Raw genomic sequence first — 115,343 nt, 5'->3', positions numbered from 1 at the left:
GATCGATCCACACCCTTCACCATGTCTACGACGGTAAGCGCAGCAATGTTAGCAGCAGTCAGAGCTTCCATTTCTACGCCGGTGCGATCAGCGGTACGAACCAGGGTTTTAATCAGGACGTGGTCTTCGTTCAAAATTACGTCCACTTCGGCTCCGTGAACACCGATAGTGTGTGCAAGTGGAAGAAGATCTGGAACCTTCTTTGCGGCAGCAATACCTGCTACCCGAGCTACGGCAAGGACGTCGCCCTTTGGAACTGTGCCAGTGCGCAGGGCTTCCATTACCTGCGGCGAACATGTGACCTTTGCTTGGGCACGCGCGTGACGCACAGTTGGTTGTTTGGCGGTAACGTCAACCATCCATACTTTGCCTGATGAATCTAGGTGTGTAAATTTAATATCGTTCATGAATCCTCCGTAATCCATGCTAGTGTGTTTTGAGGTTTTTGAAGAACTTCGCAGATTCAAGGAGTGGATGATGATGGCGACTTCACAGGTTCGAGGAACCGGGATTTCCGAAACCGCATTGGATACCGCGGCGATTGCTGCTTTGGTGGACGACGACGCAGCGGGTGCCAGCGTAGTATTTGAAGGTAAGGTGCGCAATCACGACGACGGTCGCGGAGTGACAGGGATCGAATACAGTTGCCACCCAAGTGCCGATGTTGTTATTGCGGAGGTTGCTAACGAGATAGCGGCTAGACATCCGGAAGTCTCGGTTGCGCTATATCACCGTGTTGGGGTTTTAGGTATTGGTGACCTAGCGATGGTTGCGGCTGTTTCGAGCCCTCATCGAAGGGAATCGTTTAAAACAATTGTGGAATTAGTTGATTTGATCAAGGAAAAGCTCCCGGTATGGAAGCGCCAAGTATTTACGGATGGAACCGATGAATGGGTGGGATCTGCCTGATTCTGAATGGCTATTACCTATAGGGGTAGGCTAACCACCAATTTCAGACATGTAACGTTCTGGTTGGACAAAGGATGGGTCATCAATTCCGTGACCTGGTTTTTTAAGTGCCATACCTTCCTGCCAAACACGTGCAATTTCTTCGTCGGAAGCGCCTGAGCGAAGCAGTGAGCGGAGATCGGTTTCTGCATTTCCGAATAAGCAGGTCCGCATCTGACCATCCGCAGTGAGTCGGGTGCGGTCGCAGGTGGTGCAGAATGGCCGTGTCACCGAGGCGATAATACCAACTTGACCGGCGGGGTGATCTTCACCTTCCGCTACATTCCACAAACGGGCTGGTGAATGAGGATCATAAGATGCCGTTGTGAGTGTGAACTGCTCGCTAAAAATCTCCAAAATTTCCTGTTCAGGCACCATGTTTGAACGAGACCACGTCTCGCGCGGACCAAGTGGCATTTGCTCGATAATTCGGAGTTGCAAACCTCGCTGAAGTGAAAAACGAAGCAGAGCATTTAAACCGTTTTCGTTCGCTCCACGGAGTGCAACCGCATTAATTTTGATCGGGGTCAGACCAGCTTTTTGAGCAGCGTCGATTCCTTGAAATACGTCCTTCAAACGATCTCGATGGGAAATGTGAGCGTAAGTTTTAGGTTGAATAGAATCTAGTGAAATATTGACCCGGTTTAATCCTGCTTCTGCCAGTTTCTGAGCTTGTTTGTCAAGACCCAAGGCATTGGTTGTGAGCGCAAGATTGGGTGAAGTACCTACACTGGTTCGAAGCGAATGGGCGAAAGCAACAATTTCTTGGAGTGACTTTCGCAGGAGAGGCTCGCCTCCGGTGAAGCGGATCTTTTCAATCCCGAGCATATTCACAGCAATGGCAAGGAGTCGTTGGACTTCTTCGGTAGTCAGAGTTTCCTCGGTGGGCAACCAATCGAGCCCTTCGGGAGGCATGCAGTAAGAGCAACGTAAATTACATCGATCAGTTAAAGAAACACGTAAATCGCGAGCTACTCGACCCCAGTTATCGCGGAGTTCGTAGACGGGTGACGAGACAGTACCGCTCACGCTAATTCCTTTCCGCGATATTGTACCTTGATTATTTTTATCAATGCACATTAGCCTAGCGAGGATTTGGAGGGGAACATAATTTAAATCTACAGTATTGATCACGTTTTGATTTGAAAGTGGGCATACCCAACATATTTATAAATAACTCAAGAGAATGAATTATGTGAGTCTTTCTTTTTGTAAATAAAAACCGAAGGTTATTAAGTATGTTTTTAAATAACTTTCTCCTGCATCATTATGAGTGTCGGTCGTGCTATGGGTGTAATATGCAGGTATTTTATTGTGATTTTGTATATTTATGAATTTTTGGTTAATCTGCCACGGAAGGAATGTGAAATATCGGTTTTTAAAAGTACCGAAACCGACCTTTCAAAAGTTAATAACCTGCGAATAGTTTGGTATGTTCATTTTGTAAGGTTTGTCTGATTGTATAGAAATGGCAGTAAATTATGAGAGTGTCCCCACCAAAAGGATCAGGCGTCCTTTATAACGCCATTGCGAACCTTTCACCCGCCCACCAGGCAATGTTGAAGTATTTGTCTACTTTCCTTGAGCCACTATCTATTGCGGAAATCGCAGAGCTTCAAGGTTTGCATCAGAACTCGGTTCGCGAAAGCATTGACGCTCTCACGGCTGCAGGTTTAGTGGAGCGTAGCAAGATTGAAACTAGTGGACGAGGGCGTCCGGCTTGGGCATACTATACGACTGCCCCTGAAACTGATGTTGTAACAGATGCATATCTGACAAAGTTTGTTCGTGGCATGTGTGAGATGTTGCGTGAATATGCTGATGATCCAGAAATGAAAGCATATGATATGGGGAAAGACTGGGCTGAAGAGCTTCGTCCCCATACGGTCGCATTTCTTGAAGATATTGGAATTGAGTTCTTGGACGTTTCAAAGGTTGATGATAAAAAGTTACTAAGTATCATTCGCCTGCTTGCCTCGGTTGCTGGGCATGATGCTGTATTGAAACCACATACAGAAGCCACTGTTCAGATGCGCGCGTGCCCATTTGTTGATGTTGATGGTGGTATTGATCCAATAATGTGCGAAATGCATCGTGGGCAGCTTGAGCGTTTTACGTCAGTAGTTTCTGGTGGCCGCAAGCAGCTTTCCCTTTCTCCGATGTTCCGTCCGGGTGTTTGTGAATTCTCGCTACGAGATGCTGAAGAAGCGCAGTGATCTGTAGCGAATTCTATAGACCTAGTTTTCTGATGTGCCTGAACTCGATAAGCTCTATGTAAGAATCAGTACCATGGGCTAAGAGAGAGCAGGTACATCTTGGCATCACAAACACCTTTTATGGAATCGCATAACGAACAGGCTGTTGGGTTAATTGGTCTTTCCTATGCGGATGTTAACGCTCGTATTAAGCGGGGTGATGTTAATAAACGACCTCCAAAAACGGGAAAGACTGTTTCAGACATTATCCGAAGTAATGTTTTTACTCGAATTAATGCTATTCTTGGCGTTCTTTTTCTGATGGTGATCGTAACAGGTTCTTGGATTAACAGTGCTTTTGGTCTATTAATCATAGTTAATTCCCTGATTGGGATTGTTCAAGAATTTCGAGCCAAACGTACTCTTGAGTCGCTCAGTTTAATTGGTGAGGAACGTCCAGTCGTCATAAGAGATGGAGAAGAGCAAGAGATCCATCAAGATGAACTAGTGGTTGACGATGTAATCGTTATCAAAGCTGGATGCCAAATCATTGTTGATGGTGAGGTTGTTGCAGATGATTACCTTGCCGTGGACGAATCGATGTTGACGGGCGAATCCGATCCGGTGGTTAAAAATACTGGAGATATTGTATATTCGGGTACGTTCGTCGTCGTTGGTACGGGAAAATATCGTGTAACTAAGGTGGGCGCTGATTCTTATGCCGCGCAAATAGCGGCTCAAGCGTCGAAATTTACTTTGAAAAAGTCCCAACTCCAAGCTGGTATAGACGTAATCCTCAAATATATTACGTGGATATTGATACCCGTTGGCATGTTAACAGTAATTGCGCAACTCGGACATCATGGTTCAAATAACTGGCGTCAAGTTATCCTTTCTATTACTGGTGCGCTTGTTCCTATGGTTCCCGAAGGGTTAGTGCTTATCACTTCGACGGCATTTGCACTCGGAGTAATTCGATTAGGAAAACGTCAGTGTTTGGTACAAGAGCTACCTGCGATTGAAGGGTTAGCTCGCGTCGATGTTGTGTGTGCAGATAAGACGGGAACACTCACGGAGAATGCTTTAGAATTTTCACAACTTCTTCAAGTCGGTGGGGAAGCACAGCAGGGCAGTTCCCAAGTCTTAGCTGAATCTATTTTGGCACAAATGGCATGGGCTGATCCTGATCCAAACGCCACAGCTTTGGCTTTGCAAAAGGCATTCGATGAGCCTGCCATGAAGTGGGTTGTAGTTGGACGCAAGCCATTTAGTTCTGCAGATAAATGGGCGGGAATTTCTTTTGAGGAAGACGGCGTCCGATCTAGCTTTGCTTTTGGGGCTCCAGATGTATTGGATCCGGCTGGCATTGTGAGAGACCAAGCAGAGTCCTTTGAAAATAAAGGTATCCGAGTATTGCTTGTAGGACGTTTAAAGAACAGTGGTAGTGATTTCTCTTGGGAATCTGCCGATGTGGCTGAAATTCCAAACAAAGTAGTCCCAATTGGGTTGGTATTATTTGATCAAAAACTGCGTACTGACGTTCCTGACACCCTCGCCTTTTTCCACGAGCAGGGTGTTGAACTGAAGATTATCTCAGGGGACAACGCTAAATCGGTTGCTGCTGTGACGCGACGTCTAGGGGTTGACGTTGGTGATCCAGTAGATGCCCGGACTCTTACCGACAGCGATTCTTTTTCTCAGAGAATTGAGGAAGGTGAAGTTTTTGGAAGAGTGCGTCCCGACCAAAAGCAAGCGATGGTTCGGGCATTGCAGCATAATGGGCACACTGTCGCAATGACTGGTGATGGTGTTAATGATGTTTTAGCTCTTAAAGATGCTGATATTGGTGTTGCCATGGGGGAAGGTTCTGCTGCTGCTCGTGCTGTTGCAAAGATAGTGCTACTGGATAATAGATTTGCGACGTTACCATACGTCGTTGGTGAAGGCAGACGCGTCATTGGGAATATAGAACGTGTTGCTAATCTATTCCTAACTAAAACTATATATTCCGCGCTGATTGCGATCCTGGTAATTATTGCGGCGGTGCCGTTTCCTTTCCAGCCGATCCATGTAACGATTACGGGATGGTTTACGATCGGTATTCCGGCATTTATTTTGGCGCTTCCGCCCAATAATCAAAGAGCCCGCGACGGATTTGTTCGGAGGGTGCTTTGGTTCGCCGTGCCAGCCGGAATTATTGTGGCTATCAGTTCTTTTGTTACCTATTTAGTAGTCTCAGGTGGGCAAGTATCGCCGGATCATGTTCAAGAATCAACGGCTGCACTAGCTGCTCTTATTATTCCATCAAGCTGGGTTGTTGCTTTGATCGCGCGTCCCTGGAATTGGTGGAAGTCCCTACTGGTTTTCCTTCCACTTGTTGCTTATGGTGTTATCTTTACATGGAAATTTACACAACGATTATTTCTTTTGGATTCCTCTAACCTCCAAATGATGTTGATAGCAGTAGGAATCGGCGTAATCGGCGCAATCTCGATTGAAGTGTTATGGAGATTTGTGACGCAACGAGAAGTTGAAATCAATTAGAAGCGGTTTCTAAAAAGTGTTACAAGTCATATTTGTGTGATTTGTGGCGGATTCTCAGCAAAAAATATGACGGATTTGTTGGGAACCATATATTCCCAGCGAATTTTCAGAAAGACTTGTGGGTAATCCTAGGTTGCCCATTAATACTTGTATCAACGGCACGGGAAAGGAATTCCTACTCCGAGGGTTCGTCTCCTGCCGTTGCGTGTATGAGTGCAAAGTGAGAACTGGCGGTCATTGTTTTGGAAGTAGTGCCCCAAGGCAAAACGATCGCCTCCCCCTGGAAGAGGGGCAACCAATTGCGTGGATGGTTGCCCCTCTTCCTTTTATGTAGAGAGCTTCACTTATTGCTTTATTTTTCTGTGATCCAAGGGATACATTTCTAGATCTTCGATAGAATACTGTATGTCAGAAGGGAAGAAATTTGGAATTTCAAGAATTGATTACAGCAAGACATTCTGTGCGAGCGTATTTGGATAAGCCTGTACCAGAAGAAGTGATTGCACAGGTGCTAGATGAGGCTCGGCATTGTGCGTCGTGGAGTAATACACGTGGTTACATGTTAGGCGTTGCTACGGGAGATCGTCTCCATCGACTCAGCGAGCGGTATATTGATGCCTGGGAAAAATTTGTAAAGGAATCTGGCGTAAAAGGGTCACAAGGCGATTCGGTATTTCCTGACGGTGATTTCGAAACTTGGAAGAAATATCCGGAACAGTTACGTGGCAGAGCTATTGCAAATGGTAAGACTTTTTACGGGCATTTGAATATTATGCGTGGTGATGACGTTGCCCGCCTTGCACAGCAACGTGATAACTACGAATTCTTTGGAGCGCCAGTGATTATTCTGGTGTTCGTACATCGTGGCTTACTTCCATTCACAGCTCAAGATGCTGGCATTATGCTCGCGCATTTAATGTTGTCGGCCACATACCATGGGCTTGCCACCGTGCCGTTGGGTAATTTAGCAACGTGGCGTCATCCGGCCGATGCAGAGTTTGAGGTTCCCGAAGATTATGCACTAATAACAGGCTTGGCCATGGGGTATGAAGATACTTCGGCTCAAATAAATACCTATCGCGCAGAGCATCCGTCTATACCGTTGGTTGAGCCGAAAAACAATTAACCAATAATCGATCGTATTTCAAGTGCGGGGGGGGTGAAAGGAATAATCCTTTCACCCCCCCCCGCAATAAGGTTGGCTAAATGGTTCAAATTACTTCTTTGAGCCACGAGCTCCCAAGTAGATCGAAATTGCAACAACCGCAAAGATTGTCGATACAATCCAGCGGATCCAGTCGATTCCGGGTGTGTCTGCCGAGTAGTTGAAAAGTTGTAGAACAAGGTTTGCAACAACTACGCCTACTGCACCAAGAAGCATGGTCCATAGAATGGAAATGTTTTGGTTACCCTTCATGAAAAGCCGTGCAAGAGCGCCAATAACAAGTCCAAAGATAAGAGTGCCAATAATGTTTGCTACCATGTTATTCTTCCTTCATTTTCCGCACATCCCGAGGGGTGCGTGGGCTAGAGACTTTCTCTAGCATTGCCCTTCGCAGTTGTTTTTAAGCTTCCTAGCAATGAACTAGGTATCTAAGATATAACTGATGTAGCGAAGTGCTCTGATAAATACTCTACATGGGGATTAGTACTTAAGCCCTAAGATTTATGCTCAGGGTGAGAATTGGGACGGCATTAAAAACAGTGCCGGCCCACGAAAAATCAGCAAATATTAGAGTGCTGCTTGGATAGCCGGAACAACCTCGTAGAGATCTCCAATGATTCCGTAGTCGGCTTCTTGGAAAATCGGTGCCTGCGGATCCTCGTTGATTGCAACGATAATACGAGATTCTCGAACGCCTCCTGTGTGGTGGATTTGCCCAGAAACCCCAATTGCCATGTAAAGTTCTGCGGTAACAGGTTGCCCGGTTAAACCGATGTAGGAATCAAACCATCCGTGACCCTCGGCGAGTGGACGTGTAGCTCCCACCTTGGCATCAATCGTTTTAGCTAGCTTATTGATCATCTCAAGGTCTTTTTCTTGCGCGATTCCACGACCGACGCCAATTACACGCTCAGAACGGGAAAGATCGGATGACGACGAAACAGCAGGTTGAGTTTCAACGACCTCGACGCCTTCGGAAGCTTGAAGAGAAACCGTCTCGACGTCTGTTGAACTACCGCAGGGAATATCGCTACTAGGGAGGACCAGTCCAACCGGTCCTTGAGCCTTAACAGTTTCGAGTGCCATGCCAGCAACGGAAACACTTGCACTGCGCTCAGACGCACTCCACGCCGACGCCGAAGAAATCCAAGCTCCATTGAGTGCAACCGTTGCTGCAGTTGCGAGTGCCCGCTCGGATGCAAAATCTGCAGCGAGGATAGTGTCTGCACCTTGCTCTTTAAGCCATTGACCCACAGTAGGGGCGTAGAGCTCAGGAAGTTGGAGAAGTGGAACGTGCACGATGCGTGCAACCGGGGTGTTCGAGAGCTGTGAAGCAAGGGTTTCGTCGCCCACGATTAATAGGTTAGCTTCGGGACCTGCTGCTTCAACGATAGCTGAGATGCTTGCAGAGCTGCTGGCGATAATCCAAGTAGACATTCTTACAACACTCCTTCTTCACGAAGAGCAACAACGAGCTCGCTCGCGGCTTGACCAGAATCGAAAATAACGTGTTTGCGGGCACGGACCTCTGGCTTCGCCGTCTTGATAACGCTAGTTGTTCCAGCTGGAGCTTCAATATTAAGGGAGGCAAGGTCTAGCTTGTCAACTGGCTTCTTGCGTGCAGCCATCATGTCCTTCATACCGATAAGCGGGATGGAGGATGCATCTGTGGTGACTGAAAGAACTGCGCATGACGAAAGTTTGAGAACTTGGTGCGCGCCTTGGAAGTGACGTGTTACTTCCAAATGGGAGTCCACTGACTCAATTGAGTTCACGTCGGCAAAGGCAGGTACACCTAGGTAAGCAGCTAGGAGCGCTGGGACTGCGCGGCCACCGACGTCAGCAGAGGCATCGCCCGTGATGATGAGGTCGACGTCTCCGATGGAGCGGACGGCGGCAGCAAGCGTACGTGCGTACACATCAGGTGTAGCGAACAAAAGAGAATCATCAGCTACGACGACGAGGCGATCAAGTCCACGTGCCGCGGCTGCCTGAGTTGCCTTAGGGGCCGCACAAGAGGAATCGCCAGCGGTAATCCCGATGAGCTCAGCGCCGGTAGCGTCGGCAAGAATGCGTCCAACACGCATCGCTACTGGATCGTACTCCGAAATAGAACGTTTCTTTCCCCAATTGACGACGCCGTCGTCGGAAACTAAGGCGTCTTGAGGATTTGCTGCCCATTTGTAAGCAACTACGATTTTCATCTTATCTGCCCTCTCAGTTATGCCTTTCCATTGTCCACTACCTCAGAGAGAAATGGAACGCTCATGTGAAAATGGAGACGAATCGCAAACTCCGTGATTCGTTGGAAATGCTGATCGTGAACAAGTCCAATCGTGTAAATAGTTCGAACCAAATAAGATACCTCGCAACGCGGCAAACCGAGTTGCGAGGTATCAAGTGGTCGGGGTGGCGGGATTTGAACCCACGGCCTCTTCGTCCCGAACGAAGCGCGCTACCAAGCTGCGCCACACCCCGAAAGTAGTGCGCATGATTTCTCATGCAACTGCTCCATAATATCTGAAAATAGAGCGTTTGTGAAAATTTGTGGTCCTCGAGACGTGTATTAAAGACTTATGACGTCCATCTGAATAACTTCAGGGGCACAGAAGGTGCGCCACGGAGTAAAAGGTGACGTTCCCATTCCAGTAGAAATCTGCACGATCGCATCGTGTGGTTCTTCGTGCGAGCTCCAGCCTATAACTGCGCCGTCTCCGTGTATTGGTTGGAAATTTCCAAGTGGCCACCGGAATAGACCAGATGCGAAGCGTTTCGGAATATCACAATTAGTAACCAGTGCGCGGTGACCCGGCAAACAAATCTGACCGCCGTGGGTGTGCCCAGCGAAGATCAGATGGCAGCCGTCGTCCTGCATCTGGTTGAGGATACGGCGGTATGGAGCATGAGTGATGCCAATCTGAATGGAATGCGGCCCGATTTCGTGCTTTGCTGGGATTGGTTTCGGTAAGCAGTCACGGCCAATATGCGGATCGTCCACACCAACGAAATCAATATCCCACAGGCCCACATTGAGGTGAGCTCGCGCGTTATTGAGATTCATCCACCCCATCTCCTCCAACCGGGAGGTTAGTTCTGCCGTTGGCAACAGGGCAGGAGATTTCTTAGATTGATTCCATTCATTGGAGTTCTTCACTAAATATCGAAATGGGTTCTTTAGCTGCGGTGCATGATAGTCATTTGAGCCGAACACAAAGACGCCGGGAACGCCCTTAAAGATTGAGAGCGCTTCCATCAGCGGTTCAATAGCTGTAGCCTGGGCAATAAGGTCACCCGTGATAATGATCAGATCCGGTGCTTGAACATCAAGGTTACGTAAAAAAGCAATACGCTTTGCTTGACGTGTTAGCAGGTGAGTGTCGGAAATATGTAAGATACGCAGTGCATTCGCGGCAATTCGTGCTTCCTTTACCGCGCGCTCTTCGTCGTCGGCAGTTTGAATCTGGGTGGAACCGTCAGGAACCAAAACTGTGCGGCGTCGTAATTTGTATGAGTGTGCGTGAACTGCGGAACCGCCACAGATACCAGCTGCAAACACAAAGGGTGCTGCCCAAAGGAAAGGCTTCAGTCTCACGGCTTCGGTCCTTGAGAAACGACGAGGTCAATAGAAGAGCCTGGCTCCACGGTGGATCCAGCTGCCGGGTTGGTACTGATCACGGTGTTCTTTGGCTTATCGGACCAAGCGCCTGAAGCAGTCACCTTATAACCTGCGTCACGCAAGGCTTTAGCTGCCTGGTTCATCTCTTGACCGGTAAGGTTTGGAATGCCGCTAGCTTGTTGGTTCTGTTGCTCTTGCGCCTTTTTCTCTACCTCTGCGTCAACTGACGTCGTCACTGGCGCAGACGGTGACTTGAAGGACGCGGCTGGCTTTCCAGCTAGGTAGGCGTTATTAAAGTCCGCAAAGGACGACGCTGCCACGGTTCCACCGTAGAGAACGGAATAGAAGCGTCCGTTAACTCTAACGTTAAGCATCGGCTCATTGCCGGTCATGTGTCCAGTCCAGACAGCGGTTGCAAGCTGAGGAGTGAATCCGACGAACCACGCGTGGTAAGCATTATTTGCGGTACCGGTTTTACCAGCAACCGGGCGCCCGTCGGCTAGTCGAGCTGCGGTACCGCTTCCATAGCGTGCAGAGATAACTTGTTGCAGAACAGAGGTAGTCTTACGTGCCACTTCGGCATCAATTGCTTGGCGGCAGTTAGAATCTTGCTTCGCCAAGGTCTTGCCGCTGCGGTCGCGAATTTCCGTAAAGGAAATTGGTGTACACATCTTTCCATCAGCCGCAAGAGTCGCTGCGGCGTTAGCCATGGACAGTGGGGTTACTGGGTTCGTACCCAGAATCATACTTGGGTTGGGAACGAGTGGAAGAGGATCGCCTTCCTTAGCTCCGAGTGGAGCTAGTTCGGTAACGTCCTTCGCGGTTGCCAAGGAACCACGTTCAACACCCATATCCTTCGCGATCTTTGTGATGTCACAGAGGTCTAGCTGGGTAGCCATTGAGGCAAAACCAGCGTTTAACGACCGGGCAGTGGTTTCGGCAACGGTGCGCATTCCGCCACCTTCACCCTCGTTGTTCTTGGGGCCGTAGGGACCGGCGAGTTCCGGCATACAAGAAATTTTCCAAGCCGAAGCAGGATAGTTTCTCTCAGAGGTGTTTACCTGGTCAGATGCGCTCTTTCCAGCATTAAACCACTGGGCCAGGGTAAAGATCTTGAACGTTGATCCTGCTTGGAAGCCACCCCCGCCACCACGTGAGCGGCCAACGTTAACATTCAACTTCGTGGAATTAGGATCTTCTTTTGAAGCATCGCCGTATCGTGTATTTTGCACCATTGCCAAGATTTTTCCGGTTCCTGGTTCAACAGCGCTAATAGATCCCTGAATTGACGATGGGTCGTCAACAGGAAGATTCGAAGTAAGTCCTTGATAGGCGTCGTTTTGCGCCTTAGGATCAAGCGTCGTCATAATCTCGAGTCCGCCGCGATAGAGAAGACGTACGCGTTCGTCCCGTGATTTTCCAAATTCGGGGGAGTTAAGAACGTCATTAACTACGGTCTCACAGAAATATGCGGCATTTCCAGCAGCAGCACATCCGTTAGGGGTTGGCGTTACATGCAGCATCTGCTCAACAGGAACTGCGATAGCGGCATCACGCTGTTCCTTTGAGATGTAGCCGAGTCGAGCCATTTGGCTTAGGACGACGTCTCGGCGATCCTTAGCTTCCTCAGGGTTCTTAATTGGGTTCCAGCGGTTAGGCGCCTGGGTGATTCCAGCCAACATTGCAGCTTGTTCAAGTGTTACCTGGTTGGCAGGAACGGAGAAAAAGTATCGTGATGCGGCTTCTACACCCCATTGTGAAGGACCAAACTGAGCGATATTTAAGTATCCGGTGAGGATCTCGTCTTTGGTACGCTGCTTTTCGATGGCAATTGCGTAGCGTGCTTCATTAAGTTTACGAGTAAGCGTGGTCGCAGTTGCCTGATCGATCTGCTCAGCATCGTTTGCGATTCGTCCTTCTTCGATCAGTGCGTTCTTTACATATTGCTGAGTAATTGATGAACCGCCGGCAAGATTTCCACCGGTGAAGTTATTGATCGCAGCACCCAGGATTCCTTGGGCGTCAATGCCGTTGTGTTGCATAAAACGTTCGTCTTCGATGGAGATAACGGCATTTTTAATCATCGGCGAAATGTTCTCTGAACTGACGACGATGCGGTTCTCCGCGTAGAAACGAGCGATTTCAGATCCGTCAGAAGCGCGAATAACCGACTGCTCAGAAGGGCGAGTGAAATCGATCTTGGTTGGAAGGTCATCGAATAGTGTGAGTCCGGCATTGGTAGCGGTACCTGCGGACGCAACCATCGGGATTGCCGTGGCTGCAACCAGCAGACCTCCGGTAATACACAACGCGATAAACGAGCCTACAACTACCAAGAGTTGCATTGCGCTCATGTTTTCATCTCGAGAACTTCTTGCCATGTAGTTCAGAATACTTGGTTTGTGTGCCAATTTCGCGTGCCTGACCACGAAGTGGCAGATTTTGTTCTAAATCTTGCAAAACTTAGCTCCACTGCCCTATGTTCGAGCCAAAAATCATTTGCTTTTTCCGGATTTTGCATGCGTATTTTCGGTTTGTGAGACGGTGAGAACTAGGTATAAATCGCTATATCCTGCGGTATTGTGCAAATGCGTTCTGATGTTAGCGGTCCTAATGTGCGTTTTTTAGGAATAATGAGTAGAATTCTAGTGATGCCTATCACTGAAACTATGTGTGGTTTGGCTGAGAGGAAGAGATCAACAATGACGTTGGTATATGAAGATCAAACGTGGGCTGCACAAGGTGCATGTGCAAAAGCTGATCCGGATGCGCTTTTCGTGCGCGGTTCTGCTCAGCGCCAAGTACGTCAGCTATGCTACGGATGCCCAGTACGAATCGAATGTTTAGCGGATGCGCTTGATTCCAATATGCTCTTTGGCGTTTGGGGCGGCTTAACTGAACGCGAACGCCGAGCAATCTTGCGACGCTACCCAAATGAAAATAACTGGTATCGTCGCATAACTGTCTCTGAGGACCAATTGGCAGTTGAGTTACGAACCGGGCATGTCCCACGGTTCGCTAATCGTTGAGCACTTGCCGAACTCTCTATACAGCCCATAGCCTTAACTCATGACTAAATGGGAATATGTAACTGTGCCTCTCTTGGTACATAATACAAAAGCAATTCTTGATAACTGGGGACTTGACGGCTGGGAGCTTGTGACGGTTCTTCCTGGCCCTGACGGATCCAATCCAGTTGCCTATATGAAGAGACCAAAAAATGATTAGTGATGAACTTCGTAGGCTCGGTATTGAACTTCCGAATGTGGTTGCTCCGTTAGCTGCCTATACTCCTGCCCAGAAAATCGGTAATACAGTTCGCACATCTGGGCAGTTGCCGATGGTTGAAGGCAAGCTTCCGCTCAGTGGAAAGGTGGGCGTTGAGGTTAGTGCCGATGACGCCAAAGATCTAGCTCGAACTGCGATCCTTAATGCTTTGGCTGCGGCAGCGTCCGTTGCTGGCGGAATTGATCGCATCGAAAAGATCGTTCACGTTACCGGATTCGTCGCATCGTCTCCGGATTTCACCGGCCAACCCGGCGTTATCAATGGAGCTTCCGAACTACTTGGTGAGCTTTTTGGCGACGACGGTATTCACACCCGTTCCGCGGTAGGCGTTTCCGTTTTGCCTTTGGATGCTCCGGTGGAAATTGAGCTCACAGTGCTTGTGCGTGAATAGTCTTGGGTGTTTCTAATACGAAAAACTAAATACCTAAAAATAATCGTGGGTGGAAACAGAATCCTGTTTCCACCCACGATGTATGTAGGAGTAAATTCTAGCCAGAACTTACAACGTCATCAGTGTGCGCGGCGCTGAAGTCGTGCAACCTGGATGAGAAGAACGGCGCGACCTTCGAGTCGAATCCATCCGCGAGAGGTGAAGTCTGCAAGGGACTTGTTTACGGTTTCGCGTGATGCACCAACGAGGTGTGCGAGCTCTTCTTGAGTGAGGTCGTGAGCTACGTAGATGCCTTCTGGGGTGCGCTCGCCGAAACGCTCAGCGAGGTCAAGGAGAGCCTTTGCAACACGGCCTGGAACATCAGAGAATACCAAGTCGGCCATCTGCTGGTTAGTGTTGCGAAGGCGTAAAGCGAGCTGGCGAAGCATCGAAATTGCAAGTTTTGGATGCTCTTCGATGTACTGACGCATTTCAGCATGGGAGAGAACTAAAAGACGAGTTGGTGCAATTGCAGTAACGGTTGAGGAGCGTGGCTCAAGATCGAAGAGCGAAAGCTCGCCGATGATTTCACCAGGTCCAAGCACTGCGATAAGATTTTCGCGACCGTCATCTGCGGTGTGGGAAAGCTTCACTTTACCGTCTGCGACTAAGTAAAGCCGGTCTCCGGAATCACCTTCCTGGAAAAGCGACTCTCCACGCTTCAGGGAGGTCTCTGACATTAATGCGGCTAAGGCCTGGCGGTCTTCGTCGGTGAGGCCTTTGAAGAGCTCGACGTTACCAAGAACGTTGGAATCCATCCGAATTCCTTCCTTTACTTTGCTTATCTTTTTGAGGACTGAATATTAGTACACTAACAGTGTGCACTTGTGGGAGAGGTCATATCAAATTAAATTTTGCCACGTATTCGACTGATTAGCATACGTTCTGCGAAAATTAAGTGATTTTGGTCAGATTTCTTTTCAGTGTCGATGAAAAAGTATGAGGGGCAAAATGGCGAAAACAGTGGCAAAAGAGGCTTTTCCGGCACGTCCTCGTTCGGTGTCCACACGAAAAGATGCCGCTAGAGCAATAGTTGCGCTGCTCGAAAAACTCTATCCCGACGCTAAGTGTGCCCTATCACACCAGAATGCTTTTGAGTTACTTTGCGCCACTGTTTTATCTGCACAGACGACGGACGCCCGAGTCAATAGCGTCACGCCCGAACTATTCAGGAAATATCCGGATGCTTTGCATATGGCCGAAGCTAACCGTTCAGATCTAGAGCAGATCTTGCGTCCGCTTGGTTTCTTTCGAGCCAAGGCTAAGTCCCTTCAAGAACTCTCTATGTCTTTAGTGGAAAAGTACGACGGTGAAGTCCCACACGATCTGGAAAGTCTAGTTTCGTTGCGTGGGGTTGGCAGGAAGACGGCGAACGTCGTATTAGGAAATGCCTTCGGAGTGCCAGGAATTACAGTTGATACCCATGTAGGTAGGCTTTCGCGGCGCTGGGGTTGGACGCGCTCAATGGATCCCGTTGTGACTGAAAAAGATATTGCGGTACTGCTTCCTCCAGAAATCTGGACGGATACCTGCCATAGAATCATCGACCACGGCCGCCAAGTTTGCCATTCTAGGAAACCTGCGTGCGAAGAGTGTGCATTGACTCAAGTGTGCCCATCCTACTCGCTTTTTATGAGCTGATCTTTTCGATCGTTTTAGAGAAAGACCTAGAGCGTAGCCAGGAATTCGAGAAGAGCTGCCGTAAATGCTTCTGGCTGTTCCTCGGGAACGAAATGCCCGGCGTCGGCGATGCTCCTGCGCTCGTAGCGGCCACAAGCAAATTCCCGATCCTTATTCCAAGCTCGCTTTGGGAGTAACGGATCAAGGTTGCCTCGTACCGCGAGCACAGGAATTTCAACTGGATTCGCGGATTCACGCAGATACTTGCGTCCGGTGAGGGACTGTTGCGCCATCATCGTCCAGCGGAGCTGAGCGAGGGCGAACCGAGCAGCACCAGGTAGCCGCATCGCCTGAGCGTATAAATTAGCCTCACCTGCGGCACCGTTGTTATGTGGAGCAGACCATTCCTTCAAGAGTCTCTCCATGGTTTGCTCATTCATTAGTCCAGGCTGTGAAAGTGGCGTAATGAATGAGGTAATGGCGTGGCGCCAGGCTTTGAACGTGATGTGAGAACCAAGTCGGTGAAGGGTACGAGGGTGTGGGGAAGATACCGTAACTAAGCCCTTGAACAGGTGCGGAGCCATCGAAATAGCGGACCATGCAAAGCCGCCTCCGCGTCCGTGCCCCACAAGCACAGCACTTGATGCACCCATCGAACGTACGATGGAGATAAGGTCGTGGCTCAAGAGCAGGGAATCTTCAGAATTCGGTGTTTTGTCCGAACCGCCGATTCCACGCCGATCAATTGCGATCACTTCGTAACCGGCGTCGGCAATAGGCTTAATCTGATTACGCCACGCCCACCAATACTGTGGAAAACCATGAACCAGAATTATCAACGGTTTATGGGCAGAGTGTTCACCAGCATGAACGACGTGAAACTGGGCTCCGTTAGCCTGGATGAGTCGATGCTCCCAAGGTCCGGGAATAGTTACGCAAGAATTATCGGCTGGAGAAGTCACGGCTGACGTCCCCCTTGCTCAGTTAGCTGGTGCGTCTGCGTCTTTTACTAGGAATTCGCGGCGCGTAACTGCGGTTGCGCGAACTGCACCGCGGCGTCGTGCTCCGTGTGCAACGATTCCCGCAAGCAAAAGAACAAAGCCTAGAACAGCGATTCGTCCGGTTCCAAGGTCAAGATTGAGGTGATGGGCAACGTTTCCGGTAAAAGCATTGTACGAGCCGATGGCATCGTCCACGGCCGTGGCAAAGCGCGCTCCTTGAGCTGGGACGATGATAGCAACGAATCCTGCAATAGCAAGGAGCCCACCAATAACGTGTGCGCCTATCGACGAAGCGCGTGCAAGTAAGAAGATCACAAGAAGAACGATCAAGCCGGCGAGGAGTTCGCCGACTGCCAAGAAGTTCAGCGATCCCGTCTCCCACGGGTTGTTCTTTACCATGCCGAGGCGAACACCTGCGTCGGAAACGAGGTACCAAGCCAATGGAAGGAGAAGTAGCGTGGCGAAGAAAGCGCCGAAGTGTGCGCCTATACGGGACTTAGGTTCCTCCGGGACGTCTACATAGGCATCTTCACCCGGATCGGTGGACCAGCGAGCGCGCTGATCATCGTCTGGAGTAACTCCGTTCATGAAACCGTTGCGCTGATCGTCCTCATCAGAGGCGACGCCGATTCTATCGTTTGCGTAGGAAGCTTCAGTTGCGGCGGCAACGGCCATGCCACCAGCGGCAAAACCTGTGCCGGCACTGGCCGTTGAGGTGGTTGCATCGTCGGGCGAAAGGGCGCTAGCGAAGCTTTCGTCGCGGTTAAGCGCGTGGGTACGGCTTGGGCGCGAAGCATCGTCTGCTTCGTCAGCCGAGTGAGCAGAAGCAACATCGAAAAGCGTTGCGTTCTTGCGATCCTCATTGGGAAGCGAGTTGTAGCCGGTAGCAGCTTGCGACGCGTCGTTTGTAGGCTGGTCAAAATCTTTAGATTCGTCGATGGACTCGAACGTCTTTGTTTCAGACGGAGTTGATTCACCTTCAGAGATGACTTCAACAGAGTTCTCCCCTGCAAGTATGTCAGCATGCGAGGACTCGTCCAGAGCTGGAGCATCGTCGTTTGACAGATCTTCTGCTACTGATGCGCTCTGTGCGGAAAATGCCTGATCCCACGCGAACAAGTCGGAATCACCATAGGATGGTCCGGACTTCTCGGCATCGGCAGAGGCGTCGCCTTCAAGCGGTGCAAGCACTTCGTCGTCGTCAAAAGGACGGCGTGATGCGGAGTTGTATGGATCGGTAGGTGTGGTCACGTTCATCTCCTTGTGAATAATTCTTATTCGAACGCTACTGGTTTTCACACGCTGGTAGGCGAAAATGACCCGGCGTGGCGTGAAATTGTGGATAAATGCCGACTTTCCACAGATGTGTTAAACGGGGAACTGTGCTGGCAGTGATTCGCCACACTTGCACTATGACTACTTCTCATCGATCAAGAAATTTCACTCCATCCGCCGAATCACAGGTAGATCTTACCTCCGTGATCTACGTAGGGCATGATCAAGATGCTTTCGACGAGCTTCGAAAACTTGCAGAGTTAGTTGGGGTAGAAATTGCTCACGTTTCACGCTCAGAGCTCTCCCAAGGGGTGTTGCGGTTTTCTTCCCTAGGTTGCGATGACGGCGAAGTAGAGGCGAGTTTCCACGAACTCTTTGCTCCCTATTTTGCCAAAGGCGTGGTTCACCTTAAATACCGGGAAGATGCCGCTGACCTTCTTGAGCTAATGGTTGCAGTGGGCGCCACAGTTCGAGGCAGGGTGGTTGGGGTGATTGGAGCTCAGGGAGGAGTTGGGAGTTCAACCCTAAGTGCATGGATTGCCCGTACCCTCGGACAATCAGGGGAAGATGTAGCTCTTGTAGATATGAACCCTGGATCGGTGGGGATAGATATGTTGCTATCCAGAACTGACGCGAGTGGAAAACGTTGGGTTGACCTGCATGGACGTGGAGCTTTATTGGCAGGACGGCTGTGTGATTCATTATTTTCTTGGCATGGAGTAAAAGTATTGTCTGCAGACCATCGTGGGGGTGTTCCGCTCAATAATGACCAAGGAATCAAAGTTATTTCTGCACTTGCACAGGTAAATGCTTGGACGGTCCTGGACTTTGCGCCGTCCGTCATTTGCGCAACTAGTGCTGAAAACATGTGGCTTGAGTGGTGTGACTTCATCGTCGTCGTTACCGGAGAAGCAGAACTAAATCTGGCAGTAACGAAAATAAAACTCGAGAAACTTGGGAAAGGATGCCCGACTGCAGTTGTGGTAGAAAACGCCCACTCGAAGAACCACCTGGCGCACATATCACAAGTCCTCAACTGTATGAGGGTCTATAACTTACGTGAACAAAAATCATTCGACGGCGATATTGAACACGGGATGACCCCGGGTGATCGGCATCGATCTGGAACTGCAAAAGACGTGAAAACAATCTGTGAAAGATTCCTACTTGAGGTGGAATCCGAATGAGATATTCGAATCAACAAATTCACCAGATTCGTTCGCGGTTAGCGGCGGGGACTTCGATGGTACATGCCTTGGAACAGGTACCGATAATGTTTACCGAAGAGCTGGCCCAGCTCCACTCGCAGGTTCGGTATGAACTGGTTGGAGCTGGGCGTACTTTGGCGCCTTTGTTGGAAAATCCAGCTACCACAGACGTTTTGGTTAATGGCATTAATGGAGTGTGGGTTGATCAAGGAAACGGATTGGAAGCAGTTCAAGTTGATGATCCCCAGCTTCAGAGTGACGGTGGTGTTCGTGCGCTCGCGGTGAGGCTTGCGGCAAGTTGTGGTCAACGTTTGGATGACGCTAGCCCTATTGTTGATGGGACTTTTCCGAGTGGGATTCGACTCCATGCCGTGTTGCCACCGCTCTCTGCACAAGGAACTCTAATTTCTCTTCGTACGCATCGGTCAAAGGTTTTGACGGTAAGTGAGCTAGTTGCTAGCGGGTCTATCCATCCTGAGCTGGAGAAATACATTTGTGCGATGGTTGAAAACCGTGCCAACATCATAATTTCCGGCGCAACAGGTGCTGGAAAGACTACGTTTCTCAATGCGGTGCTTTCGCTTGTGCCATCTGATCAGCGAATCCTAATTATTGAGGAGTCAGCAGAGCTTGCACCTATGCATCCTCACATCGTTCATCTCCAAGTTCGGCATGCCAATGTGCAAGGTGTTGGAGAGATATCAATGAGTGAGCTGGTGCGAGCGGCGATGCGAATGCGTCCTGATCGAATCGTACTTGGAGAATGCCGTGGTGCGGAAGTTCGTGACGTTCTGAGCGCCCTTAATACTGGGCACGAAGGTGGCTGGGCCACAATTCATGCAAACTCTGCTCAAGATGTACCCGCGCGCTTAGTTGCGCTTGGTGCACTTGCTGGAATGAACGAGGCAACGGTGGCTGCACAGGCGTCGTCGGCACTAGATGCGGTTATTCACGTGAAACGAGAGGGGCGACGCCGATTCGTTGCGCAAGTTTCGGGAATGGAAAGAATTGGTGGCGAACTTGTTTGTGTTGAGGCACTTAGCGTTAGCGCAGATCAAAAGGAACTTTGGAGAGGATCGGGGATAGCAAAATTAGAGGCTAGGCTCGGTGTTTCCGAGGTTTGGGGATGAGGTGAATTGAGGTGTTATACAACGTTGTATTACTCATTGTAGTTCTATATGTGTTGTTTATGGAGATCCCGGTTACTGGAGAATTCCGCAAGGAAAAAATGAAAAGAGCTCGGTGGAGACGCAGCCGAAACAAGGAGCCGAAGCAGAAGCGAACGTCGTCGGTTGATATGGGACTCCTCGTGACGGAAGTGGCTACCCGTCTACGGTGTGGGTCAACAGTGGAGAGTGCTTGGCAAAAAACACTGGAACACCATCACTTCGCTGTGGAGTCTGCTAAATGTAGCGGAGATGAGCAAGTTTTCGCAAAGGACGTGAGGATGGGTAAAGGGAAAGGTCCTTCTGAGGTGCTCGATGATGAAGGCGTTCCGGTTGCCTTGTTGCAAATTCTGGATATGAACTGGGTTCAAAAGAGAAAGAAAAATGTAACTCCTGCAGTTATAAACTCGCTGGCTGGAACATTTGCGGTGTGTCGGATGGGTAAGGCAACAGGTGCTCCCATGGCTCAGATACTTGACTCATGTGCTGCGGGAATAACTGAAGCAAGTGAAGCGGCATCGGCTCGAAAAGTGGCTATGGCAGGACCGCTTACTTCCGCACGAATGCTTGCCGCGCTTCCTTTATTAGGGATTGTGACGGGGTATGTTCTAGGGGTGGACCCGATCGATTTTCTATTGAATTCTTTGATCGGAAACTTTGCATTAGGGTTTGGGATTTTGGCTGAAATTAGTGGAATCGTGATGGTCCGGCGCATGGTGAAGCTAGCTGTGTTGCACGGTGATCAACTATGACGATCATTCTTGTCTTCATTGTGGCGTTTGTCCTTTGGGGTCCCAGAGCAGAATTTGGTTCAGGTGTTAAGAGAAGTAACTCAGGGAAACCGATTCGATTTGCTGCACAAAGGCGTTTGTTCGGCTTGGGTGTTCAACATTTATATGTGGATCAATCAATTATCTTAGACTTGGCCGCAGCAGCATTAAATGCGGGAATATCAATTCCTAGAACTCTAGAAGCGGTCGATGTTGCTCTTGGAAATGACGATACCGTGGGCAATGCGACGTTGAGCCTTGGAAAGTATTTAAACCTAAGTGGGAAAAGAAATTTAGGTAGTCCCAGAGCTCTAACTGAAGTGGCGAACTCACTCATCATGGGAGCAAGGTGGGGTGAGGCTTGGGAAGGAACAAATCCGAGGTTTCAATTGCTCGCTCAATCTTTAGAACCCGCGTGGAACGACGGTGCTGCTCCGGTACCTCTTCTAGAACGGAGCGCACACACTCTTCGCTTGACTCGCCAGCGCCAAGCAAAAGAAGCAGCAGCACGTTTGGGTGCTCGGCTGGTTGTTCCTTTGAGTTTATGCTTTCTACCTGCATTTATGTTGATTGGCGTGCTACCTGTAGTTGTTTTAGCTGCCCAAAATGTTTTGTGAAAGGTGGGCTACGTGCATTAAAAGTTCTCCACAAAACGAAAAGTGTTTTCCTTTTCCACATATTTTCTTGGGCAGCGATGTGAATTTTGAAAATTGGGCACGCTTATATCGTCTAGACGAAATCAAGGAATAACTAAGGAATTCACCAAAGGGTGATTCCAAGGAATCAAAGGAAAAACAATGACTATCAAGCTGTTGAAAGAAAAGATCAACCGTAGCGCAAAGCGTACTGAAGCAGGAATGGTAACAGCAGAGTATGCAATCGGTACTGTTGCTACAACGGGAATTGCAGGAATTTTGCTTTGGCTTTCTAAGCAGGAGTGGCTTCGAGAGCTAATCGCTAATATCTTCCGGCAGATGCTTGGCATTTAGGAAGTACTTACGCAATGGATGGTTGATTCTAGCGGGGTGGCGAACACACTGCGCCACCCCGCTAGGCAAAGGATGCACCGATGAAAATAAGTGAAACGGAAATGAGTAGGCTATGAAAGCTGTGGATTGCGATGGCTAGATTCAGGTGTTCTGGTAGCGAAAGCGAACGAGGAATGGTCACAGTGGAGTGGGCATTAACAGTTCCGTTGTTTTTGATTCTTGTGGTTTTGTGTGGGAGTGGAATCTTCCAGATCTCAATGGAACCCCGAGTTAACAATGCTGCTAGAGAAGCAGCCCGTTCATACTCTTTGGGAGCTAATCAAGAAAAGATCGAATCTATTGTTCGATCAAACGTTGGCAGTGACGCTAATCTGTCAATCTCTAAGGAAAATGATCAAGCAACAGTAACCGTGACGAAACCGGGAGAAGGCGTTTTTAAGTATTTGAACATCAATTTCTCGGCCACGCATGTTGTGGTGATAGAGCCTAGCTTCGAAAGTGGGCACTAGAAATGTTTTGTTCTGGAAGACTCAATACTTTGCGCCGAGAAGACGGAATGGCAACCGTATTTGTAGCGATATCGATGCTGGCAACAGTGGTTGTGGTTGTGTTAATCATTCAATTCTCGGTGGCGAGTTCAGAAGTAGCACAGGTAAGGAACCAAACTGATTTGGCAGCTCTTTCAGGAGCTCAGTTACTGATGAACGGAGAATCGGAAGAAGGAGCCTGTTCTCATGTTCTTCGGGTGCTTCGTGACTATCAGGTGGACTGTGCTGTGGAAGGAGAAAATGTGGTGCTGAACATCGAAGCACGCAATCCATTTTCTTGGTTAAGTGAAACTATCAAGGCACACGCTAAAGCAGGTCCGGTTATCCGTCCTTTAGAGTGATACGTTTCAGGGAAGTAAGCAAGGTTCGCATCAAGATCTTCGCTCCTTCTTTCGAGAGCGGCGAGTTGTTGTTTCCGCACTTGGGTGACTGTACACAGCTTGGGCAACCAGCTGTACAACTACAGTTCTCAAGCGTATCCAAAGTGGCAGCGGTCCATTCTTTCATTGCATTGAAGCCACGGTGGGCTGCTCCAGACCCTCCAGCAATGGCATCGTGAATAATGACTGTAGGGCAACCAGTTTGAGGATGAACAGCGGTGGAAAGGCCCCCGATGTCCCAGCGATCGCAGGTAGCAAACAGTGGGAGCAGGGCAATCATCGTATGTTCGGCTCCGTGCAGAGCGCCGGGAAACTCAGCGGATTCAAGACCGGCGACGCGAAGAGTGGATTCATCAAGTGTGAACCAGGTTCCGGCTGTAACCAGCTCATGCATAGGCATAGTAAGATCAACCATTCCCAGATACATGCCATCTCTAGTTCGGCGAACGTCGTACCCAATCACGCGGGAACGAACAACAACCTGACCTTCGCACCAAGTGCCGATTCCAAGTGAAACCTCATTGTAAGTATCGAGTATCTCCACGCTCGTTTCTTCACGCGGATAGGTGCGAATATCTTCTTCACGGTGGCGGTGAACAAGTGCCACGTTGCCGTCGCGTCCTTCAACTTTGAAAGGAATGCCCTGATGTAAATAAATAGCTCCAGGAAATACTGTGGTATCAGCACGTGCTTCGTCAACAGTACCGAGCAAGGCTCCACTTTCAGAATCAATGATCGAAATAGTTGAACCTTCTCCGCGCAGATCTACCAAACCGTGTGCGCCAACATGCAGACCGGTATTCCAATACCAGCCGTGAGGGCGCTTCTTCAACAGTTGCTGATCAACTAGCTGGGTGAATAGATCGAGATTCGGGAGGGAGAAAACCTCTAAATCATCCTCGTTAAGCGGAGATTCGACGGCGGCAGCGCAAAGATGACCAGGAAGAATCCACGGATTCGTAGGGTCAAATACGCTCATTTCGGCAGGAGTTTCGGTGAGCATCTGTGGATGTTCAAGGATGAACTGGTCAAGCGGATTATCACGACCAACGAAAATCGCTACTCCTGGTTCGCCTGCACGTCCGGCTCGTCCAGTCTGTTGCTGGAACGAAGCATAGGTTCCTGGCCAGCCAGTAACTATCACCGCGTCAAGCCCAGAAATATCGATACCGAGTTCGAGCGCGGATGTAGTTGCCAAAGCTCTAACATCGCCGGTGCGTAAAAGTTTCTCTAGCTCACGGCGTTCTTCGGGAAGGTATCCTCCACGATAGGCACTAACTGTTCCTTTTAGGTGCGGTGCTCTTTCGTCAAGGAACTCATTGGCAACTTCAGCTACTCGCTCAGCCCCTGGTCTTGATCGAACAAAAGTAAGTGCTTGAGCCTGATTGGCAACTAACAGAGCAGTGAGCTCACCAGCTTCGATATTAGCTGAGCGACGACGTTTCGGGGCTGCGATTTCGTCGTCGTCAAGAACATCGCTAGGACTATGGGTGTTTGAGATTACCTGTGTTCCTCGGGAGGTACCGTGATCGATGCTGGATGGGTTAGAAGGTGAAGCCACGATGTTCGTACCCGAATCGTCGTCTAAAGGGATTTCCCGGCACTGAATCGTGAAGATGGAGCGCTCACCACGCGGGGATCCATCGTCGGAAACTGAAACAACTGGACCAAAAGCGTTCCCGATGAATCGTTGGGCGGTTTGCTCTGGGTGGGGAGACGTAGCGGAAAGAAAAACTACCGTGGGGTTATTGCCGTATTTCTTTGCGAGCCGCAGCAACCTTCTTAATACAAGTGCAACATGTGAACCAAAGGAGCCACGATATGAATGGAATTCGTCGATGATAATAGTAGTTAAGCCGCGCCAGAACCGTGCCCAATATTCTTGGCGTGAGAGCATGGCATGGTGGAGGAAGTCGGGATTCGTAAAAATAACGTCGGCGTAGTCACGTGCCCATGACCGAGTGCTCGCCTCAGAATCGCCGTCAACGGCAGCCAGGGCAATCCTAGGATCGATCCGATTAGCGAGTGAAGTTAAAGACTGTTCTTGATCCACCGAAAGAGCCTTCGTTGGTGAAAGATAGAGAGCACACGGCCGGCGCTTAATTGCGCCGAGCGAAGTGGTTTTCTTCTTAAAATCGCTAAGTTCGGAAAGCACCGGGATCCAAGCAGCCAAAGACTTGCCTGAACCAGTCCCAGTTGCTACAACAGTGTGATGACCAGCGTGGATGTGGTTTGCTGCCTGAGTTTGATGAACCCAGGGAGCAGACACGCCAGTTTCGGTAAGAGCAGAAACTACAGCTGGTGCAACCCATTCGGGCCAAGCTCCACTACGGGCTCGATGTGCCGGAATCGTCAATGAGCCGGTAATTTGGGTGTTAAGGTTGCGTGAAATCACCTTGTGCAACTCAGGCATCTACTGGTACCTCCGACCCATAAATCTATACCTATTATTCTGACGCTTATGAACACCTTTTTCATTTCGTGGCAAAATGCGGGTATCTTAGCAATCGTTAGAACGTTCTTCTAAACGGCAACCTAACTTAAGGAAGTCATTGTGACCAAACTGGTAATCGTCGAGTCTCCGGCAAAAGCACGCACCATCGGGAATTTTTTGGGTGCAGACTACGATGTTGAGGCGAGTATCGGCCATATTCGTGACCTCCCGAAGCCTTCTGACCTTCCTGCGGATATGAAGAAAGGACCGTTCGGAAAGTTTGCTGTTGATGTTGACGGTGATTTCGAACCCTACTATGTGGTTACGCCAGATAAGAAGAAAAAGGTAACCGAGCTGAAGTCGCTCCTTAAGGATGCCGACGAACTCTTTCTGGCAACTGATGAGGACCGTGAGGGAGAGGCAATCGCGTGGCATTTGCTTGAGGCGCTTAAGCCTAAAGTTCCTGTAAAGCGAATGGTCTTCCACGAAATCACTAAAGAGGCAATTGGTCGCGCTCTGGAAAATACTCGTGAACTAGACACAAAGTTAGTTGATGCCCAGGAATCACGACGAATCCTTGACCGCCTAGTTGGTTACGAGGTTTCACCACTGCTTTGGCGAAAGGTTGCTCCTAGTCTTTCAGCTGGTCGTGTTCAATCCGTAACTACTCGCCTCATCGTTGAGCGGGAGCGGGAGCGTATGGCGTTCACCGCTGCTCATTACTGGGACGTAACCGTTACCCTGGAAAAAGAAGGTGAGGAGTTCCAGGCAAAGCTAACGTCAATTGACGATGCTCGCATCGCAACCGGTAAAGACTTTGACGATCACGGTCAACTCACTAAAAAGTCTGCAAGCGCTGGCGTTCGCACCCTTGATCAGGAAATCGCCAACGATCTAGCAAAAGCGCTCAGTACCGGTGAGGCAACGGTTGCCTCGGTTGAAACGAAACCATACCGTCGTCGCCCGGCAGCACCATTCACCACCTCTACTTTGCAGCAAGAAGCATCGCGAAAACTAAGGTTGAGTTCGCGTGACACCATGCGTTTGGCTCAGTCGCTGTACGAAAACGGATACATCACCTATATGCGTACAGATTCCGTTAACCTTTCCAGCCAGGCGATTTCCGCTGCCCGCAAGCAGATAAAAGAACTCTATGGAGCTGAATCACTTCCAAATAGTCCGCGGTTGTACTCCACGAAGTCGAAAGGTGCACAGGAAGCCCACGAGGCTATTCGTCCAGCCGGAGATCACTTCCGCACTCCGCGCGAAGTCGAACACAAGCTCCAAGGCCGTGAGTATGCGCTCTATGAGCTCATTTGGAAGCGCACAGTTGCTTCGCAGATGGCAGATGCAACTGGTTTGACGGCATCGGTCAAAATTGTTGCTGATATTTCCGCTAGCGGTCGAGGATCTGAGGCAACTATGTCCACCTCGGGAACGATCATCACTTTCCCTGGATTTATGGCTGCTTATGAAGAAGGCCAAGATACCAAGCGTTACGAGGAGAAGGCAGAGTCACGCCTTCCTGATTTGATTCAAGGTGAGCAGGTACAAAAGGGTGGTGCTCAGGCTGAGGGTCACGATACCGCTCCACCTCCTCGTTACACAGAAGCATCGCTGGTCAAGACTCTTGAAGAAAAAGGAATTGGACGCCCTTCCACTTACGCTTCAACAATTTCCACCATCACAGATCGTGGCTATGTTGAACGTAAAGGTCAGGCACTTATTCCTACTTGGCTTGCTTTTTCCGTTGTACGGCTGCTTGAGGATAACCTCCCTGACCTCGTCGACTACGATTTCACCGCAGATATGGAACGCGATCTTGATCGTATCGCTGCCGGTGAGGAAGACCGCATCCAGTACCTCACAAAGTTCTATCGTGGTTCGAAAGATGGTGCCGGGCTTCGTGAGCATGTCTCCAGCCTTGGTGATATTGATGCCCGTGCAGTTAACACCATCAATATCGGCGAAGGAATTGCCGTTCGTGTGGGTCGGTTTGGTCCATACCTTGAGGAAACGAAGGAGGATGGCACGGAAGGTCGCCGTGCATCCGTCACCCCTGGTATCGCTCCTGATGAATTGACCGTAGAGCGTGCTAAGGAAATATTGGATCAAGCACTTCAAGGTGATCGTGTACTAGGCAACCATCCTGATACTGGCTACGAACTCGTCGTGAAAGATGGCCGTTTCGGTCCCTATGTTTCTGAGATCCTTCCCGACGACGCAGTGCAGCTTACTCCAACAGGCAAGGTATCGAAGGCGAAGCCAAAGCCAAAGACCGCGTCGTTGTTCCGTTCGATGCAGCCCGATACAGTTACGCTCAACGAAGCGGTTCAGCTTCTTTCGCTTCCTCGTGAAGTGGGAGAATCTGAAGGAGAAATGATCACTGCTCAGAATGGCCGGTTTGGTCCTTACCTCAAGCGTGGAAGCGATTCGCGCTCGCTTGAATCTGAAGAGCAAATCTTTGGAATCACTCTTGAGCAGGCGGAAGAAATCTTTAAGCAGCCAAAAGCTCGTGGACGTGCGGCTGCTAAACCACCATTGGCTGAATTTGGAAAAGATCCGGTCTCAGGTGGAAACATCGTTCTCAAAGATGGTCGATTCGGTCCATATGTTACCGACGGTGAAACGAATGCCTCAGTGCCACGTGCAGATGATATCAACCAGCTCACCGCTGAGCGCGCCCAAGAATTGTTGGTTGCTCGCCGTTTGAAGATTGCCGAAAATGGCGGTCCAAAGAAGCGTAATGCCACTAAACGGACCGTGAAGGCGAGTACGCGAAAGACGACGAAGAAGGCGGGAACGAAGAGCACTGCCAAGAAATCGACGGCGAAGGCGACCACAGCGAAAAAGGCACCAGCAAGGAAAGCTGAGTCATCGTCGTCGGCAAAGAAGGAAAGCTAAAGAACGATGGCAGGGTTGTTTATTTCTTTCGAAGGTGGCGACGGCGCTGGAAAGTCTACCCAGGTTGGGTTACTTGCAAAGTGGCTTGAAGAGCGGGGAAAAGAAGTTGTTTCCACGCGTGAGCCCGGCGGTACTGAGTTGGGTGCACAGATTCGGAACTTACTCTTGCATGGTGACCACGTATCTCCGCGTGCAGAAGCCTTGCTTTTCGCCGCGGATCGAGCCCACCACGTGGAGTCGAAGATTAAGCCTGCGCTGGCTCGCGGCGCAGTAGTGATTACTGATCGCTACTTTGACTCCTCGGTTGCTTATCAGGGAGCTGCACGATCGTTGGATTCTGCCCAAGTTCGAGATCTTTCCATATGGGCGGTTGAAGGTTTGCTACCTAAGCTGACGTTCCTCCTTGATGTTCCAGCCCAAGAAAGTTCTAGTCGCATCGACGGCGAGCTGGATCGAATGGAATTGGCAGGAAGCGACTTCCATTGCCGGGTCCGTGACGAGTTCCTTGCGCTAGCTAAGGCAGAACCACAGCGCTTCGTCGTCATCGACGGTACGCAATCGATCGAAACAATCGCTGAACAGATCAAGCTTTCAGTGGAGCCGCTACTGTGAGCGTATTTCAGGAGCTAGTGGGTCAGGCGGAGGCAATTGAAGAAATTCAGCGTGCCTCCGCTGCCGCACGTTCGATCGTGGCCGCTAGCGATGGCTCACCTGCACATAGCTCTGCAATGAGTCATGCATGGTTGTTTACGGGGCCACCCGGATCAGGTCGATCCTATGCGGCACGTGCTTTTGCGGCAGCCCTTCTGTGTTCGGGGGACGAACCAGGATGCGGTGAATGCGCTGGTTGCCGTGCAGTACTTGCCAACAATCACCCCGATGTTGATATCGTAAGTACCGAGTTGGTGACGATCAGTGCTGACGAAGTGCGAAGCTATGTTTCGAAGTCTTATCTGGCACCTTCTTCAGGGAAATGGCGAATCTTTATTATCGAAGACGCCGATCGCATGATTTCCCGAACCACTAATGTGTTGCTGAAAGCAATTGAGGAACCAGCACCTCGAACAGTATGGATGCTCTGCACGGCAGCTGTAGCTGATGTTCTTCCCACGATTCGTTCACGTTGCCGTAACATCAACCTTGTTACCCCAGACGTCGAGGACGTAGCACGGCTTCTCGTTGAGCGCGACGGAGTTGATCCAAAAGACGCGATGATTGCTGCTCGAGCATCCCAAGCTCATATTGGTGTGGCACGGGCGCTCGCGACGGACCCTGAAGCGGGTTTGTTGCGGAAAAATACCCTTGATGCCTTGCTTTCTGTGCGTGGGGTGGGAGACGCTGTTGTAGCGGCTCAGCGACTCCTCGATGCGGATGCGATGCATGGTCGTAATGCTAATGGAGCAAAAAAGAAGGGTTCGAAGGCATCTACCGAGTCTGATCGGGATGCCGAAGCGCGCGAGAAAATGATGGATGCGTTGGGACTGGACTCCTCGGGTCGAATTCCGGCTTCAGTGCGTAGCCAACTAATTACAGATAAAGACAACGCAAAGCGGCGTCAGACGCGACGTGAGCGAGATATGCTTGACCGCGAGCTGATTTACATGCAGTCATTCTTCCGTGATGTTTTGGTAGTTCAGCTGGAAACCGGAATTAACCTAGTTAACTCTGACTATGAGCAACAGGTTTATCAACGTGCCCAAATGCTTACTCCTGAACAGGCGGTCGAAAAAATCGATGCGTTGAGTTTGGCTCGTGAACGATTAAAGGGCAACGTTGCTGCACTTCTTACGATGGAAGCCGCGCTGATTTCAACGCGTTAAGATGTTGAGACGAGTGCGGGGGAGGATATTGCAACTGTTGAGTTTATAGTTCCCCACATATCCGACCACGGTATGGTTTTTCCACAGTTTTCTATCCATAGGTGCATCGATACCGTCTTTTAGCATACGGTAGTACTGTGAAAAAGATTCGTTATGCTGCTGTTATTTTGGCGATCGGGCTGAGCCTGTCTGCATGTAATTCTGCTGATCAGAAGAGTTCTCAAGGCGACGGTGCCAAGGCTTCCGTTGAAGCAATTGATGCCAAGATGCCCGAAGTTCCTGCTGGTTTGGAAGATTTCTATAATCAGAAAGTTTCGTGGGAAAAATGTGGTACGGGGCTTGAATGTACAACATTCAAGGTGCCGTTAGATTACGCCAATCCCAAGGCTAAGACGATTACCATCGCTGCAAAGAAACGTAGAGCCGATGAAAAAGCAATTGGCTCTCTGTTCGTAAACCCAGGTGGTCCTGGTGGTGGTGGTCAAGAAATGGCTGAATCCGCGGCGCAGTACCTATCAGATGATGTTCTGAAAAACTTCGACGTAATTGGATTCGATCCGCGCGGAGTTGGAGAGTCCACACCGGTTGATTGTTTAGATGATGCGGAGCTAGGTAAAGGGCTAGAGGCATCCTTCCCAAAGACGGCTGAAGGCCAAGATCAATATAAGCAACAAATGCAACAAGTTGCTGCATCATGTGGTCAGAAATCGGGCGATCTTTTAAAGTTCGTTGGGACCGAAAGTGCTGCTCGGGACATTGACGTGATGCGCCAGGTCCTAGGAGATCCGAAGCTCTACTATGTTGGCTACTCCTATGGAACATCACTCGGTGGAATGTATGCGGATTTGTTCCCAAAGAACGTCGGACGGGTTGTGTTAGACGGCGCGGTTTCGAGCAATGCCACGAACTTTGACCAAGCTATGGCTCAGGTCAAGGGTTTCGACGATGCTTTTACGAGTTACGTACAGAAGTGCTTGAAGGGTGATGATTGTCCATTTAAGGGTTCTGTGGACGATGCTCGGAAGAAGGTTGCGGATCTATTTGAAAGCACCTTAAAGGAACCAATTCCAACGAAGAACGTAGAGCGGCCACTTACCCAAGCCGCGTTGATGCTTGGAATCATCACCCCGCTCTATGACGATTCGTCTTGGCAGCTACTTTCCCAAGCATTTAGCCAGGTATTTGAAAAGAACGACGGATCGATGTTCCAGCTCTTCTTTGATGCTTACACTGGTCGCCAAGGAAACAAGTTCACAAATAATTCAATCGAAGCTAACTGGGCAATTAACTGTGCTGATCAGCCAGCCTCTGGCACTGAGACGGACTGGGATGCTGGTGCAAAAAAGATCGCCGAGGTAGCTCCAGTGTTTGGTCCGACCTTCGGCTACGATGAATACCTCTGCTCGGCTTGGCCCTTCCAGCCAAAGGAAAAGCACAAGGCGTACGAAGCAAAGGGTTCTGATCCGATCGTCGTCGTTGGTACTAAGGGGGATCCCGCGACCCCATACCAGTGGGCAGTGGATTTCTCCAAGGCTTTGGATAACAGCGTTTTGGTGACCTATGAAGGTGAAGGTCATACTGCTTACGGACGTTCGACCACGTGTGTAAGCGAACCGATCGATCGGTATTTGTTGAATGGAACAACACCTAAAGAAGGGCTTTCCTGCGCGGCTAAGTGACCGATAGACTGCGGGATCATTGGTAATATTCCGTGCTAAATGTTACATCTGTATCCAATGCAAGGACTGCATTTGAAATTAGTCCTAAAAATTAGGTACATTAAGGACGCTGCATTTAGCAGGCCGCCTTAGCTCAGTCGGTAGAGCGTCTCACTCGTAATGAGAAGGTCGTGGGTTCGATTCCCACAGGCGGCTCTGAAAATCCCCCATTTCAATCAGAAATGGGGGATTTTCGTACATGTTTTCTTCAGGGATTGATTTTGTCCTATCAGCCCAGAATTTACTACTTCGTCATCATCTGCCAGTTTTTCAAATCTAAGTGATGGTAAAATCGAGCAAAATCCAGGGAGAGTCCATGAAATCTAAGCTTGTTTTACTAAGTAGGAATTTTGGTTATAACCCTCCTATCGGTTAACCAAAATTGGAAAACCTCAGCTGATCCCCAAGGCTAATTACTCAATCTACTTCTGTCCGTTAGCAGATACCGGGGCAAAACCGCGCAGGTTCTGACCAAGCCACTCATAAGCTGGAGTTTCGCTCTCTCTGTAGACTTCCCAGCGGTGTGTACTTCCCTGAATCTCGTATACGGTCAACGACGTCGGTGCCTGCACCTTTGGCTTGAAATTTAAATAACTCTGGCGATTCTTTCGGTCGCGTTGCCCCGTAACAACGAAGAGCTTCACATCTGGTTTCTTAGTAGCGGCGATTTCACCAAGATCATAGTTTGGATCATTTTGGCGATCCCATTCGTACCCTGGCGCATACTGTGGCTCAAAATATCCAGATTTAGCGATCGCTGCCCCGAAAATATCTGGGTGGCGCATAGCTAGCAACGCTGAACAGTAACCGCCTGCGGAGAATCCTTCTGTAGCCCAAGCATCGCGTGACGGAAGGACTCGCAGGTTAGTCTTAATCCACTGGGGGAGCGTCGTCGTCGCCCATGTTTCAACTGCAGCCCCGGGAACGTCCATGCACTCCGTATCCAAGCTCTTCGGGAATAACGACGGTGCTACGATAATTGCTTCACCGGTTGATCCTTTTTTAACCGCTTCGTTGAAGTGGGTATCCGCATTCAAAATGCTTGGGTATTCATCTGGGTTGCCTGGAACGCCGTGAATAGCAATAAGTACCGGATATTCCCGATTTGGGTTTTTCATGTATGACGGCGGTAGGTAAACGAGCGTTGTACCGTCACCGCGCTCACCCTGACCGTCGATCTCTGCTGTGATCCACTGGCCATTCGCATTCGGGTTAATTCCAGGAAGTGCTGGATTGGAAAGAGGATTGCGCTGGAGATCGGTCAACCTCGATTTAGGCTCGGGTGCCGTAGGTGCCTTGGGTTTATGGGGATCAGCGGTATTCCCAACCGTTGTAATAGAAACCGAGTTATCGAGCTTCCCAAAGAGATCATCCCACGAGGCATACCACAGAGTGATGTGATTTGCGGTAAGGAAAAGCACTACCACGGTGTAGCCAGAGCAGATCGCCATAAATAAGAATTGCTCAAGGTACCGAAGTTTCAAAAATCGGCTCTTTGGTTGCTTTATTGACGATTTGCTGCCGTCAGCAGGTAAATCTGTAACTGCCTCAGTTGCTTCCTGTCTAGTAACATTGCGCTCCGCGGTAGCTTTTTCGAATCGATTGATGCGTCGCGACCATACCCAAGGGATGCCGACGACGGTCCATAGCAAAAGGAGCACAAGAATTCCGCCCGCTACGAGTAACGTCGTGGTATCGAGTAAGCCAAGTTTAAGCATTCGATATTCCTTCAAGATGGGGTGCAACGGAAAATACAGTGGGCAAAGTAAGGTTTAGAAGGACTTAGGTGAAGAACCCTAGTTGTAGAACGTATCTGGACTACAGGTTGATAAGTCGGTGGAAAAGGTCATTCCAGTCTCTAAACCACAAGGTGTTGTGATTGGCCACAAGGATTGCGATCCAGATTGCTAGACCACAGCATAGTGCGGCCCCACAGGCTTGACTTATATACCTTTTAACTACGAACCGACGCGGTAGTTTGACTATAGACTTTTCGATGGTCGAGGGTTTAACCGCGTCCAGAGAATCGCTCTTCGTATCATTTCCACCAGCGACGCTGTCAGCCACAGATCTGTCAGCTAGAGGGCTTTCACCTGTGGAGCGATTTGCTACATCGTCTTCAGCTACAGCGCTTTCGTTCCGGATTTCAGACCCCGAGGGAAGCGTTGTGTAGTAGTCGTGAATACGACGTTTCCACAGGTAAGGAAGTCGAAACGACGTCCATCCCAATGCCACTAGAAAGAGGAGGATCGATGCGACTAGCGTTGAAGTGTCCACCAGACCAAACATTTGCATAGTTGCATTCTAATTCCCACCGTACACTTGCCCTATCATACGGTGGGTTGATTTTTGTGGCGTTACTTTCCGCTAGAACTGGTAGCGAATCCTGGCAAGTTTTTGCCCAGCCATTCGTAAGCAGGAATAGAGCTTTGACGATAGATTTCCCATCTGTGGGTACTGCCCGGAACCTCATATTCGGTCAGCTCAGTCGGGTACTTCACATTGGCTCTAAATTCTTCGTAACTGTCTCTAAACACCCAGTCTTGCTTACCGGTCACTACAAAGAGCTTGACCTTTGGTTTATCTTTCACCACCTCTCGCAGCAAATACCGTGGATCCTGCGGATCGTGCCATTCTTTACCTTCGGCATAGATTGGCGCAAAGTACCCGGCCTTTATAATTCCAGCGCCAAATATTTCTGGGTGGCGAACAGTAAGCATCGCCGTACACCATCCGCCCGCTGAATACCCTTCCATTGCCCAGTAGTTACGATCGTCTTTTGTTCGTAAATTTTGTTTGAGCCAGTTGGGAAGCGTCGTCGTCAGCCATGTTTCCATCGATACTCCAGGTATATCCATGCATTCGGTGTCGAGATTCCTTGGGAACGGTTCGGGGACGACGATGATCGCTTCCGCCGTCGTACCTTCGCGTACAGTTTTTCCGTAGTAGCGGTCGACGTCAAGGGCATCGCGGAACTCCATCGCAGATCCAGGAATGCCATGGAGTGAAATCAGTACCGAGTAGGCTCGGTTTGGTTCACTAAGATAAGACGGCGGTAGGTAGATTAGTGTCTTGCCCTCACCAAGTTCTCCCTGTCCATTGATTCTGGCTCGAATCCAAACTCCACGTTTTTCTTTCTGATAGCGCGCTAAAACAGGGTTGTTGAGTGGAGCCTTTTGAAGCTCGGAAAATTCAACCGGAGTCTGTGCGGCGGGTCGGGCATTCGCGGACGCTGAAGGGGTATTTGAATTCTCTGCAACCGGTGTACCGGCTTGGGAATCGCTCGGTTGTTGAGACTCGGTCGAGCGAGGGTCAATTCCTTCGTTCGTCGTCGGTGTTGTGGTAACGGCGTGAATTGTTGCATCGTGCTCAAGCCGGTTAAAAAGGTCGTCCCAAGATCCGTACCAAACTGAAATTCGATTGGCGACTAGGAACAACGTTGCAACCGTGGCAAGAGCGCAAACAATTACATAAAAGGCTTGTTCAAAGTAGTTCCTTAGTGTAAGTCTTGCTTTGCTAGAGGATTTGCCAGGTTTTTGAGTAGCTCTATGCTCTTTGTTTACCGACTGTATGAGTCGTTTCTTCCAAATAACAGGGAGTCCGAAAGTTACCCATAGTCCAGAGACCGTCGCGATAATGGTGGCGACGACGATTGGTCCAATGCTAAGTAGCGTGAAGTTTTCCATATGTTTCGTTTCCGCTAGATCGTCAGAGTAATCCGATTTGGTGGAAGAGTGCCCTCCACGAAGGGAAAACAAGCGTATTTTGGTTTGCAAGTACTACTGCTACGATCACGGCACTTGCGCAGCAGGAGAGTAAACCGAAAGCTTGCCCTAGTCGATACAGCAGACCGAATGCCCACTCTGGAAGAATAGGATCGATATCCTTATTGGAATTTTCTTGGCGCTTCTTTACGTGTTGTGACCAAAGATAGGGGAGTCCTACGATCGTCCACGCAAAAATTGCGAATGAGGCAATGATGATCGCAATGATCGTGGAGGTATCGGAAATTCCAAAAGCATGCATAGAGAGATTCTAAGATGAACTGCCAATAAATACGTGGTGAATCTCGATATTGTGGCGCGGGATTGTGAATCGAATAGCGATAGCTGATTATCGGGTTCGTTTCCTTAGTGAACTGAATTCTTCTCTACGCAAAATGGTATTAAACGTCGCATTTTTCCGATATGTATGGAAAAGTGGATACTGTTAATATTCAATTATCATTGCATAGCACTAAAAGCGCTTAAATGAACGGGCTATCCGTCGCTTTGCTTTGTATATTCCTTAACTCGCAGTACACAAAATATTTCAGATATTTGTGCACTACATCTTGATCAATGGCAGATTTCCGATTTTTTAATGAAGGAGATCCTGCCAGTAGCGGATCATTATATATCTTGTAAAAATGTAGTAGTCTAAATTCGGAGTAATATAAATGCGCAAGCAAAAACGACTCGGTTTCGAGCGCTCTCCTCAAGCCACGTATTTCACGTTGTCACACAAGGCCTTTGCGTTGTTCAGCACGCTAACGCTTTTTGCCACAACGTTTGTTTCTGCCCTTGCCTTTCAGCCAACAGACTCGGCACAAGCGGCCACTGAACAACCGGGTGCGCAAACGCTGAATATCGGCAGCGTGTCAGGGCGAATGGGGCAAGTTACCGTTAATAACGATTCAACTCAAAGCGCCCCTGATTACTCCTATCTTGATTGTGTCCGGTATGGATATGGTACTGGTACAGTGGGAACAACTACGTCGCAGCCAAGTTGGCAAACTGCTACTCGTGCAGATATTTGGTCTTATGTTTCGCGTGGCTATAGCGTCTCGTGTGGTCCAAACATTTCAGTAAGTGATACCTCTGCGTTGGGATTCCGCGCGAATAATCCGGGAAATGTAGTGGCGGGTTCGCAATTCTTGGTGGGAACTATGCGCCACAATAACTTCCCAATCCAGACCACGAATCGATTCGTGCACGGCTCAATTGATTTGAACATCAATGGGAACGTTGAGAGCTTTCCATTTGATCAAGAAGAAACCCCGAATAACGAGGTACCGTCCACAGTTGCTAGGAAGGGTGGTGCCTACAATTTAGTGGCATGGCCACAGGGCGAACCGGGCTCATATGTTTGTTACCAAGGTTCCTTAGCCGAAAGCGTTGATGGCGTATGGGGTTGCTACCAGTACGTGGGAGAAGGCTATGGGTGGTACGACATGTACGCCGATGTTGACTCTAACGGCTATTTCCAAATCGATAACCATTGGTATCGCTACCCTGGTATTAAAGGAAGTGCTGATAAAGCTCCGTCTTCGGATGATGTTCTTCGTATCAAAAAAACAACTGCTACCAAGATTGTTATTGATTCAAATGGTGTTCCATATCGTCTAGTTTTATGGGGCTTTGTACCGGATGCCGATGGAACTTGCCCAGATACACCACCTGCAAATTCTTCTCCAATTGACCGTTTCGTAACTAAAGAAGGTCAAGTTTCCTACGGTTGCCTCTACGGGTCTTTTAACCAGGAACGAATTCTAACGATCAAGAAGACTGCCACGGCGGATGCAAATTCCCAAAATGTATCCATACCAAAGTTTTCGTTTACGGAAACCCTTGGCGTTAAATCCCATGAAGTTGCAGGAGCTCCTTCAACACTTTCAACCAGCAAGACATTCCTGCAGAGTGGGTCGATTCCAGATCTGCAACCTGATGGTTTAGGAGACGCGCAGGCGGCTTCGTCACAATCATATTCTTTCCTTGTTGGCCGAAGCGACTTTACAATTACCGAAGACGCTCCAACTCCGCTAGGTGGAGATAACTCCACCGGTTGGCAACTTAAGTCCATGAAGTGCGTAAATACTGCTGGAGATGATGTACCGGTTGATTACGATCTCACTAAGCGAAGTATTAACTTCGAACGAGTTGGTTTAGCTCCCAACGAGCAGAGCAATGGCATTATTTGTACCTTCCATAACGATTACCAGGCAAAAACGAAGCTCACCTTAAAGAAAGAGGTTACGAATAACCTTCCACAGGTGACAGGCAATGAGTGGACGCTCTTCGCACTGGGAGTTGCCAGCGATGCCGTTACCAAAGACCAAACTTTTTCTGGAACTTCTGGAGTAACTCAATGGGTTCCATCCGGAACTTATTGGCTTTCTGAACTGGCAAATACCAAAGTTATTGGCTTTAGCCAAAAGTCTTTGGTGTGCACTGATTCCTCCGGTCAATCAGTACCAGTTGATAGCTCTGGGAACGTGAAATTGGCCGACGGTGCCGATGTAACCTGTACTTGGAATAACGAATTCCGCACCGGATCAATCAAAATTACTAAGGTTTTGAATGATCCTGAAAATGGCTTCACAGGTGGAAGCGCTCAAGTATTTCCAATTTCTTATTCGTGCGGAAACTATAATGGAATAGACTACTCGGGAACCGTGCAGCTTGCTGCGGGTGGATCACAAACGATCGACAATCTACCGCTTGGCGCCCAGTGTAAGGTGAACGAAGCCCAGCCCCAAGGGTACGTTAAAGATACGTCGTTCGTATGGGCACAGCCAACCTATAGTGCGCTATCCGTAAGTCCTTCGAATGACACTGTTCCGAATGTGACTGTTACAAACACTTTGACGCGCAATATGGGCACCCTTGTTATTAGCAAAGAGGTTCGCCCTGCCGATAGCAGTATTCCGGCAGGTTACGTAGGAACCACTAAGTTCCCGATTAGCTATTCGTGTACGACGTCGGGTACCCCTTTTACAGGCACCGTTAACGTTGCAGCTGGCGGAAGTGAAACTGTGGCAGTGCCGGCTGGCTCAAGTTGTAGCGTGACTGAGGCAAAGCCAAGTGTTCAAAAAGGTGAATTCTCTGCTCCGTACTATGTGTGGAAAGATCCTTCTTTATCCGCCTTTGTAGATGCCAACGGTAAGGCAACAAATGTTGTTCCAACTAATGGTGAATTGAAAACCACGGTTACGAATACATATGACGTAGAGCGCCGAAACCTCACAATCAAAAAGTCGGTAGTAGGTCCGAACGGTGACGCTACAACCGGATACGTTGGTACGAGCTCGAATACTTTTAATGTCAACGTGACTTGTGGTGATGAGTTTAAATATGCGGTTGACGTTGCCAATGGTGCGCAGCAAACAATCAGTGTGCCTAATGGAGTTAGCTGCGTTGTCTCCGAAGCCAATACGGATGCAAACTTCAACGAGTCGTTACTTCAAGCTGACTTTGATTGGAACCGCGATGCCACAAAGTATCTTGATTCTGCTGGCAAGGCGCTAGCCAACAATACGATCGCAGTGTTGGATGATAACTCTGCTACCGTCGTCGTCCAGAACGAAACGATAAAATCTTACGGTGGGATCGCCGTCGCTAAGGAAGTAAGCCCAGACTTGGCACCACTGAACTCAAATGAAACCTTCACCTTCACGGTAACCTGTGATGCACCAGCTCAAGGGGATACCCAGAATTACAGTGCAACCATAACTCTTGGTGCAAACCAGGTTTGGCGCAATACCGATAAAAAAGTACCTGCAGGAACCAACTGTACGGTTACGGAACAAGACGTGAAGGGCACATCTGTTGGACTGATCGACGAATCCTACCGCTGGGCAGGCACTTCGTGGCGAGTTGATTACGGAGTTGAACATAACGGATCTTCAGGAAATACGAATAGCACGGTAGTTACCGCTCACGCACAATCAACAGACCAAGCCCACCCATTTCCGCGCGTGACGTTCACGAATACATATGAGCGCGTATATGGAGCATTTTCGATTGAGAAGAAGCTTGACGTTCCTGCTGCTAACCCTGAAGTTGGAGCGGCTCTGACCTACACCGGAACCTGGCAGTGTGTTTATGGCGAAGGTGGTGAAACCGTAAAGGGAACGTGGTCGCGCGTTGGGCGTGGTGTTGCCACTCTAGCGGTGACATCTGGATCGGCAACGTTGAGCGCTGATGGAACAAATGCCAACGTCTTATATGGCTCGCGTTGTTCGGCAACGGAAAATGACCCGGCCGCACCGGATGCCTCAAACCCATCTTTTTATTGGGTTCACAATACCGTCAGCAGTCCTGTTTTAGTTTCCTCAACTATGCCTGCTGCTAAGCTCATCATCGATAACGAAATTGCTAAGTACACTGCCGGAATTACCTTGACGAAACAGGTTGAGGGTGGCAGTGCCGGCGAAGCCTTTGATGCGGGGGCCCAGTTCAGCTTTGATTTCACCTGTACGTCCCTTAGCGGAATTATTTATAAAAACACTGGTCAAACAATTGGCGTGGATGGCTCGATAACGTTGACCCCATCCTCTGGTGACCCGATCGCTGCTGGCTCAACCTGTACGGTCACCGAGTCCAGCACTATGCCTCCAACTAAGGATCCATACCGTTGGGACCAAGTGAAATTTGATGTTTCCGGCGTCGGTATTACGAACATTACGACGACGGATCGAAGCGTCACGTTCACACTACCTGCGGATAGAGCTGTCCAAGCTGCTGTTAATGCCACGAATACGATGTCTGAACATCGTGGAAAAGTGAGCGTCCATAAAGTCGTCGCTTCAGAAAATAAAGCACAGGGCTTCGTGGGCGGAACTCAAGAACTGTTCTCGATGAGTCTTCAGTGCTCGCGTCCAGGTGTTCCGGGATATTCATTCCCAGCAAAAACTGTGGCAGACGATGGAACTGTTTCCTATGACGTTTTGCTCGGAGCGTCGTGTAGTGTAGTGGAAACTACGCCAACTGGCGGACTGAAAGACTCTTCCTATGTGTGGGGAGAATACACCGTCTCTCATACAGGAACATCTACAACCGATTCGAAGTTGCTCGTGACAACCGAAGGCGACAACGGTACGTTCACCGTAACGAACAAGATTGATCGTGCTTATGGAACTGTTGCGCTTCTCAAAGAGATAACTGGAAATGTGGCTGCGAGCCAACTCGGACACGACGTTCAATATTCGGGAGCTTTTACCTGTACGCACGACGGCGATGCGCCCGTTAACGGACAATGGTCTATCCTTGGTCCTGGTAGCGCTACTGTAACAGCACAAGATTCCACAGGTAAGACGGTTGACTTAACGAAGGAAAATTCACTTCTGCCACTTAATGCTTCGTGTGTTCCAACCGAATCTGCTCCAGGCGCTACTGCTACAAATCCGACCGGGGCACCTGCCGTCGGCAACCCCTCTTACGTGTGGGGTAAATCGGGTGTAACTGCGGAAGTGAAACCAGCTACCGTTGAAGCAGATTCAACAAACGTGATGGTAGTGAAGAACGAGATTCTTCAGCTTGAGTCGAAGGTGAATATCTCCAAGACCGTTGATGGCGAAATTACGGGAATGGCTGATCCTCAGCAGAAATTTTCCGTCAACGCTTCGTGTGTTGATCAGGCAAATGACGTTTTTGACCCACGCCGAATTGACGTGACCAATGGTGAAACCGTTTCCTTCTTGCGAACTGTTCCACGTGGTTGGACGTGTACGTTGAGTGAAGGTGCGCTTGGACAAGATTCGCTTAAGGATGCCTCATATCGGTGGAAACAACCTACGTTTGCAGTATCCGTGGACGGTAAGCCTTTAACACTTACCAATGGAGACACGTTTACAGTTCCAATGGACGCTGCATCGATTGACGTGAGCGTTACGAACCATATTGAACGCGTAACGGGAACCTTGGATATTCTCAAGCAGTATGGATTGACTGCGCAGACCGGTGGTGTCAAAGATACGGCTCAATTCTCAGGAGCATACCAGTGTGTATATCAAGGTCAAGAGGTGGCTCGGGGTTCGTGGTCTCGAACAGGTACCGGTGCCGCTGAATTGATCAATTCCACGACGGGTGCCAGGCAGACGCCACTTCCATTGACGACCAGCTGTACCGTTACTGAAAGCACTCCTACTGCACAGGGATTAGTGGATGCTTCATGGTCTTGGACTCAACCGTCGATAGCGTATTCACAGGCGGACGCCGGTTCAACGGCAGTTCCGACCGCCGCAATTATCGCTTCGGAAACGACACCGGCAACTGCTACGGTGACGAACGATGTGCAACGTGTTTACGCGCCGGTTGAGGTTTCGACGATATTTAATGGAAATGAATCCATCCTCAAACCAGGCGGAAATATTAACGTTGTGTGGAGATGCTCCTCTCCAACGAATACTTCTGATGTTTTGGAGGGTTCACTGGTTTTGCCTATCAACAATGGCTCGGTTCGATTGGTTGATGAATCAGGTGCTGACTTCATCCCAGTTGGGTGGGAGTGCCGTGTTCGTGCCAAGGAATTAAACAAGAACGCCTTCCAGGATTCTTCGTGGGCTTGGAACGAGACAACGTATGCGGCGGCGTCGGTGCCAACTGGGGCAACCCCAGGTTTCGCCCCGCAGTCAGGTATATGGTCGATCCCAACTCAGGTTGGAAACACAACTCATCTCCGGGTGATCACTAGCCCGTTACGTCAATATGGATCAATTGATGTAACCAAGGTTGTAACAGGTGCGGTTCAGCAGTCTCTTCAGGCAACCAAGGAAGCTGCAACAAACCAATACTTCGGATATTGGACGTGTTCGGCGCAGGATGGGACCGTCAAGACTGGTTCATGGTACGTGCTCGGAGCGGGGAAAGCACAGATTCTTGCCAATGAGGGTGATACTCAGATCCTTGCCGGATCAAACTGTATTGTCACGGAAAATAGCCGACCGTCGCAGCCGGTATCAGTGGATGCCTCCTACGAATGGACGGTGCCTATGGGCAATGTTCCGATTGAAGCAACAAGTTCAGTGGTTGCTACTGACCAACTGGCTTCCTTCACGGTTACAAATGATACGCAACGTTTCTTCAGCAAACTTAACCTCGGGAAGGCTCCGATTGCAGGAGCTTCAGAAGGCGCTGTGCCAAATGGTATTTACAAGGTTGGGTATATTTGCCGTGCTGGAGATGGAACCGAGGTTCGCAATATCGTTGATGTAACCGCAGGCGGAACACGTGTTTCAACTGGTTCAGTTATCCCACGCGGAGCTGCTTGTAGCGTTGCGGAAATCCCGCCGGGCTCTGATACTACAACCGTTGGTGGTGTAGCTATTGACCGAACAGTTGCAGATCTCAATTTGGTAGATCCGGCTAAGTACCAGTGGGATCCGAATCAAAAGTTTGTGATTGACGGCGCTCCTGTGGGCGATGAAAACCACGACGGTTTGCACAACACCTTCACGTTTGATCTTTTGGGAACTCAAACAGATGTGGATGTGGTTAACACGATTGTGCCGGCTGCTCAGGTATCCAAGACCTATGTTGGTACCCATCAAAATCTGGTCAACGGGCAGTGGGACGGCACTTGGAATGTTGAATATCAGATCAAGGTCAGCAATCCATCGGTAAATGGATCAACGAGATATTCGCTTATTGACCGTCCAGAAGTTCCGGCTGGGGTGGCACTCGAGTACCTGAAGGTTGTTTACCCTGATTCGAACCCTGCTGATTCAACCCCTCCTCAGACGAAGATCTTTAGGAGCCAGCCGAATACTGCAGCTGGTGAAGAAGGTTTTGTTGATCACGGTGGAAAAGCTGACGCGGTGATCGTGGCTGAACCAACAGTTCAGCCAGACGGTACAGTGGTAGATCCACGTCGTCAGCTGGGCGCTACTAATCCGGCAGCATCGGAAACCTATACGGTGATAATGAATATTTCGAATCCTACCGGTGATGGAGTCCTGCGGCCGGACGCCCTTCCACAGGTCAAAGATCAATGCGCGGTGCGCAATGAGACGAGTATTCAAGATATTCACAACACCGCTTTTGTTAGCTCGGCTGGTAAGACGCTCACCGATGGCGACTGTGGTGCGATTCCATCTAACTTCGCTGTGAAGAAAGAAAATACGAATGGCGACGCCGGTGCAACGGTTGTCAAGAACACCGACGGTTCGTACACGGCGAAGTACACTGTGACGGTGACGAATAAGTCGACGTCGATCACTTCGGGGATTCCTCAGGATGTGACTGATACCTTGACGATTCCCGCTTCGGCTCAGTTACGGAATGTAGCGGTAGGGGAAGAATATTTGGATCAAAATGGCGTGATGGTTCGTAAAGACGATATCAGTAGAGCCGATGTAATGGCTGGTCAACCGTGGACTCTGGCTAAGGCGGATCCACTTGGTGAAGTTCCGCTGGCTCCGGGTCAGTCACGGGTATTTACCGTCTCTATGAACTTCGTGGTGGACACTGAGCACTCCTTGTTCAAGGTTTCCGATTTCCAATGTGTGCAATCGGGCGTGGCGAGTTCAGGGCCTGGTATTTTCAACCGCGTCAGCATGGAAAACGATTCGGATGGAGAGGCAAATAATACGGCGTGCCAGAATGTGATTCTGCCCGAACTAGTAGGCGATTTAGCTGCTCCTTCCCCACACCTTGCGAAAACCGGATCGGCTACTTTGTGGCTGTCTATGCTTGGGATATTGGCTCTGCTAGGGGGTGCAACGATACTCAGTCGCCGTCGTGCGCTCGCGAGTGAGTGAGTCTTACAAGCGGTCTTTATCGAACGAGTTAAAAGTACTCGCGTCACTGAACAAAGGGTGAAAGTGTGGGGTCGGAGCGGTCAATCGCCGCAATGACCCCACACGTGCATGAGCATCACTCGCTGTATTTAAATCCCGCAAGTGTTTTTCCAAGCCAGGCGTATGAGCGTGCCTGGCTATTTACCCAGACGTCCCAGCGGTGCGAACTGCCACCTACTTCAAACTCAGTAAGAGTTGTAGGTGCTTTGAGCGCTTGTTTGAAAGCGTCGTAGCTAGCGCGTTTTGTCCCATCCTTCTTCCCAACCAGCACGAATAGTCTAGTGTCTGGTGCACCCTTAGCAACTTCAGCGAGTAGATAGGCGGGATTATTAGGGTTGTCCCACTGCACGCCCTTGGTATAGTCAGGAGCAAAATACCCTGAACGCACGATCCCGGCACCGAATATGTCCGTATGCTTCATGGCAAACATAGCTGAGCACCAACCGCCAGCTGAATATCCATCAACTGCCCAGGAATCACGCGAATTATTGGTTCGCAAGTTAGTTTGGACCCATGACCGCATCGTCGTCGTCACCCAGGTCTCGATGGTTGCACCTGGAACATCTCTGCATTCGGTGTCAAGATTCTTAGGGAACACCGTAGGTGCCACGATAATAGCTTCCCCTACTTCTTTCTTACCCACAGCTTCTTGATATTTTTCAGCGGTGTGCATGATTTCGGTAAAGCCTGCAGGTGATCCTGGCACTCCTTGGAAAGCAACCACCACTGGGTAGGCGCGGTTGCTCGAGGCTAAGTACGACGGCGGTAAATAGATATACGTTGTACCGTCACCTCGCGCACCTTGACCGTCGATATTCGTTTTTATCCATTGGCCTTGCTTAGACTCCGTGATTCCGGGTAGAGCAGGGTTGCTTAAAGATTCGGTTTGAAGCTTTGTAAAAGGTGAGTGAGTTTGTTTCGGTTGTGGATGGGATGTTTCGCCCTTGTTGCCTTCAGTGGGATCACCACCGCCGATGTCTTGAACTTCCACCTGTTGGTCCAGTTGTCCGAATAAGTCATCCCACGTTGCGTACCACAGAGTTGACCGGTTGAAACCGATAAAAGCAGTCCAAATAGCCAATAAACAGCATAGAATTAACGAAAGGAAATGAGCTAGGAAACGCCCAGCCTTGCGCATTCCGAGCCGGAAACGTTGTGTGCTTTGTGATCGTGGCGAACTTTCTTGACCGTATTCTTGCACCATTGCAACTTTTCGGATGCGGCGTTCCCATAGGTAGGGAAGTGCCACAGTGGTCCAGATGATCGATGCCGCGAGGATGATTATCGAAGCGATAAAGGTGGAATCATCGATCAATTCAAAGAAATTCATAATCTGATCATATTTCACGATCTATGTTTCATTTCTCCACCCGTGGGATGATTTCCGAGGTTAGTGGATGTATATCTATTTTCTTTATCGTAAGAATATAAATTGTTGGAATTGTGTTTGATGCCAGTGTTTCTTATGCCACATCGTGTAGGTGTGGGTTTACTCTATAGAAAGATGTACAGTCTGAATTGTAAATTATGCAATTTAGTGAATTATTAGACAAGGAACTGCCATGACAAGCAATCCTGAAACGGAAGCAGCCGAAGGTAACCTAAGCCGCGGTCTGCGTGCCCGTCACTTGAATATGATCGCAATTGGTGGCGCTATTGGAACGGGTCTGTTTCTTGCTTCTGGTAGCTCCATTATGGAAGCAGGCCCAGGTGGAGCACTTCTCGCTTATGCGCTAATCGGCTTGATGGTATTTCTTCTTATGCAGTCTTTGGGAGAAATGTCCACTTACCTCCCAGTAGCAGGTGCATTCGAGGAGTACTCAACCCGCTTCGTATCCCCCTCTTTCGGCTTTGCAACTGGTTGGAACTACTGGTTCAACTGGGCGATCACGGTCGCTGCAGAATTGGTAGCGGCCTCCCTGGTAATGAAGTACTGGTTACCAGACGTTCCCGCGTGGGTGTGGTCGGCAATCTTCCTTGCCATCCTCTTTACTATTAACGCTCTTACAGTTTCTTCCTTCGGTGAATCCGAATTTTGGTTCGCCTCAATCAAGGTTGTAACCGTCCTTATCTTCCTAGGGATAGGAATTCTGATGATCCTCGGAATCCTCGGTGGTAAATCTCCTGGTTTCGAGAACTGGACGGTTGGCGAAGCTCCGTTCGTTGGCGGCGCGCTTGGCGTTCTCAACATTTTCATGATTGCTGGATTCTCCTTCCAAGGAACGGAACTCATCGGCGTCGCAGCTGGTGAAGCAGAGCATCCAGAACGTACGATCCCCAAGGCGATCCGTGCAGTATTCTTCCGAATTCTTCTGTTCTACATCGGAGCAATCGCCGTCATCGGGTTCCTTCTTCCTTATACGGACAACCGCCTGCTCGCAGCAGACGTAGACAAAATCTCCGTCTCACCATTTACCCTCATTTTTGACAATGCAGGTGTACTTGCAGCGGCAACCATCATGAACGCCGTCATTCTTACCTCGATCCTTTCGGCTGGTAACTCTGGTATGTACGCCTCGACCCGTATGCTCTGGGCGCTTGCACGCGGTGGAAAGGCGCCAAAGATGTTCGGCAAGCTTAATAAGCGCAACATTCCAATGAATGCTTTGATTGCGACGACGGTTGTTGGTGCGCTTTGTTTCCTCACCTCGCTTATCGGTGATGGTCAGGCTTATGTGTGGCTCGTAAACGCCTCTGGCTTGGCAGGGTTTATTACTTGGATGGCGATCGCTTGGTCGCACTTCAATTTCCGTCGAGCTTACGTGAAGCAAGGAAATGATGTTTCTAAGCTTCCGTACAAGGCTGCGCTTTTCCCGCTCGGTCCAATTGTTGCAATGGTCATGTGTGGTTTTGTTATTCTTGGTCAGAACTACGAAGCAATCTTGACTAACCGAGACATGGTTGCGTTGCTATCGTCATACATTGGTTTGCCACTCTTCTTGGCATTGTGGTTTGGTCATAAGATTGCAACTAAATCTAAAAAGGTAAACCTCATGGAAGCGAATCTGAGCCGTAACGCTCCCGGTGTTTCGGTAGATAAGTAACCTCGATTTGAAAATAGTTAACAGCGTTCCTCGCTGTAAGCAACTTTAGTTGACGGCTCTTGGATCAATATCCAAGAGCCGTCAACAGCATCGTTGCCACTGCTACCAGTGCTAACAGCACGGCGAACGATAGTGTTAGGGTGGAATCTTTCATATTGCGAGTTACTTTGCTACCAACGGCACTTCCGAGCATCGATCCAAGGGCGAAGCAAAGGATTAAAGCGGTATCGATGTGAACGCTGGTACCAAGGCGTGCTCCAATCCCTGCAATAGCGGTAATTACCATGATAAGTAGGGAAGTTGCGGTTGCTGCCGGCATGGTGAATCCTAGCGTGAAAACTAAGATCGGAACCACCACAATTCCTCCGCCGATTCCAAAAAATCCTGTAAGCACACCGGTGATGATGGCAGCGATAGCAGCAACCCACAGCGGCCGGCTTTGAGCAACGTTTCCATTGGTTGGGTCGATCGTAGCGGTGGCGTCCGTCGGGTGCTTGTGGGATCTCAATGCCTTGGCAAACATCATGACGGAAATAGCAATAAGCAAGGTACAAAACGAGTACATCAGGAAAGACGCCGGTACTCGGACGTTCAAACGTGCTCCGAGCACAGCCCCAACCATACTAATCACCGCGAAAACGAAACCTTGAGACCACTGGACCTGCCGGCGTCGCAATCCGAGTGAAATTAGAGAACTAAACAGAACTATAACAAGGGAAGCGGCAGCGGCATCGTGCGCATTTTGACCGAGCAGGAAAACGAGGAATGGGATGGAGAGGATTCCCCCTCCAGCGCCGAGGGCTCCAACCACCACTCCGACGCCGATCCCTACGATGCTTGCTAGTGATAAGTTCATATTTGCACGTTATACCTTGGTTGATGGTCCTGTATCGTTCACGCCAAAATTCGATAGAATGATAGCGGTGCGCTTAGCGCATGACCAAACCACTTCAATTTGAGGAAGTTGACTATGACTTACAAACTGGTGCTTGTACGCCACGGTGAAAGTGAATGGAACGCAAAGAACCTGTTCACTGGCTGGGTAGATGTTCCACTTTCGGAAAAGGGTACGCAGGAAGCTCGCCGTGCAGGTAAGCTCCTCACCGATGCCGAGGTTCTCCCAGATGTTCTCCACACCTCAATGCTTCGCCGCGCAATCATGACGGCGAACTTGGCGCTTGACGCGGCCGATCGTCACTGGATTCCAGTTAAGCGTAACTGGCGCCTCAACGAGCGTCACTATGGTGCGCTCCAAGGTAAGAACAAGAAGGAAATTCGCGACGAATACGGCGAAGAGCTTTTCATGGAATGGCGTCGTTCTTACGATGTTCCACCACCAGCAATTGAGCTTGGGTCGGAATTCTCCCAGGATACGGATCCACGTTATGCTGGTGAACCAATTCCAGCGACTGAGTGCTTGAAAGATGTTCTTGCGCGCCTCCTGCCTTATTGGGAAGAGCAGATCGTTCCTGATCTCAAGACCGGCAAGACGGTTATGATCGCAGCTCACGGAAACTCCTTGCGCGCGATTGTTAAGCACCTCGATGGCATCTCGGACGATGAAATTGCTGGTCTTAACATTCCAACCGGAATTCCGCTTTACTACGAGCTCGATGAAGAAACCCTTGAGCCTGTAATCAAGGGTGGAACCTACCTTGACCCAGAAGCAGCCAAGGCAGCTATTGAAGCAGTTGCTAACCAAGGTAAGTGAAACTGAATTAGCCTGATCTACTTGCTTTAGAGAGGGTGGACCTAAGGGTTGGGTGGGTACCGATTATATACGGCACCCACCCAACCCTTAGTTTAGAATCGCAAAGTCAAGGCTCTTGCCTTGCTCTGCCACAGATATTTATTTGGCCGTAGATTGAACCGGGAACGAATCGTTGAGGAAACCTTGTTCGGCATTATGGAGGCAACCATCAAGTGGCCAACGTACTCGGTAAACATCACCTTCATCGTCAACGACCCAGAGGTTTGGTGGATAGTTAACTTCCTTGGTGCAGTTGCGTTCTCGCGGTGCATCATCGCGATGTAAAATCTCAGCGAGTTGGTCAAGATCACCAGTAAATATGGTCTTTTGCCACATTTTTGGTGTGCCTATGGCATGCCGTATAGCCTCGGCAGATTCACTTTCGAATCGATTTTCAAGGACGGAAAAGCTCTCTTTGGTACTGCATAAAACAGCTGCTTGAAGAGAAGGCGTACGAATCGGCGTCACATGACCAGAAAAGTTTCGATCAATTCCGCCGGCGGAACGAACAATTCCGTCCGTGCAATCGATACCGTCGAGCAACTGTTGGATTTGAGATTCAGATAGACGCGATGAAGACGACGATGGCTTACTAGGCTCAACGCCACGAACGTCGTTGGAATGTGTGCCACTACATGAACTCAAGCTAATGGTGCTAAGTATGAATAAGGCGAAAACTCCACATTTCTTCATCCCCTTGGCACCTCATAACTTTCAGACTTCGGTGAGGTCTACCTCTGCAAACGGATCAGCACCGTCGTTACCGAGTCCTTTCACCAAGAAATTCATCCGGCGCGCAACAGACACTGCATGATCACCGTAACGCTCAAGGTAGCGCCCCAGCAAGATGGTGTCAACGATTTCCTGGCGAGTGAGGTCGCGCGTATCGTCAAGAACAATTTGGAAAGACTTGGCATGAAGATCATCGAGGATATCGTCTTCTTCAACAATCTGAGTTGCGAGGGAGAGGTCGCGCGTATCAACTAGAATCGCAACCTTTTCACCAACTGTTGCAGCGTGCTCGGCCATCGTTACCAGAAGATCGTGTACATCTCCCTGAACTGCAACATTGGGGTAGCGTCCGCGTGCAACATAAGCAACGTGACGAGCTAGGTCGCCCATGCGCTCTAAAGTAGCAGAGAGGCGCAACGCCGCTACGACCGTACGGAGATCTGAAGCAACCGGTGCTTGGCGTGCCAAGAGGGAAACTCCCATTTCATCTACAGTGCGCTCAAGCAGGTCAATCTTACGATCAGCGTCAATAACCTTTTCTGCTTTTGTTAGGTTGGCATCGCGTAGTGCCTCAGCTGCGCCCTTCATAGCCTTTGCCGCTGCCTTAGCTTCAACCACTAGAGTTTCTGCCAATTGATTCATCTGCTGATGGAACTGTTCGCGCACGTGAGCTCCTTATGCTTCCTACTAAATTGCAATCTAATACGTAAGCAGAGCGCACTCCACCTAACGTCTTGGTCCTAGCTAACCAGATTTTTATTAACAATACCTAGAATTTAGGTAAACAAAAGGTTTCTAGTTTTGCGCACTTTTGCATGATTGATTAAAGAACGCGTTAGTCTGGATTTATGCACGATGCACTCATCTTCGTTCTGGGAATTTTTCTAGGGACGGTAACAGTCGCGGGTATCTGGCGTACTGAAGCGCGGATGCACAAGAAAAAAGTTAACAAGCAGCTCACCGAGAACACTGACCTTGCAGAGCGTCGCGTTATGTCTATGCTTGACGCATTGCCTGAAGGTGTCATCGTCGTTAACCCTGATTTAACGATCCGCCACTCGACTGAACTCGCAACCGTATTTGGGTTGATCCAAGACGGAATGCTGAGGCGCAATATCGCTACGATCGTCACGAGCGTTATGGAATCCGGTGTTCCTCGCGATGCGGAATTTGACCTCACTCGCACCACGAAAGATTCACCGTCGCGCCGGATCTGGGTTCGAGTAGCTCCGGTTATGGACACTCATTCAATCGTTCTATTCGAAGATCAGACTGAGAAGCGCCGCTTAGATGAAACGCGCCGCGACTTCGTTGCCAATGTTTCGCACGAGCTTAAGACGCCGGTAGGAGCAATAAAGCTTCTTTCTGAAACTATCCAAGAAGTATCGAACGAGCCCGAACTTGTAACGAATTTCGCTGGAAAACTTGAACGTGAATCGGCTCGGCTCGGGGAACTGGTACAGGAAATCATCCAGCTTTCGCGCCTCCAAGAAGGCGATGCGCTGGCGAACCCAGAGGTTATCTCTGTAGATTTGGTAATCGCCGACGCGATCGACCGTACCCAGATCGAAGCTCAACAGCGTGCCATCAACCTTCGTTGTGGCGGTGAAAAGGACTTGAGCGTCGTCGGCGATTTTTCGCTACTTACGACGGCGGTACGGAACCTTCTCGACAACGCCGTTCGATATTCGCCCATGCATTCCACGGTTTCGATTGGTGTTTCGAGTGACGGAGGCAAAGTCAAGATAGCGGTAATTGACGAAGGCTCGGGAATCCCGCGCGAGATTCAGGACCGAGTGTTTGAACGTTTCTATCGTGCCGACGAAGCTCGTTCGCGCGATACCGGTGGAACTGGGCTTGGTCTAAGTATCGTTAAACACGTAATCGCGGATCATGGCGGAGACATCACACTGTGGAGCGAGGTTGGTAGAGGGTCGACCTTCACGATTACGTTACCGCGTTATGAGGATCCAAAATATTCGCAAGCAGGGATGAGTCAGCCGGAAGACGCGTCGCCGGTAGATCTGGAGGAAAAGTAATGACTACGATTTTGCTAGTAGAAGACGAACCTACCTACCGAGAGACGCTCGCTTTTAACTTGGGGCGCGATGGGTACGACGTGATCCAGGCAGAGAATGGTTTGGTGGCGCTCGATCGATTCGCAAGTGCCGACGTCGATCTAGTGCTTCTCGACCTTATGTTACCCAAGCTCTCGGGAACCGAGGTATGTAGGAAGATTCGCCAGGAGTCGCGCGTTCCGATCATCATGCTTACTGCCAAGGATGCGGAAATCGACAAAGTTGTGGGTCTTGAGCTTGGAGCAGATGACTACGTGACGAAGCCCTACTCGTACCGCGAGCTCTTGGCTCGAGTTCGGGCATTGCTACGCCGAACTGTTTCGGTAAATATGGTGGAGCCAGACCCGGAGGAAGTGCTCGTCGTCGGCGGTCTTGAGATGAACCTTGAGGCACATGAGGTAAAAGTTGACGGAGAACTTGTACAGATGCCATTGCGAGAGTTCGAGCTGCTTGAGTACCTGATGGAAAATCCGGATCGAGTTCTAACACGCACTCAGATTCTGGATCGTATCTGGGGAATCGACTACATCGGCGATACAAAAACCCTAGATGTTCACGTAAAGCGGATACGTACAAAGATTGAGAAAGACCCAGCACAACCAAAGCTTTTGGTGACCGTTCGAGGCTTGGGTTACAAGCTTATTAGTGGGGAATAACTACCCTAGGAAATCTCACAATTTTCTTTCGCTCAATTTTGGTAGAATAGAGGTCAGCGAACAGAAAGAGTTGAGATCACTATGACTTTCCAAGTTGGTGAGACGGTAGTCTACCCCCATCACGGTGCAGCTTATATTGAAGACATCTCGGAGAAAACAATCCGAGGTGAGAAGCGCATGTACTTGACGTTGCGCATTATCCAAGGTGATCTCACGATTCAGGTGCCTGCTGATTCAATCGAGCAGGTTGGAGTGCGTGATGTGTCGAACGATGAACAGCTTGAGCGTGTTTTCTCTGTGCTTCGCGAGGAAAACGTTGAAGAGCCTTCGAACTGGTCAAGACGCTACAAGGCAAACGGCGAGAAGCTAACTTCTGGAGACGTGAACAAAGTTGCTGAGGTAGTTCGCGACCTTTCCCGCCGGAACAACGATCGTGGTCTCTCCGCTGGTGAAAAGCGTATGCTTTCCCAGGCTCGTGGAATCCTCGGTTCTGAAGTTGCGCTTGCTCGTGATATTTCTGAAGATGAAGCCGGCGTGCTTCTTAACGAAATCCTCGGTGAGTTTTCCGCAGGCTCAGCAGCATCCGCTGATGAAGCAGAAGAAGTAGCAACTCCATCGAGTGCGGCTTCAGCGCAGAGTGCTGATTCTGCAGCTTCAGCTGATTCCGCTGAATCGGCCAAGTAACGCGTCACTGCGATGAAGGTAGCTGCTGTAATCGCAGGTGCCGGGTCAGGCTCTCGGCTAGGCGCACAGATCCCCAAAGCTCTGGTTCTATTGGCGGGAGAACCTCTCATTGTGCATGCCGTTCGTGGTATGAACGAAGCTGGTATTTCCGACGTCGTTGTAACTGTTCCTTCTGGATATGAAGGTGATTTCGCGCGTGCTTTGGGTGATGCCAGTTTGGGTGCACGACTTGTTGTAGGTGGAAGCACTCGTCAGCAGTCGGTTATGCGTGGGCTAGATGCGATTGATGCCGATTTTGTTTTAGTGCACGACGCCGCTCGCGCGCTTACACCTGCTGTGATGATTCGCCGTGTGGTTGCTGCATTGGAAAACGGCAACCTTGCGGTTATTCCAGCTCTCGCTGTTACAGACACGATTAAACGCGTTGATGCTGGGACCACGGTTGGTGCAGGTGCAAGTGCTGAAAATGTTCAAGAAACGCTCGATCGATCAATGCTGCGAGCAGTGCAAACACCTCAAGGCTTCGATGTTGAACTTTTGATGCGCGCTCACAAAGCTGGCGAAGCGATGTCTGAAAGTGAACTTAGTGCCGCACCGGACGATGCCGCTTTGGTTGAACTGCTAGGAGAACCGGTGGTTGCCGTTCCTGGCGATCCCGAGGCGATGAAGATTACCACGCCTTTTGATTTGGCTGTTGCAGATCTGCTGTTTGCTCAGCGTATCCAGAGCCAGGCCGATGATCAGCATAACCGCGGTACAGCAAGCGTAGGAGTAACCCAATGAATCTCAGTAACCTTCGTGTTGGCACGGGCGTAGACATTCACGCATTTTCTCCGCACCCAAGCAGGAAGATGATGCTGGCATGTTTGGAGTGGCCCGGCGTGGTTGGACTCGAAGGGCATTCGGATGCCGACGTAGCTGCCCACGCGGTTTGTGATGCCTTGTTAATCGCCACTGGTGTGGGTGATCTTGGAACTGTTTTCGGTACCGATCAGCCCCAATGGGCAGGAGCCTCAGGTGCAGTGCTTTTGGCTGAATCAGCACGCCAGATCCGTGCTGAAGGCTGGGAAATAGCAAATGTTTCGGTGCAGATTGTGGGTGAAAAGCCGCGCTTTTTGCCTCGGAAGGTAGAAGCTGAAGAAACTATGAGCGAAATTCTTAATGCCTCTGTTTCTATTTCGGCAACTACCTCTGATCATCTCGGCTTTGCCGGCCGCAAAGAAGGCTTGGCGGCAATTGCAACCGCGCTCGTGTATCGCTAAAACTCATTTGTAAAATTACAGACGCGTTAGAAAGCTTGTAATATATTGTTCGGTCTGCAGTTCCGAGCTTTAATGTAAATGCCGCGGTAAATTATGCGATGGCTTATGCTGCGACACCTAACTATGCAAATTATCGAGTGTTTGATAACGATCGTATTAATTTCGCATCGCAGATCTTAGCTGCAGGAGGGTAGTCGATGAGCAGTGCTTGGCATTACTATCAACGACCACGGGGACGAGATTATAACCAACTATCCTATTCGCGGAGTTGGACTACTGCTAATGATTTTGCCCGCCCTGATGGTGTGGTTGTGCATATAGGTTTTGTAACAAAATATGCAGGAATGGCAACTGATGATGGAATGACTTACCGATCGTTCGCGATTGCTCAGCATATCCGTAATCATCATGCGTGGATTCATGGAGACCAAGAGGCGAGTCGGCGAGGCGTATATCTATTCGAAGAATGAGAACCTAGTTCTCGAACAAACAATAGGCACAAGCGTGCCAGCTTGTGAGATCTATTGGAAGGCGTGGAGCGGAAAACCTTCTCCACGCCTTGACGAAACTATCAAGCTATTTGAAGCCTACAAGTCTAATCCTTGATTTGTGCTTTGACTGGGATAAAGGTTAGCAAGCCGATTAGGAGCACTAACGCAATTCCTAGGATGCCAAAATAAGCTGCCTCATCAAGCGAAAGCCCGGTAATGCCTGCTCCCACACTGATTGCGGTGGCATACATGAACGGCGCCAGGAAGGAAACTGCTCGACCCGTCGTCGCATATAAACCAAAGAGTTCGCCTTCTTCACCTTTGGGCGAGATTCTGGCAAGGTACGTACGCGAAGCCGATTGTGTAGGTCCAACGAACACACAGAGTCCAACGCCGAACACCCAGAACACACCTTTTGCGTCAAGTGGGCCGACGCCGTCGTGGAAAAGAAACACGATTAGCGAAAAGACTGTCATGGCGGCAACTGACATAATGATGACGGCTCGCGAACCGAGTTTATCGTCCAAAACTCCAAAACTTATTGTTGCGATACCCGCAACAACATTGGAAATTACGCCGAAGATGATAACTTCGCCGCCACTAAATCCGAATGCGGCAGACGCAAGGATCGCTCCAAATGTGAAAACACCAGCCAAGCCATCGCGGTAAATAGCGGATGAAATGAGGAACCAGACTACGGAGCGATCGATTTCCCATAATTCGCGGATCGAAGCGAAAACTTGACGATAGGCACCGATGATCCCCTCGGATTCAGTGCCAGGGCGGCGTGGCTTATCTTTAGCAGTCCGCAATAACGGTGCAGAGAAAATAAACGTCCAAGCAGCAGCAATGAGCATGGCAACACGAATGTTGAGGCCGTTGTCTTTGGTAACACCGAACCAGCCCACCTCAGGACTGATGAATCCCACAAAAAGAATGAGGAGTAGGACGATTCCACCCACGTATCCCATTCCCCAACCGAAGCCGGAAATTCGGCCAACGTTCTTTGGGGTTGAGATGTCGGTGATCATGGCGTTGTAGATAACCGAGCCAATTTCGAAGGCGATGTTTCCGCTAGCAAGCAGGAAAAGCCCCAGCCACAACCGATTTTCGTTTGGCGAAACAAAGAAAAGGCATGCGGTAATTGCAACAACTGTTAGTGTTGCGATTCGGAGCACGGTTGCGGATTTACCACTGCGGTCAACGCTTTGCCCAAGAGCTGGGGCAACGATTGCAATGATAATTCCGGCGATTGACAGTGCGTAACCGAGCAGTGTGTTTGCAGAAGATCCAAAGAGGTTCGCGTTCGTCAAGTAGACCGAGAAAACAAAGGTAGTGACGACGGCGTTAAATGCGGCAGACGCCCAATCCCACGATCCCCAGGCAAGAACTTTTTTAGTGAAAATTTTGCCGTCCGTTTTGACGACGTCGGCAGCCAATTCTGGAATTTCGCTCACTGGAGGGATCACAGATTGCGCGGTATTTATTTCTGTCATAGATACAAAATACTTCGAAATTGCTTCAAAAGGGAAAATAATCGTTAAACACAATGGAAACGGATACAATAGTATCGTGTTTTGGCGCAAAAATACCGTAGCAAGGTAGGCTAGAACCGTGACTCTTAAAATTCATGACTCCGCAACTCACACCACTCGAGAATTTGAACCTCTCGAACCAGGTAAAGTGGGGATTTATCTGTGTGGTGCAACTGTTCAAGGTGCTCCACACATCGGGCATATTCGCTCTGCCCTTGCTTTTGATGTGCTGGTTCGCTGGCTACGTCGATGTGGTTACGAAGTCACGATGGTACGAAACGTCACCGATATTGACGATAAGATCCTCAATAAGTCAGCTGAGGCTGGGAAACCTTGGTGGGCTTGGGCATACCGATTCGAAAACGAATTCACTGCAGCCTACGACGCCCTTGGTGTCCTTCGCCCAACGTACGAACCCCGTGCTACCGGTCATGTTCCAGAGATGATCGAGCTGATCAAACGGATCATTGACCGTGGTCATGCCTACGTGGGTGAGCAAGCAAACGTGTATTTCGACGTCGCCTCTCTACCAGACTATGGTTCACTGACGCGCCAATCACTTGCCGATCTCAATGTGGACGAAAATGACAGTGAACCAGATAAACGTTCCCCTCATGACTTCGCGCTATGGAAGGCGGCTAAGCCGCACGAACCGTTAACCGCTTCATGGGAGACGCCGTGGGGTCGTGGTCGCCCAGGCTGGCACTTGGAGTGCTCAACCATGTCTGGAAAGTACTTAGGTGAATCCTTCGATATTCATGGTGGTGGAATCGATCTTCGCTTCCCGCACCACGAAAATGAGCAAGCTCAGTCCCATGCAGCCGGATATGGATTCGCTCGATACTGGATGCACAATGCTTGGGTTACCATCGACGGTGAAAAGATGAGTAAGTCCCTCGGTAACTCCTTGACCGTGGAAAATATCGTGCGTGAGCATCCAGCCGTGATCGTCCGTCTTGCACTTGGTACGGTTCATTACCGTTCCACAGTTGCCTATTCGGATCGCACATTAGAAGAAGCAACGGCAGTGTGGGAGCGTCTCTCCGGTTTCGTCAACCGTGCCGTGGATACCGTTGGGGAGATTTCTTTGGAGGACGTCGCCGCGGTAGGTCCTGAAGAACTTCCAAGCGAATTCGTCACAGCGATGGATGATGACCTCAACGTTTCCGCTGCGCTTGCGGTTATTCACGAGCATGTTAAGCGTGGTAATTCCGCACTTGCAACTAAGCACACGAACGAAATCCACCAAGAGCAACTCCTTGTTCGTGCTATGCTCGACGTTCTTGGTCTTGACCCATATGCTGCTCCATGGCGTGGATCTGACTCGGGTTCGAACAAACTCTACGATGCCCTTGATTCACTGGTTCAAGGAATCTTGAAAGACCGAGCTACCGCTCGCGCAAATAAAGACTGGGCCACCGCAGATGCCCTCCGTGATGCACTGTCTAACGCAGGTATCGTGGTGGAAGACTCCAGCGAGGGCGCTCGATGGAAGATTGGCGATTAAATCTATGGCAAATCATTTTGGACGCCCTGGCGCAGTACGTAAGGGTGCAAAAAAAGGAACGAAGGTCGGCTCTGGCGGTCAGCGTCGCGCTGCCCTCGAGGGTAAGGGGCCAACCCCAAAGGCTGAAGATCGCACCTACCATGTTGCTTACAAGCGTAAGAAGGCTGCTGAGGCCGCTGCAGCAAAGGCGGCAGGTCCAAAGTTACGTGGATCGCTACGTCTTCCAGAAGGTTATGAGCTGATTGCTGGCCGTAATCCGGTTGTTGAAGCGGTAGCCTCGGGAATTCCTTTTACTCGCGTATTCGTTGTTGGTGCACTAGCGAACGACGACCGTGTTGCAGAAGTAATGCGTGCCGCTACCCGCGCAGGTGCACCACTTTTGGAAGTCACTCGCTCTGAATTAGATCGCATGACTGATGGTGCTGTTCACCAAGGCGTTGCTATCGAGGTCCCACCCCACGAATACGCGGAACTAGACGAACTTATCGAAGCTTCCTACGACTCTTCCCGTCCAGGACTTATCGTGGCACTTGATTCGGTAACCGATCCACACAACCTTGGTGCCGTGCTCCGCTCTGCTTCGGCTTTCCGTGCAGATGGAGTGCTCATTCCAGAGCGTCGTTCCGCCTCGGTGAACGTCACCGTCTGGAAAGTTTCTGCTGGTGCAGTGGCGCGCGTTCCAATCGCACGTGAAAAGAACTTGGTTCGTTCTCTTGAATACCTCAAGGAAAACGGCTACTTCGTCGTCGGTCTGGCAGGAGAAGGCGATCAGTCGATTGCTACCCTCGATCTTGCCGATGTGCCACTGGTACTCGTCACCGGTTCAGAGGGCAAAGGACTTTCCCGTTTAGTGCGCGAGACGTGCGATGTTATTGCTTCTATCCCGATTGCCTCGGAGATGGAATCCTTGAATGCGGCGGTGGCAACTGGAATTTCGCTTTACCAGGTTGATCAGCTTCGCTCACGCTGAGCGAAATGTATTCACCCTTGTGCGGCGCATCTAAGCTAAGCTAGAGGAAACAGAAAGGCGTTCCTCATGGCATCTTGGCGACCAGTACGTGGCCGTATCGAACGGCTCGATCCACGACTAACTTCCACCGAAGATATCCTCGATTTCTTTGCCGAGCATCGAATCCTCGGACGCGGTCAGGACGACGGCGACTGCGGTTTCGATTTTGAGCTCGCGGTAGGTGGTAGGCGCAGGCGCGTTGCGACCTTGGACGATCATGGTCAGGTTTTCTTGGGCTACTCGGTTAATGATCTGCTTCAAGAAATGGTTGAGAAGCTTCGAAAAGTTGCGGTTGAAATCGGTGGAAACGTTGTTCACGGTCCAATTGATCTTGGCGCCGTAGATATTGACGACGCCGATCTTGCCGCGGCAGCGGGCGAGGATCTGACCTCGGTTGCAGATTTCGACGTCAGTAAAGTTACCGATGACGAAGCTGATGGAATTATTGGAGAAGGAATCCCAGAGCTCGATGCTGGTCCGATGCTTCTCCTAGCTGATTTAGCGATGTCTGAAATGCCGGTCATGGCAAATGCAGAAAACGCTGATCTTGCCGTCGTCAAGATGGGTGAAGTCCGGCTGGTGGTTGCTAAACAGTCACTCGATCTTTCGCGCAAGATATTCCCACGCCCAGATTTTGTGGTGGCGCTCTCGGTTGATAACACTCCCGAGCAGCATCCGGTGTTGATCGTTCGCCGTAACAACACGCGAGTTACATGGGATTGGTCTGGAGAACAGCCGGCATTTCCATGGGTCAAGGAAAACACGGTCGCCAAAGAATTCGTTATCGACGAACTTGGTGCCGGTGCTGTTGCTAGGCGTGCGGTTGCCGACGTCGTTGATGCTTCTTTCGCTGATATTCGTAAAGCGCTCTTGGTCCCAGCTGAAGCCGGCGCACAAAACTTAGTACGAGCGCTTGGGCTTCCTGGCGAGGTCATGGCTGTTTTGAGTGGAAATGGCGAACTTGCAGATATTCCAGGTGCTCGGATTTTCAAAGCTCAGCAACGCCGCAGCGATGTTCTTTCCGAAACTCTCGCTTGGGAAATTGCAGGAGAGGGTGTTGTAGAGCCGGATGTTGCGCGAGCCTATCGTGAGGTTTACCTCAAGCGTCCAGTTTTGGTTTCGATCGTTGCTGCTGCTCAAGCCGGTGTTGGTGGAGTGATTCTGTCTCAAGGTTTGCGTGGCAACGGCCAAGTCAAGCACCCAAAGCTAAAAATCGGCATTGGAGCTGCTCTGATGGTTAATGCTCTATCTCGTATTTTAACGACTCACTGGGTTCAAACCATCTTCACTGAAACAGACACGAACGTTCAGACTTGGAATCCAAAGGAATCGGAGCATGATCATGAGTGACATAGTGATGCCTCGCGACGTTGACCTTGAAGCGTTCTGGATTCACGCCATCAACGCTGCAAAGCTGAATCTTTCGCAGGGTTTCGATGCTCAAGATGATCTCACTTCCTTGCGTCCGTCGGCATTTACTCTGGGGGATACGCGTGAGCTCGCCAATGAACTTTGTGAATTGGTGCTTTTGGGGAAGAAGCGGGCGACGTCGTCGTACGAACCTTCGTACAGGATGGAAGGGGTGCCTCTTCCGACGGTCGGTGATCTAGGGATTCTTTGTGATGGTGATGGTAACCCGCGGGCTTTGCTCCGCACCAGCGAAGTAGAAGTAGTTCCATTTTCTATGGTAGGAGCACATGTTGCTGAGGCTGAGGGTGAAGGCACCTTGGAAGAGTGGCGCCGCGACCATCGGCTGTTCTTTGAACGTGAGATTTCTGACTTGGATGGAAAATTTGATCCGAACGAACGCGTGATTACAGACTTCTTCGAAGTTCTTTATTCGTTCTCTGAGTAGGTTTTCCCAACTGCAGTAACGATAATTTCCTGTTACTAGCGATAATTTCACGCGATCATATGAGTGTGAAAACGCATAGAAAAAATACCACTGCTAAGTCTGCCATGAATTTTTCAGATATTCCGGATTTTGAGCCGTGAATAGGGCAACATGTGGACAGTGTGCGAATTGAGCTATTAAGCCACTACTATAACTGAGAATCCACTTGCGAAGAGGAGTAGTAATGGTAAATAAGCTGGGTTGGAAATTGCATGGGGACGGTAAACACATGCCCCCTGGGGATGTAGTTCTTCCTAATGAACGAATGAACTGGCCGATTATGCTCGGCATTGGAGCTCAACACGTGGTGGCAATGTTTGGAGCCACGTTCTTGGTTCCATTACTCACTGGTTTCGATCCGGCAACGACGTTATTTTTCACCGGATTCGGAACTATTCTTTTTATCTTGGTAACGTCAGGGCGACTCCCATCGTATTTGGGGTCGTCCTTTGCTTTACTTGCCCCAATCGGTGCAGTAACTGGTTACGTAGCAGGAGGTGGTGAACCGCTCGACGAATCGAAAGCATCCTTGGCGCAAGGCGGAATCATCGCCGTTGGTGCTACTTTGGTGTTAGTTGGCGTGATCGTCCACTTTGCCGGTGCACGTTGGATCGATAAGCTGATGCCACCGGTAGTAACCGGTGCGATTGTTTCACTCATTGGCTTCAACCTAGCTCCTGCCGCCTGGAATAACGTCAAGATCGCTCCGGTTACCGCAATCGTTACGATCGTGACGATCTTGCTTGTGACGGTATTGTTCCGTGGAATTTTTGGTCGACTATCGATCCTAGTAGGTGTGCTGGTTGGCTACCTGGTTGCTGTACTACGCGGTGAAGTAGATTTCACGGCAATCGAAAATGCGTCGTGGCTTGGTGTGCCGCAATTTCGAGCACCTTCCTTCGATGTATCTTTGCTGGGTCTCTTTATCCCAGTAGTGCTGGTACTCATCGCTGAAAACGTAGGCCACGTAAAGTCAGTTTCAGCTATGACCGGCAAGGATCTAGACGACGTCACCGGCCGTGCACTCTTTGCCGACGGTATTTCCACTATGTTTGCTGGTACTGGTGGTGGTTCAGGAACTACGACGTACGCTGAAAATATCGGTGTTATGGCAGCAACACGAGTCTATTCCACCGCCGCCTACATTATCGCGGCGGTGATTGCTCTTGGATTATCGATGTTCCCCAAGTTTGGTCAGCTCATTGCAACGATTCCGCCGGGAGTTTTAGGTGGAGCAGCTACTGTCCTGTACGGAATGATTGGAATGCTTGGTGTACGTATCTGGGTACAAAACCGTGTGGACTTCTCTGACCCGGTAAACCTTAACACAGCAGCGGTTGCAATGGTTGTGGCGATAGCGAACTACAGCTTTCAGCTGGGCGATATGGCTTTCGAAGGAATTGCAATTGGTTCCTTCTGTGCAATTATCATCTACCACGTGATGCGTTCGATCTCTCGTTGGCGCGGGACCTCGCAGGAGGCTGCTTCTCCGGCATCTGCACCGGCCGGTGTGGAGCTAGAACCAGGAATGCTGGTTCGATAGAGGCGAAACTTCAAGGCTGGTCATCCACTGGTTTGTGTAATGACCAGCTTTTATATCTAAAGTTTTGAGGGTGTGTTGGGGGCTACTTATCGGTAGCTCCCAACACACCCTCAAACAACGTTCAGGTTAGAACAACTCAGAAGTTGTGTTGCGATCTCGGTGACTACAAGTCGCTAGGATCCGTGCACTTCTCTTGAGGTTTCATTGCATCAGTGAAATCTTGTTCCGTCGGGTGAGAGTGCATCTCAGACCAGCCTTCACCAATGACTACGTCTACGATTTCAGACTTCAAAGTTGGGTCGTAAACAACCTTTGAATCTGGGAAGAAAGCGCGCAGTGTGTAGGCGTTGTTAATCCCATCTACGCCAGTCAAGATGCGGGTGGGCTCAGCGACCTTGGAGTCGCCGTCCCAGTTAGCAGTAGATGAAACCTGAATCTCGTGGGTCTTGAGACCGTCGCTCACGGTCTTTGCGACGCCGGACTTACCACTGGCATTGAATACGCGAACTGGGATTTTCTTTAACTCTGTTGGTTTAGCACCCTCATCTGAACACGGGTAGACGAGCGTTGCTACCTCTTTCTTCGAAAACTCATGCTTAAAAGGAAATGGAATGAGGCCCGTCCAGAACAAAGTGTTCAGGAGTAGAAGGAAAACCATAACCGCGCCGATGATTCCAAAGAGCAGAACTTGGCGTTCGTGGATTTTGCGGCGGTACTCGGAGCGTACCTTGCTATCAGAAAGTCTTTCAGTCACACAACAAATGTAGCCTAGTGTTTAGACAAATGGGGAGAATGTGCACGAGGTATTTTCCGTGAACATTCTCCCCATTCAGATTTTTTAGGCAGAAAGTCGAGCTTCTCTTAATTAGAAAACGAACTTGTTCATTCAGATAGTTGAGGTTCACGAACGGAAAGACGGCATTCGCCGTCGACCCGAACTGGGCTCAGGAGAACGGTTCCACGCTTTCCAACTGCCTGCTGTATGATCATGCGATGCATTCGGCACGTGAATCCCGGGATGTCGTCTTCGGTGTTACGAAGTGGGCATGAAGAAACGTACACCTTGCCGTCTTCTTCGTAGGATTCGATGTCGATTTTAGCCAAGAAATCCATAATTGCCGGCATAAGTTCTTCTTCGTTTTCGAGAATTCCTTCGTACTTGCCGCTAATCAGAGCCTCAACGATTGCCTTCTCTTGTTCGGTGGAGTGTTCGATAGTTGCAATAGCTTCGCGTAGAACAGGGAAGCGTCCAGTGCGAGCCCGAAAGACAAAGGTAGGGCGTCCCTTTTTACCATCACGATGTTGACTACGCTCAAGTAGACCGCCATTGGTCAATTTTGTAACTGCGCTACGTGCGGAATTAGGATGCACTTCTAGCGTCTCTGCAATCTCTAAGATCGTTACCCAATCTTCTTTCTGCTGTAAATAATTGAGGATTGATTTTTGAATTTCAGATAATTTCATTGTAATTTCCGCGCTCAGGTACCAGAGTTTTTGTTGTTATTAAATGTACCAGAACTTTTTGTAAACTGTAATCCATAATTTACCCTTTTTCCTCGGGTTTTATGATATGAAAACGTCAAGTGTCTTTAAGGTGGTTCGTTTGACTATCAAAATAGTCTAATTTTTTACGTTAATCTGCCGGTTAGGTAGTAGTTTTGGATCGAGAGATATAATGGCTTTTCTCGTTCATTATATCGTGTGTAAATCTGTTATGAAAATGTGATATGAAAGAGTCTAATTGATATAAAAGTCAGAGCTATAGAAATTCTCTAAGCTGTTTACCTAGTTTTCTTCTCTGGTGTGCGCAGTCTTCGATCGATTGTGAACAGAGGCCCTTAATGTTTATTTCTTGCGAAGCGCCACGCTTTCAGCCTTTAGCTTCGCGATTGTGTGAGGCATTGCCTAACAAAACAAAAACGTCTCACAACATAGTTTCTCTATGTTGTGAGACGTTAGATGGCGGAGGTAGGGGGATTCGAACCCCCGAGGGCTTGCACCCAACACGCTTTCCAAGCGTGCGCCATAGGCCACTAGGCGATACCTCCTTGATGCTTACAAGAAGCACACCCGAACAGTGTACTTGTTTTTCACCCAATTATGAAAATTGGATAGCGGAAGAACGTCGTGTGATGTGTCTCAGTTAGCCGTCTTTACTGTATAGAACACATATCTAGTCCATGTTTAAGGTTTGGTTAATTGCATCGACTCCGTTAGGATAGAAGCGACTCCCCACGTGGCGTCATCTCTCGGAATCCCCCAGGGCAGGAATGCAGCAAGGGCACGGGGGCTCTGGCGGGTGCGTGGGGCGTCCCATATCTGCCACATGTATGGGGTTCAGGCTTATATGTCACACTTATTACCCCTGTATCTGGGATTATGTGCTGTGTTATGTTTAAGTGGTTGCTTTCTTTCCTCTCTCGAATTACTATTGTGACTAGTTGCTCTGGCCGTTGACTCTCCATTTATAAGGATGATGCCGATGACCAGAGCCTTTCCTATATGAGCAGGAGAATTCAACGATGAATAACTCTCGAACTTTACGCTCTTGAACTAGCGATAGAGAGGGTAGAAACCAAAGTATTGTGTTACGTAGGCCTGTAACCACCGCAATATTCGTGGACGGTGGTTTCTACCGCAAACGCGCCTATTGATTGTTCGGTGACAAGGGTCTGGACGCCCGTGCGGATGAACTTATTGAATACTGTAGGAGGAATGTTAGGAAATCCAACAGTAGCCTCTATCGAATCTATTACTATGATTGCCCGCCGTCGGAAAAAGTTATTTACCACCCCTTACTGAAAAAGCATATCAATCTTGCGAAAACAGACCAGTTTAGATGGACGAAAGAATTTTTTGTTGCACTCTTGAAGAAACGCAAAGTTGCGTTGAGGCGAGGGGAGGAGCTTGAGTCTCAAAGTGGCTATATCTTGCGGCCTGCTTCCCTCAAAGCAATATTGTCAGGTAAGAAAGAGTTGTCCGACTTAAAAGAGCACGATTTCTTCCTAGATATCATTCAAAAAGGAGTCGATATGCGGCTCGGGCTAGATATTGCATCTCTTGCAGAACGTGGTCATGTTAATCAAATAATTATGATTTCGGGAGATTCTGACTTTGTTCCTGCAGCAAAACTTGCGCGGCGTGCGGGTATCGATTTTATTCTTGATCCTATGTGGTCCAACATTGCTAACTCATTAAGTGAGCATGTCGATGGGGTGCGTCAGTGTGTGAATCGAGAGCCTGAAAACAAGAATGACCCCTTACATATTGACAATTCTTCTGAGCCTATCTCTATTGATGAGGATTTGGATCTCGACGACGAACTGTAGTATGTAAATACCAGCCGTCCCCCTGCATCTGGGATCACGTCCTTCGCTCTTGGCTACTGATTGTAGTGGCGACTATGATGGACTCCGTGAATGAACTTGTTTTAGGTATTGAAACGTCCTGCGATGAAACCGGTGTGGCGCTGGTTCGAAATGGCGAATTGCTTGCCGATGTTACCGCAACATCCATGGACGAATACGCGCGCTACGGTGGAATTATCCCAGAGATCGCTTCGCGTGCTCACCTAGAATCCTTCGTTCCCACTCTTGATGCTGCACTCGAAAAAGCGGGTGTGACCTTGGAAGACGTCGACGCAGTAGCAGCTACCGCCGGTCCAGGTCTCGTTGGTCCATTGACCGTTGGAGTATCCGCCGCCAAGGCACTCGCTCTAGCACTTGGAAAGCCTTTCTACGGTGTTAACCACATCATCGGGCATATCGCAGTCGACGAACTCGTGCACGGCAACTTCCCAGAAAAGTTCGTTGGGCTCGTTGTTTCTGGTGGACACTCGCATCTGTTGTTGATCAAGAATATCGTTTCCGACGTCGTCGAACTTGGTGGAACCTTGGACGACGCCGCTGGTGAAGCCTTCGATAAGGTTGGGCGTCTCCTTGGGCTTCCGTACCCAGGTGGACCGCACGTTGATCGTCTCTCACAGCAAGGCGACCCGAAGGCAATTCGTTTCCCGCGCGGTCTAACCTCGGGAAAGAACCAGGCGCTTCATCAGTATGATTATTCCTTCTCTGGATTGAAGACGGCGGTTGCTCGCCATATTGAAGGCTTGGAGCAACGCGGTGAGGAAATTCCGAAGGCTGATATTGCTGCTGGATTCTCCGAAGCTGTTGCAGATGCGTTAGTTGGAAAGGCAATTCGTGCCTGTGAACTCAATGATTGTGACACTTTGGTGGTAGGTGGAGGGTTCTCTGCTAACTCACGTCTGCGTACTCTGGCTGAAGAACTAGCTGGTAAAGCCGGGATTACAGTTCGAATCCCGCCAATTCGTTATTGTACTGATAATGGTGCAATGATCGCCGCACTCGGTTGGGAGATGGTACGTAACGGGGTGGAACCGTCTCCGCTAAATATCACAGTAGATACTGGACTTGAGCGCGAAGTTACGATTTTGCGCTGATTGGGTGGGCTCTGGATTTCTCCACAGGAGGCCTTCGTGGCTAACGAGCGTGGGGGATTTGAAGTAGACTGTAGGGCGTGAGTATTGCCCTTTATCGCCGTTATCGACCGCAAAATTTCCAAGAGGTTATTGGTCAAGAACACGTTACCGAACCTCTTATGGCAGCCCTTGAAGCGGGGCGAACTACTCATGCCTACCTGTTTTCTGGTCCGCGTGGGTGCGGCAAAACAACTTCGGCGCGAATCCTTGCTCGGTGCTTGAACTGTGCCGAATACCCAACGGACACCCCCTGTGGCAAATGTGAATCTTGCCGAGAACTCGCGCGCGATGGCTCGGGCTCGCTGGACGTCGTCGAACTTGACGCTGCTTCACACGGAGGCGTGGATGATGCTCGTGAATTACGCGAACAAGCAGGGTTCGCTCCGGTTCGTGACCGTTTTAAGATCTTTATTATCGACGAAGCCCACATGGTGTCGAATCAGGGTTTTAACGCACTGTTGAAGCTGGTGGAAGAACCGCCACCGCACGTTAAGTTCATCTTCGCAACCACCGAACCTGAAAAGGTGATCGGAACGATTCGGTCGCGTACTCATCACTACCCTTTCCGGTTGGTTCCGCCGCCCGTTTTGGAAAACTACCTGTCACAGCTTTGTGCCCAAGAAGGCATCACCGCTGGTCATAATCTTCTCTCTTTAGTGGTTCGTGCTGGTACTGGTTCGGTTCGAGACACACTTTCCGTTCTCGATCAGATCATCGGCGGTTCCGACGGCGTCACGCTCGACTACGAATCAGCCGTCGCCTTGCTTGGCTATACCTCGGCTCATCTGCTGGATAACACTATTAATGCCATTGCGAACCAAGATGGATCGGCACTTTTCGGTGTGGTCGATTCGGTTGTGAAATCCGGACACGATCCACGACGCTTTGTGGAAGACCTTTTGCAGCGACTTCGTGACCTCGTGATTATTGCCCTTGCCGGAGAATCGGTTCACGATGTGTTTGTTTCGGTTCCGGATGACCAATATGCCTTGATGGTTAACCAGGCCCAGCAACTTGGAGCACGCCGGGCATCGAAGTCCGCGGACCTAGTTAACGAAGCACTGACCACCATGGCAGGAGCAACTGCACCGCGTTTGCAACTTGAGTTACTGTGTGCGCGTTTACTTGTTTCACAGGCTGACGCCGGTGCGTCAGTTGCATCTGTTCCTGCAAGTCCCGTATCGGCGGGCGTTGTGCCAGGATCGTCTGCACCAGTAGCTTCTGTTGTAAATAGTTCTTCGCTAAGTGGAGCAGCTCCTACCTCTGTGCCAGGTCAGAGCGCTAATTTTGCGGCGCGTAAAGCTGCTGAAAATCCGCATAAACCGGTATCTGATCCGCGTCATCGGCCGATGCCTTCATTCTCTCCGGTTGCTGGTCCGGGGCAGACTGATCCTGTGCAGGCAGCTTCTGTGGAGAGCGAACCAGTTTCTGCAGATACTATTCTTACGCAAGCGGAACAAGGGGACACTAACCCTGCTATATCTGAACGCGTTGACCCAAACCCAGTACAAACTCAATCCGCGCAAGTCCTAACATCGTCTCAACGAGCCGATGAGAAGTCTGACATCCAACCTGAGCCGGAGGTCGAACGTACCGAACTGGAAAAGATTCAGGCAAAGTGGAACCAGATCATCGCTAAGACCAACTCTAACCAAGAAGCAGCTCGAATCATGGCGGCGTCAACAGGTGCCGTTAGCTTCGAAAATAACGTAATCGTCGTCGGATTTATCGATGATGAAAGTGCGAACGCATTTAATTTCAGTCATCCGGCAATCTTCGCATTGGCTCATGCAGTTTACGACGAAACTGGGTTGAAGACTCGTTGTGAAGGAAAATTTATATCGCCAGAGCGTTTAACAGCGTCGGCAGCGACTTCGGAATCGCCCGGTGATCGCCACCCAAAAGATGATGCTCCGCGGGAGAAAGCTACCAGCGGAGCTACGGCATCGGTAGAGGAGTTTCGCTACCCGCTTCCAGTAGAGCCAGATGATGGCCTAGAAGAAGAGGAAATTCCTGAGGAAGATCCGATCTACGATTTGGACCGTTCGCAGGTGCAGAATAACGGTGATCCGGCAGGTGTGCTTGGAGCACTGCTTGATGGTGTTTCCTTGCGTGAAATGAGATTTGGTGTTGATTCGGAGTTGAGCTATGAAGCGGAATCTGCAGAATTAGAGGAAACGATTCCATTCGACGGGGTTGGGGAAATCTTGGAGGAAGAGGTCACGTCTACGCCTTTACCACCAGCTCAAGCTACTCCGGCTCCTCAAGTTGCATCAGCAACGTCGCCTGCTCCTAGCTCAAGTAATGTGCCATTCTTTGCCCAGAATATGCCAGCCCCTCCACCACTTGAACCGAGTTTTGTTCGGAGTTCTCAGGTAGAAACCTCATTTTCAGCGAGCCGTGGTTTGGGCTCAGGAGCTAATCACAGTGCTGGAGTAACACCCCAAAATAGCGGTAGTCAGAATGAGGACACTGGGCGCGTATTCCGAGATCGTGGCACTTCCAACTCAACTTTCCTAACGTCACAAGAACATCCTACCTTTAGCCGTAACAGGGCGTCGGACGAAGCACTGGGAGAAGAATCGGAGTGGGATGAGGTCTCGCTTGATGACCCTGAGATATCACAGTCAAATTTGGTTGGAATCAATGTAGTGTTGGATAAGTTTGATGCGAAGGTTATCGAAGAAATTCCACATGAGGCAGGTATGTGATGGCAGGCGTTTACGATGGGGCGGTCCAGGATCTGATTGACGAACTTGGAAGGCTCCCCGGCGTCGGACCGAAGAGTGCTCAGCGCATTGCATTTCACCTGCTTGAGGCAGATGATACTGAGGTTCAAGCACTCGTTGAGGCTCTCCAAGCCGTAAAGTTGAAGGTGAAGTTCTGCTCTATCTGTGGCAATGTTACCGAATCTGATATTTGCAGAATCTGTAGTGATCCACGCCGTCTGGATTCGGTGATCTGCGTGGTCGAAGAGTCGCGAGACATTGTTGCAATCGAGCGAGCGCGCGAGTTCCGCGGACGGTATCACGTACTAGGTGGAGCCATTGATCCGATCGGTGGCATCGGACCAGACAAGCTACGTATTCGTGAGCTATATGCTCGCCTTGCATCGGGCGAAGTCAAAGAAGTTATTTTGGCGATGGATCCCAATGTGGAAGGTGAAGCAACCGCAACCTACCTTTCGCTGAATCTTTCTCATATGGGCGTGGTAGTTTCCCGCCTAGCATCTGGTCTCCCGGTTGGTGGCGATCTTGAATATGCTGATGAAATTACTATTTCGCGAGCTCTTGAGGGACGTCAACGTCTCCACACTCCCACCAGCATGCAATAGGGACGAAACTTAGGCAACGGCGTCTTTCCAAGAATTAATAACACGGCTTCGTGCGTGTCCAAGAATTGGAAAGCACAACGATCCTAACGATCTTCACTTTAGGATTGTGTGCAAGACAGAGGAGGATGCCTGTGACTCTTGTAGTACAGAAGTTTGGCGGATCGTCGGTAGCCGATGCGGAGTCGATTCGTCGCGTCGCGAAACGCGTTGTTGATACATATAACGAAGGTAAACAAGTAGTAGTTATTGTTTCCGCGATGGGCGATACCACCGATGAGCTCATCGATCTGGCTAACTCCGTCTCAACTAAGCCTCCCGCCCGTGAAATGGATGTGCTTTTAACTGCGGGTGAGCGAATCTCCATGGCTCTTCTTGCAATGGCCGTCAACGAATTAGGAGTTCCTGCCTTTGCCTATACTGGGCAGCAAGCTGGTTTGCACACCGATTCCACCTATGGAAAAGCCTCAATTGTGGGCGTGATTCCAGAGCGAATTGCCCGAACCGTCAAAGAAGGCGGAGTGGCAATTATTGCTGGCTTCCAAGGAGTGAACCGCCATAACGATGCCACCACTCTGGGACGTGGTGGCTCAGATACAACCGCTGTGGCTTTTGCCGCTGCCTTGAACGCGGACGTATGCGAAATCTACTCGGATGTGGACGGCGTTTTCACCGCAGATCCGCGCGTAGTGCCAAGTGCCCATAAGCTCAACGCACTCAGCTTCGAAGAAACTTTAGAAATGGCAGCTCACGGAGCAAAGATCTTGCATCTGCGAGCCGTCGAATATGCGCGACGTTTCAACGTGCCTCTTCATGTGCGTTCGTCGTTTTCTGACAAGGAAGGAACTTGGATCGTGGAAGAAAATTCGCGTAAATACCTCGAAGGAAAGAACGAAGCTCCAATTATTTCAGGAGTCAGCCACGATAAGTCTCAGGCTAAAATCACGGTTGTGGGGGTTCCTGATCACCCGGGTGCGGCAGCTCAACTCTTTGCAGTCGTTGCTAAAGCAGACGTCAATATTGACATGATTGTTCAAAATACCCCGACGAACCTCGAAGGCGTTGCGAATATTTCATTTACGCTTCCGATCGCAGATGTGGACGCTGCAGTTTTGGGTCTGGAAGGCGCACAGGGCAAAATCGGCTTCGAAAAGATCACGCGCGACGACGGTGTGGGAATCCTTTCACTGGTAGGCGCAGGTATGCGGTCGCATCCAGGTGTTTCTGTGAAACTGTTTGAGGCTCTTCAAGAAACTGGTGTCAATATCGATATGATTTCGACTTCCGAAATTCGAATCTCGGTTGTGATGGAGCAGAAGTTGCTTGACGATGCCGTTCGAGCCGTGCACACTGCCTTTGGACTTGATTCCGAAGGCGAAGCAATTGTTTATGGAGGTACAGGGCGATGAATGTAACCCTTGCGGTAGTAGGTGCCACTGGGCAGGTTGGACGCGTAATGCGTACTTTGCTTGAGGAGCGTAACGTCAACGTCGATTCGGTCCGTTTCTTTGCGACGGCGCGTTCAGCAGGTACGATTCTATCTTTCCGAGGCAAAGATGTAGTAGTTGAAGATATTGCCACTGCTGATTTTGCTGGTATTGACGTTGCTGTGTTCTCCGCCGGTGCAAGTGCTTCGCTGGAGTATGCTCCGAAGTTTGTAGCTGCTGGTGCGGTAGTAGTGGATAACTCGTCTGCTTGGCGCAAAGATCCGCAGTGCCCGCTGGTGGTTTCTGAGGTAAATCCGCAGGATCTTCAGAACCGTCCCAAGGGGATTATCGCCAATCCGAACTGTACAACGATGGCGATTATGCCGGTGCTTAAAGTACTTCACGACGCCGCAAAGCTAGTGCGTTTGACGGTTTCGTCTTACCAGGCGGTTTCAGGTTCTGGCGTAAAAGGTGTGCGTGCGCTCGCGGATCAAACCCGCGCTGGTGCAACGAACCCTGACCTTGAAAAACTTGCGCTTGACGGACACGCGATTGATTGGCCCGCAGATACTTCACCCTACGTTGCGCCGATTGCTTTCAACGCGGTTCCTTTTGCAGGAAATTTAGTGGACGACGGTTCCTATGAAACCGATGAAGAGCAGAAACTCCGCTACGAGTCGCGTAAGATTCTTGGGATTCCTGAGCTTGCTGTGAGTGGCACATGTGTTCGTATCCCAGTATTTTCAGGGCACGCAATGAGCGTTAATGCCGAGTTTGCTTCGGAGATTTCAGCTGATCGGGCTATCAAATTGCTCAAAGAAGCGACAGGTGTTAGGTATGTTGATGTGCCTACACCGCTTACTGGTGCAGGCATTGATGATTGCCTCGTTGGCCGCGTTCGTCAAGACCAGTCGATTGACGAAGGTAAGGGTCTCGCACTTTTCGTGGTTGGTGACAATTTACGTAAAGGTGCTGCTCTCAACACCATTCAGCTTGCGGAGTTACTTATTGCTGAGCTTCGCGAAAACTAATTTTGTTAAAAATTTCCGGTTTTTACAAGGGTGGGGTGGAAAGACTCAGGTCTTTCCACCCCACCCTTGTTTTAGCTATAGTGCAAATCCTGTTATCAAGAGCAAAGCTAGCCCTGCGCAAATCGCAAATATAATCAGGAAATTCTTCCCTTTTTCTTGCTTCTCTGAACTTGGTAGAAAAGGGATGATGATCCCTAAAACCCCAAATATTACGATTGAAGGAAAGTAGGACTGTGCTGTTTCTGTAGCTGTTAGTCCTTTGAGACCGCCGATCATAAATATTATTGCAATGAAGCAAAGGGAGAATAGGACTCCTCTAAGAGACTTAACGAAGGTTTGTTTTGAGTTCATCGGCATATGTTATTCCAAGGGAGATAAGTAGTGATGGCAGATCCAACGACACCACAAGCAAACGATCCAAATCCGCCTGTACCGATACCGAAAGGTATACAGACTAATCCACTCCAGGCGATTGAAAATATCATTTGGCCATGTTGTGCTTTTGCACATCCAGTTTGGCGAGAGACTCGAGGGTAATTAGGAATATAGTGAAGTCCGCTACCACCATCGGTGTGAGGTGTCATAACTTTTGCGTAAGGAGTTATTGATCCCGCAGGGCGTAGCTTCGCCAAATTGCTGGCAATCGAATCAGAGCCGTTTAAGTCTGGACTGTCATTTACAGAGGTTAAGATTGTGTTTAAAATAGGTGGATTCGAGGTTTCCGAAGGCTCAGCAGGTATTGCAATATTAGAAATGATTGCGATCGTAGCTAGCGGTCCTGCAAAAAAAGACAACATTAGAACACTCCTTTATGTATGTAATGCCTTAATCAAGTGTACCAATTGTTTTGCAATTGTTGATATATTTTGAATTCATTTTCGATCGATATAAAAGTGACTGATTTTCACTGTGCAATAAAAAATATATAGTTCTTGACTCTTAGGCCATATAGCCAGACCAGTCGTCGTCAAAATCGTCATCGAAAATATTGTGCTCAAGAAGTGCGACTTCATCAGGGCGATCTTTCAGGACGTGCTCAATATAAGACTGCACAGCTTCCTGCATTGGCACGTCATGACCAGCGTTTTCAGAAATAAACCAGCGGTGCTCCAAAATCTCATGGAAAAGCTGAGCTGGCTCCAATTTTCCGCGCAACTCGTGGGGGATAGCACGAACAGTAGGCTCGAAGATCGTCGTCATCCATTCGTGTGCGATCAAAGATAGAGGCATCTGCGAATTTCCAGTTAGCGCGCGATACGATTCAATATCGTTCATCATGCGTCTTGCCTGCATTTCTTCAACATCAAGTCCGGTGAGGCGCATGATTTTTCGCGAATAGTGCCCAGCGTCCACAACCTTCGGCTTGATTGAAAGAGAAGTGCCATAGATATCAGCCGTCATCGATAACTCGGCAACGTCAAAGCCAAGTTCATTGAGGCGGCGAATGCGGTTGTCCACGCGCCAGCGTTCGTTGATATTGAATGACTCCTCCGAAGTTAGCTCCTCCCAGAGTGAGGCGTAACGATTGGCGAATCGAGTTCCCACAGCGATGGAGTCAAAGTCTTCATCCAACACACCGCCTGCCTGGAGATCAAGTAGCTCGCCAATGATATTGGTACGTGCTACGTCGACGTCGTATTCACGCTTCCGAGTTGAAAGCTGTTCGCGTAGTTCACCGGTTTCGGCATCAACAAGGTAAGCGGCGAATTCTCCGGCATCGCGGCGGAAAAGGGTGTTTGAGAGTGAGACGTCTCCCCAATAGAAACCGATCAAGTGTAGGCGGACCATCAAAACGGTGAGCGCGTCGATCAGGCGATTCACCGTTTCTGGACGAATAACTGACTGCCCAAAAACGGCGCGATAAGGCAAAGAGAAAGAGAGATGACGAGTCACGAGGGCTGCGTTAAGAGGTTCGCCATCGGTGTCGTAGCGATGCGTAACTACGGCCATCGGTTCTACGCAAGGAGCTTCGAGGCGGTTCAAGTCACGAAGAGTTTCGTATTCGTGATGAGCGACTGCGTCGCCGATTTCCTTGATGGCGAGTATCTGCCCACCGAGCTTGACGAATCGGACCACGTGGCGCGAGATTCCGCGGGGAAGGGCGGCGATGATGTCGTCCGGCCATTCGCGTAGCGGGATGCTCCAGGGGAGATCGAGCAACGCCGGTTCGACCTCGGCTGACGTAATCTTGAGAGCCTTACGCATCTAATTCCGTTCAAATCGTCGTGTGACTGCGCATTAGTGGTAATACTGCGGCAGCAATGTGGGCAGAAAAAGGGGCACGGAAAAATCCGTGCCCCTTAATTATAGGTGCTGTTACTCAGTTTCCGATACGGTTTCCGGTCGTTGCTGAGAAGTAGTGGATATGCGTTTCACGTGGAACAATATAAATGACATCACCTGAGGCTGGAACGTTCTCTGGAGTGACGCGAACGGTCATGGATTCGGAGTTGTCTCCAGAACCGAAACGGGTAGTTTCATTTCTTGCTCCGACCACGGTTCCGTAGATGTAAGCATCTGAACCGAGGTGCTCGACGAAGGTGACTTCAAGCGGAATTGAATTCTCCGTTACCGTTCCAACAACTTCGAACGCTTCTGGACGCATACCGATTGTTACAGCCTTCGCGTTTTCCGCCGTGAGCGCCGAGCGGATAGGTGCTGGCAGGGGGAGCTTTGCATCGCCGAATACAGCGTTCGTTCCCTCAACGCGCCATTCGCCAAGGTTCATGGCAGGAGAACCAATAAAACCTGCGACGAAAGCATTAGCTGGGCGGGCAAACATTTCATCTGGACTTGCTACCTGCTGAAGGATTCCATCTTTGAGGACGGCGATGCGGTCGCCCATGGTAAGAGCTTCGGTCTGATCGTGGGTAACGTAAACGGTGGTAACGCCCAGCTCACGCTGAAGTGAAGCAATCTGGGTACGAGTCTGAACACGGAGCTTAGCATCTAAGTTGGAGAGCGGTTCGTCCATCAAGAAGACCTGGGGTTTACGAACGATGGCACGACCCATAGCAACACGCTGACGCTGACCGCCCGAGAGCGCTTTTGGCTTGCGGTCCAGGTATTCGGTTAGATCAAGGATCTTCGCTGCTTCTTCAACGCGCGCGCGAATGGTGTCCTTGTCAACGCCTGCAATTTTGAGTGCGAATCCCATGTTGTCGGCGACAGTCATGTGCGGGTAGAGCGCGTAGTTTTGGAAAACCATTGCGATATCGCGATCCTTTGGCGTTACGTCGGTGACGTCGCGGTCACCAATGTAAATACGTCCAGTGTTGACATCTTCGAGACCTGCAAGCATACGAAGGGAGGTGGATTTTCCACAACCCGATGGTCCAACGAGAACTAGGAATTCTCCGTCTTTGATCTCGAGGTTTAATGAATCAACTGCGGGTTTCTCTGAACCCGGGTAAATACGCGTGGCATTTTCAAACGTAACTGTAGCCATGATATTCCCTTCACCGGCAGGTACGTGCCGGACGATCCGAGTGAAAGGTGCGAGGCGGTTGCCTAACACTGTGAGTCGAAAAGACCCACAGGCTTCATTCTTACACAATTCGAGGCAATTGTGGGGAAAAATACAAAACTGCTCTTCACGAATGTAAAAAATGTAAGTGATTATGCCAGCTTTTGCTTCGAGTAAAAGCCCAATGCTTCGCTTTGTTTGATGCAGGGCGATGTTGCGAAGGGCATTAGTGTTTGAAGAAATAGGAAGATGTCGCATTTTCCGGTGTTTTTGCGAGATACTTTTGGGAAGGCGTGCAGTCTCCGCTCACGTAGCAACTGTTAGAACATGGGAGGGAAATGCGTCAGCGAAACGAAATCGGCGGATACAGTATCGTCAAACGGATTGGGTTTGGCGGCATGTCCTCCGTCTACGAAGCTATCGATGCTGGTGGCGCCCGCGTAGCTCTCAAGCTTCTCCATCCAGCTATTGCTGCCGACCCATCTTCGCGTGAACGCCTCTGCCGCGAAGTCGCGATGCTTCGACGTATCAACGGCCCATACGTTGCCCAAGTAGTTGACGCAGAAATTGACGACGACGATATCTTCATCGTTACTGAGTTGGTAGACGGCCCAACCCTCGAAGCCGATGTTCGCGAACAAGGCGCTTATTCGGGTGAGGACCTCGTTGAACTCGGAGAAGAGCTAGCTGATGCACTTGACTCTATCCATGAAGCCGGGGTTCTTCATCGTGACCTCAAGCCCTCGAATGTAATGATTGGTCCTGAAGGGCCGGTGCTCATCGACTTCGGTATAGCTCAGACCGGTGATGATACGCGCCTGACCCAGACGGGCTCCCTAGCCCATACTCCAGGATATTGTGATCCACGTGTATTGCGCGGAGCTTCCCCTGACGCTCAGGCGGATTGGTGGGCAATGGCTGCGGTGCTTGCCTATGCTGCAACGGGGCGCCCGCCGTTCGGAAAAGGCTCCGCGCCAGTCGTTATGCATCGAGTGCTGTCCCTTCCTCCTGACCTTGCTGGGATTGATGAACCGTTGAGGCTGGCTTTTTCAGCGGCCCTCGATCCTGATTCGAACCGTCGCCTTTCTTTTGACGAGTTACTTTCGGTTGTTCGCGACCTAGCGAATGCCTCGTTGATCGGGTTGCGTTCTGATAATTACGACGCCGGTGGTGCACTTCCCGCCACGGTTTTGCCTAGTTTTGTGCCAGATGAGGATGCGACACAAGTGACACAGTTGGTGCTTGGCACTGACCTGGAGAGTCACGACGATTTCGCAGGCGATAATGAATTTGTAGGTAACGATGATGCAACCGTTGTTGTATCGGATGAAAACCTAGGTGAAGATGATCATGACTTTGGTAGGACTGAGATGTTCGGCGTTGGATCTGAACCTGGAAACGCTGGTGAAACCCAGATCTTGAGCCAAGGTCTGGAGTTTGGTGGCGGCGATACGGGAACAATGGTGCTCCCGGATGCGACTCAGGTGATGGAGACGCCTGTGGAGATGCCACCGTCAATCATACCTAATGCGCACTGTAGTGAGAGGATGGGTAGGCAAGAACCGACGCACGTTATGCCGTACACAACTGTTCCCGGGCTGAATAATCCATTTCAAGCACCTGCGGAACCGGCTCGGCTTCCAACTTTCAGGGTTTTTATATTTCTTATGTGGGGTGCCACGTCGCTTTTAGCTGTCCAAGCGCCGATTATTGGGCTTGGTGTGGCGGTTGTGCTCTTCATATTTTGCGATGCTGTGGGTGCTGTGCGTCAAAAGGTTTTGTGGCGGCGGATGCGGCGTGGCCGGCAATCCGGTTCGGATATGTCGATCGCGATGCTTGGTCTGCCGTTCACGCTCGTTGCAGGGATTCTTCGAAGCGCGCTGTCTGTGGCGCTTCCGGCAGTTGGTGTTTTTGCATATGTGCACTTCATATTGCATGAGAACCTACAACAATTGCCGAAGTCGTATCTTCTTGTTGCTTTAGCAGCAATACTCCTTGTGGCGTGGTTAAGACCGTTCGGGAGCCAGGCACGCGATGGTGCTCGCGTTATCTTGCACCTGCTTACCCCAAGCCGTGGATACTGGATTTTCTGGGTTTTTGTTGCCCTTGCGTTCTTGCTCAGCGGAGTATTCATCTATCTATTGTTGACGACGGTTCAATGGTGGCCACTCGCCACAGTTTTCTTTTAACGGTAGGTTAGGTATCTTTTTATGAAATATGTGTGCGAGTGGAATGCATATGGACAACTGGAAGTTTTCAGTAATTCACTAAGAGGCGAAATAATGAATGGAATGCCAGAAAATTAATGGCATATAATCAAGCGTGTTGTGGTTTCCTTGGAAAGCATACGGTTTTATATCAAAGATATTTAAGTTTTACATCAGCGTTGAAGGAATAGTTAATGACTCCCAAGCAAACTCCGGGAATGACGGTTGAGAAGAAGACCAAAGAGCAACGGCGTAGCGAAGCTCGCGAAAAAGCGCGATTGCTTCGTGAGCAGGAAGAAAAACGAGCTAAGCGTAATCGGATTTTAGTTATTCTTGGTGTTGCTGCAGCGATTCTCATGGTTGTATTTGCGGTGTGGAAGATCGTTAGTAATGGTGGATCCGATTCGGGGAATTACAATGGCAGCTCACGTGAAGCAAAGCTTGCAAATGTTTCTGAAGACTACGGAATTTATGTAGGTGCAGACGGTCAGGCGATCGATAAGCCAAACGGTGCGCCGATTTTAGGAGTTTACTCTGACTTTATCTGCATCCATTGTAACGAACTTGACCATCAGTCAAAGGATGCGTACGCCAAGCATTCCAAGGCAGGGGATGTCCAGATTCAGTACTATCCAGTATCGATCTTAGGTGGCACAATGTCCGAACTTGGTGCAGCAGCGGCTTTCTACGTTGCAACCTATGCGCCCGAGCAGTACGTGACTTTCCAGGAGAAGATGTTTGACCGGACGAATGAAATCTTGGTTAAGCGAACCAAAGGTCAGCCATCGGCAGCGGAGATCACTGACATTGCTAAAGCCGCTGGCGTTCCCGATAAAGTGCTCGCTGATATGCCTGCTTCGATCGAATCTGATGCATGGCAAGGAGTGGTGAAGAAAGCGACTGATAAGTTCCGTGAAAAGGGATTCAAAGGAACGCCGACCGTCACACTTGATGGCAAAGAAACTCAGCAGTGGGCACAGGGTGGAATGGAAGCATTTCTTGGGTCGGTCGCAAAGCCAGCTAAATAAATAAGTGACCTAACTAATGGGACTCAAAGTGGGGCGGGATGCCAATCCAATTGGCATCCCGCCCCACTTTCTGGCAATATTAAGACGCTGAAGTTTTTGGTAGATAGCCTTTGCCAAATCTGAAGCAAAGCCTCCTTAGCTCAGTTGGTAGAGCACCGCTCTTGTAAAGCGGATGTCGTCGGTTCGAGTCCGACAGGGGGCTCTTTTCGTGCCCGCAATCATTCTTACTCTAAAGGTCTACTCTAAAACTGACTTTAGAGTAGACCTTTAGAGTAAGACGTATGCTGCGAAATTAAACGTTATGTCTTGATGATCTAACCTTTTGTGGAAGTGTTTGGATATCTACTGGTCACGGGTGAAGAAAAGACCGGAGGTGGCGCACGATGCGTTCATTCGGCTCTGGTAATTCGATCAATTTACTATGTTTACCGAGAAATTAGCTCCGATAAGAAGTATGCTAGATATCGTCAGATGCCGAGGTCTGGGCTATTAGCCAGTGACCGCGGCATATTTTATACAACCGATTGCAAAATGTTTCATTTTTTAAATGTTATGATGGAAAGTTTCCCATTGTAGCAATTTTGTTAAGTAAATAGATATTCGTGGTGTGTCTTTTTCTCTGTATTAACTAGCTGGTCAATGACGATAGTAGGAACTATGACACATGTAATGTTGGAACGTGAAGTAATTGCACATCGTGGTCTTAATGCACTCGCTCCAGAAAATACACTTTCCGCATTCAAACTCGTTGCAGAGCACGGCATCAAATGGCTCGAAACGGACGTTGATATCCTCGGTGATGGTACGCCCGTCGTCATCCATGACACCTTGCTAGACCGCACCACAAATCGCTCCGGATACTTCTATGATTTAACCGAAGATGATCTTCCAAAGATCGATGCCGGTTCCTGGTTTTCGAAAGAATACGCAGGCGAGCCGATGCCCACCTTGCGTCAACTTGTTGACCTTATGAATGAGACCGGTCTGAATGCCAACATTGAGCTTAAGTCTAATGAGCGTGGCAAGGAAGCATCTCTCAAATTGATTGAAAATACCCTAGCTGAACTCGATCGTCTTGACCCAGAGCGTGAAGTTATCGTTTCGAGCTTCAACCACCTACTTCTCCATCATGTTCACGAAGCACGCCCCGAACTCCCCCTCGGTGCATTGTTTGTGAAGGAAAACTTGTGGCCAGACTGGCGCTCCATCCTTGAGCTGGTGGGCGCTAGCTACATCCACCCTGAAGATGCAACGCTAACCCCAGAAATGGTTACCGCTTTCCGAGACGCCGGCTACGGTGTGAACGTGTGGACAGTTAACAGTAAAGCCCGTGCAAACGAGCTTTTTAACTGGGGAGTTACGGGCGTATTTACGGATGCTGCCCACGAATTTATGGCATAACCCTATCCTGCCACTTTAAGATTCACCGGCGATGTGGTCGGTGGGCTTCGGCGTGCCTTAGTGCGCCGAATTAAAGCGGTCCTGCGTGGGATCTGATTGCCTGCCCACGTAGGATCTCTTTCTCGATGTGGCGCTGTGCCACATCGCACGTTCAACATACTGAAAGTACTGCAATAATGAATGAAACAAGTACTGCTTCGTCTTCACGCATTCCTCATTTCTTGAAGCGTGGTAAGATCGGAGCTTTCCTTACAGTGGTTCTCACGGGCCAGCTTGTCTACGTTTCTTTCGAAGCGTTCAAGGGTGCCCTAATGTTGCCACTGACGCAATCCCTGGGAATTGGCATGGACCAATTTGGTATCCTTATGGGCTGGATTGGTATTGCGATGTTCTTCTACGTCCCTGCGGGCTGGGTAAACAATCGCTTCACCATCCGTTCCATTCTGATTGCCTTCGCAAGTTGGCGTCTAGTAACCTTCCTGATCCTCTTCCTTGTTCCTAACCTTTCCTTCAGTGTTATGGTTGTTATTGCAGCTAGCTGGGGTATCTGGGATGCAATTGGCTGGCCGGCCGTCGTTAATGGCGTCGTCTTTGTGGCAAAAGATGAAGATACCAAGGGGCGCGGTCTTGCCATGGGATTACTCGAAACTATTCGTCGTGGCGTCGAAGTGATCATGAACCTCATCGTGATCGGCGCAATCGGACTTTTCCCAGACCATGCAGCCGGCGTCCTCAAGGCCTTCGGCGTTGGGTATGCGCTTCTCCTAGTGCCGATCGTTATTTCACTTCTTCGTTTCGTTCCGAAGAACGCAGTTGCCGAATCTGTTCAGATCGGTGAAAAGAAGGCCGGAAAGAACCTAGCTGCTTTGGCTGGATTGGTAAACGTCCTCCTAAAGCCACGTGTTTGGCTTGCTGGACTCGCAGCAATGTGTATCTACTGGACTTACGTCAACCTTATTTACCTGTCAGCTCCTTACATTAAGCTGGTTTTCCACGCATCTGACTCTGTGGCTGGTATCTTTGGTATCTTCAACACCGGTTTGGTTGGCGTATTTGCTGGCTTGGTTTCAGGAATCGTTGCAGACTATGTGTTCAAATCCTCTACCGTGATGCTTGGCGTCGCGCTTTCGATCACGACGGCGGGTGCGTTCTGCGTCTACCTTCTCCCTTCCGGCTCGGACCTAATGTGGCTCGCTATGGTTCTGTTGATGGTTATGGCACTTGGAGTCTTTATGGGTAAGGCTGTTATCCTTGCTCCGATTGCAGAACTTCATCTTCCTGAACATATCTCTGGTTCGGCGATGTCTGTTGGTTCTTTCCTTGCTTACGCATCCGTTTTCTGGGCGCACCCGATGACGGCAGGAATTGTCGAAAGTCACAAGGCTAATCCATACGATGGATATCAGAAGGTTTTGCTGATTACCGTCACGGTTGCTGCTGTGGGTGCTGCCTGTGCGATTGTACTCGCGCTTATTAACAAGCGTCTTGAGAGCAAGGGGATGCTTGAAGACGGCGGAGAGCACGATATCTTGGCTGTTACTGCAGATGGGTCTGCGGAGGTTGATTCGGAATCTAAAGCCGAGTTAGAAGCAAAGCTCGCGTGTGATGAAGCTAGACGCACTTTGTAGTTAGATAATTAGCTCAGTAGTTGGGTGCTTCTGGCTTGGTCGGAAGTGTGGCTTGACCTTGGCAATAAGTGCTGGGAGGAGAGCGTCAACTTAGGGTGGGGTAGTTCAGAATTTTTCTGAACTACCCCACAATTGTGTCTCTAGAAATATCTATAGTGCAAGGCTTAAAATCGCTGAAATGGTGTGTGGGTTGTACCTCTATATTGATTATTAGGTTCACTTTCAAGTTGGAATTACCTAATATAAGAATGAATCTCAGTTAGAATAGGTCGACTCATGCATAAATTTGGTTCTTTTGGGTGGAAAAGAAATGTAGCTGCACTGAACAATCAGAGCCGAAATGCTGCTTTAAGCTCACAAAGCAGTTTAGTAACTGGTATTTTTTTCGTTGCGTTATCTTTGATCTTTGCTACCTTGGTTGCGTTGCCCGCCCAAGCGGCGTCATCGTACACAGTGCTCACTACCGGTCATACGGATGCAATTACCGTTGTTCCAAACGGGGGTACCGTGTCTCTAGTGACGAAGGAAGACATTACCACACCAGGGAAATCCACCTATCACAATCCAAATGAAGTAATTTTTGGTGTTGCGGATGCATCCTACAACGAGCAGACTAAACAGCTTCCAGAAATCGGAATTGCAGGATATGCTCTGCCGCAGGTGCAAGACCAACGGCTTCTCTGGCCAGGATTTGACAGTCTAAAAGTTGGTGAAATTGATCCAGCAAAAATCGAATTTGAATTCATCTCTGTTAAAGGTCCAGGAAAAGTATTCATGTGGCAACAGGGAGTATTTGGTGGAGCCGAATCGGTGCTGTCTGGCGGTGCGTTCGACCTGCGTGATGGATTGCGTCTAACTCACCAAAACCCAACGCATCAACACGTTAATTGGTTATTTAGCGCTCGTGGTGGATATGACTTCACTGTTCGAGCACATGTTACTTACAAAGATGGTGCAGAAATAGTCTCTGAACCAGCTGTTTATCATTGGGTAGTTGGGGATGACCTAATCGCACAGGCTAAAGCCGGAAATTACACTCCTTCTACCACGGTAGTCAATCCTGGAAATCCTTCACTTCCTTCCCCAGGATCAAATACAACACCAAGCGAAGTAACTCAGCCAGCGCCTTCAGCATCGCCTACGCCTCAATCTGCTACGCAGAATTCACAGCCACAGGCTGAGCAGTGTATTCCAACTGAAGTGAAGACACCGATCGCTGCACCATCCGCAGGCGCAACGCGGACAGGTGGAAGCTATACGATTCCCGCTAACACTCATGTTCACCCAAACTGGGTTTTTAGCGCTCCTGGAACGTATAGAGTATCCATTACTCAATCAACCACTTCCAAATCCGGGCAAGCTCTAACAACTTCAGGAGTATTGACCTTCAACGTTGGTGGAACCGGTAACGCAAATTCTGGACATTTTGATGTAGGAACCGTTTCTAACGGCGGTGGAATTACGATGAGTATCAAGGACGACCGTTCTCAACCAGCTAATTGGGTATCTCCTAGTTCCTTAGTGTTTGGTGTTGCGAATTCGGCAAAGACTACCGCTCCAGCAGGTATTGAGTTTGTAGCTCCTGCGGGAAGCCCAATTTGGCTAATTTCTTCTACCCAGGTTCCTGGTGTTCCGTGGGTGGGTGCAAATACTATGCACCCATCGCTCCTTCAAAACACCTCCGGAAACGTTACCTGGACCTTGAACTCCGTTTCCGGTCCAGGATCTCTGGCTGTCTTTGAATCAGGAAACTTTGGAAAGATTGTAGGACGATACTGGTTTGGTGGATCGTCGTCGTCTTCTCAAATGCCAAGCGGTGTTGTTAAAGAAAACGGACAATACTATCGAATTGAATACGTTGGTAAGACTGCTAGTGGAGCCGACTGTCAGCTATCTGCTGAGCAAATTGCCGCTTTGCGCGCACAGGGGAAGAATATTGCTGCTTCCGCTCTTCCTGGAAATCTCTCGACCACTGGGTCGTCCCTTGTTCCTGCGATTATAGCGGCTGTAGTAGTAATTTTTTCCGGGGTAGTGTTCGTCTTGTATAGGCGTCGCCGTTCAGATACGTCGGCACGAGTGAGTACGAAGTGACCTTCAAGAAGTATTTTTCGTGGTTGGCTAGTTTTGGGATGGTGGCAGCGGCTAGTGCATGTTCAGCGGCTACTGTCTCACCAAACGTTGCCGATCACGAACGCATGACGATCGTTGCAAGTACTCCGATTATTGCTGATCTAGTACGGCACGTTGCGCCAGAAGCGAAGGTGGTCAGCCTAGTTCCGGTGGGAGCCGACCCTCATACCTATGAGCCTTCTTTAGCAACGTTGAGAGACGTCTCCCATGCAAAAATTGCATTTTCGAATCAATTATTGCTTGAAGAGTCCTCGCTGATAGAGACGATTGACGCGAATCTTCCTGACGGAACCTCCCACGTTGCTCTCGGACAGGAAGCTGTTCCGTATGGAGCACGTCATATTCGGTTGGTGGAAGATGCATCCCTCTCAACAATTTGGTTGGGTTTCCGAGTAGACGGTCAGGGTAGTAGCACGGACCAAGTACGAATCAGCGCAACCTCAGTTAACGGTCCGGGTCACTTATCCGCCTTCACCACGGGAACTTTTGGTAATCCAACACCGTGGATTGCCTCCTATGATGGTATCGATGGCGATGATGTAGTCTCGCTACCCACGAACGCACATACCCATATGTCGTGGGGATTTTCTAAGCCAGGAAAATACGATCTCAATCTCAAAGCGGAATTAATTCACGACGGCGTTCCAAAACTTCTGGGGACGACGGCACTTACCTTCATGGTTGGAAAAGATCCCCAGGGAGTTGCCCCAAAAGTGCTGGATTCCGGGCACGTTGATATTACTGCCCACCTCAAGGGAGAAATTACTCTTGAAGGTACAGGTGAAACCGGATCTGCGGCTTCCTATGATCCTCGTTCAGTAGTAATTTCTGTTCCTCATTCTGTAGCCACTACCGTCCCCTCAAATGAGTGGAAATTCCTAGGAGCTCCCGGCAGTGATTCTTGGGTACTAGCCCAGGCAGTTCTGGGAAAACACGTCCACGGTGAGATTGATCCGCATCTGTGGCATGACGTCAAAAATGCAATCGCTTACGTGGAAGTAATTCGGGACAGGCTCAGCGCATTGGATCCGGAGCACGCAACTAACTATCGTGATTCTGCCACATCGTATCTCGAGGAGTTACGAAATCTTGATGACTGGATGCGAAGCGTGTTGGGGTCCATTCCTGCCAGCCAGCGGAAACTGGTAACTGCACATGATAGCTTTGGCTATTTAGCAAAGGCATACGGATTTGATATTGCAGGTTTTATCGCTCCTAATCCGAGTCTAGAGCCCTCGGTGCAGACACTGGCTAACCTCACTCGTACTTTACGCGACACCCAAGCACGCGCCGTCTTCATCGAGCCAACAAATCGTACTCATGCTGCGGAACTGATAAATCTTGCCCATTCAGCTCAGGTCAGGCTGTGTGAAGTCCAGTCCGATACCTTCGCTGAGGGGGTTAACTCTTACGTGGAACTTATGGAATTTAATACCAAATCCTTGAAGTCATGCCTTGATCCAGATTCGCTTCCCGCGTGGGATCGCACTTGGCATTCAAAGAAAGTTGAACAGAAATGAAGTTATCGAAGGCATTTATGCAATGTGTAGTAGCATTCCTTTCGCTGTGCGCACTCCCTGCAACTGCCTGGGCAGAAGATACACCGAAGCCTGCACCTGCTGATCCGGCACTTACCCAGGTTGTGGACGCGAATGAGGCAATTGCGTCTCGGGGAACACCTGTTGAAATTTCCGCGGGTCATGTGGATATGGGACCAAAATTTATTGATGGAACATGGACTCTGATGGCACGCGACGATGCTTCGCAAACTCCTACATGGCGTCACCTTGAAGATGTAGTATTTCGCGTGAGTGATAAAGGAAAGATCGCTGTTCCACAAGGCAAAGAATATTCCTTTATTAAGGCTGATAAAGAAGTTTGGGTTGTCCCACAGCAGGAAATCGCTAATGTTGTTTGGCTTGGATGGAACACCCAAGATCCAAACGTTGTTTCAAAAGTTAACGGCGGTGTGTCTTTAATTTATTCGGGTCATGAAGGTCCAGGAAACTTTAATGTATTTGTGCAGGCAGGGAATTTCGCTGGACCCCAACTGCTATGGAAGAGCGATTCTGATAAAGCTCAGCCAATCCATGTTGACCTCAACACTCATACCCATGCAAACTGGGTTTTTACTGAGCCAGGAATTCATCTGGTACGAATTACCGCCCAAGCACAGCTAAAAGATGGGACAACGGTCGAAAATTCGCAAATTTTACGTTTTGCAGTAGGGAATGCTACCGATGCACAAAAGGCATTAACGGCAAAGTGGAGCAAAGAAACCGCCCCTGAAGCACCAGCAAAAGTCAACGAGCCAAGCGCTGTTGATAAATCAACGTCGCTTCCATTGATCATTGGTCTGGCGATTCTTGCGGTGGCACTTGTGGTCGTAGTGGGCATTGTACTTGGACGTAAGGCAACGTCGAAGCGTCAGAAGGCTGCAGCTGATTCTCTATCGCAATCGGATGATCGATCGGCTTCACAGCAATCTGAACCAGAAAAACATTCGGAACCGTTCGGCGTCGAAGGCAAAGAAACAAACGGTGGTAGTAAGTGAATCCGGTTGTTCATATTGATCAACTCTGCGTGAGTTTGGGCGGACGGAAAGTTCTGAGTGACGTCAGCCTTGATATCTTTCCGGGGGAACTCCTTGGGCTTATTGGTCCAAATGGAGCAGGTAAAACCACTCTCATGCGTTCAATTATGGGGTTAATCCCTGTTGACTCAGGCGAGATAACGTGCGAAGGATCCGCTCGCTCAATTGGGTATGTACCACAGCGTCAGGACATCGATTGGACCTATCCAATCTCAATCGAATCGATGGTCATGACCTCTTTTCTGAGGGAATTAGGGGTATTTCGGCGGCCGAAAGAAGAACATTGGGCGGGGGTATATACTGCGCTCAAAAAGGTTGGGCTTTATGATTTGCGTTCGCGAACAATCGGGGAACTATCCGGTGGGCAAAAACAGCGTGTGCTTATAGCACGGGCTCTTGCAACCAATCCAGTAATGCTCCTCCTTGACGAACCTTTTACGGGATTGGATCATCCCAATCAGGATGCACTCTCGGATCTGTTCGTTGAGCTGGCAGGGAGCGGAGTGGCAATTATGATGTCCACTCATGATTTAAGCCAGGCAGTCGATATCTCGGATCGCTTAGCCATGATAAATGGGACGCTGCGTGCGATCGGCGAACCTAAGGATCTTCTTATCCCGGACCTTTGGATGGAAACATATCAGGTCCGTGCTGATTCGGCACTGTTACGTTCACTCGGAATGGGGGTTCGATGAGCTTCGTAGATTTCCTTAACGATTTGAGTAATCCTGTACTGGCATTTTTACCGCGTGCGCTACTCATAGCAATAATGAGTTCGGTTGTTTGTGGCGTGGTGGGTGTTCACGTAGTACTTCGAGGCTTATCTTTCGTAGGTGACGCGCTCTCGCATGCGGTGTTCCCCGGCGTCGCCATCGCATTCGCACTCCAAGGCTCGATTTTGTTGGGTGGCGCAGTTGCGGGCGTCGTTGTTGCTCTTCTTATCGCAGCATTCTCTCAGAATCGGCGGCTCCGTGAGGACTCAATCATTGGTATTTTCTTCGCAGCTGCATTTGCCCTAGGTTTAGTTATCATGTCAAGGATTCCGGGATATACGGGATCGCTCGAATCTTTCTTGTTCGGTTCGCTCTCTGGCGTTACAAACACAGACATCATTGTTGTTGCGGCTTCAGGTTTCTTCATTTTGGCGCTCTTGGCATTACTGCACCCCTACATTGTGCTTGTTAGCATTGATCGTGACCACGCTCGTGCACTCGGAATTAAGTCTGCTCTTATAGACCTAGTCCTCTACTTAGCAATCGCCGCTACCGTGGTTATTTCAGTGCAGTCAATTGGAAACATCTTGATTTTGGCGTTACTTATTGCGCCTGCGGCAAGTGCGCGTATGCTCACTGATCGCGTTGTGAGCATGATGATTATTGGTCCGATTCTTGGATCAATCGCGGCATTTCTTGGTGTATGGGCATCGTGGGAGTGGAACCTTCCAACCGGTGCTGCAATTGTTCTTTGCTCGTCAATTATTTTTGTTCTCGTATGGATTTTTGCTCCGCGTCGAGGTATTGCAACAGGAGTTCTTTCGCGAGTGGTTCGTCCTAGGAAGGTCGTCAAATGAAGATTAGAAAAATGATCCTTACGCCGCTTCTTGCGGCAGGAGTCATGCTCTGCACACTCCCCGCAACGAGCAGTTCGGTTGCCCTTGCAGCTAGCGATACGGCAAGTGAGGCAACAGATTCAGAACATATTCCAGGGAACCCTGGATATGGTGATGTCGTACCAGCAGACCTCAAGGTGCCATTTGGTTCACCTGCGGCTCTTCCTGGAGCGAAACCAGATGCACAAAATCAAGTCCCGCACGTGTGTGCTGGGCGTAAACTCCTTCATCACGCACACGTTGATGCCGCATACGTGACGCGTGTAGACGAACAATTTACGACGACGGTTGTAGACGGTCAGTCTGTCGTCAAAGATCCTTCGAAGATCTGTGTACGTTTAGCTCCAGATGCACGTAGCAACGATGGACTCGAAGTTTCGCGTATGCTTGTTCCCAACGATCCAGAGTACGGATTTCTAGGCGCACCTAAATCTGTTGTGTGGCGGGCTCCGCAGGAAGATATTGACGGTTGGCGTCCGGTGTGGGCAGGTGTAGGCGCTTTTGATACCCACCATGAAGTTCAGGTTCCAACAGATATTTTCTTGAATGAAGTCTATTTAAAGATGGTTGAGAAAGTTGGGCCAGGTAACGTTGAGGTCTGGCGCACGGTTGGAAATGGTTCACCAAGCCGTGGCCTTTCATCGGATCCGAGCATGAAACCACTTCGACTCGAGGTTGGAAGTCACGGACACTGGAACTGGACTTTTTCTAAAGCTGGTGTGTACCACTTAGGTTTCCAAGCAAACTACAAATCTAATTCGGGAATCAATGTAACATCACCACAAACGGATATTACATGGCTGGTGGGAAGCGACGACGAAGTCCAGCTTCCAGCGGGAACAACCACCCATTTACAACCGATTAAGATTCTTGTGGATAAGGACCAGTCGGTGCCTGCTCCGGATACTTTGAACCCCGGAACCGGAGATGGAAGTAATTCGGGTCAGCCGGGAGAAACGACTCCAACTCAGCCCTCTCCTACAACGCCAGCTCTCTCTGAAGCTGAAATCAGAAAACAGATCTTGGCGGAGATTCGAAACCAGAAGTTCATGCCGAGCCTAATGATCTCAAGCGCAACAAAATTAGTGTTCACTGGATCGTTTGTGGCTGACTCTGAAAATCCGGGAGTTTCACTGGTATCCTCGGCAATTATGGATGTGACAGATCCGAAGAACCCTACCCTTGCCAACGGAGGAGCACGTCTCGGTTTTGAAGTTTCGGATGACCTTACGCAGTCAGTTAAACCTGATGCTGCCGATCTATATGAATCAACCAAAAACGGTAAGGTTTGGGTGCTCCCTGCCCAGCCATCAGCAAAGGCAGGGGCTCTAGGCTTTAATTTCAGTGCCTTTACAAAGGACAAAATCTCAGCTCCTGTTGTATATGATGCTGAATACCGTTCAGGACCTGAAGGCTACCGCTACTTAAGTGGTGACAGCGTTGACGGCGTATTCAAGATTAAACTTGACACTCACAACGATCCAGCAAGAGATGTGTTGACTGAAGGTAAAGCTTTTGATTCAGCTCATATGTTTACTCGCCCTGGGTTCTATATGGTTGACTTTAACGTCGAGACGAAGGACGCCACAGGGAAGTTCTCCTATAGCTCGAAGTCGGTTTATTTTGCGGTAGGGAATGAGACCATCAATGTCTTGCGCAAGATGAAGTACGAAAATGAAGTAGCGGCAGCTCAGGAAGCAGGAAAAGATCCTAAATCAGTACCAACTCCTACTTTGCTCCCGACGGCGGGCGATTCTGCTGCTCCGGCACCGGCGAATCCAACCCCAGGTTCGGATCAACCTGATACGTCAGCTCCTTCAGTAACTGAGCCTCAAAAATTAACGCTGGAGGAAGCTCGCCAGCAGCTTGAGGGATCACTTAAAGGAGCGCTTGGCGCAGTTATTACCCATGGGCATATGGATCAGGCGATGGAATATTCAGGTGGTGAGCCTCGTGTATTCGTGCATGATACCGCAAACCCAGCTGCGCCGTTGATTCACGAATCGGGAACCTTTGCCTATGCGGTTCCAGATTCAGCATGGTCTAAGGTGTCTGACAAACCTGAATTTGCTGAGTTAAAAGCAGCTGCACCTAAGGGCGTGTGGACGTTACCGGAATCGCCACTAGATGGTATTCCATGGGTAGGCTTTTCAACCGAACGTGTAAAGTATGACCTTCTAGGTAAAGAAGGCATCGAAGTTTCATTGCGTAACATTTCTGGACCAGGAAGAATGATTACGGGTCAGTATTCCTTAATTGATGGTTTTACTAAGAAATTAGATACTGGAGATGCAAGCAAGGTTATTCGTTATGGATACCGCTCACATGACCACCAGAGCTTTTACTTTACAGCACCGGGAACCTACACCATGGACTTCGTTTATACTTTGCAACGGATCGATGGAACCAAGGTTGAAAAGGTACTTCAAGCTCGTTTCTTAGTGGGTGATACCTCGATTACTGCCGGTAAGGAAAAAGTTTCCGGTACGAGCTCAAATGAAGGAACAGCTCCAGGTTCCCAGCCGGGCGAGGGTACTCGCAAACCACTTTCGATCGATGAGCTTGTTGCTCGACTTAACAAAGGTGAGAAGATTCCGGTTTGGCGTGAAACTTCAAACGGAAATAGTTCAACTGGAACGACTTCCCCAAGCGATACAGGATCTACTGGACCTGTTGTGCCTGGATCAACTAGTTCGTCGAATACTAAGGCACCTACGAATTCTGGTGCTCCAGCAACTTCCACGCAGAACGTATCTGCATCACCCAAAGCAGATACAGGAGCTGCTGGATTAGGTGGCTCTGCGACGTCGGGTTCGACCCCAGATGTGACAGAACCTGTGGCTGGAAACCAAATCGCGAATGGTTTGATGGCACCACCTACTCCTGGAGGAACGCAATCAGGTGATCCTAATGCTGCTCAGGCGATTTCTGCTACTGAGAATCCGGTTAAGTCCCTTGAGGCGGGCGACGAACACGTTTCATCGTTGATGAATCCAGCGCATGGATCACAAGCACTCGAAAGTGAAAATGGAACTCCATTGTGGCAGTGGCTGGTGTTGGCAGGAGGAATCCTAGCTCTGGTGGGAGCTGTAGCATACATCTATGCAGTTAGGAAGATGTAGTGGCTCGTAGATACTGCTGAACAAGGTGCTTAATATCCTAGATATCTAGGTGTATTGAGCACCTCGTTTTATCACTCAGCAAGAATGACTGTGGTTGGTGCTAAATCAACTAGAATCAGTGGGAGCAACATTAATTTTATATTGAAGGATCGTCAGTTAGACGTGAATATTTTCGTTTCCACTGGAATTGGTTTAACAGTCATGATTGCCCTCATTATGGGGTTGCAATCATACGTAGGTGTTCGTTCTGGATTTAAACCGGCGATCGCCGCAATTCGTGCAATTGTTCAACTGGCTGCAATTGCCCTTATCCTTCATGGAGTTTTTCAAAAGCCTCTGACTGCGTTCATCTTCGTTACCGCAATGATCGTTATTGCGAGTTACACGGCTTCAAAACGTTTGAGCGAGTTACCGCACGGAACTCAAGCGGCATGTGTTGCTGTTAGTGTGACGGCAACTGCTTGTATCGGTCTTATTTTTGCTTTTCGCATGATGACGCCAACCGTCGCTAATTTAATCGCCGTCGGTGGCATTATCACCGGAAACTCAATGAGCGCAGCCACTTTGGCGGGAAGAAACTTTATGCGTGCTTCCAGGGCAAAGAGGGGCGAAATTGAAGGCTGGTTTGCGCTAGGAGCTCCTCCAAAACAAGCTTTTGCAGATGTTGCTCGTACCTCTATCCAAGAAATGCTAATTCCGAATCTGGACCAAACCAAGAACACCGGTCTGGTGACGTTGCCGGGAGCCTTCGTCGGTGCATTGATGGGTGGTGCTTCGCCAGCTGAAGCGGCACGTTTCCAGGTGGTAGTCTTGGTGGGAATCATGCTGGCACAAACTGTGGTTGGTATTCTCGCTACTAAGATTCTCTCGCGTTCCACGGTAATAGTTGCCGATCCTTTGACAGCGTCCTAACAGGTAGTAGCAATGAGCAAAATCCATGTTCCGGATTTTTGGAGCGAGAACCAAAACCAGGTGTGGCTCAAGCAAGAAGAGATTCGAAAGCAACTAAACCTGCCTCGTGAGACTCTTGCCGAAGTTCGATATGGATACCGCAAGAAACGAGAGTATTGGAACGCGGGCGGTCCACTCATGGCCACGAAAAACTTCAGCTTTTCCACAAAATACGGTGAAATCCCTGCTCGGCTCTATGCATCACCCACCAGTTATTCCAACCGTGACCAGGAGAAAGTCATTGTTTATGCCCACGGTGGGGGATGGATTGTTGGTGATCTTGACACGCACGATCGTCTATGCCGAGAGCTGGCTGAAAGCTGTTCCTGTGCAGTTTTGGCGATTGACTACACGCTCTCACCCGAAGCAAAGTATCCTCAAGCTCTTGAAGAATTTATCGCTGCAATTGCGTGGGCCCAAGAGCGATTTAAAGAAGTCTGGCTTGGAGGGGATTCTGCGGGAGCTACATTGAGTTTGGGGGCAAGTGCTTGGATTCGTGATTCGCAGGGGAAAATAACTGACCTAGCCCTTGGGCAAGTGGAAGGTCTGCTTCTCTTTTATGGCGGATACGGTTTGAAGGATTCCCAGTCTCGAGCCACATTAGGTGGCTATTGGGATGGGATGGATGACGAAGATTCGGCCAGTTATGAAGGTGCATACCTGATGGAAGGTCAAGTAGCTCCTTACCATTATTTGCTTGAAAATGATCTGAGCGGTTTGCCAAAATCATATATTTTGGCTACTGAATTTGATCCATTACGCGATGACTCCCGAGCTCTCTATCACGCTATGGGCGGTGCGGAATCAGCATCGAAATATGTTGAAGTGCCGGGTGTGATCCATACCTTCTTACAATATGTGCGAATGTTGCCGGAGGCTGAGCGGATTTTCACTGATGTTGGGGAGTTCGTAAACTCGGCCTAGCGTTGCAGCGAGGGCTGTTGGACTTCGTTAAAAGTGAAGATCCGAGGATAGATCCGCCCAGCCACCGAATTGAATTGTTGCTACGATCTAGGCATTAATTGTTCATCGGTTGAGAAGGTCGAATCTCAGCTTCAGTCTTGCGCTCGGATCCAAGTTCCGCTGCAATGGTTGCTTCCGAAGCGACCGGTGAAACGTCGTCTTCATCATCTTCGAAAAGATCATCCGCGTTAGCCGAGTTGTACTTCTCAAGATCGATGATGCCTTCACGCTTGGCGACGACGGCTGTGACTACTACCTGACCTGCTACGTTAACCGCGGTACGTCCCATGTCGAGGATCGGATCGATCGCCAGTAGGAGACCGACGCCTTCGAGTGGAAGTCCGAGAGTGGAGAGGGTGAGTGTGAGCATCACAGTTGCGCCGGTGAGACCCGCGGTGGCAGCAGAACCGACAACGGAGACGAACGCGATCAGGACGTAGTCCACTGGGTTCAGGGTGACGTGGAAGAACTGTGCAACAAAGATTGCGGAAATGGCTGGATAGATTGATGCACAACCATCCATTTTCGTGGTGGAGGCCAGTGGGACTGCGAAGGATGCGTAGCTCTGTGGAACACCGAGATTCTTTACAGTGACTGCTTGGGTGACGGGCAAAGTGCCGATTGATGAGCGAGAGACGAATGCTAATTGAATCGCTGGCCACGCACCGCGGAAGTAGTGACCGATTCCAAGACCGTTAGTGCGCAAAATGATCGGGTACACGATGAAGAGCACGATCGCCAAGCCTAGATAGATCGAGAGAGCGAAGACGCCGAGCTGTGCAATTGAGCTCCAGCCGTAGGTAGCAACGGCGCGGCCAACCAAACCGATTGTTCCGATTGGAGCGAGCAAAATAATCCACCATAGGATTCGCTGAACGACCGATAGGAGTGAGGCGTTGAAACTAAGGAACTGCTCGGCTTTCTTACCTTGGCGAAGCGCTGCGGCTCCGACCACTAGTGCAATAACGATGATTTGAAGAATATTGAAGTCGATTGTGGTTGTGATCGCCTGGGTGCTTGTATCAACTGAGCTGGCTCCCTTTATTCCCAAGAAGTTTGATGGAATGATTCCAAGGAGGAAATCGAGCCAACCGCCGGTGTGGGAGGGCTTTGAAACTGCTTGCGAAGAAATTGAGGTATTTCTTCCGGGATTAGTGATTAGTCCTATCGCGATTCCGATCGATACGGCAATGAAAGCTGTGATGGCGAACCAAATGAGAGTTTTTATTGCAAGCCGTGCTCCATTGGCAACGCCACGGAGGTTTGCAATTGAAGCGACAATCGCGGTGAAGACTAGTACCGGTACAACTGCTTTAAGGAGCGTAACAAACGAGGATCCAATGGTGCTCAACGTGAAAGTGAGCCAGTTTGGGGTGTCAGGAGAAGGATTACCCATTCGAAGAGCAATCCATCCCAGTACTCCGCCAATAATGAGACCGAGCAGGATCTGAACTCCGAACGATGGGAGTATCTTTCGTGGTTTTTTGGAATTATCTGTGCTTGGCACGTTGGTGGTCCTTTCGGGTTTTATGCGGTGTAGGAATAAGGGGATCATAAAAATAAAATTAAATATTCAATGAGAAGTGTAGTGATGAGACCGTAAAATAAACGGTGAGAGCTTAAAGGATTGATCTTTGGTTTCCATCTAAGGTAATAGCCAAAGTTTTAGCTTGGGTTTACAAGATTTTAGACGTTGAAAACCGACTCATATGGCTTTTAGATGTGTGCGTGCTTGCGAACGCGCAAGCTTAAATCAGCAACAACAACAGCAGGCACGGCTCAAATCAACGCAACACAAACCGCGAACGCTGCGGTTTGAAAGTGCGTTCTGAGCGATAATGCCTCGCATGGAGTCTCCTAAGTTAATTGGCTTTATGCCGACCCAAAAAGAGTAAGCAAGTTTTCAATTAAAAATCAACAGGTGGTAGATTTTCGTGATCTACCCTGCATCTCGTTAAATCTGGCATGCAGAATAATATTTGCTAAAGCCGTGGTTTGAAGGCTCAACATATCGGTACTTGGGTAACTTTTTTAGTAAAACCAGCCAACAGCGTAATGCCAACGAAGTTTCCAATTTTGGCAGGTACCTAGATATAGGCTTGACTCCATGATCCAATTTGAAAACGTTCGTAAAGTATTCACGAGTTCCAAACAGGGGGTTGAACATGTGGCGGTTGAGGACTTTTCTTTAACTGTTCCACATGGAACCTCGGTAGCGATGGTTGGATCATCAGGTTGTGGCAAAACAACCCTGCTCCGGATGGTTAACCGAATGGTTGAGCCAACCTCCGGAAGAGTTCTCCTCAATGGACAAGATGTTGCCGACGAAGACCCTGTGAAGTTGCGTCGCTCAATTGGATATGTGCTTCAAAATGGAGGATTGCTTCCCCATCGAACGGTTGCAGAAAATATTGCTACTGTACCTCTTCTCGAAGGTGTAAAGCTCAAAAACTTCCAAGATAAAATTTACGAACTTCTTGAACGTGTAGGACTCGACGCGGATCTTGCTAAACGTTTCCCCGCAGAGCTTTCTGGCGGACAACAACAGCGTGTAGGCGTCGCTCGCGCCTTGGCTGCCGAACCTGGTGTGCTCCTCATGGACGAACCTTTCGGAGCGCTTGACCCTATCGTGCGTCGCGAACTACAAGAAGAGGTACTGAGGCTACACGCCGAGCTAGGCAAGACGATGATTTTCGTAACGCACGATATCGATGAGGCATTCCTGCTAGGTAATCGAGTCGTGATACTTCGCGAAGGTGCGCGAATCGAAAGGGAAGGTGCCCCGGAGGAAATCCTTAAAAATCCTGGTAGCGAATTTGTTGAGAAGTTTATCCGGGCGCGTCGATACGAACCATGCAATGAATCCAAAAGTGAAAGCGTAACTCCTGCTCTGGCGTCGTCAGCAGAAACGGTGCAAGTTTCGGAGGGGTGCTCATGACTTGGGTCATGGCAAATTGGATGGAGATCGTCAATTTGGCGTGGATTCATCTCCAACTCGTAATTCCCACCATTGTGGCGAGCGTTATTATTGCATTTCCGATCGGAAGATTCGCCTTTAATCGTCCGAAAATCGGAGGAATGTTGCTGACGGCATCGACTCTGCTCTATGCGATTCCTGCTCTTCCTCTCTTGGTTATTATTCCAGCTCTGGTACCGGTTCAACTCCGCTCATTCCTCACGATGTACATTGCGCTCACCGTATACGGAGTCGCATTGATGGTGCGTAGCGTCCGAGACGCTTTTGTTTCTGTGGATGAACAGGTTCGTCAGGCGGCGACGGCGGTGGGGTATTCACGCCGCAGTATGCTTTGGAAAGTTGATCTTCCGCTTGCAATTCCCGTGCTCATCGCCGGTATCCGGGTAGTTTCTGTTTCGACGATCGCAATGGCAACTATCGGTGCTCTGGTTGGTATTCCGAGTCTGGGAAGTTTGTTAACCGACGGTTTTCAGCGTGGAATTACGGGAGAGGTTCTAGCAGGTATTTTCTCCGTTATGTTGCTCGCGTTATTCATTGATGTATTACTGCTGTTCTTGGCACGAGTACTCACACCTTGGAGGAAAGTACTATGACGCTTGGATGGTTATTCACGTGGGAACACTGGCTGGGCGAGAATGGAATTTTTTCTCGCCTCGGTGAGCACTTGGCGATCTCATTGGCAGCGGTCATCATCTCGATGCTCATCGCGATTCCGCTCGGTGTGTTGATCGGACACACTCGAAAAGGTACCGAAGTTATGGGTGCATTCACAGGTGCAACGCGCGCAATCCCAACCCTGGGAATCATCACAGTATTTGGTTTGTTTTTAGGGATTGGAGTGGTTCCACCACTGGCTGCGCTGGTAGTTCTGGCGATTCCGTCACTGCTCGCAGCTTCATATTCCGGAATTCAATCAGTCAACCAATTAACTGTCGATGCGGCTCAAGCCATCGGAATGAATGGTTGGGAAGTGATCAAAAATGTGGAACTTCCTCTCAGTATGCCAGTTTTGGTGGGTGGAATCCGCATTGCCACCTTACAAGTTGTTTCCACTGCTACCTTTGCGGCTTACACCTCGGATTTGGGGCTTGGTCGCTTCCTTTTCCTTGGATTGAAAACGAGGGATTACCCGCAGATGTTAGGTGCGGCAGTCTTGGTGATTGTACTTGCAATCATTTTGGAAATGACGCTTGCGTTCGTGCAACGCCTGTCTAGACCCTCACATGAAAAATAAGAAAGCCACTCAACCGAAGGGAAAAGTATGAAGAAATCAATAGTTGCTCTCCTTGGCATGGTGGCGGTGGGCTTGTCGGCCTGCGGAAGCAGTGATCCGTTGGGTACAGAAAGTAAGGAAGCGAAGGGAAATAGCACGATCGTCGTCGGCTCTCAGGACTATTACTCCAACGAAATTATCGCTGAAGTCTATGCCCAGGTACTCGAAAAGCATGGTTTTGACGTTGAGCGCGATCTACGAATTGGGCAACGCGAAGTCTATATGCCTGACATTAAATCTGGACGCATCACGGTTTTCCCTGAATACACAGGTAACTTCTTGCAGTACTTAGACCCGCAATCAAAGACGACGATGGCGGCCGACGTTGTTAAGGAGCTTAAGCGCAAGCTTCCCAAGGGTCTCTACGCACTAGATCCGGCTCCTGCCACCGATCAAGATTCTTATGTGGTTACGCGAGAGCTAGCTGAAAAGTACGGTCTTGAGACCATTGGTGATTTAGCGAAAGTTAAAGGACTGGTGCTTGGAGGTAACGCGGAATTGGAAACTCGGCCGTATGGTCCACGTGGTTTGAAAGATATCTATGGAGTAGATGTAAAGTTCACGCCGGTGGAAGATTCGGGTGGTTCGCTTACGCTTAAGGCTCTTCAGGACGGCCAAATACAAGTTGCCAATATCTATTCCTCGGATCCCGTGCTTGCAAACCCCGATCTTGTTGTGCTGAAAGATCCACAGGCGATGTTCCTAAGTTCGCAGGTTATTCCAGTTGTTGCTGGTTCGTTAACCGTCGAAGCTGCCGAGGTGCTTAATTCGGTTTCACAAAAGCTTGCTCCGCAAGATTTGGTTGCGATGAATATTGCTTCGACCAAAAATCAGAAATCTGCCAAACTCATAGCCAAAGAGTGGATTGAAAGCAAGAAGCTTTAAGAATCACTGACTCGTGTTGCGGTTGATGAACGCTTTTTCTTGCGTTGCTCAACCGCAACACGGTTGTATTCGACGGCGGCTCGGATGAGCTCTTTAAATTCGTCTTCGCCCAACCTCCGACCCGCGGAATTAAGGCTCATTCCCTCGCGAATATCAATCGCGCGCCATTCTTTTCCGTCAAGTCCATTGTTAAATACCTGATTAGGGTCGTGAAGGTGAGCGCCGTGGGAAAAAGTGAGCTTCACTTTATCCTTGTGCATATTTCCAACGATGTAGTTACCATTGTTTTCCCACACCGGGCTGCCCATCCATTTCCACTGTTCAATCACCTGCGGATCGGCTTCGTTGATCCAGCTACGTACCTGAGCTAGTACTTCGCTCCGCCAGTCTTGAACTCCTTTCAGATAGGAATCAATTCTTTCCTTAGCTTCGGTGGGATTTAAGGCTGGTTTCTTTGTAGTTGCTGCCACTGTATGCTCCAAAAACTTGATCTGAATAAAGAGCTAGAGGATCTATCGGTTCAACCGGACGTAGCTACCCGCGCCTACGTTCCTCATCGTTTCTCAATCATAGAGCCACCGAAGTTTCGATGCAGGATGAGACATTGCTGAATAGCAAGGAGTTTGGCGTCCCAAAAACAGGACGAATTTTATCCTCATAATAAAAGGACGATAGGCTTCAACCATCATTAACCACCGGAGGAGAACAGTGGACACCGTAGATCAAATCGCTAAGCAAATAGAGACCGTCGCCAACGCTATCACAGGCTATGGCACGATGTGGGTCCTCATTGGTACCGGTTTGTTCCTTACTTGGCGCACTCGCGCAGTCCAACTTCGCCTCTTCCGCCACATGGTTTCCGTGGTGTTAGGCTCTCGTGGAGGCTCAAAAGACGGCATCTCATCATTCCAAGCATTCAGTATTTCACTAGCTGCTCGAGTCGGAATTGGAAATGTTTTCGGCGTCGCGGCCGCGCTCCTAATGGGAGGTCCTGGCGCAATTTTCTGGATGTGGATTGTGGCACTGGTGGGAATGGCAACCGCTTTCTTCGAAGCAGTTCTATCCCAAATTTTCAAGGTCGACGCCGGTGACGGCACCTTCCGAGGCGGTCCCGCTTACTACATGCGCTATGGCATGAAATCAAAACTTATGGGCACTATCTTTGCAATTATCACAGTTGTAACCTGCGGGGTAGTAATCACTTCGGTTCAATCCAATGCAATTGCGTCAACGCTTTCGGCAGCTGCCAGCACAAGTGCTCCAGTTACTGCTTTTATTCTTTTTATTCTTGGAACGCCCATCATTTTCGGCGGTATTCGCTCTGTTGCGCGAGTCACTGAAATCATGGCGCCCGTTATGGCACTGGTTTACATCGTGATGGCATTCGCCATTGTGGTTATCAATGTTGCAGAGTTCCCGCGAATCATCGGAATGATATTCAGCGCTGCTTTTGCTCCAGAACCGCTAGTTGGTGGGCTCGGAGGAGGAATCCTCGCAGCCGTTATCAACGGAACAAAACGCGGTCTTTTCTCTAACGAAGCTGGTCAAGGAACTGCGCCAAATGCAGCGGCCACCGCAACGGTTGCTCACCCTGTTTCGCAAGGACTTATCCAGTCACTCGGTGTTTTCGTCGACACTATTGTGGTTTGTACTGCCACTGCATTCATCATTCTCACTGCCGGTCCAGAGGTTTGGAGCGCCGAAGGAATTAATCCAGCTAACCTCACAACCCTAGCTGTCGCTCACGAGCTCGGAAACTGGTCCATTATTCCAATGGCGATCATGATCTTCGTTCTTGCATTCTCATCGATCATCGGAGCCTATGTATACTCCGAGGTCAACATGTATTTCGTAACTCGCTCGAAGGCTGGAATCTGGATTGTGCGGGTCGCTTCGGTATTCTCGATGGTTTTAGGGGCTTTGGTAAGCTTAAATATTGTTTGGGCGACAGTCGATATTGCGATGGCGGTTATGACGATCACCAACCTTATCGCTTTGGTTGTACTTTCCAAGTGGGGCGTGGCCGCACTTGCAGATTATGAGCGACAGCGAAAAGCTGGGATTGCCGAGCCGCGATTTATCGCTGCAGAATGTAGTGATCTTCCGGCTCTACACGGCACACACGTGTGGAAGTAGAGCTCGGTTGGCATCTACCTGTGTGCGTTGAGCACACAGGTAGATGTTTAATCCAATTCGTTGTTGTCTCTGATTGTGTCAACAGCGGAGAGGAAACATTATGCGTCGAATTATGACGCTCGTTCTTGCTTTTATTGGAATCGTTGTTGGTGCGGGCTTTGCCTCGGGCCAAGAAATGATGCAGTATTACGTTGCCTTCGGGCATGAAGGCATCTATGGCGGAATCATCGCTGCAGTGCTTATGTCTCTGGTGACGATGGCTGTTTTCCAGTTTGCGAGCTACCTCCTCGCAAACGAACACGGCGAAGTCCTGAATTTCGTTGGAACTAAATGGATCGCACGATTTCTTGACCTCAGTCTCCTTGTTGGAATGTTCTCAATCGGCTTCGTAATGTTTGCGGGAGCGGGAACCAACCTTAATCAACAGTGGGGACTTGAGACGTGGATCGGCGCACTTCTCATGTATGCCCTGGTGGTGGTCGTCGGTATGTTGGACGTAGATCGGGTAACGAAAGTAATCGGTGCGGTTACGCCATTTATTTTGGTCTTGCTCGGTATCGTCTATGTGGTATCTTTCACGCAGCATTCACCTAGCCTTGAGTTTCTTGACGATGCCGCAACACAGGTTGTTACAACCCTTCCGAGCTGGTGGTATGCGGCATTAAACTACTCTGGTTTGGTTTTGATGACCTCCCTGTCCATGGCTGTCGTCATCTCTGGTACCGCGGTAGATCTTCGCACTACCGGCAAAGCTGGAATCTGGGGCGGGATCGTATTCTCGATGCTCTTGGTATTGAGCGTTATTGCTCTTTACCTCAACGTGGACAAAATCCACGCTGCTCCGATGCCACTGTTATCCCTGGTAAATCACATTCACCCGGTGTTAGGCGCCATTATGGCTGTGGTTATCTACTTCATGATTTTCAATACCGCGATTTCCCTTTTCTATGCATTCGCACGTCGTCTCACTGCCAGCCGTCCGGAAAAGTTTCGTGTGGTTTACATAGGAGTTACGACGATCGGTTTCGCACTTAGTTTCGCGGGTTTCAAGAGCCTAGTAGGGTACGTTTACCCAATTATCGGTGTGATTGGCTTGGTGCTTTCAACAATTCTCATTGCTGGATGGCTCCGTTACCGCAAGAAGCTTGGGTTCGAAGCCGCGCGTCGTGAAGTTGTAGTGGAACTCGCACGTAAGAAATTCGATTCCGACGTCGTCTTTACCGAAAAAGAGCAGGAGATTCTTGATCAGGCAATCGAGTATTCGAACCTTGATGAAGAGTCCTTCCGTGAGGCTTTAGTTGAGGAAGTCGTCGAAAATTCCGAAGATGTTGATATTGCCGATTGGGACGACCTCTCTGCAACAAATCCTGATCCCGAAGAGCTGAAGGCTCGCGAGGAAGAAAAGTTACGCGAGGTTATTGAAACTATCTCGGCCGGCGTTGATGAAGAAGATCTTATCGAGGCACAGACCACGTCTTCAGATAATGAAACTTTAAAGCACGCCGAATAGACTCGGTGGCAACGGGAGAGTAAGCCTCCTCGTTTTATTTTGTTGACGTATGTAGCCACTTTGCTGATCAATCGTGCTAGGAGCTTTCATGGCAATGCCACGAATCCTGTTGTTTTATAAGTTCACGCCTATCAAGGACCCACAAGCAATGATGTTGTGGCAAAAAGCCTTGTGCCAAGAACTTAAACTCCGTGGCCGTATTTTGATTTCTGAAGACGGCATCAATGCAACTGTTGGTGGCTCGCTCGAAGCTTGTAAGCAGTACGCGAAGCGCTTTAAGGAATATCCACAGTTTCGCGGTACCGATATCAAGTGGTCGGAGGGAACCGGGCTCGATAGCGATGGGTACTCCCTCGATTTTCCGAAGCTCTCAGTCAAGGTTCGCAAAGAAATCGTGGGCTTCGGTGCTCCCGGCGAGTTGAAGGTCAATCGCGACGGCGTCGTAGGCGGTGGAACGCACGTTAAGCCTGAGGATCTCGAGCAGCTCATCTCTGATAACCCTGACTTGGTCTTTTTCGATGGTCGCAACAAAATCGAGTGGGAAATTGGTCGTTTCGAAAATGCCATCGTCCCTAACACCCACACTTCGCATGATTTTATTTCTGAGCTTGAATCAGGGAAGTTTGACGACATCAAAGATAAGCCAATTCTTACCTATTGCACAGGCGGAATTCGTTGCGAGATTCTATCGGCAATGATGAAAAACCGTGGCTTTGAAAACGTCTATCAGCTAGACGGTGGTATCGTGCGCTACGCAGAACGCTTCGGGAATGAGGGTAGATGGCAAGGATCGTTGACTGTTTTTGATAAGCGTGAAGTTATTGATTACGATCCGGAAGCGCGGAAGATCGGCACGTGCCATCACTGTGGCGGCCCGGCGAATCGCCTCCATAACTGTAACGATCTCCAGTGTCGAACTCGCCTCGTGACGTGTGAAAACTGTATGGATTTGCCCGCGTATTGTGAAGACCATGCGCAGGAAGAGGCCGTAGGTACCGATAGTTTGTGAGTTTGAGTTAGATGCCGTGTTAGGCGCTGACCGATTTCCTGTGGGTGTCACGCGGGCATCCTACACCTATAGACTCCAGTCGATAGGTGTTGTGCCTTGCCGGATAAGAAGCTCATTCGCTCGCGAAAATGGGCGAGAACCGAAAAATCCACGGGACGCAGATAACGGCGAGGGGTGAACAGATTCGATTGTTGGTGTATCACCTAACAGCGGCTTGAGCTCTTGAGCTTGGCGTCCCCATAAGATGGCGACGAGTGGCTCGTTGCGTGCAGCGAGTTGGGTAATGGCGTGGTTCGTGATGGCTTCCCAGCCACGTCCGCGATGGGCTGTTGGTTTACCTGGTTCGACGGTAAGAACACGGTTGAGGAGCATGACGCCGTTTTCGCACCATGAACTCAAGTCTCCGTGTTCGGGGATGGCTACCCCGACGTCGTTGTGAAGTTCTCGATAAATATTCGCAAGTGAGCGTGGAACTGGGCGAACATGCGGTTGGACGGAAAACGAAAGCCCCATTGGGTGTCCGGGAGTAGGGTAGGGGTCTTGACCGACGATCAGGACTTTTACATTGCTGAGTGGATAGGTGAAAGCTCGGAAAATCGAATCACCTTTAGGGAGGTAGCTGCGGCCTTGAGCAATTTCTTCACGAAGGAAATCGCCCATGGAGCGGATATTGTTCTCTACCGGTGCCATTGCGTCAGCCCAGTCGGGTGCCATGAGGTCGCTGAGGGGAAGTATCGTCATAATGATAAGCCTAACGCGATAACTGTGAATCGAGAATGATGCAAGGTAGGTAAGCTGGATCTGTGTCTATAAGTAAAAGGGGAGAGACGCCGATGAATCAAGAGCACGACGCCGAGGTGCCACAGCTTTATCGCGATGTTTTACGTATCGAAAAAGAGTGGTGGAAGATCGCGCGTACTCGAGAAGCGGCGATTGGTATCGTCCTAGGAATTTCCCCGATGAAGTATTATTTGGTGCTTTCAGAACTCCTGGATAACCCGAATTTTTGGGCGATTGATCCGGTTTTAGTTGACCGGTTGCGATCCTTGCGTGATCGTCGTCTAGAAGAGCGAGGCTCCTTGAATGAAACGAAACCTCAGGTAGAAACGCTAGGAAAACACCATGAAGCCAATAATATTAAAGAATTGTTTTCATAAGGGGTAAACTGTAAGCGTGGCTGATAATTATCCAGAAGATGAATTTGACCTTCTTGCGCAAGAACGCGAGTCTCACGGGGCTCATCGGGTGCCAAGGAACAACCACGGATGGTGGATTGCTCTTATAGCTATTCTTGTGTTTGCACCGCTCATCGGTATTGGTGCTGGGCAGTTGTACGCATCCACTCGCACGAGCAGTAGCGAGACGGCATCGTCATCAACCACTGAGTCAAGCACGAAAGAAACGGATAAAGACTCTAAGTCTGAAGACGCCACCAAGGATTCGAAAGACTCGTCTAGTTCTTCGACTGCTGACGCTAACGCTCAGCAGCAGCCGGCTCCGGCAGCGCCCGCCACTCCTCCTGCACCGACTCCGAGCATGGACGCGAAGGTACAGGTTCTCAATGGTAAGGGTACGCGGGGATACGCAGCTCAGAAGACTAAGGTTCTCACCGACGGTGGCTACACCTCGGTTGTTGCCGATAACTACACGAAGTCGGCTCCTAAGGCAGCCACTGTTTACTTTGCTGACGACACCATGGAAGTAACCGCGCGTGATATCGCTGCGAAATTGGGCATTTCTCAGGTCCTCAAGGCTCCTGACGTTGTAAAGACTCCGAATCAAATCGTCGTCATCCTTCGTTAGTGGCGAAAATATCCACATTTGATTTCCTCCACCTTGCACTCGAGGTCGTTGAGTGCCAGAATCGTATTAGCACTCGAATTGAACGAGTGATAGTTTCACAGCCGATGAGGCAAGTGAATCAGCGGAACATGAGCGTTGAGGATCTTTCCGTCCGTCGCGGGCATTGGCTGAAATAAAACCCATTACTGGGAGGAAAAAGAAGCAATGTCAAAGATTATTGCATTCGACGAAGAAGCTCGTCGTGGCATGGAGCGTGGCCTTGATATCCTCGCAAATACCGTTAAGGTGACGCTTGGACCTAAAGGTCGCAACGTTGTTCTCGAAAAGAAGTGGGGCGCCCCAACAATTACCAACGACGGCGTCTCCATCGCGAAGGAAATCGACCTCGAAGAGCCATTCGAGAAGATCGGCGCAGAGCTCGTCAAGGAAGTCGCTAAGAAGACTGACGATGTTGCTGGCGACGGAACCACCACCGCAACCGTTCTCGCTCAAGCTCTTGTTAAGGAAGGTCTGCGCAACGTTGTAGCAGGTGCGAACCCAATTGCTCTTCGCAAGGGTATCGATACTGCAGTTGATGCGGTTGTAAAGCAGCTCCTTAAGAACGCTAAGGAAATTGAAACCAAGGATGAAATCGCGGCAACTGCTGCTATCTCCGCTGGTGACCGCGAGATCGGTGAACTTATTGCCGAAGCTCTTGACAAGGTTGGCAAGGAAGGCGTTGTGACCGTTGAAGAGTCCAACACTTTCGGTACCGAACTTGAGCTTACTGAAGGTATGTCTTTCGATAAGGGCTACCTCTCACCTTACTTCGTTACCGATGCTGAGCGTCAGGAAGCTGTTCTTGAAGATGCCTACGTGCTCTTGGTTGAGTCCAAGATCTCGAACGTTAAAGATATGCTCCCAATCCTCGAAAAGGTTATGCAGACGGGTAAACCACTAGTCATCATCGCCGAGGATATTGAAGGTGAAGCACTTGCAACTCTCGTTGTGAACAAGATTCGTGGTACCTTCAAGTCCGCTGCTGTTAAGGCTCCTGGATTTGGCGATCGTCGCAAGGAAACCCTGCAGGATATGGCTATCCTAACCGGCGGTCAGGTTATTTCCGAGACCGTTGGTTTGAAGCTTGAGACTGCTGATATCGACCTACTTGGTCAGGCTCGCAAGGTTGTTCTCACCAAGGATGCCACCACTATCGTTGAAGGTGCTGGTTCCGCAGAAGACATCGCAGCACGCGTTGCAACTATCAAGTCCCAGATCGAGAAGTCGAGCTCGGATTACGACCGTGAGAAGCTTCAGGAGCGTTTGGCTAAGCTTGCTGGCGGCGTTGCCGTTATCAAGTCCGGTGCTGCTACAGAAGTTGAGCTTAAAGAGCGTAAGCACCGCATCGAAGATGCTGTTCGCAATGCTAAGGCTGCAGTTGAAGAAGGAATCGTTGCCGGCGGTGGCGTTGCTTTGATTCAAGCTGCCGACGAAGCTCTCGCAGAGCTTGGTCTTGAAGGAGACGAAGCAACGGGCGCAAACATCGTTCGCGTTGCCGTTTCTGCTCCTCTCAAGCAGATCGCAGTTAACGCCGGCCTCGAAGGTGGAGTCGTAGCTGAGAAGGTTCGCTCGCTCCCGGTTGGACAGGGTCTCAATGCAGCAACCGGTGTTTATGAGGACCTTCTTGCTGCTGGGGTTAACGACCCAGTTAAGGTAACTCGTTCAGCACTTCAGAACGCTGCTTCGATTGCTGGTTTGTTCTTGACTACCGAAGCGATTGTTGCTGATAAGCCTGAGCCACCAGCTCCAGCTGCTGGTCACCCAGGTGAAGACATGGGCGGAATGTACTAATTCCTAGCATTTTGTGCAATGCTTTCTAAGGTGTGGGTTTGGCTAATACGTGAGCCGAACCCACACCTTTCCCAATTAAGAACGAAGTATTTTGAAATTTGAGGGCTCACACATCGTCACATCTTTATGTATTTGCCGGAAATGATCTAAGTTAGATACGTGCATAGAAATCTTTCACAGAAAAATGTGGCAGGTGAACGACTCCTTGAGGGGCGTGCGCTTATTACAGGCGGAACCTCAGGCATGGGATTGGCGTTTGCAAAAGCCTTGGCTAGTCGCGGTGTGGATCTAGTCCTTGTAGCTCGTGACGGTGAACGTTTGGCGGCGACGGCGGGCGAGCTTTCGCTCACCTATGGCGTAAAGTCTGAAACTTTAATTGCAGACCTCGCCACCACCGATGGTGTCCAAGCCGTTAAAGAGCGCCTAGTAGCAAGCTCTGAACCGGTAAATATTTTGATTAACAACGCTGGCTCGGGTCTTTACTCCAAACTGGCATCCACGGACTATTCAGATATTCTTCGTGGTGCACAGGTGATGGGTCTTGCCCCGATGGAAATTGGTGGTGCCGCAGCTGCGACGATGAAGGAGCGCGGTTCGGGTCTTATCCTCACAACCGTTTCAGTTTCTGCTTTGGTTCCTATGGGTGCTTACTCGGCAATTAAATCCTTGGTAAAGACTTGGTCCGATTCCCTCGCTGTTGAGCTCCAAGATACCGGTGTTCAAGTTGTGACCTTCATGCCGGGCTGGGTTCACACTGAGTTCCACCAGCGTACGGGGGTGTCGAATAAGTCGCTTCCCGCCTGGGTTTGGATGGAGGCCGACGCCGTTATCGAAGAAGCGTTGCAAGCTGTGGTTGCAGGTAAAACTACTGCGACGCCGTCGAAACGTTTCAAAGTAATTTCGTTTCTCGCTAAGCATGCGCCGCAGGTGGCTGTTCGTAAAGCTGTCAAGAAACTCAACAAAGGACGTCGATGAACGAAAGTAATCTTCATCCTCTCGACTCCTATCACGACAGAGGCAAACGAAAGGTACGCAACATCGTTCGTAAGGCTGTGACGCGGCCCGTCGTCAAAACATTCGTTAAGCCCCATGTTGAAGGCGACGAAAACGTTGACGGTCTATCTGGTGCATACATCGTGGTGGGAAATCATTCGTCACACCTTGATGCACCGATGGTTTTTTCCTTGCTTCCTCAACATATGACTGAAAACTTAGCTGCGGGTGCAGCTGCTGATTATTTCTATCGTCGCAAGGTAATCTCAAAGCTCACGTCGGTATTCTTTAATACCTATCCAATTGAGCGTAAGGGGAAAGTCAGCGGCCCTCACACTGGTGCAGCAGCTGGAATGACTGGTCGCTTGCTTCGCGATGGAATTCCAATCCTTATTTTCCCAGAAGGAACTCGTTCACGAGATGGCGAGCTTGGCGAATTCAAAACAGGTGCCGCAGCGTTATCTATGAAGATTGACGTGCCGATCGTTCCGCTCGCTCTTGAAGGCGGACACGATGCCATGCCTGTTGGAAATGTTTTGCCTAATCTTGGACACCCAGATGTAGCTCTTTACATCGGAAAGCCGATGAAGGCTCGCGATGGGGAATCACCCGAGGAATTTATGGCGCGCGTTCGTGCACATATTGAAAATATGCTGGAGCAAAAGACAGCTTTTCCGAAGTAGAATGTCATTTAGGGTGCATGTTCTAGCGATGAAGGGCCTTTGGAGTTTTGTGAAGGCATAGCAATAGCGTATTAAGAACGAATTTAGCGGCGTGCTTGCGCAGTCGCTGCATCGTCCACATTGGGCAAGGTGATTCGTACCGTCAGCCCTCCACCAGGCGTTTCGAACACATCAGTAGAACCTCCGTGTGCTTGAGCAATTGCGGAAACAATCGCCAAGCCGAGTCCAGAACCTCCTGAATCGCGACATCGGGAGTTATCTAATCTGAAGAACCGTTCGAAGATACGTTCACGATCTTCTTCGTTGACTCCCTCGCCGTGGTCGCGTACCTCAATAATTGCCTTTGTTCCTCCAAAGGACGAGCCTTTGCTCGGAGCCTCGGCTAGCACTCCAACGGCTACCTCCACGGGAGTTCCATGCGGTGTATGCGTGAGCGTGTTGCTCAACAGGTTCGCGATTACCTGGGTAATACGATTCTGATCGGCATGGACGACTACTGGTTCGACGTCGTCGCCATTCAGCCCGATAACTTGAGCCTCGCGTTCGGGCGCTCGCACATGGAAATCGCTAATCGCGTTTTCGGCTATGCTTGCAAGTTCGACCTTCGTGACATTTAGCGGGCGACCTTCATCTAGGCGAGCCAATTGCAGTAAATCTTCTACGAGGTCACCCATTCTGCCCGCCTCTGATTCGACGCGTCCAAACGCGCGTCCGACTTCTGCTTCTGGAACTCCACCCAAACGATAAAGCTCGGCATATCCGCGCACGGTAGCGAGTGGCGTTCGTAGTTCGTGGGAGGCATCGGAAACGAAACGGCGCATATTTTGCTCGGACTTTTGCTGGATTTTGAATGCGCGCTCGATCTTACCAAGCATGTCGTTAATAGATTCACCGAGCAAACCGATTTCGGTTCCTTCAGAACCCTGCGGCACTCGAGTTGAAAGATCACCCGCGGCAACGGCGTGAGTTGCCTGTTCAATTGTGCGTAGGTGCCGCAACGAACGCTGGACTAGTAAGTAGGAAAGCAAGGCGCCAAGCAAAATAATTGCAAGGGACATCAGTGCCATCATATGCACCAGGTTTTCAACTGCCATATCGACCGAGGAAAGCGGATGGGCAATGACCACTGTTCCCGCAACTCGTGACGTTAGCTGTGACCGTAGCTCAACGGTGATTGTGCGCCATTCTACATCTTTGCGAGTTCCTTTGACAGTATGTGGAACCGAACTGGTAGTTTCTGCAAGTTTGGCTGGGGCTTCGGGAATTCCAGAGTCTTCGCGAACTTGAGAGTGAACAACCTCGACTGGGTCTGCATGGGAAAGGTTGACGTAAAAATAGAAGTTCGACGGGAGAACTTGGGTCTGCGATCCATTAACAAGCTGATCGACTGTTTGGCTGGCGATCAGCCGTCCAGAGGAAGCTAAAGATTTGTCAACGTCGTCGGTCAGATAGGCGCGTAGTGTCATTTCAACTAAGAATAAAACTGCTGCGAGCACAGCACTGATCAGAACAACAGAAATAATGATAAGACGCCACGATAACGTCTTATAAAATCTGAGTTTTTGTTGACCCGGCACCTAAACCACAATCCGATTTATTTTCCACCACGTAGAACATAGCCGATTCCGCGTTTGGTATGAATGAGAGGGACTAGATTCTTTGCTTCCTCTGGGTTGGTAATCCCCAGTGAATCCGCCGAATCGATTTTGCGGCGGAGGTAGGAAATATATGATTCAACGATGGAAACTTCACCGTGCCAGTCATATTCCCAAACGTGATCAAGAATCTGAATCTTCGAAACTACGCGTTCTTTATTGATCATCAGGTAGCGCAAGAGTTTGAATTCAGTGGGAGATAACTCAATTTCGCGTCCGGCGCGGCGAACTTCGTACGAATCTTCATTGAGTTCAAGATCCATATAGCGAATGATTGAGTCTTCGGCTTCATTCGGGCGTGTACGGCGTAGAACTGCACGAATGCGAGCAATAACTTCTTCTAGTGAAAAAGGCTTTGTGATGTAGTCATCGCCGCCAACCGTTAGGCCTTGGATTTTATCTTGGATATCGTCCTTGGCGGTCAAGAAGAGCACGGGTAGTTCCGGTTCACGTTCACGCAGATGGCGAAGCACTTCGAAGCCGTCCATGTCTGGAAGCATAATATCGAGCACTACTAAGTCAGCACCAAAGGACGACTCTACAGTTAAAGCTTCGTGACCGTTTTGTGCCACTTCAACCGTGAAGCCTGCAAAGCGCAAAGAAACGGATAGGAGCTCACGAATATTACGTTCGTCGTCCACAACAAGGATGCGTGCCTCTGGTTCTTCTTTTCCAGCCATAGAACAAGTATCCTTCCCGTTCCTGAAAGCTTGCTGGGAACTTCACGATAAAGAGCTTGTAGGTTTCGGGTAGTAAGCCCGAAACCTACAACGATTAGATAAATTGATAGGGGTCAAAGTCGCCAATTTCGATAGGAGAAACTCGTGAGAGAGGTACGTTAAATGCTTGTACATCGTATTCAAGATCGATGATTTCAAGACCGCGCTCTTCGAGATCAGCCAATGATGTAGCGAGGTATTCGCGGAAGCAGATAATCGCTACGCGGTGACCGGAGTCAAGGAGGTTTTCGATCTGTGGAAGGTAGTCAACATCATGTGAGGCAAGGACGACGTCGGCGCCGGGACGATCTTTTGCGATGGCTTCTAGTGTGCGCTGAATGCCCATGTCGACGATCTTCAATTCAGGGTTATCCGAGGTAAGAAGAACAGGTGTCCAACCGATAGCAAGGAGGGCTTGAACAAAGGTCATTGCCGTTCGTTGGGAGGCGTTGAGGAAGAAGAGTCCGTTTGGATCTGGAGTTTCTGATTCCGGATCGGTTTCATTTGTAGAGCTATCGGTTGAATCCGAGTGGTTGGAAGAAGCACTGAATGTTCCGGGGTGTGGAACGGGCTTTGGTTGGCGTTCTGAGGAACAGTCTGAGTCTTCTGCTACATCTGCGAGAGCCGGGCAAGTCATGAGTGCAGAGCATTGGTCGTTTGACCAAGGATGAAACCGCAATACTCGATCCCAACGAGGGCGTTCGTCGGCACGTGGGAAGTGCTTCAAAATGTTTACGCCGAGTGTCGCATCTATGTTTTCACCATCAATAAGAAAATAAATCGAATTCATATGACTCATTGTAGTAGGAAAATAGAAGTGGGGGAGTGTAGATACTTTCTGCACTCCCCCACGAAGCAAGTTTTTATGCTATTTAGAACTCGGTTACCACTGAAGGTGGTATCGGATACTTTAGTAAGCAGTAAATTCTTTTCCTTCGATCTGTGGCTTTGTTTCGCCTGATTGCAGAGCAGCAAGGCGAGCTTCAACCTCAGTCATGTGAGAAGAATCTTCGAGCTCAGCAAATTGATCTTCGAGCGACGACGATGAAATCTCAGCGCGACCTGCGGCAAGAGCTTCTTCGCGACGGACCTTGTCCTCAAAACGACCAATTTCTGAGGTCGGGTCAAGTACATTGATCGAGCCTAGTGCGTCGTGTACCCGATTTTGTGCGTCTACTGTCTTTTGGCGTGCAACTAGCTGATCGCGCTTGGACTTCAGCTGATCAAGCTTGGAACGCATAACATTTAAGCCATCTTTAAGCTTTGCAACTACTTCTTCTTGTGAAGCAATCATTGGCTCCGCACTACGGGCTTCTTGCTCAGACTGGATTTGGCGCTCAATTGCTATCTTTGCCAAATTATTGAACTTTTCGGCACCTTCATTGTTGCCAGCCTCGGTCATTTCCTTAGCTTTTGCCACCGCGGCAGCAGCCTTCTGACCCCATTCACGAGCAGAATCAATATCTTCGTTATAGTCGGCTTGAGCTAAGCGAAGGTTACCGATGGTAACTGCAACCGCATCTTCTGCCTCAGCGATGGAATTGGTGTAGTCGCGAACCATCTGATCGAGCATCTTCTGTGGATCTTCTGCACGATCAAGAATTGCGTTAACATTTGCCTTTGCAAGTTGGCTAATGCGACCCAAAATTGACTGTTTTTCTGCCATGGGTTGTACCTTTCTGCATATGTACGTATGTATATCTTAAGTGTTGACGCACATTGTTTTATTGGAAATAAGCTTTTAGCTTGAGGTTAGTTCGACCGATCAGAAACCTTCACGGAATCCGCCACCGTCGAAGCCATCGAATCCGCCAAACCCTCCGTCTCCGAATCCGCCGCCACCGAAGCTGCTATTCGAATGACCACTGAGGATTGATCCAAGCAGGATTCCAGTAAGCAAGTTTCCACCGCCACCAAATCCGTTTCCATTGGTTACTTGGACATTCGATTGTGCTGAACGTAATGCGCGTTCAGCGAGTTTTGAGGCTTCCTCGTACTGTGCAAGTTGTTGTTCTAATGGTCCAGCGCTATTCTGTGCCTGAACCATCAGCTCTTTGGCTCGAGCTAGATAGGTTCGTGCATTATGAGTAATCCCCGCCCGGTAGGCGTTGATGAAGTCCTCCGCATTATCGATCGCAGCCTGTGCCTGTGCCTGCATCGTTTGAACGTGACCCGCAAAACGCTTCTGGTTTTCTTCTGCCGCGCGTGCGCCCATCAGTGCGAAGTCGATCTTGGCCTCGGCGCTTTGAAGTTCCTCATTGATCGCAAGTACATCGAGATTCTTGTTTTCTTTGGCTTTTGCAAGGACAGCTTGAGCTTCAATCTTTGCTTCGTTAATTGCTGGGTCACCTCCGCCGATTCGTTCAGCATCGGCTACATCTGAACTAAGTGATGCGATGTTGGCATGTAAGCGTTCTTGTGCCTGCCCTAACAGTTTCGGTGCATCGTCGATCCGCTTAATCATCACCGCAGCTTGATTAACGGTTGATTCTGCAAGCTGAACGTACTGAACTGCTGCATTTTTCTTTCCATTTGCTACCTGCTCGCGTGCCTGAGCAACCGTTGCAGAGGCACTTTGTAACAAGGTGGCGAGCTGTTCGGGATAGGATTGCAAAGATGTGAGCATAGCTGCGTTATAGCTTAATGATAGGTGATCTAACTTAGCCTGAAGAAGTGGTACTTGTTCGCCAATTTCCTTATGACGTTCTTCGACTTCGACGATTTTGCTTTCAACTCGAGCAGCTAAATTACGCAATTCTCCAAAGCTCTGCTTTTGGCTTTCGAGATTATGTTGTGCTTGCTCAACAAGCTGCAAAATTTCTGAATTAAGTGCGCGTTGTTCCTCAGGAGTTTCTGGGTCTGGATCGTCAAGCGTGGTGCGAATAGCAAAAGCTCGCTGCATTGCTGCCTGGGCCTGTGCTAGTACCTCGCTAAATTCCTTTGTGGCTTCTGTACCAAACTCGGCACGTGCGAATTCGAGCTCAGCGACAGCAGCACGAACGTCGTCGTCCGTTTTAATTAATTCTGAGGATGCTCGCTGAGACAGCTGAGCTAGGTCTTCAGCTTCTTGAGCTACGGTACGCTTGCGCTTTACCCGTGAGAACCCGTAAATTCCGCCACCGACCAGCAAAGCACCACCAATGAGGGCTCCCGTACCAATCGCGCTAGAGTTATCGATGGAGTGACCATTCGCTAATGCGGCGGCGTTGTCAACAAACTCTCCCACGCCTTCGTCCCACTTCGCATCGTGAAGTTTAGATTTAACGGAGTCAGTATAAGCCTGCTTAAGTTGCGTCTTCGTCAGCCCAGCTCCGCCCGAGTGAGCGCCGATCTCTGAAGTCCCAACCGAAACTGCAAGTAGGGCATCATACTTCTGAAGCTTTGACTTTATAAACGTCTGTTTAGTCCATTCTTCAGCATCCATTCCGCCGAAATCTTGAACCACAACCACCCACAAATCTTTACCAGGCACTTTATTTAGTGATTCACGAATCGCTGTATCATCCTTTATAACGCCGGCAGAGTCTTGAAAATTTGAGCTAAGCGCCTGGACATCTTCAGCGGACGCGAAACTGGGCGCAGCCAGCAAGCCAAATGTAAGCGTTACGACTGCGGCAATTTTCTTTAGTAGTTTCAAAGAAGTCACATCCTTGATCGTGGGATATTTGAGTTTGCGGCTCGTCTTTCATTCTAGCAATGAGGTACGCCAAAAATGTGCGCCTCGT

97 protein-coding genes, 4 tRNA genes and 1 other RNA gene (1 of these 102 running past the window's edge) are annotated in these 115,343 nt (G+C 49.6%); 67 read left to right on the top strand and 35 right to left on the bottom strand.

Annotated features, from left to right (window positions below):
• On the bottom strand, positions 1–407 hold the 5' portion of the coding sequence (gene moaC / locus EIH22_RS03595) for a cyclic pyranopterin monophosphate synthase MoaC (protein WP_456061854.1). It extends 100 nt beyond the left edge of the window; only the first 407 of its 507 coding nucleotides appear in the window; the start codon lies at positions 405–407; its stop codon lies off the left edge, out of view.
• A gap of 73 nt (positions 408–480) precedes the next feature.
• Here moaC and EIH22_RS03590 point away from each other — a divergent pair, with 73 nt between their 5' ends.
• Positions 481–909, top strand: coding sequence for a molybdenum cofactor biosynthesis protein MoaE (locus tag EIH22_RS03590; protein WP_200829159.1), 429 nt, complete (start codon positions 481–483; stop codon positions 907–909).
• 30 nt (positions 910–939) lie between these two features.
• Here the strand turns inward: EIH22_RS03590 and moaA are convergent, their stop codons facing one another.
• Entirely contained in the window at positions 940–1,977 is a 1,038-nt protein-coding gene (gene moaA / locus EIH22_RS03585) for a GTP 3',8-cyclase MoaA (RefSeq protein WP_235001756.1), read from the bottom strand.
• A gap of 458 nt (positions 1,978–2,435) precedes the next feature.
• Here moaA and EIH22_RS03580 point away from each other — a divergent pair, with 458 nt between their 5' ends.
• From EIH22_RS03580 to EIH22_RS03570, 3 genes are all read left to right on the top strand, one after another.
• Positions 2,436–3,164, top strand: coding sequence for a helix-turn-helix domain-containing protein (locus tag EIH22_RS03580; RefSeq protein WP_124054419.1), 729 nt, complete (start codon positions 2,436–2,438; stop codon positions 3,162–3,164).
• A gap of 120 nt (positions 3,165–3,284) precedes the next feature.
• Entirely contained in the window at positions 3,285–5,687 is a 2,403-nt protein-coding gene (locus EIH22_RS03575; RefSeq protein ID WP_124054418.1) for an HAD-IC family P-type ATPase, read from the top strand.
• A gap of 460 nt (positions 5,688–6,147) precedes the next feature.
• Positions 6,148–6,813 carry a nitroreductase family protein gene (locus EIH22_RS03570; protein WP_235001755.1) on the top strand — a complete coding sequence of 222 codons (666 nt, stop codon included), beginning with the start codon at positions 6,148–6,150 and terminating at the stop codon, positions 6,811–6,813.
• Positions 6,814–6,903: 90 nt separating this feature from the next.
• Here EIH22_RS03570 and EIH22_RS03565 read toward each other — a convergent pair whose 3' ends face one another.
• From EIH22_RS03565 to EIH22_RS03540, 6 genes are all read right to left on the bottom strand, one after another.
• A complete protein-coding gene (locus EIH22_RS03565) occupies positions 6,904–7,170 on the bottom strand; it encodes a GlsB/YeaQ/YmgE family stress response membrane protein (protein ID WP_124054416.1) in 267 nt (88 codons plus the stop codon).
• Between the two features lie 249 nt (positions 7,171–7,419).
• Entirely contained in the window at positions 7,420–8,289 is an 870-nt protein-coding gene (locus EIH22_RS03560) for an electron transfer flavoprotein subunit alpha/FixB family protein (protein ID WP_124054415.1), read from the bottom strand.
• A gap of 2 nt (positions 8,290–8,291) precedes the next feature.
• The gene (locus tag EIH22_RS03555) at positions 8,292–9,056 is read right to left on the bottom strand and encodes an electron transfer flavoprotein subunit beta/FixA family protein (RefSeq protein WP_124054414.1); all 765 of its coding nucleotides are present in this window, start codon (positions 9,054–9,056) and stop codon (positions 8,292–8,294) included.
• 197 nt (positions 9,057–9,253) lie between these two features.
• Positions 9,254–9,330: transfer RNA gene (locus EIH22_RS03550), tRNA-Pro, on the bottom strand.
• Between the two features lie 88 nt (positions 9,331–9,418).
• Positions 9,419–10,444 carry a metallophosphoesterase gene (locus EIH22_RS03545; protein WP_124054413.1) on the bottom strand — a complete coding sequence of 342 codons (1,026 nt, stop codon included), beginning with the start codon at positions 10,442–10,444 and terminating at the stop codon, positions 9,419–9,421.
• Positions 10,441–12,849: a transglycosylase domain-containing protein gene (locus EIH22_RS03540; protein ID WP_124054412.1), complete on the bottom strand. Its 2,409-nt coding sequence runs from the start codon at positions 12,847–12,849 to the stop codon at positions 10,441–10,443. The genes EIH22_RS03545 and EIH22_RS03540 overlap by 4 nt, the downstream gene beginning before the upstream one ends.
• A 321-nt stretch (positions 12,850–13,170) precedes the next feature.
• On the opposite strand from EIH22_RS03540, the gene EIH22_RS03535 reads away from it, so the two are divergent.
• From EIH22_RS03535 to EIH22_RS03530, 3 genes are read left to right on the top strand one after another with little or no spacing between them, the layout of a single operon-like run.
• On the top strand, positions 13,171–13,497 hold the full coding sequence (locus EIH22_RS03535) for a WhiB family transcriptional regulator (protein ID WP_124054717.1): 327 nt from the start codon (positions 13,171–13,173) through the stop codon (positions 13,495–13,497).
• A gap of 40 nt (positions 13,498–13,537) precedes the next feature.
• Positions 13,538–13,696, top strand: coding sequence for a hypothetical protein (locus tag EIH22_RS08960; protein ID WP_200829158.1), 159 nt, complete (start codon positions 13,538–13,540; stop codon positions 13,694–13,696).
• Positions 13,689–14,147, top strand: coding sequence for a RidA family protein (locus EIH22_RS03530; protein ID WP_124054411.1), 459 nt, complete (start codon positions 13,689–13,691; stop codon positions 14,145–14,147). Before EIH22_RS08960 ends, EIH22_RS03530 begins: the two co-directional genes overlap by 8 nt.
• Positions 14,148–14,266: 119 nt before the next feature.
• Here EIH22_RS03530 and EIH22_RS03525 read toward each other — a convergent pair whose 3' ends face one another.
• The gene (locus tag EIH22_RS03525; RefSeq protein ID WP_124054410.1) at positions 14,267–14,944 is read right to left on the bottom strand and encodes a Crp/Fnr family transcriptional regulator; all 678 of its coding nucleotides are present in this window, start codon (positions 14,942–14,944) and stop codon (positions 14,267–14,269) included.
• A gap of 193 nt (positions 14,945–15,137) precedes the next feature.
• Between EIH22_RS03525 and nth the strand changes: the two genes are divergently transcribed.
• Positions 15,138–15,827, top strand: a complete 690-nt coding sequence (nth, locus tag EIH22_RS03520) for an endonuclease III (RefSeq protein ID WP_124054409.1) — start codon at positions 15,138–15,140, stop codon at positions 15,825–15,827.
• Between the two features lie 26 nt (positions 15,828–15,853).
• On the opposite strand, the gene EIH22_RS03515 is transcribed toward nth, so the two are convergent.
• Positions 15,854–16,768, bottom strand: coding sequence for an alpha/beta fold hydrolase (locus EIH22_RS03515; protein ID WP_124054408.1), 915 nt, complete (start codon positions 16,766–16,768; stop codon positions 15,854–15,856).
• 18 nt (positions 16,769–16,786) lie between these two features.
• Positions 16,787–18,058 carry a hypothetical protein gene (locus tag EIH22_RS03510; RefSeq protein ID WP_124054407.1) on the bottom strand — a complete coding sequence of 424 codons (1,272 nt, stop codon included), beginning with the start codon at positions 18,056–18,058 and terminating at the stop codon, positions 16,787–16,789.
• A gap of 161 nt (positions 18,059–18,219) precedes the next feature.
• Here EIH22_RS03510 and EIH22_RS03505 point away from each other — a divergent pair, with 161 nt between their 5' ends.
• The 7 genes from EIH22_RS03505 to EIH22_RS03475 all read left to right on the top strand — a co-directional run bounded on the left by EIH22_RS03505 (position 18,220) and on the right by EIH22_RS03475 (position 23,104).
• Complete coding sequence (locus tag EIH22_RS03505; RefSeq protein WP_124054406.1) at positions 18,220–19,269, top strand: hypothetical protein; 1,050 nt, start codon at positions 18,220–18,222, stop codon at positions 19,267–19,269.
• Positions 19,266–20,420, top strand: a complete 1,155-nt coding sequence (locus EIH22_RS03500; protein WP_200829156.1) for a TadA family conjugal transfer-associated ATPase — start codon at positions 19,266–19,268, stop codon at positions 20,418–20,420. The genes EIH22_RS03505 and EIH22_RS03500 overlap by 4 nt, the downstream gene beginning before the upstream one ends.
• A gap of 98 nt (positions 20,421–20,518) precedes the next feature.
• Positions 20,519–21,208, top strand: a complete 690-nt coding sequence (locus EIH22_RS03495; RefSeq protein ID WP_124054405.1) for a type II secretion system F family protein — start codon at positions 20,519–20,521, stop codon at positions 21,206–21,208.
• On the top strand, positions 21,205–21,843 hold the full coding sequence (locus EIH22_RS03490) for a type II secretion system F family protein (protein ID WP_124054404.1): 639 nt from the start codon (positions 21,205–21,207) through the stop codon (positions 21,841–21,843). Before EIH22_RS03495 ends, EIH22_RS03490 begins: the two co-directional genes overlap by 4 nt.
• A 180-nt stretch (positions 21,844–22,023) precedes the next feature.
• Entirely contained in the window at positions 22,024–22,215 is a 192-nt protein-coding gene (locus EIH22_RS03485; protein WP_124054403.1) for a DUF4244 domain-containing protein, read from the top strand.
• Positions 22,216–22,346: 131 nt separating this feature from the next.
• A complete protein-coding gene (locus EIH22_RS09145) occupies positions 22,347–22,724 on the top strand; it encodes a TadE family type IV pilus minor pilin (protein ID WP_124054402.1) in 378 nt (125 codons plus the stop codon).
• Positions 22,725–22,771: 47 nt separating this feature from the next.
• Positions 22,772–23,104 carry a flp pilus-assembly TadE/G-like family protein gene (locus tag EIH22_RS03475; RefSeq protein ID WP_160149014.1) on the top strand — a complete coding sequence of 111 codons (333 nt, stop codon included), beginning with the start codon at positions 22,772–22,774 and terminating at the stop codon, positions 23,102–23,104.
• On the opposite strand, the gene EIH22_RS03470 is transcribed toward EIH22_RS03475, so the two are convergent.
• Complete coding sequence (locus tag EIH22_RS03470) at positions 23,085–25,556, bottom strand: DEAD/DEAH box helicase (protein ID WP_124054400.1); 2,472 nt, start codon at positions 25,554–25,556, stop codon at positions 23,085–23,087. The genes EIH22_RS03475 and EIH22_RS03470 overlap by 20 nt on opposite strands.
• A gap of 141 nt (positions 25,557–25,697) precedes the next feature.
• Between EIH22_RS03470 and topA the strand changes: the two genes are divergently transcribed.
• The 5 genes from topA to EIH22_RS03445 all read left to right on the top strand — a co-directional run bounded on the left by topA (position 25,698) and on the right by EIH22_RS03445 (position 32,175).
• Positions 25,698–28,481, top strand: coding sequence for a type I DNA topoisomerase (gene topA, locus EIH22_RS03465; RefSeq protein WP_124054399.1), 2,784 nt, complete (start codon positions 25,698–25,700; stop codon positions 28,479–28,481).
• 6 nt (positions 28,482–28,487) lie between these two features.
• Positions 28,488–29,093 (top strand): dTMP kinase, encoded by a 606-nt coding sequence (tmk, locus tag EIH22_RS03460; protein ID WP_124054398.1) that lies wholly within the window; start codon positions 28,488–28,490, stop codon positions 29,091–29,093.
• Complete coding sequence (locus EIH22_RS03455) at positions 29,090–30,301, top strand: DNA polymerase III subunit delta' (RefSeq protein ID WP_124054397.1); 1,212 nt, start codon at positions 29,090–29,092, stop codon at positions 30,299–30,301. Before tmk ends, EIH22_RS03455 begins: the two co-directional genes overlap by 4 nt.
• A 137-nt stretch (positions 30,302–30,438) precedes the next feature.
• On the top strand, positions 30,439–31,980 hold the full coding sequence (locus EIH22_RS03450) for an alpha/beta hydrolase (protein ID WP_235001754.1): 1,542 nt from the start codon (positions 30,439–30,441) through the stop codon (positions 31,978–31,980).
• A gap of 122 nt (positions 31,981–32,102) precedes the next feature.
• Positions 32,103–32,175, top strand: a tRNA-Thr gene (locus EIH22_RS03445).
• Between the two features lie 266 nt (positions 32,176–32,441).
• On the opposite strand, the gene EIH22_RS03440 is transcribed toward EIH22_RS03445, so the two are convergent.
• The 4 genes from EIH22_RS03440 to EIH22_RS03425 all read right to left on the bottom strand — a co-directional run bounded on the left by EIH22_RS03440 (position 32,442) and on the right by EIH22_RS03425 (position 36,045).
• A complete protein-coding gene (locus EIH22_RS03440) occupies positions 32,442–33,737 on the bottom strand; it encodes an alpha/beta hydrolase (protein WP_124054396.1) in 1,296 nt (431 codons plus the stop codon).
• 100 nt (positions 33,738–33,837) lie between these two features.
• Positions 33,838–34,314 carry a hypothetical protein gene (locus EIH22_RS03435; RefSeq protein WP_124054395.1) on the bottom strand — a complete coding sequence of 159 codons (477 nt, stop codon included), beginning with the start codon at positions 34,312–34,314 and terminating at the stop codon, positions 33,838–33,840.
• A 62-nt stretch (positions 34,315–34,376) separates the two neighbouring features.
• Positions 34,377–35,705, bottom strand: a complete 1,329-nt coding sequence (locus tag EIH22_RS03430) for an alpha/beta hydrolase (RefSeq protein ID WP_124054394.1) — start codon at positions 35,703–35,705, stop codon at positions 34,377–34,379.
• A gap of 22 nt (positions 35,706–35,727) precedes the next feature.
• Positions 35,728–36,045, bottom strand: a complete 318-nt coding sequence (locus EIH22_RS03425) for a hypothetical protein (protein ID WP_124054393.1) — start codon at positions 36,043–36,045, stop codon at positions 35,728–35,730.
• 412 nt (positions 36,046–36,457) lie between these two features.
• On the opposite strand from EIH22_RS03425, the gene EIH22_RS03420 reads away from it, so the two are divergent.
• A complete protein-coding gene (locus EIH22_RS03420; protein WP_124054392.1) occupies positions 36,458–44,536 on the top strand; it encodes a DUF5979 domain-containing protein in 8,079 nt (2,692 codons plus the stop codon).
• A gap of 115 nt (positions 44,537–44,651) precedes the next feature.
• Here EIH22_RS03420 and EIH22_RS03415 read toward each other — a convergent pair whose 3' ends face one another.
• A complete protein-coding gene (locus EIH22_RS03415) occupies positions 44,652–45,905 on the bottom strand; it encodes an alpha/beta hydrolase (protein WP_124054391.1) in 1,254 nt (417 codons plus the stop codon).
• 232 nt (positions 45,906–46,137) lie between these two features.
• Between EIH22_RS03415 and EIH22_RS03410 the strand changes: the two genes are divergently transcribed.
• The gene (locus EIH22_RS03410; protein ID WP_124054390.1) at positions 46,138–47,619 is read left to right on the top strand and encodes an amino acid permease; all 1,482 of its coding nucleotides are present in this window, start codon (positions 46,138–46,140) and stop codon (positions 47,617–47,619) included.
• A gap of 64 nt (positions 47,620–47,683) precedes the next feature.
• Here the strand turns inward: EIH22_RS03410 and EIH22_RS03405 are convergent, their stop codons facing one another.
• Positions 47,684–48,475, bottom strand: a complete 792-nt coding sequence (locus tag EIH22_RS03405) for a sulfite exporter TauE/SafE family protein (RefSeq protein WP_124054389.1) — start codon at positions 48,473–48,475, stop codon at positions 47,684–47,686.
• A gap of 114 nt (positions 48,476–48,589) precedes the next feature.
• On the opposite strand from EIH22_RS03405, the gene EIH22_RS03400 reads away from it, so the two are divergent.
• On the top strand, positions 48,590–49,330 hold the full coding sequence (locus EIH22_RS03400; protein WP_124054388.1) for a phosphoglyceromutase: 741 nt from the start codon (positions 48,590–48,592) through the stop codon (positions 49,328–49,330).
• A 138-nt stretch (positions 49,331–49,468) separates the two neighbouring features.
• Here the strand turns inward: EIH22_RS03400 and EIH22_RS03395 are convergent, their stop codons facing one another.
• Together EIH22_RS03395 and phoU are read right to left on the bottom strand one after the other, a co-directional pair.
• Positions 49,469–50,014, bottom strand: a complete 546-nt coding sequence (locus tag EIH22_RS03395) for a hypothetical protein (RefSeq protein WP_235001753.1) — start codon at positions 50,012–50,014, stop codon at positions 49,469–49,471.
• Positions 50,015–50,083: 69 nt separating this feature from the next.
• Complete coding sequence (gene phoU / locus EIH22_RS03390) at positions 50,084–50,767, bottom strand: phosphate signaling complex protein PhoU (RefSeq protein ID WP_124054386.1); 684 nt, start codon at positions 50,765–50,767, stop codon at positions 50,084–50,086.
• 182 nt (positions 50,768–50,949) lie between these two features.
• Here phoU and EIH22_RS03385 point away from each other — a divergent pair, with 182 nt between their 5' ends.
• The 7 genes from EIH22_RS03385 to EIH22_RS08990 all read left to right on the top strand — a co-directional run bounded on the left by EIH22_RS03385 (position 50,950) and on the right by EIH22_RS08990 (position 55,251).
• Positions 50,950–52,140: a sensor histidine kinase gene (locus EIH22_RS03385; protein WP_124054385.1), complete on the top strand. Its 1,191-nt coding sequence runs from the start codon at positions 50,950–50,952 to the stop codon at positions 52,138–52,140.
• Complete coding sequence (locus EIH22_RS03380) at positions 52,140–52,835, top strand: response regulator (protein WP_124054384.1); 696 nt, start codon at positions 52,140–52,142, stop codon at positions 52,833–52,835. The genes EIH22_RS03385 and EIH22_RS03380 overlap by 1 nt, the downstream gene beginning before the upstream one ends.
• 81 nt (positions 52,836–52,916) lie before the next feature.
• Complete coding sequence (locus tag EIH22_RS03375; RefSeq protein WP_124054383.1) at positions 52,917–53,519, top strand: CarD family transcriptional regulator; 603 nt, start codon at positions 52,917–52,919, stop codon at positions 53,517–53,519.
• Positions 53,520–53,531: 12 nt separating this feature from the next.
• Positions 53,532–54,302, top strand: a complete 771-nt coding sequence (gene ispD, locus EIH22_RS03370; protein WP_124054382.1) for a 2-C-methyl-D-erythritol 4-phosphate cytidylyltransferase — start codon at positions 53,532–53,534, stop codon at positions 54,300–54,302.
• Entirely contained in the window at positions 54,299–54,781 is a 483-nt protein-coding gene (ispF, locus tag EIH22_RS03365) for a 2-C-methyl-D-erythritol 2,4-cyclodiphosphate synthase (RefSeq protein ID WP_124054381.1), read from the top strand. The genes ispD and ispF overlap by 4 nt, the downstream gene beginning before the upstream one ends.
• Positions 54,782–54,825: 44 nt before the next feature.
• A complete protein-coding gene (locus tag EIH22_RS09140; RefSeq protein WP_407640827.1) occupies positions 54,826–54,975 on the top strand; it encodes an amidase domain-containing protein in 150 nt (49 codons plus the stop codon).
• Between the two features lie 3 nt (positions 54,976–54,978).
• On the top strand, positions 54,979–55,251 hold the full coding sequence (locus tag EIH22_RS08990) for a hypothetical protein (RefSeq protein ID WP_235001752.1): 273 nt from the start codon (positions 54,979–54,981) through the stop codon (positions 55,249–55,251).
• 125 nt (positions 55,252–55,376) lie between these two features.
• Here EIH22_RS08990 and EIH22_RS03355 read toward each other — a convergent pair whose 3' ends face one another.
• Positions 55,377–56,768 (bottom strand): MFS transporter, encoded by a 1,392-nt coding sequence (locus EIH22_RS03355; RefSeq protein ID WP_124054379.1) that lies wholly within the window; start codon positions 56,766–56,768, stop codon positions 55,377–55,379.
• Between the two features lie 118 nt (positions 56,769–56,886).
• On the opposite strand from EIH22_RS03355, the gene cysS reads away from it, so the two are divergent.
• The 5 genes from cysS to EIH22_RS03330 all read left to right on the top strand — a co-directional run bounded on the left by cysS (position 56,887) and on the right by EIH22_RS03330 (position 62,760).
• Positions 56,887–58,314, top strand: a complete 1,428-nt coding sequence (gene cysS / locus EIH22_RS03350; protein ID WP_124054378.1) for a cysteine--tRNA ligase — start codon at positions 56,887–56,889, stop codon at positions 58,312–58,314.
• 4 nt (positions 58,315–58,318) lie between these two features.
• Positions 58,319–59,284 (top strand): 23S rRNA (guanosine(2251)-2'-O)-methyltransferase RlmB, encoded by a 966-nt coding sequence (gene rlmB / locus EIH22_RS03345; protein WP_124054377.1) that lies wholly within the window; start codon positions 58,319–58,321, stop codon positions 59,282–59,284.
• Between the two features lie 66 nt (positions 59,285–59,350).
• The gene (locus EIH22_RS03340; protein WP_124054376.1) at positions 59,351–60,673 is read left to right on the top strand and encodes a hypothetical protein; all 1,323 of its coding nucleotides are present in this window, start codon (positions 59,351–59,353) and stop codon (positions 60,671–60,673) included.
• Positions 60,666–61,178 carry an ASCH domain-containing protein gene (locus EIH22_RS03335; protein WP_160149012.1) on the top strand — a complete coding sequence of 171 codons (513 nt, stop codon included), beginning with the start codon at positions 60,666–60,668 and terminating at the stop codon, positions 61,176–61,178. The genes EIH22_RS03340 and EIH22_RS03335 overlap by 8 nt, the downstream gene beginning before the upstream one ends.
• A gap of 223 nt (positions 61,179–61,401) precedes the next feature.
• A complete protein-coding gene (locus EIH22_RS03330; protein ID WP_124054374.1) occupies positions 61,402–62,760 on the top strand; it encodes a uracil-xanthine permease family protein in 1,359 nt (452 codons plus the stop codon).
• A gap of 163 nt (positions 62,761–62,923) precedes the next feature.
• Here EIH22_RS03330 and EIH22_RS03325 read toward each other — a convergent pair whose 3' ends face one another.
• The 3 genes from EIH22_RS03325 to EIH22_RS03315 all read right to left on the bottom strand — a co-directional run bounded on the left by EIH22_RS03325 (position 62,924) and on the right by EIH22_RS03315 (position 64,808).
• Complete coding sequence (locus tag EIH22_RS03325; protein ID WP_124054373.1) at positions 62,924–63,514, bottom strand: LytR C-terminal domain-containing protein; 591 nt, start codon at positions 63,512–63,514, stop codon at positions 62,924–62,926.
• A gap of 128 nt (positions 63,515–63,642) precedes the next feature.
• Complete coding sequence (locus EIH22_RS03320) at positions 63,643–64,224, bottom strand: helix-turn-helix domain-containing protein (protein ID WP_124054372.1); 582 nt, start codon at positions 64,222–64,224, stop codon at positions 63,643–63,645.
• A gap of 496 nt (positions 64,225–64,720) precedes the next feature.
• A tRNA-Ser gene (locus EIH22_RS03315) sits at positions 64,721–64,808 on the bottom strand.
• A 175-nt stretch (positions 64,809–64,983) separates the two neighbouring features.
• Between EIH22_RS03315 and ffs the strand changes: the two genes are divergently transcribed.
• The 7 genes from ffs (at position 64,984) to EIH22_RS03280 (ending at position 73,047) form a co-directional block, all read left to right on the top strand.
• Positions 64,984–65,079: signal recognition particle sRNA small type (gene ffs / locus EIH22_RS03310), an RNA gene on the top strand.
• Between the two features lie 548 nt (positions 65,080–65,627).
• On the top strand, positions 65,628–66,089 hold the full coding sequence (locus tag EIH22_RS03305; protein ID WP_200829155.1) for an NYN domain-containing protein: 462 nt from the start codon (positions 65,628–65,630) through the stop codon (positions 66,087–66,089).
• A gap of 77 nt (positions 66,090–66,166) precedes the next feature.
• Positions 66,167–67,219, top strand: a complete 1,053-nt coding sequence (gene tsaD, locus EIH22_RS03300; protein WP_124054714.1) for a tRNA (adenosine(37)-N6)-threonylcarbamoyltransferase complex transferase subunit TsaD — start codon at positions 66,167–66,169, stop codon at positions 67,217–67,219.
• Between the two features lie 77 nt (positions 67,220–67,296).
• Positions 67,297–69,969, top strand: a complete 2,673-nt coding sequence (locus EIH22_RS03295) for a DNA polymerase III subunit gamma and tau (RefSeq protein WP_124054370.1) — start codon at positions 67,297–67,299, stop codon at positions 69,967–69,969.
• Entirely contained in the window at positions 69,969–70,592 is a 624-nt protein-coding gene (gene recR, locus EIH22_RS03290; RefSeq protein ID WP_124054369.1) for a recombination mediator RecR, read from the top strand. Before EIH22_RS03295 ends, recR begins: the two co-directional genes overlap by 1 nt.
• A 131-nt stretch (positions 70,593–70,723) precedes the next feature.
• Positions 70,724–71,998, top strand: a complete 1,275-nt coding sequence (locus EIH22_RS03285; protein WP_124054368.1) for an aspartate kinase — start codon at positions 70,724–70,726, stop codon at positions 71,996–71,998.
• A complete protein-coding gene (locus tag EIH22_RS03280) occupies positions 71,995–73,047 on the top strand; it encodes an aspartate-semialdehyde dehydrogenase (RefSeq protein WP_124054367.1) in 1,053 nt (350 codons plus the stop codon). The genes EIH22_RS03285 and EIH22_RS03280 overlap by 4 nt, the downstream gene beginning before the upstream one ends.
• Before the next feature lie 75 nt (positions 73,048–73,122).
• Here the strand turns inward: EIH22_RS03280 and EIH22_RS03275 are convergent, their stop codons facing one another.
• From EIH22_RS03275 to EIH22_RS03265, 3 genes are all read right to left on the bottom strand, one after another.
• Entirely contained in the window at positions 73,123–73,398 is a 276-nt protein-coding gene (locus EIH22_RS03275; RefSeq protein ID WP_124054366.1) for a hypothetical protein, read from the bottom strand.
• Between the two features lie 588 nt (positions 73,399–73,986).
• On the bottom strand, positions 73,987–75,252 hold the full coding sequence (locus EIH22_RS03270) for a DUF4032 domain-containing protein (protein WP_124054365.1): 1,266 nt from the start codon (positions 75,250–75,252) through the stop codon (positions 73,987–73,989).
• Positions 75,253–75,367: 115 nt separating this feature from the next.
• On the bottom strand, positions 75,368–76,495 hold the full coding sequence (locus EIH22_RS03265) for an ABC transporter ATP-binding protein (RefSeq protein WP_124054364.1): 1,128 nt from the start codon (positions 76,493–76,495) through the stop codon (positions 75,368–75,370).
• Positions 76,496–76,851: 356 nt separating this feature from the next.
• Here EIH22_RS03265 and EIH22_RS03260 point away from each other — a divergent pair, with 356 nt between their 5' ends.
• The 13 genes from EIH22_RS03260 to EIH22_RS03200 all read left to right on the top strand — a co-directional run bounded on the left by EIH22_RS03260 (position 76,852) and on the right by EIH22_RS03200 (position 94,106).
• Positions 76,852–78,702 (top strand): serine/threonine-protein kinase, encoded by a 1,851-nt coding sequence (locus EIH22_RS03260; RefSeq protein WP_124054363.1) that lies wholly within the window; start codon positions 76,852–76,854, stop codon positions 78,700–78,702.
• Positions 78,703–78,914: 212 nt separating this feature from the next.
• The gene (locus tag EIH22_RS03255; RefSeq protein WP_124054362.1) at positions 78,915–79,748 is read left to right on the top strand and encodes a DsbA family protein; all 834 of its coding nucleotides are present in this window, start codon (positions 78,915–78,917) and stop codon (positions 79,746–79,748) included.
• Between the two features lie 129 nt (positions 79,749–79,877).
• A tRNA-Thr gene (locus tag EIH22_RS03250) sits at positions 79,878–79,950 on the top strand.
• Positions 79,951–80,405: 455 nt separating this feature from the next.
• Entirely contained in the window at positions 80,406–81,149 is a 744-nt protein-coding gene (locus tag EIH22_RS03245) for a glycerophosphoryl diester phosphodiesterase (RefSeq protein ID WP_235001751.1), read from the top strand.
• Positions 81,150–81,325: 176 nt separating this feature from the next.
• A complete protein-coding gene (locus tag EIH22_RS03240; protein ID WP_124054361.1) occupies positions 81,326–82,777 on the top strand; it encodes an MFS transporter in 1,452 nt (483 codons plus the stop codon).
• A gap of 276 nt (positions 82,778–83,053) precedes the next feature.
• Positions 83,054–84,868 (top strand): choice-of-anchor M domain-containing protein, encoded by a 1,815-nt coding sequence (locus tag EIH22_RS03235; protein WP_124054360.1) that lies wholly within the window; start codon positions 83,054–83,056, stop codon positions 84,866–84,868.
• Positions 84,865–86,427 (top strand): anchored repeat ABC transporter, substrate-binding protein, encoded by a 1,563-nt coding sequence (locus tag EIH22_RS03230; RefSeq protein WP_235001750.1) that lies wholly within the window; start codon positions 84,865–84,867, stop codon positions 86,425–86,427. The genes EIH22_RS03235 and EIH22_RS03230 overlap by 4 nt, the downstream gene beginning before the upstream one ends.
• Entirely contained in the window at positions 86,424–87,461 is a 1,038-nt protein-coding gene (locus EIH22_RS03225) for a choice-of-anchor M domain-containing protein (protein ID WP_200829154.1), read from the top strand. The genes EIH22_RS03230 and EIH22_RS03225 overlap by 4 nt, the downstream gene beginning before the upstream one ends.
• Positions 87,458–88,195 (top strand): anchored repeat-type ABC transporter ATP-binding subunit, encoded by a 738-nt coding sequence (locus EIH22_RS03220; RefSeq protein ID WP_124054359.1) that lies wholly within the window; start codon positions 87,458–87,460, stop codon positions 88,193–88,195. The genes EIH22_RS03225 and EIH22_RS03220 overlap by 4 nt, the downstream gene beginning before the upstream one ends.
• Entirely contained in the window at positions 88,192–89,070 is an 879-nt protein-coding gene (locus EIH22_RS03215; protein ID WP_124054358.1) for an anchored repeat-type ABC transporter permease subunit, read from the top strand. The genes EIH22_RS03220 and EIH22_RS03215 overlap by 4 nt, the downstream gene beginning before the upstream one ends.
• Positions 89,067–92,231, top strand: coding sequence for a choice-of-anchor M domain-containing protein (locus EIH22_RS03210; RefSeq protein ID WP_124054357.1), 3,165 nt, complete (start codon positions 89,067–89,069; stop codon positions 92,229–92,231). Before EIH22_RS03215 ends, EIH22_RS03210 begins: the two co-directional genes overlap by 4 nt.
• 162 nt (positions 92,232–92,393) lie before the next feature.
• Positions 92,394–93,143, top strand: coding sequence for an ABC transporter permease (locus EIH22_RS03205; RefSeq protein ID WP_160149011.1), 750 nt, complete (start codon positions 92,394–92,396; stop codon positions 93,141–93,143).
• Between the two features lie 12 nt (positions 93,144–93,155).
• Positions 93,156–94,106 (top strand): alpha/beta hydrolase fold domain-containing protein, encoded by a 951-nt coding sequence (locus EIH22_RS03200; protein ID WP_124054355.1) that lies wholly within the window; start codon positions 93,156–93,158, stop codon positions 94,104–94,106.
• A gap of 94 nt (positions 94,107–94,200) precedes the next feature.
• Here the strand turns inward: EIH22_RS03200 and EIH22_RS03195 are convergent, their stop codons facing one another.
• Positions 94,201–95,652: a dicarboxylate/amino acid:cation symporter gene (locus tag EIH22_RS03195; RefSeq protein WP_235001749.1), complete on the bottom strand. Its 1,452-nt coding sequence runs from the start codon at positions 95,650–95,652 to the stop codon at positions 94,201–94,203.
• A gap of 600 nt (positions 95,653–96,252) precedes the next feature.
• Here EIH22_RS03195 and EIH22_RS03190 point away from each other — a divergent pair.
• Genes EIH22_RS03190 through EIH22_RS03175 form a run of 4 tightly spaced genes read left to right on the top strand, consistent with a single transcriptional unit; the run spans position 96,253 to position 99,280 of the window.
• Positions 96,253–97,083: an ABC transporter ATP-binding protein gene (locus tag EIH22_RS03190; RefSeq protein ID WP_124054353.1), complete on the top strand. Its 831-nt coding sequence runs from the start codon at positions 96,253–96,255 to the stop codon at positions 97,081–97,083.
• Positions 97,080–97,715, top strand: a complete 636-nt coding sequence (locus EIH22_RS03185; RefSeq protein WP_124054352.1) for an ABC transporter permease — start codon at positions 97,080–97,082, stop codon at positions 97,713–97,715. The genes EIH22_RS03190 and EIH22_RS03185 overlap by 4 nt, the downstream gene beginning before the upstream one ends.
• Positions 97,712–98,356, top strand: coding sequence for an ABC transporter permease (locus EIH22_RS03180; RefSeq protein WP_124054351.1), 645 nt, complete (start codon positions 97,712–97,714; stop codon positions 98,354–98,356). The genes EIH22_RS03185 and EIH22_RS03180 overlap by 4 nt, the downstream gene beginning before the upstream one ends.
• 27 nt (positions 98,357–98,383) lie before the next feature.
• A complete protein-coding gene (locus tag EIH22_RS03175; protein ID WP_124054350.1) occupies positions 98,384–99,280 on the top strand; it encodes an ABC transporter substrate-binding protein in 897 nt (298 codons plus the stop codon).
• Here the strand turns inward: EIH22_RS03175 and EIH22_RS03170 are convergent.
• Positions 99,277–99,750 carry a DUF1801 domain-containing protein gene (locus tag EIH22_RS03170; protein ID WP_124054349.1) on the bottom strand — a complete coding sequence of 158 codons (474 nt, stop codon included), beginning with the start codon at positions 99,748–99,750 and terminating at the stop codon, positions 99,277–99,279. The two genes, EIH22_RS03175 and EIH22_RS03170, sit on opposite strands and share 4 nt — an antisense overlap.
• Positions 99,751–100,057: 307 nt before the next feature.
• Here EIH22_RS03170 and EIH22_RS03165 point away from each other — a divergent pair, with 307 nt between their 5' ends.
• From EIH22_RS03165 to trhO, 3 genes are all read left to right on the top strand, one after another.
• Positions 100,058–101,416, top strand: coding sequence for an alanine/glycine:cation symporter family protein (locus EIH22_RS03165; protein WP_124054710.1), 1,359 nt, complete (start codon positions 100,058–100,060; stop codon positions 101,414–101,416).
• A gap of 100 nt (positions 101,417–101,516) precedes the next feature.
• A complete protein-coding gene (locus EIH22_RS03160) occupies positions 101,517–102,926 on the top strand; it encodes a YkvI family membrane protein (RefSeq protein ID WP_124054348.1) in 1,410 nt (469 codons plus the stop codon).
• An 88-nt stretch (positions 102,927–103,014) separates the two neighbouring features.
• On the top strand, positions 103,015–103,935 hold the full coding sequence (gene trhO, locus EIH22_RS03155; protein ID WP_124054347.1) for an oxygen-dependent tRNA uridine(34) hydroxylase TrhO: 921 nt from the start codon (positions 103,015–103,017) through the stop codon (positions 103,933–103,935).
• Between the two features lie 66 nt (positions 103,936–104,001).
• Here trhO and EIH22_RS03150 read toward each other — a convergent pair whose 3' ends face one another.
• Entirely contained in the window at positions 104,002–104,676 is a 675-nt protein-coding gene (locus EIH22_RS03150; protein ID WP_124054346.1) for a uracil-DNA glycosylase, read from the bottom strand.
• A gap of 92 nt (positions 104,677–104,768) precedes the next feature.
• Between EIH22_RS03150 and EIH22_RS03145 the strand changes: the two genes are divergently transcribed.
• The 5 genes from EIH22_RS03145 (at position 104,769) to EIH22_RS03125 (ending at position 109,244) form a co-directional block, all read left to right on the top strand.
• Positions 104,769–105,092 carry a DUF3263 domain-containing protein gene (locus tag EIH22_RS03145; RefSeq protein WP_124054345.1) on the top strand — a complete coding sequence of 108 codons (324 nt, stop codon included), beginning with the start codon at positions 104,769–104,771 and terminating at the stop codon, positions 105,090–105,092.
• Between the two features lie 16 nt (positions 105,093–105,108).
• Positions 105,109–105,738: a LytR C-terminal domain-containing protein gene (locus tag EIH22_RS03140; protein ID WP_124054344.1), complete on the top strand. Its 630-nt coding sequence runs from the start codon at positions 105,109–105,111 to the stop codon at positions 105,736–105,738.
• 204 nt (positions 105,739–105,942) lie between these two features.
• A complete protein-coding gene (gene groL, locus EIH22_RS03135; protein WP_124054343.1) occupies positions 105,943–107,568 on the top strand; it encodes a chaperonin GroEL in 1,626 nt (541 codons plus the stop codon).
• A 159-nt stretch (positions 107,569–107,727) separates the two neighbouring features.
• Positions 107,728–108,543, top strand: a complete 816-nt coding sequence (locus EIH22_RS03130) for an SDR family NAD(P)-dependent oxidoreductase (protein WP_124054342.1) — start codon at positions 107,728–107,730, stop codon at positions 108,541–108,543.
• The gene (locus tag EIH22_RS03125) at positions 108,540–109,244 is read left to right on the top strand and encodes a lysophospholipid acyltransferase family protein (RefSeq protein WP_124054341.1); all 705 of its coding nucleotides are present in this window, start codon (positions 108,540–108,542) and stop codon (positions 109,242–109,244) included. Before EIH22_RS03130 ends, EIH22_RS03125 begins: the two co-directional genes overlap by 4 nt.
• A gap of 83 nt (positions 109,245–109,327) precedes the next feature.
• Here EIH22_RS03125 and EIH22_RS03120 read toward each other — a convergent pair whose 3' ends face one another.
• The 5 genes from EIH22_RS03120 to EIH22_RS03100 all read right to left on the bottom strand — a co-directional run bounded on the left by EIH22_RS03120 (position 109,328) and on the right by EIH22_RS03100 (position 115,264).
• Entirely contained in the window at positions 109,328–110,710 is a 1,383-nt protein-coding gene (locus EIH22_RS03120) for a sensor histidine kinase (protein WP_124054340.1), read from the bottom strand.
• A gap of 128 nt (positions 110,711–110,838) precedes the next feature.
• Positions 110,839–111,579, bottom strand: a complete 741-nt coding sequence (locus tag EIH22_RS03115) for a response regulator transcription factor (RefSeq protein ID WP_124054339.1) — start codon at positions 111,577–111,579, stop codon at positions 110,839–110,841.
• A 94-nt stretch (positions 111,580–111,673) separates the two neighbouring features.
• Positions 111,674–112,408: a nuclease gene (locus EIH22_RS08955; RefSeq protein WP_200829153.1), complete on the bottom strand. Its 735-nt coding sequence runs from the start codon at positions 112,406–112,408 to the stop codon at positions 111,674–111,676.
• Between the two features lie 120 nt (positions 112,409–112,528).
• Positions 112,529–113,284, bottom strand: coding sequence for a PspA/IM30 family protein (locus EIH22_RS03105; RefSeq protein WP_124054338.1), 756 nt, complete (start codon positions 113,282–113,284; stop codon positions 112,529–112,531).
• A 99-nt stretch (positions 113,285–113,383) separates the two neighbouring features.
• The gene (locus EIH22_RS03100) at positions 113,384–115,264 is read right to left on the bottom strand and encodes a TPM domain-containing protein (RefSeq protein ID WP_160149010.1); all 1,881 of its coding nucleotides are present in this window, start codon (positions 115,262–115,264) and stop codon (positions 113,384–113,386) included.
• Positions 115,265–115,343: the final 79 nt, after the last annotated feature.

The organism is Arcanobacterium ihumii (genome assembly GCF_900604515.1).
GTDB lineage: Bacteria > Actinomycetota > Actinomycetes > Actinomycetales > Actinomycetaceae > Arcanobacterium_A > Arcanobacterium_A ihumii.
The sequence above is the reverse complement of the archived record's forward strand: the minus strand, read 5'-3'. Positions and strand labels throughout refer to the sequence as shown.

What these genes read in the sequence shown, in the direction of transcription:
- EIH22_RS03590 (WP_200829159.1), top strand. Translation starts at nt 481, where the DNA reads ATGGCGACTTCACAGGTTCGAGGAACCGGGATTTCCGAAACCGCATTG.
- EIH22_RS03575 (WP_124054418.1), top strand. Translation starts at nt 3,285, where the DNA reads ATGGAATCGCATAACGAACAGGCTGTTGGGTTAATTGGTCTTTCCTAT.
- EIH22_RS03565 (WP_124054416.1), bottom strand. Translation starts at nt 7,170, where the DNA reads ATGGTAGCAAACATTATTGGCACTCTTATCTTTGGACTTGTTATTGGC.
- EIH22_RS03560 (WP_124054415.1), bottom strand. Translation starts at nt 8,289, where the DNA reads ATGTCTACTTGGATTATCGCCAGCAGCTCTGCAAGCATCTCAGCTATC.
- EIH22_RS03555 (WP_124054414.1), bottom strand. Translation starts at nt 9,056, where the DNA reads ATGAAAATCGTAGTTGCTTACAAATGGGCAGCAAATCCTCAAGACGCC.
- EIH22_RS03540 (WP_124054412.1), bottom strand. Translation starts at nt 12,849, where the DNA reads ATGGCAAGAAGTTCTCGAGATGAAAACATGAGCGCAATGCAACTCTTG.
- EIH22_RS03535 (WP_124054717.1), top strand. Translation starts at nt 13,171, where the DNA reads ATGACGTTGGTATATGAAGATCAAACGTGGGCTGCACAAGGTGCATGT.
- EIH22_RS08960 (WP_200829158.1), top strand. Translation starts at nt 13,538, where the DNA reads ATGACTAAATGGGAATATGTAACTGTGCCTCTCTTGGTACATAATACA.
- EIH22_RS03530 (WP_124054411.1), top strand. Translation starts at nt 13,689, where the DNA reads ATGATTAGTGATGAACTTCGTAGGCTCGGTATTGAACTTCCGAATGTG.
- EIH22_RS03525 (WP_124054410.1), bottom strand. Translation starts at nt 14,944, where the DNA reads ATGGATTCCAACGTTCTTGGTAACGTCGAGCTCTTCAAAGGCCTCACC.
- nth (WP_124054409.1), top strand. Translation starts at nt 15,138, where the DNA reads ATGGCGAAAACAGTGGCAAAAGAGGCTTTTCCGGCACGTCCTCGTTCG.
- EIH22_RS03505 (WP_124054406.1), top strand. Translation starts at nt 18,220, where the DNA reads ATGACTACTTCTCATCGATCAAGAAATTTCACTCCATCCGCCGAATCA.
- EIH22_RS03500 (WP_200829156.1), top strand. Translation starts at nt 19,266, where the DNA reads ATGAGATATTCGAATCAACAAATTCACCAGATTCGTTCGCGGTTAGCG.
- EIH22_RS03495 (WP_124054405.1), top strand. Translation starts at nt 20,519, where the DNA reads ATGAAAAGAGCTCGGTGGAGACGCAGCCGAAACAAGGAGCCGAAGCAG.
- EIH22_RS03490 (WP_124054404.1), top strand. Translation starts at nt 21,205, where the DNA reads ATGACGATCATTCTTGTCTTCATTGTGGCGTTTGTCCTTTGGGGTCCC.
- EIH22_RS03485 (WP_124054403.1), top strand. Translation starts at nt 22,024, where the DNA reads ATGACTATCAAGCTGTTGAAAGAAAAGATCAACCGTAGCGCAAAGCGT.
- EIH22_RS09145 (WP_124054402.1), top strand. Translation starts at nt 22,347, where the DNA reads ATGGCTAGATTCAGGTGTTCTGGTAGCGAAAGCGAACGAGGAATGGTC.
- EIH22_RS03475 (WP_160149014.1), top strand. Translation starts at nt 22,772, where the DNA reads ATGGCAACCGTATTTGTAGCGATATCGATGCTGGCAACAGTGGTTGTG.
- EIH22_RS03470 (WP_124054400.1), bottom strand. Translation starts at nt 25,556, where the DNA reads ATGCCTGAGTTGCACAAGGTGATTTCACGCAACCTTAACACCCAAATT.
- tmk (WP_124054398.1), top strand. Translation starts at nt 28,488, where the DNA reads ATGGCAGGGTTGTTTATTTCTTTCGAAGGTGGCGACGGCGCTGGAAAG.
- EIH22_RS03440 (WP_124054396.1), bottom strand. Translation starts at nt 33,737, where the DNA reads ATGCTTAAACTTGGCTTACTCGATACCACGACGTTACTCGTAGCGGGC.
- EIH22_RS03435 (WP_124054395.1), bottom strand. Translation starts at nt 34,314, where the DNA reads ATGCAAATGTTTGGTCTGGTGGACACTTCAACGCTAGTCGCATCGATC.
- EIH22_RS03430 (WP_124054394.1), bottom strand. Translation starts at nt 35,705, where the DNA reads ATGGAAAACTTCACGCTACTTAGCATTGGACCAATCGTCGTCGCCACC.
- EIH22_RS03425 (WP_124054393.1), bottom strand. Translation starts at nt 36,045, where the DNA reads ATGCATGCTTTTGGAATTTCCGATACCTCCACGATCATTGCGATCATC.
- EIH22_RS03420 (WP_124054392.1), top strand. Translation starts at nt 36,458, where the DNA reads ATGCGCAAGCAAAAACGACTCGGTTTCGAGCGCTCTCCTCAAGCCACG.
- EIH22_RS03415 (WP_124054391.1), bottom strand. Translation starts at nt 45,905, where the DNA reads ATGAATTTCTTTGAATTGATCGATGATTCCACCTTTATCGCTTCGATA.
- EIH22_RS03410 (WP_124054390.1), top strand. Translation starts at nt 46,138, where the DNA reads ATGACAAGCAATCCTGAAACGGAAGCAGCCGAAGGTAACCTAAGCCGC.
- EIH22_RS03405 (WP_124054389.1), bottom strand. Translation starts at nt 48,475, where the DNA reads ATGAACTTATCACTAGCAAGCATCGTAGGGATCGGCGTCGGAGTGGTG.
- EIH22_RS03400 (WP_124054388.1), top strand. Translation starts at nt 48,590, where the DNA reads ATGACTTACAAACTGGTGCTTGTACGCCACGGTGAAAGTGAATGGAAC.
- EIH22_RS03385 (WP_124054385.1), top strand. Translation starts at nt 50,950, where the DNA reads ATGCACGATGCACTCATCTTCGTTCTGGGAATTTTTCTAGGGACGGTA.
- EIH22_RS03380 (WP_124054384.1), top strand. Translation starts at nt 52,140, where the DNA reads ATGACTACGATTTTGCTAGTAGAAGACGAACCTACCTACCGAGAGACG.
- EIH22_RS03375 (WP_124054383.1), top strand. Translation starts at nt 52,917, where the DNA reads ATGACTTTCCAAGTTGGTGAGACGGTAGTCTACCCCCATCACGGTGCA.
- ispD (WP_124054382.1), top strand. Translation starts at nt 53,532, where the DNA reads ATGAAGGTAGCTGCTGTAATCGCAGGTGCCGGGTCAGGCTCTCGGCTA.
- ispF (WP_124054381.1), top strand. Translation starts at nt 54,299, where the DNA reads ATGAATCTCAGTAACCTTCGTGTTGGCACGGGCGTAGACATTCACGCA.
- EIH22_RS08990 (WP_235001752.1), top strand. Translation starts at nt 54,979, where the DNA reads ATGAGCAGTGCTTGGCATTACTATCAACGACCACGGGGACGAGATTAT.
- EIH22_RS03355 (WP_124054379.1), bottom strand. Translation starts at nt 56,768, where the DNA reads ATGACAGAAATAAATACCGCGCAATCTGTGATCCCTCCAGTGAGCGAA.
- rlmB (WP_124054377.1), top strand. Translation starts at nt 58,319, where the DNA reads ATGGCAAATCATTTTGGACGCCCTGGCGCAGTACGTAAGGGTGCAAAA.
- EIH22_RS03340 (WP_124054376.1), top strand. Translation starts at nt 59,351, where the DNA reads ATGGCATCTTGGCGACCAGTACGTGGCCGTATCGAACGGCTCGATCCA.
- EIH22_RS03335 (WP_160149012.1), top strand. Translation starts at nt 60,666, where the DNA reads ATGAGTGACATAGTGATGCCTCGCGACGTTGACCTTGAAGCGTTCTGG.
- EIH22_RS03330 (WP_124054374.1), top strand. Translation starts at nt 61,402, where the DNA reads ATGGTAAATAAGCTGGGTTGGAAATTGCATGGGGACGGTAAACACATG.
- EIH22_RS03320 (WP_124054372.1), bottom strand. Translation starts at nt 64,224, where the DNA reads ATGAAATTATCTGAAATTCAAAAATCAATCCTCAATTATTTACAGCAG.
- tsaD (WP_124054714.1), top strand. Translation starts at nt 66,167, where the DNA reads ATGGACTCCGTGAATGAACTTGTTTTAGGTATTGAAACGTCCTGCGAT.
- recR (WP_124054369.1), top strand. Translation starts at nt 69,969, where the DNA reads ATGGCAGGCGTTTACGATGGGGCGGTCCAGGATCTGATTGACGAACTT.
- EIH22_RS03280 (WP_124054367.1), top strand. Translation starts at nt 71,995, where the DNA reads ATGAATGTAACCCTTGCGGTAGTAGGTGCCACTGGGCAGGTTGGACGC.
- EIH22_RS03275 (WP_124054366.1), bottom strand. Translation starts at nt 73,398, where the DNA reads ATGAACTCAAAACAAACCTTCGTTAAGTCTCTTAGAGGAGTCCTATTC.
- EIH22_RS03270 (WP_124054365.1), bottom strand. Translation starts at nt 75,252, where the DNA reads ATGCGTAAGGCTCTCAAGATTACGTCAGCCGAGGTCGAACCGGCGTTG.
- EIH22_RS03265 (WP_124054364.1), bottom strand. Translation starts at nt 76,495, where the DNA reads ATGGCTACAGTTACGTTTGAAAATGCCACGCGTATTTACCCGGGTTCA.
- EIH22_RS03260 (WP_124054363.1), top strand. Translation starts at nt 76,852, where the DNA reads ATGCGTCAGCGAAACGAAATCGGCGGATACAGTATCGTCAAACGGATT.
- EIH22_RS03255 (WP_124054362.1), top strand. Translation starts at nt 78,915, where the DNA reads ATGACTCCCAAGCAAACTCCGGGAATGACGGTTGAGAAGAAGACCAAA.
- EIH22_RS03245 (WP_235001751.1), top strand. Translation starts at nt 80,406, where the DNA reads ATGACACATGTAATGTTGGAACGTGAAGTAATTGCACATCGTGGTCTT.
- EIH22_RS03240 (WP_124054361.1), top strand. Translation starts at nt 81,326, where the DNA reads ATGAATGAAACAAGTACTGCTTCGTCTTCACGCATTCCTCATTTCTTG.
- EIH22_RS03235 (WP_124054360.1), top strand. Translation starts at nt 83,054, where the DNA reads ATGCATAAATTTGGTTCTTTTGGGTGGAAAAGAAATGTAGCTGCACTG.
- EIH22_RS03225 (WP_200829154.1), top strand. Translation starts at nt 86,424, where the DNA reads ATGAAGTTATCGAAGGCATTTATGCAATGTGTAGTAGCATTCCTTTCG.
- EIH22_RS03215 (WP_124054358.1), top strand. Translation starts at nt 88,192, where the DNA reads ATGAGCTTCGTAGATTTCCTTAACGATTTGAGTAATCCTGTACTGGCA.
- EIH22_RS03210 (WP_124054357.1), top strand. Translation starts at nt 89,067, where the DNA reads ATGAAGATTAGAAAAATGATCCTTACGCCGCTTCTTGCGGCAGGAGTC.
- EIH22_RS03200 (WP_124054355.1), top strand. Translation starts at nt 93,156, where the DNA reads ATGAGCAAAATCCATGTTCCGGATTTTTGGAGCGAGAACCAAAACCAG.
- EIH22_RS03190 (WP_124054353.1), top strand. Translation starts at nt 96,253, where the DNA reads ATGATCCAATTTGAAAACGTTCGTAAAGTATTCACGAGTTCCAAACAG.
- EIH22_RS03185 (WP_124054352.1), top strand. Translation starts at nt 97,080, where the DNA reads ATGACTTGGGTCATGGCAAATTGGATGGAGATCGTCAATTTGGCGTGG.
- EIH22_RS03180 (WP_124054351.1), top strand. Translation starts at nt 97,712, where the DNA reads ATGACGCTTGGATGGTTATTCACGTGGGAACACTGGCTGGGCGAGAAT.
- EIH22_RS03175 (WP_124054350.1), top strand. Translation starts at nt 98,384, where the DNA reads ATGAAGAAATCAATAGTTGCTCTCCTTGGCATGGTGGCGGTGGGCTTG.
- EIH22_RS03165 (WP_124054710.1), top strand. Translation starts at nt 100,058, where the DNA reads ATGTGGGTCCTCATTGGTACCGGTTTGTTCCTTACTTGGCGCACTCGC.
- EIH22_RS03160 (WP_124054348.1), top strand. Translation starts at nt 101,517, where the DNA reads ATGCGTCGAATTATGACGCTCGTTCTTGCTTTTATTGGAATCGTTGTT.
- trhO (WP_124054347.1), top strand. Translation starts at nt 103,015, where the DNA reads ATGGCAATGCCACGAATCCTGTTGTTTTATAAGTTCACGCCTATCAAG.
- EIH22_RS03150 (WP_124054346.1), bottom strand. Translation starts at nt 104,676, where the DNA reads ATGACGATACTTCCCCTCAGCGACCTCATGGCACCCGACTGGGCTGAC.
- EIH22_RS03145 (WP_124054345.1), top strand. Translation starts at nt 104,769, where the DNA reads ATGAATCAAGAGCACGACGCCGAGGTGCCACAGCTTTATCGCGATGTT.
- groL (WP_124054343.1), top strand. Translation starts at nt 105,943, where the DNA reads ATGTCAAAGATTATTGCATTCGACGAAGAAGCTCGTCGTGGCATGGAG.
- EIH22_RS03125 (WP_124054341.1), top strand. Translation starts at nt 108,540, where the DNA reads ATGAACGAAAGTAATCTTCATCCTCTCGACTCCTATCACGACAGAGGC.
- EIH22_RS03120 (WP_124054340.1), bottom strand. Translation starts at nt 110,710, where the DNA reads ATGACACTACGCGCCTATCTGACCGACGACGTTGACAAATCTTTAGCT.
- EIH22_RS03115 (WP_124054339.1), bottom strand. Translation starts at nt 111,579, where the DNA reads ATGGCTGGAAAAGAAGAACCAGAGGCACGCATCCTTGTTGTGGACGAC.
- EIH22_RS08955 (WP_200829153.1), bottom strand. Translation starts at nt 112,408, where the DNA reads ATGAATTCGATTTATTTTCTTATTGATGGTGAAAACATAGATGCGACA.
- EIH22_RS03105 (WP_124054338.1), bottom strand. Translation starts at nt 113,284, where the DNA reads ATGGCAGAAAAACAGTCAATTTTGGGTCGCATTAGCCAACTTGCAAAG.